The organism is Palleronia pontilimi, from assembly GCF_016412875.1.
GTDB classification, from domain to species: Bacteria; Pseudomonadota; Alphaproteobacteria; order Rhodobacterales; family Rhodobacteraceae; genus Palleronia; species Palleronia pontilimi.
In genome coordinates, this window is record NZ_JAEKPD010000005.1 from 112,840 (window position 1) to 219,524 (window position 106,685).

The 106,685-nt window shown below is 67.6% G+C and carries 99 protein-coding genes, 5 tRNA genes and 1 riboswitch (1 of these 105 running past the window's edge); of the genes, 32 read left to right on the forward strand and 72 right to left on the reverse strand.

The genetic code is table 11. The annotated features are described in order from the left end of the window. The 13 genes from recN to ftsW all read right to left on the reverse strand — a co-directional run. Positions 1–1,620: the 5' portion of a DNA repair protein RecN gene (recN, locus tag ILP92_RS05750; RefSeq protein WP_198915420.1), read on the reverse strand. The gene continues 30 nt to the left of window position 1, outside the view; only the first 1,620 of its 1,650 coding nucleotides appear in the window; it begins with the start codon at positions 1,618–1,620; the stop codon falls past the left edge of the window. A 27-nt stretch (positions 1,621–1,647) separates the two neighbouring features. Beyond that, a complete protein-coding gene (locus ILP92_RS05755; protein WP_198915421.1) occupies positions 1,648–2,502 on the reverse strand; it encodes an outer membrane protein assembly factor BamD in 855 nt (284 codons plus the stop codon). Positions 2,503–2,604: 102 nt separating this feature from the next. Next, positions 2,605–3,528, reverse strand: a complete 924-nt coding sequence (gene lpxC, locus ILP92_RS05760; protein WP_198915422.1) for a UDP-3-O-acyl-N-acetylglucosamine deacetylase — start codon at positions 3,526–3,528, stop codon at positions 2,605–2,607. A gap of 211 nt (positions 3,529–3,739) precedes the next feature. After that, the gene (gene ftsZ / locus ILP92_RS05765) at positions 3,740–5,338 is read right to left on the reverse strand and encodes a cell division protein FtsZ (protein ID WP_198915423.1); all 1,599 of its coding nucleotides are present in this window, start codon (positions 5,336–5,338) and stop codon (positions 3,740–3,742) included. Positions 5,339–5,512: 174 nt separating this feature from the next. Further along, on the reverse strand, positions 5,513–6,850 hold the full coding sequence (gene ftsA / locus ILP92_RS05770; RefSeq protein WP_198915424.1) for a cell division protein FtsA: 1,338 nt from the start codon (positions 6,848–6,850) through the stop codon (positions 5,513–5,515). A gap of 3 nt (positions 6,851–6,853) precedes the next feature. Further along, complete coding sequence (locus ILP92_RS05775; protein ID WP_198915425.1) at positions 6,854–7,726, reverse strand: cell division protein FtsQ/DivIB; 873 nt, start codon at positions 7,724–7,726, stop codon at positions 6,854–6,856. Next, on the reverse strand, positions 7,714–8,646 hold the full coding sequence (locus ILP92_RS05780) for a D-alanine--D-alanine ligase (protein WP_198915426.1): 933 nt from the start codon (positions 8,644–8,646) through the stop codon (positions 7,714–7,716). Before ILP92_RS05780 ends, ILP92_RS05775 begins: the two co-directional genes overlap by 13 nt. Positions 8,647–8,682: 36 nt before the next feature. Next, positions 8,683–9,642, reverse strand: a complete 960-nt coding sequence (gene murB, locus ILP92_RS05785; protein WP_438361547.1) for a UDP-N-acetylmuramate dehydrogenase — start codon at positions 9,640–9,642, stop codon at positions 8,683–8,685. 71 nt (positions 9,643–9,713) lie between these two features. Then, positions 9,714–9,959: a DUF2484 family protein gene (locus tag ILP92_RS05790; RefSeq protein WP_198915428.1), complete on the reverse strand. Its 246-nt coding sequence runs from the start codon at positions 9,957–9,959 to the stop codon at positions 9,714–9,716. Next, positions 9,956–10,228, reverse strand: coding sequence for a DUF2484 family protein (locus ILP92_RS05795; RefSeq protein WP_198915429.1), 273 nt, complete (start codon positions 10,226–10,228; stop codon positions 9,956–9,958). The genes ILP92_RS05790 and ILP92_RS05795 overlap by 4 nt, the downstream gene beginning before the upstream one ends. Position 10,229: 1 nt before the next feature. Beyond that, positions 10,230–11,630 carry a UDP-N-acetylmuramate--L-alanine ligase gene (gene murC, locus ILP92_RS05800; RefSeq protein ID WP_198915513.1) on the reverse strand — a complete coding sequence of 467 codons (1,401 nt, stop codon included), beginning with the start codon at positions 11,628–11,630 and terminating at the stop codon, positions 10,230–10,232. Positions 11,631–11,659: 29 nt separating this feature from the next. Then, positions 11,660–12,781: an undecaprenyldiphospho-muramoylpentapeptide beta-N-acetylglucosaminyltransferase gene (murG, locus tag ILP92_RS05805; protein ID WP_198915430.1), complete on the reverse strand. Its 1,122-nt coding sequence runs from the start codon at positions 12,779–12,781 to the stop codon at positions 11,660–11,662. Next, positions 12,778–13,947 carry a putative lipid II flippase FtsW gene (gene ftsW, locus ILP92_RS05810; RefSeq protein ID WP_198915431.1) on the reverse strand — a complete coding sequence of 390 codons (1,170 nt, stop codon included), beginning with the start codon at positions 13,945–13,947 and terminating at the stop codon, positions 12,778–12,780. Before ftsW ends, murG begins: the two co-directional genes overlap by 4 nt. 129 nt (positions 13,948–14,076) lie before the next feature. On the opposite strand from ftsW, the gene ILP92_RS05815 reads away from it, so the two are divergent. Next, positions 14,077–15,288, forward strand: coding sequence for a BaiN/RdsA family NAD(P)/FAD-dependent oxidoreductase (locus tag ILP92_RS05815; RefSeq protein WP_198915514.1), 1,212 nt, complete (start codon positions 14,077–14,079; stop codon positions 15,286–15,288). 103 nt (positions 15,289–15,391) lie between these two features. On the opposite strand, the gene murD is transcribed toward ILP92_RS05815, so the two are convergent. From murD to ILP92_RS05855, 8 genes are all read right to left on the reverse strand, one after another. After that, a complete protein-coding gene (murD, locus tag ILP92_RS05820; protein WP_198915432.1) occupies positions 15,392–16,789 on the reverse strand; it encodes a UDP-N-acetylmuramoyl-L-alanine--D-glutamate ligase in 1,398 nt (465 codons plus the stop codon). Between the two features lie 61 nt (positions 16,790–16,850). Further along, the gene (gene mraY, locus ILP92_RS05825; protein ID WP_198915433.1) at positions 16,851–17,936 is read right to left on the reverse strand and encodes a phospho-N-acetylmuramoyl-pentapeptide-transferase; all 1,086 of its coding nucleotides are present in this window, start codon (positions 17,934–17,936) and stop codon (positions 16,851–16,853) included. Positions 17,937–17,950: 14 nt separating this feature from the next. Continuing rightward, a complete protein-coding gene (locus ILP92_RS05830; RefSeq protein WP_198915434.1) occupies positions 17,951–19,363 on the reverse strand; it encodes a UDP-N-acetylmuramoyl-tripeptide--D-alanyl-D-alanine ligase in 1,413 nt (470 codons plus the stop codon). Beyond that, positions 19,360–20,838, reverse strand: coding sequence for a UDP-N-acetylmuramoyl-L-alanyl-D-glutamate--2,6-diaminopimelate ligase (locus tag ILP92_RS05835; protein WP_198915435.1), 1,479 nt, complete (start codon positions 20,836–20,838; stop codon positions 19,360–19,362). The genes ILP92_RS05830 and ILP92_RS05835 overlap by 4 nt, the downstream gene beginning before the upstream one ends. Positions 20,839–20,847: 9 nt before the next feature. Continuing rightward, positions 20,848–22,641: a peptidoglycan D,D-transpeptidase FtsI family protein gene (locus tag ILP92_RS05840; RefSeq protein WP_198915436.1), complete on the reverse strand. Its 1,794-nt coding sequence runs from the start codon at positions 22,639–22,641 to the stop codon at positions 20,848–20,850. Beyond that, complete coding sequence (gene ftsL, locus ILP92_RS05845) at positions 22,638–22,985, reverse strand: cell division protein FtsL (protein WP_198915437.1); 348 nt, start codon at positions 22,983–22,985, stop codon at positions 22,638–22,640. The genes ILP92_RS05840 and ftsL overlap by 4 nt, the downstream gene beginning before the upstream one ends. A 3-nt stretch (positions 22,986–22,988) precedes the next feature. After that, entirely contained in the window at positions 22,989–23,984 is a 996-nt protein-coding gene (gene rsmH, locus ILP92_RS05850) for a 16S rRNA (cytosine(1402)-N(4))-methyltransferase RsmH (protein ID WP_235971147.1), read from the reverse strand. After that, positions 23,981–24,490, reverse strand: a complete 510-nt coding sequence (locus tag ILP92_RS05855) for a division/cell wall cluster transcriptional repressor MraZ (protein WP_235971151.1) — start codon at positions 24,488–24,490, stop codon at positions 23,981–23,983. The genes rsmH and ILP92_RS05855 overlap by 4 nt, the downstream gene beginning before the upstream one ends. A gap of 843 nt (positions 24,491–25,333) precedes the next feature. Here ILP92_RS05855 and ILP92_RS05860 point away from each other — a divergent pair. Next, positions 25,334–25,552, forward strand: coding sequence for a DUF1127 domain-containing protein (locus tag ILP92_RS05860; protein WP_198915438.1), 219 nt, complete (start codon positions 25,334–25,336; stop codon positions 25,550–25,552). Between the two features lie 178 nt (positions 25,553–25,730). On the opposite strand, the gene ILP92_RS05865 is transcribed toward ILP92_RS05860, so the two are convergent. Both ILP92_RS05865 and ILP92_RS05870 read right to left on the reverse strand, forming a co-directional pair. Beyond that, the gene (locus ILP92_RS05865) at positions 25,731–26,108 is read right to left on the reverse strand and encodes a response regulator (RefSeq protein WP_198915439.1); all 378 of its coding nucleotides are present in this window, start codon (positions 26,106–26,108) and stop codon (positions 25,731–25,733) included. A 71-nt stretch (positions 26,109–26,179) separates the two neighbouring features. Beyond that, positions 26,180–28,573 carry an ATP-dependent helicase gene (locus ILP92_RS05870; RefSeq protein ID WP_198915440.1) on the reverse strand — a complete coding sequence of 798 codons (2,394 nt, stop codon included), beginning with the start codon at positions 28,571–28,573 and terminating at the stop codon, positions 26,180–26,182. A gap of 97 nt (positions 28,574–28,670) precedes the next feature. Here ILP92_RS05870 and ILP92_RS05875 point away from each other — a divergent pair, with 97 nt between their 5' ends. From ILP92_RS05875 to ILP92_RS05890, 4 genes are all read left to right on the forward strand, one after another. Next, positions 28,671–29,060, forward strand: a complete 390-nt coding sequence (locus tag ILP92_RS05875) for a hypothetical protein (RefSeq protein WP_198915441.1) — start codon at positions 28,671–28,673, stop codon at positions 29,058–29,060. Then, a complete protein-coding gene (locus ILP92_RS05880) occupies positions 29,057–30,193 on the forward strand; it encodes an alpha-hydroxy acid oxidase (protein WP_198915442.1) in 1,137 nt (378 codons plus the stop codon). Before ILP92_RS05875 ends, ILP92_RS05880 begins: the two co-directional genes overlap by 4 nt. Positions 30,194–30,345: 152 nt before the next feature. Next, positions 30,346–31,005, forward strand: a complete 660-nt coding sequence (locus tag ILP92_RS05885; RefSeq protein ID WP_235971182.1) for a PAS domain-containing protein — start codon at positions 30,346–30,348, stop codon at positions 31,003–31,005. Between the two features lie 75 nt (positions 31,006–31,080). Then, positions 31,081–34,524 carry a pyruvate carboxylase gene (locus ILP92_RS05890; RefSeq protein ID WP_198915444.1) on the forward strand — a complete coding sequence of 1,148 codons (3,444 nt, stop codon included), beginning with the start codon at positions 31,081–31,083 and terminating at the stop codon, positions 34,522–34,524. 6 nt (positions 34,525–34,530) lie between these two features. On the opposite strand, the gene ILP92_RS05895 is transcribed toward ILP92_RS05890, so the two are convergent. Beyond that, a complete protein-coding gene (locus ILP92_RS05895) occupies positions 34,531–35,367 on the reverse strand; it encodes a LysR family transcriptional regulator (protein WP_198915445.1) in 837 nt (278 codons plus the stop codon). 90 nt (positions 35,368–35,457) lie between these two features. Between ILP92_RS05895 and ILP92_RS05900 the strand changes: the two genes are divergently transcribed. The 5 genes from ILP92_RS05900 (at position 35,458) to ILP92_RS05920 (ending at position 36,083) form a co-directional block, all read left to right on the forward strand. Then, positions 35,458–35,688 (forward strand): hypothetical protein, encoded by a 231-nt coding sequence (locus ILP92_RS05900; protein ID WP_198915446.1) that lies wholly within the window; start codon positions 35,458–35,460, stop codon positions 35,686–35,688. A gap of 20 nt (positions 35,689–35,708) precedes the next feature. Next, positions 35,709–35,783, forward strand: a tRNA-Gly gene (locus ILP92_RS05905). Between the two features lie 25 nt (positions 35,784–35,808). Further along, a tRNA-Gly gene (locus tag ILP92_RS05910) sits at positions 35,809–35,883 on the forward strand. A 25-nt stretch (positions 35,884–35,908) separates the two neighbouring features. After that, positions 35,909–35,983: transfer RNA gene (locus ILP92_RS05915), tRNA-Gly, on the forward strand. A 25-nt stretch (positions 35,984–36,008) separates the two neighbouring features. Beyond that, positions 36,009–36,083 (forward strand) — tRNA-Gly (locus ILP92_RS05920). 280 nt (positions 36,084–36,363) lie between these two features. Here ILP92_RS05920 and ILP92_RS05925 read toward each other — a convergent pair. Beyond that, positions 36,364–37,044: an ABC transporter ATP-binding protein gene (locus tag ILP92_RS05925; protein ID WP_198915447.1), complete on the reverse strand. Its 681-nt coding sequence runs from the start codon at positions 37,042–37,044 to the stop codon at positions 36,364–36,366. Beyond that, positions 37,037–38,329 (reverse strand): lipoprotein-releasing ABC transporter permease subunit, encoded by a 1,293-nt coding sequence (locus ILP92_RS05930; RefSeq protein WP_198915448.1) that lies wholly within the window; start codon positions 38,327–38,329, stop codon positions 37,037–37,039. The genes ILP92_RS05925 and ILP92_RS05930 overlap by 8 nt, the downstream gene beginning before the upstream one ends. A 182-nt stretch (positions 38,330–38,511) precedes the next feature. On the opposite strand from ILP92_RS05930, the gene ILP92_RS05935 reads away from it, so the two are divergent. Beyond that, the gene (locus tag ILP92_RS05935; protein WP_198915449.1) at positions 38,512–40,173 is read left to right on the forward strand and encodes an ABC transporter substrate-binding protein; all 1,662 of its coding nucleotides are present in this window, start codon (positions 38,512–38,514) and stop codon (positions 40,171–40,173) included. Positions 40,174–40,251: 78 nt separating this feature from the next. Here the strand turns inward: ILP92_RS05935 and ILP92_RS05940 are convergent, their stop codons facing one another. Continuing rightward, positions 40,252–41,466, reverse strand: a complete 1,215-nt coding sequence (locus tag ILP92_RS05940) for a PQQ-dependent sugar dehydrogenase (protein ID WP_198915450.1) — start codon at positions 41,464–41,466, stop codon at positions 40,252–40,254. Between the two features lie 130 nt (positions 41,467–41,596). Between ILP92_RS05940 and ILP92_RS05945 the strand changes: the two genes are divergently transcribed. Further along, entirely contained in the window at positions 41,597–42,241 is a 645-nt protein-coding gene (locus ILP92_RS05945; protein WP_198915451.1) for a Rho termination factor N-terminal domain-containing protein, read from the forward strand. Then, on the forward strand, positions 42,231–42,491 hold the full coding sequence (locus ILP92_RS05950) for a hypothetical protein (protein WP_198915452.1): 261 nt from the start codon (positions 42,231–42,233) through the stop codon (positions 42,489–42,491). The genes ILP92_RS05945 and ILP92_RS05950 overlap by 11 nt, the downstream gene beginning before the upstream one ends. Here the strand turns inward: ILP92_RS05950 and dld are convergent. From dld to ILP92_RS05965, 3 genes are all read right to left on the reverse strand, one after another. Then, complete coding sequence (dld, locus tag ILP92_RS05955) at positions 42,488–44,170, reverse strand: D-lactate dehydrogenase (protein ID WP_198915453.1); 1,683 nt, start codon at positions 44,168–44,170, stop codon at positions 42,488–42,490. The two genes, ILP92_RS05950 and dld, sit on opposite strands and share 4 nt — an antisense overlap. Before the next feature lie 59 nt (positions 44,171–44,229). Beyond that, on the reverse strand, positions 44,230–45,567 hold the full coding sequence (proS, locus tag ILP92_RS05960) for a proline--tRNA ligase (RefSeq protein ID WP_198915454.1): 1,338 nt from the start codon (positions 45,565–45,567) through the stop codon (positions 44,230–44,232). A 63-nt stretch (positions 45,568–45,630) separates the two neighbouring features. Continuing rightward, entirely contained in the window at positions 45,631–46,437 is an 807-nt protein-coding gene (locus ILP92_RS05965; RefSeq protein WP_198915455.1) for a glycosyl transferase, read from the reverse strand. A gap of 180 nt (positions 46,438–46,617) precedes the next feature. Between ILP92_RS05965 and ILP92_RS05970 the strand changes: the two genes are divergently transcribed. From ILP92_RS05970 to ILP92_RS05985, 4 genes are read left to right on the forward strand one after another with little or no spacing between them, the layout of a single operon-like run. Further along, on the forward strand, positions 46,618–47,730 hold the full coding sequence (locus tag ILP92_RS05970; RefSeq protein ID WP_198915517.1) for an AI-2E family transporter: 1,113 nt from the start codon (positions 46,618–46,620) through the stop codon (positions 47,728–47,730). Further along, positions 47,730–48,440 carry a P-loop NTPase family protein gene (locus tag ILP92_RS05975; RefSeq protein WP_198915456.1) on the forward strand — a complete coding sequence of 237 codons (711 nt, stop codon included), beginning with the start codon at positions 47,730–47,732 and terminating at the stop codon, positions 48,438–48,440. Before ILP92_RS05970 ends, ILP92_RS05975 begins: the two co-directional genes overlap by 1 nt. A gap of 3 nt (positions 48,441–48,443) precedes the next feature. Further along, the gene (locus ILP92_RS05980) at positions 48,444–50,621 is read left to right on the forward strand and encodes an RNA degradosome polyphosphate kinase (RefSeq protein ID WP_198915457.1); all 2,178 of its coding nucleotides are present in this window, start codon (positions 48,444–48,446) and stop codon (positions 50,619–50,621) included. 49 nt (positions 50,622–50,670) lie between these two features. Further along, positions 50,671–52,245, forward strand: coding sequence for a Ppx/GppA family phosphatase (locus ILP92_RS05985; RefSeq protein ID WP_198915458.1), 1,575 nt, complete (start codon positions 50,671–50,673; stop codon positions 52,243–52,245). 253 nt (positions 52,246–52,498) lie between these two features. Here the strand turns inward: ILP92_RS05985 and ILP92_RS05990 are convergent, their stop codons facing one another. The 5 genes from ILP92_RS05990 to scpA all read right to left on the reverse strand — a co-directional run bounded on the left by ILP92_RS05990 (position 52,499) and on the right by scpA (position 57,350). Beyond that, positions 52,499–52,816, reverse strand: coding sequence for an AAA+ family ATPase (locus tag ILP92_RS05990; RefSeq protein ID WP_198915459.1), 318 nt, complete (start codon positions 52,814–52,816; stop codon positions 52,499–52,501). 31 nt (positions 52,817–52,847) lie between these two features. Continuing rightward, positions 52,848–53,837, reverse strand: coding sequence for an endonuclease/exonuclease/phosphatase family protein (locus ILP92_RS05995; RefSeq protein WP_198915460.1), 990 nt, complete (start codon positions 53,835–53,837; stop codon positions 52,848–52,850). Continuing rightward, positions 53,837–54,517, reverse strand: coding sequence for a molecular chaperone DjiA (locus ILP92_RS06000; protein ID WP_198915461.1), 681 nt, complete (start codon positions 54,515–54,517; stop codon positions 53,837–53,839). The genes ILP92_RS05995 and ILP92_RS06000 overlap by 1 nt, the downstream gene beginning before the upstream one ends. A 9-nt stretch (positions 54,518–54,526) precedes the next feature. Continuing rightward, positions 54,527–55,156: a VOC family protein gene (locus ILP92_RS06005; RefSeq protein WP_198915462.1), complete on the reverse strand. Its 630-nt coding sequence runs from the start codon at positions 55,154–55,156 to the stop codon at positions 54,527–54,529. 76 nt (positions 55,157–55,232) lie between these two features. Then, positions 55,233–57,350 (reverse strand): methylmalonyl-CoA mutase, encoded by a 2,118-nt coding sequence (gene scpA / locus ILP92_RS06010; protein WP_198915463.1) that lies wholly within the window; start codon positions 57,348–57,350, stop codon positions 55,233–55,235. A gap of 209 nt (positions 57,351–57,559) precedes the next feature. Between scpA and ILP92_RS06015 the strand changes: the two genes are divergently transcribed. Further along, entirely contained in the window at positions 57,560–57,964 is a 405-nt protein-coding gene (locus tag ILP92_RS06015; protein ID WP_368667847.1) for a DUF4174 domain-containing protein, read from the forward strand. 3 nt (positions 57,965–57,967) lie between these two features. Here ILP92_RS06015 and ILP92_RS06020 read toward each other — a convergent pair whose 3' ends face one another. From ILP92_RS06020 to ILP92_RS06035, 5 genes are all read right to left on the reverse strand, one after another. Further along, on the reverse strand, positions 57,968–59,968 hold the full coding sequence (locus ILP92_RS06020) for an acetyl-CoA carboxylase biotin carboxylase subunit (protein WP_198915465.1): 2,001 nt from the start codon (positions 59,966–59,968) through the stop codon (positions 57,968–57,970). Positions 59,969–60,480: 512 nt separating this feature from the next. After that, positions 60,481–60,825 carry a hypothetical protein gene (locus ILP92_RS06025; protein WP_198915518.1) on the reverse strand — a complete coding sequence of 115 codons (345 nt, stop codon included), beginning with the start codon at positions 60,823–60,825 and terminating at the stop codon, positions 60,481–60,483. Between the two features lie 83 nt (positions 60,826–60,908). Next, complete coding sequence (locus tag ILP92_RS18690) at positions 60,909–61,043, reverse strand: hypothetical protein (RefSeq protein ID WP_268968492.1); 135 nt, start codon at positions 61,041–61,043, stop codon at positions 60,909–60,911. Between the two features lie 132 nt (positions 61,044–61,175). Continuing rightward, positions 61,176–61,559 (reverse strand): DUF6497 family protein, encoded by a 384-nt coding sequence (locus ILP92_RS06030; RefSeq protein WP_235971153.1) that lies wholly within the window; start codon positions 61,557–61,559, stop codon positions 61,176–61,178. A gap of 83 nt (positions 61,560–61,642) precedes the next feature. Then, a complete protein-coding gene (locus ILP92_RS06035) occupies positions 61,643–63,175 on the reverse strand; it encodes an acyl-CoA carboxylase subunit beta (RefSeq protein WP_198915466.1) in 1,533 nt (510 codons plus the stop codon). Positions 63,176–63,320: 145 nt separating this feature from the next. Here ILP92_RS06035 and ILP92_RS06040 point away from each other — a divergent pair, with 145 nt between their 5' ends. Continuing rightward, positions 63,321–64,571, forward strand: coding sequence for a multidrug effflux MFS transporter (locus tag ILP92_RS06040; protein ID WP_198915467.1), 1,251 nt, complete (start codon positions 63,321–63,323; stop codon positions 64,569–64,571). A 3-nt stretch (positions 64,572–64,574) separates the two neighbouring features. Here ILP92_RS06040 and ILP92_RS06045 read toward each other — a convergent pair whose 3' ends face one another. Further along, positions 64,575–65,135, reverse strand: coding sequence for a hemerythrin domain-containing protein (locus ILP92_RS06045; RefSeq protein WP_198915468.1), 561 nt, complete (start codon positions 65,133–65,135; stop codon positions 64,575–64,577). Beyond that, positions 65,132–65,677 carry a transcriptional regulator BetI gene (gene betI / locus ILP92_RS06050; RefSeq protein WP_198915469.1) on the reverse strand — a complete coding sequence of 182 codons (546 nt, stop codon included), beginning with the start codon at positions 65,675–65,677 and terminating at the stop codon, positions 65,132–65,134. The genes ILP92_RS06045 and betI overlap by 4 nt, the downstream gene beginning before the upstream one ends. A gap of 89 nt (positions 65,678–65,766) precedes the next feature. On the opposite strand from betI, the gene ILP92_RS06055 reads away from it, so the two are divergent. Further along, a complete protein-coding gene (locus ILP92_RS06055; protein ID WP_198915470.1) occupies positions 65,767–66,687 on the forward strand; it encodes a choline ABC transporter substrate-binding protein in 921 nt (306 codons plus the stop codon). 23 nt (positions 66,688–66,710) lie between these two features. After that, positions 66,711–67,253 carry an RNA 2',3'-cyclic phosphodiesterase gene (gene thpR, locus ILP92_RS06060; RefSeq protein WP_198915471.1) on the forward strand — a complete coding sequence of 181 codons (543 nt, stop codon included), beginning with the start codon at positions 66,711–66,713 and terminating at the stop codon, positions 67,251–67,253. Between the two features lie 105 nt (positions 67,254–67,358). Here the strand turns inward: thpR and ILP92_RS06065 are convergent, their stop codons facing one another. Together ILP92_RS06065 and ILP92_RS06070 are read right to left on the reverse strand one after the other, a co-directional pair. After that, on the reverse strand, positions 67,359–68,063 hold the full coding sequence (locus ILP92_RS06065; RefSeq protein ID WP_198915472.1) for a GntR family transcriptional regulator: 705 nt from the start codon (positions 68,061–68,063) through the stop codon (positions 67,359–67,361). Then, on the reverse strand, positions 68,029–68,721 hold the full coding sequence (locus ILP92_RS06070; RefSeq protein WP_198915473.1) for a M48 family metallopeptidase: 693 nt from the start codon (positions 68,719–68,721) through the stop codon (positions 68,029–68,031). Before ILP92_RS06070 ends, ILP92_RS06065 begins: the two co-directional genes overlap by 35 nt. Positions 68,722–68,842: 121 nt before the next feature. On the opposite strand from ILP92_RS06070, the gene ILP92_RS06075 reads away from it, so the two are divergent. The 4 genes from ILP92_RS06075 (at position 68,843) to ILP92_RS06090 (ending at position 70,792) form a co-directional block, all read left to right on the forward strand. Then, complete coding sequence (locus tag ILP92_RS06075; protein WP_198915474.1) at positions 68,843–69,175, forward strand: TIGR02300 family protein; 333 nt, start codon at positions 68,843–68,845, stop codon at positions 69,173–69,175. Between the two features lie 97 nt (positions 69,176–69,272). Continuing rightward, positions 69,273–69,348 (forward strand) — tRNA-Ala (locus tag ILP92_RS06080). A gap of 181 nt (positions 69,349–69,529) precedes the next feature. Then, entirely contained in the window at positions 69,530–70,072 is a 543-nt protein-coding gene (locus tag ILP92_RS06085; RefSeq protein WP_235971159.1) for a polyamine aminopropyltransferase, read from the forward strand. A 204-nt stretch (positions 70,073–70,276) separates the two neighbouring features. Continuing rightward, entirely contained in the window at positions 70,277–70,792 is a 516-nt protein-coding gene (locus ILP92_RS06090) for a winged helix DNA-binding protein (RefSeq protein WP_198915475.1), read from the forward strand. Positions 70,793–70,846: 54 nt separating this feature from the next. On the opposite strand, the gene ILP92_RS06095 is transcribed toward ILP92_RS06090, so the two are convergent. The 3 genes from ILP92_RS06095 to ILP92_RS06105 form a co-directional block, all read right to left on the reverse strand. Beyond that, positions 70,847–72,148 carry a TRAP transporter large permease gene (locus tag ILP92_RS06095; RefSeq protein WP_198915476.1) on the reverse strand — a complete coding sequence of 434 codons (1,302 nt, stop codon included), beginning with the start codon at positions 72,146–72,148 and terminating at the stop codon, positions 70,847–70,849. Beyond that, positions 72,148–72,672: a TRAP transporter small permease gene (locus ILP92_RS06100; protein WP_198915477.1), complete on the reverse strand. Its 525-nt coding sequence runs from the start codon at positions 72,670–72,672 to the stop codon at positions 72,148–72,150. Before ILP92_RS06100 ends, ILP92_RS06095 begins: the two co-directional genes overlap by 1 nt. Before the next feature lie 67 nt (positions 72,673–72,739). Next, entirely contained in the window at positions 72,740–73,708 is a 969-nt protein-coding gene (locus tag ILP92_RS06105; RefSeq protein WP_198915478.1) for a TRAP transporter substrate-binding protein, read from the reverse strand. A gap of 108 nt (positions 73,709–73,816) precedes the next feature. On the opposite strand from ILP92_RS06105, the gene ILP92_RS06110 reads away from it, so the two are divergent. From ILP92_RS06110 to ILP92_RS06120, 3 genes are read left to right on the forward strand one after another with little or no spacing between them, the layout of a single operon-like run. Next, the gene (locus ILP92_RS06110) at positions 73,817–74,575 is read left to right on the forward strand and encodes a 5-oxoprolinase subunit B family protein (RefSeq protein ID WP_198915479.1); all 759 of its coding nucleotides are present in this window, start codon (positions 73,817–73,819) and stop codon (positions 74,573–74,575) included. Then, entirely contained in the window at positions 74,572–75,594 is a 1,023-nt protein-coding gene (locus ILP92_RS06115) for a 5-oxoprolinase subunit C family protein (protein ID WP_198915480.1), read from the forward strand. Before ILP92_RS06110 ends, ILP92_RS06115 begins: the two co-directional genes overlap by 4 nt. After that, the gene (locus ILP92_RS06120; RefSeq protein ID WP_198915481.1) at positions 75,591–76,346 is read left to right on the forward strand and encodes a LamB/YcsF family protein; all 756 of its coding nucleotides are present in this window, start codon (positions 75,591–75,593) and stop codon (positions 76,344–76,346) included. The genes ILP92_RS06115 and ILP92_RS06120 overlap by 4 nt, the downstream gene beginning before the upstream one ends. Positions 76,347–76,386: 40 nt before the next feature. On the opposite strand, the gene ILP92_RS06125 is transcribed toward ILP92_RS06120, so the two are convergent. Together ILP92_RS06125 and deoC are read right to left on the reverse strand one after the other, a co-directional pair. After that, the gene (locus ILP92_RS06125; RefSeq protein ID WP_198915482.1) at positions 76,387–78,717 is read right to left on the reverse strand and encodes an aldehyde dehydrogenase family protein; all 2,331 of its coding nucleotides are present in this window, start codon (positions 78,715–78,717) and stop codon (positions 76,387–76,389) included. Positions 78,718–78,762: 45 nt separating this feature from the next. After that, entirely contained in the window at positions 78,763–79,737 is a 975-nt protein-coding gene (gene deoC, locus ILP92_RS06130) for a deoxyribose-phosphate aldolase (RefSeq protein ID WP_198915483.1), read from the reverse strand. 130 nt (positions 79,738–79,867) lie between these two features. Between deoC and rpe the strand changes: the two genes are divergently transcribed. Next, the gene (gene rpe / locus ILP92_RS06135) at positions 79,868–80,548 is read left to right on the forward strand and encodes a ribulose-phosphate 3-epimerase (RefSeq protein WP_198915484.1); all 681 of its coding nucleotides are present in this window, start codon (positions 79,868–79,870) and stop codon (positions 80,546–80,548) included. Between the two features lie 70 nt (positions 80,549–80,618). On the opposite strand, the gene ILP92_RS06140 is transcribed toward rpe, so the two are convergent. The 10 genes from ILP92_RS06140 to ILP92_RS06185 form a co-directional block, all read right to left on the reverse strand. Further along, positions 80,619–81,272 carry a DUF1523 family protein gene (locus ILP92_RS06140; protein WP_198915485.1) on the reverse strand — a complete coding sequence of 218 codons (654 nt, stop codon included), beginning with the start codon at positions 81,270–81,272 and terminating at the stop codon, positions 80,619–80,621. A gap of 13 nt (positions 81,273–81,285) precedes the next feature. Next, a complete protein-coding gene (locus ILP92_RS06145) occupies positions 81,286–81,552 on the reverse strand; it encodes a hypothetical protein (RefSeq protein ID WP_198915486.1) in 267 nt (88 codons plus the stop codon). 12 nt (positions 81,553–81,564) lie between these two features. After that, on the reverse strand, positions 81,565–82,875 hold the full coding sequence (locus tag ILP92_RS06150; protein ID WP_198915487.1) for a DUF6638 family protein: 1,311 nt from the start codon (positions 82,873–82,875) through the stop codon (positions 81,565–81,567). Continuing rightward, complete coding sequence (locus ILP92_RS06155; protein WP_198915488.1) at positions 82,872–83,165, reverse strand: hypothetical protein; 294 nt, start codon at positions 83,163–83,165, stop codon at positions 82,872–82,874. Before ILP92_RS06155 ends, ILP92_RS06150 begins: the two co-directional genes overlap by 4 nt. Then, the gene (locus ILP92_RS06160) at positions 83,162–83,473 is read right to left on the reverse strand and encodes a hypothetical protein (RefSeq protein WP_198915489.1); all 312 of its coding nucleotides are present in this window, start codon (positions 83,471–83,473) and stop codon (positions 83,162–83,164) included. The genes ILP92_RS06155 and ILP92_RS06160 overlap by 4 nt, the downstream gene beginning before the upstream one ends. Continuing rightward, positions 83,470–85,392: an AAA family ATPase gene (locus tag ILP92_RS06165; protein WP_198915490.1), complete on the reverse strand. Its 1,923-nt coding sequence runs from the start codon at positions 85,390–85,392 to the stop codon at positions 83,470–83,472. Before ILP92_RS06165 ends, ILP92_RS06160 begins: the two co-directional genes overlap by 4 nt. A 10-nt stretch (positions 85,393–85,402) precedes the next feature. After that, a complete protein-coding gene (locus tag ILP92_RS06170; protein ID WP_198915491.1) occupies positions 85,403–86,539 on the reverse strand; it encodes a hypothetical protein in 1,137 nt (378 codons plus the stop codon). 21 nt (positions 86,540–86,560) lie between these two features. Further along, positions 86,561–86,701, reverse strand: coding sequence for a hypothetical protein (locus ILP92_RS06175; RefSeq protein ID WP_198915492.1), 141 nt, complete (start codon positions 86,699–86,701; stop codon positions 86,561–86,563). Between the two features lie 79 nt (positions 86,702–86,780). Beyond that, positions 86,781–87,857, reverse strand: a complete 1,077-nt coding sequence (locus tag ILP92_RS06180; RefSeq protein ID WP_198915493.1) for a coiled-coil domain-containing protein — start codon at positions 87,855–87,857, stop codon at positions 86,781–86,783. 125 nt (positions 87,858–87,982) lie between these two features. Further along, positions 87,983–89,194 (reverse strand): aminopeptidase P family protein, encoded by a 1,212-nt coding sequence (locus ILP92_RS06185; RefSeq protein WP_438361546.1) that lies wholly within the window; start codon positions 89,192–89,194, stop codon positions 87,983–87,985. A 149-nt stretch (positions 89,195–89,343) separates the two neighbouring features. On the opposite strand from ILP92_RS06185, the gene ILP92_RS06190 reads away from it, so the two are divergent. Next, a complete protein-coding gene (locus ILP92_RS06190; protein ID WP_198915520.1) occupies positions 89,344–90,336 on the forward strand; it encodes a P1 family peptidase in 993 nt (330 codons plus the stop codon). Positions 90,337–90,410: 74 nt separating this feature from the next. On the opposite strand, the gene ILP92_RS06195 is transcribed toward ILP92_RS06190, so the two are convergent. From ILP92_RS06195 to metZ, 4 genes are all read right to left on the reverse strand, one after another. Then, positions 90,411–91,859 carry a TrkH family potassium uptake protein gene (locus ILP92_RS06195; protein ID WP_198915521.1) on the reverse strand — a complete coding sequence of 483 codons (1,449 nt, stop codon included), beginning with the start codon at positions 91,857–91,859 and terminating at the stop codon, positions 90,411–90,413. Between the two features lie 29 nt (positions 91,860–91,888). Further along, entirely contained in the window at positions 91,889–92,467 is a 579-nt protein-coding gene (locus tag ILP92_RS06200) for a DUF6151 family protein (protein WP_198915495.1), read from the reverse strand. A 63-nt stretch (positions 92,468–92,530) separates the two neighbouring features. Next, positions 92,531–93,634, reverse strand: a complete 1,104-nt coding sequence (gene folE2, locus ILP92_RS06205; RefSeq protein WP_198915496.1) for a GTP cyclohydrolase FolE2 — start codon at positions 93,632–93,634, stop codon at positions 92,531–92,533. A gap of 93 nt (positions 93,635–93,727) precedes the next feature. Beyond that, positions 93,728–94,924 carry an O-succinylhomoserine sulfhydrylase gene (gene metZ / locus ILP92_RS06210; protein WP_198915497.1) on the reverse strand — a complete coding sequence of 399 codons (1,197 nt, stop codon included), beginning with the start codon at positions 94,922–94,924 and terminating at the stop codon, positions 93,728–93,730. Between the two features lie 40 nt (positions 94,925–94,964). Next, positions 94,965–95,043, reverse strand: a riboswitch (SAM riboswitch). Positions 95,044–95,101: 58 nt separating this feature from the next. Here metZ and ILP92_RS06215 point away from each other — a divergent pair. Then, the gene (locus tag ILP92_RS06215) at positions 95,102–95,785 is read left to right on the forward strand and encodes a glutathione S-transferase family protein (protein ID WP_198915498.1); all 684 of its coding nucleotides are present in this window, start codon (positions 95,102–95,104) and stop codon (positions 95,783–95,785) included. Here the strand turns inward: ILP92_RS06215 and ILP92_RS06220 are convergent. The 9 genes from ILP92_RS06220 to ILP92_RS06260 all read right to left on the reverse strand — a co-directional run. Further along, positions 95,775–96,389: a (d)CMP kinase gene (locus ILP92_RS06220; protein ID WP_198915499.1), complete on the reverse strand. Its 615-nt coding sequence runs from the start codon at positions 96,387–96,389 to the stop codon at positions 95,775–95,777. The genes ILP92_RS06215 and ILP92_RS06220 overlap by 11 nt on opposite strands. 58 nt (positions 96,390–96,447) lie before the next feature. Further along, positions 96,448–96,870: a GFA family protein gene (locus ILP92_RS06225; RefSeq protein ID WP_235971162.1), complete on the reverse strand. Its 423-nt coding sequence runs from the start codon at positions 96,868–96,870 to the stop codon at positions 96,448–96,450. After that, the gene (gene aroA, locus ILP92_RS06230; protein WP_198915500.1) at positions 96,870–98,222 is read right to left on the reverse strand and encodes a 3-phosphoshikimate 1-carboxyvinyltransferase; all 1,353 of its coding nucleotides are present in this window, start codon (positions 98,220–98,222) and stop codon (positions 96,870–96,872) included. Before aroA ends, ILP92_RS06225 begins: the two co-directional genes overlap by 1 nt. A 251-nt stretch (positions 98,223–98,473) precedes the next feature. Next, on the reverse strand, positions 98,474–99,172 hold the full coding sequence (trmB, locus tag ILP92_RS06235) for a tRNA (guanine(46)-N(7))-methyltransferase TrmB (RefSeq protein WP_198915501.1): 699 nt from the start codon (positions 99,170–99,172) through the stop codon (positions 98,474–98,476). Positions 99,173–99,214: 42 nt separating this feature from the next. Further along, positions 99,215–99,790 carry a DUF998 domain-containing protein gene (locus tag ILP92_RS06240; RefSeq protein ID WP_198915502.1) on the reverse strand — a complete coding sequence of 192 codons (576 nt, stop codon included), beginning with the start codon at positions 99,788–99,790 and terminating at the stop codon, positions 99,215–99,217. A gap of 187 nt (positions 99,791–99,977) precedes the next feature. Next, complete coding sequence (locus ILP92_RS06245; RefSeq protein WP_198915503.1) at positions 99,978–101,315, reverse strand: HlyD family type I secretion periplasmic adaptor subunit; 1,338 nt, start codon at positions 101,313–101,315, stop codon at positions 99,978–99,980. Beyond that, on the reverse strand, positions 101,312–103,432 hold the full coding sequence (locus ILP92_RS06250) for a type I secretion system permease/ATPase (RefSeq protein WP_235971166.1): 2,121 nt from the start codon (positions 103,430–103,432) through the stop codon (positions 101,312–101,314). Before ILP92_RS06250 ends, ILP92_RS06245 begins: the two co-directional genes overlap by 4 nt. Positions 103,433–103,470: 38 nt before the next feature. Beyond that, the gene (locus tag ILP92_RS06255; protein ID WP_198915504.1) at positions 103,471–105,309 is read right to left on the reverse strand and encodes a hypothetical protein; all 1,839 of its coding nucleotides are present in this window, start codon (positions 105,307–105,309) and stop codon (positions 103,471–103,473) included. Positions 105,310–105,407: 98 nt separating this feature from the next. Continuing rightward, positions 105,408–106,685: hypothetical protein (locus ILP92_RS06260; protein ID WP_198915505.1), on the reverse strand; the 1,278-nt coding region annotated here is incomplete at its 5' end.

Below are 106,685 nucleotides of genomic sequence, written 5' to 3' on the forward strand. Positions count from 1 at the left end.
GCGGGCCTCGTCGGTGATCTTGTCCCCCGACAACATGCGCGCCACCTCGTCCACGCGGGCGGTGGTGTCCAGCGGGACCACGTTCGACGTGGTCATCTCGCCGATCACGCGCTTCTCCACCCGCCAGTGATGCTGCCCCAACGCGGCCACCTGCGGCGAATGGGTCACGACCAGCACCTGCGCGCCGGCCGCAAGGGATGCCAGCCGTCGGCCCACGGCATCGGCCGTCGCGCCACCCACGCCGCGGTCGATCTCGTCGAAGATCAGCGTCAGCCCGGTCTCGGCGTCGGTCAGGCAGACCTTCAGCGCCAGCAGGAACCGCGACAGCTCGCCGCCCGACGCGATCTTGCCCAAGGGGCCCGACGGCGCACCGGGATTGGTGGCGACCGTGAACTCGACACTGTCGGCACCGGTCGGACCGCCCTCTTGCGGCGTAATCTTCGTCTCGAAGATCGCCCGCTCCATCTTCAGGGGCGCAAGCTCGGCCCGCATGGCGGCGTCGAGCTTCCCGGCCGCATCCCGTCGCGCGACACCCAGGGCATCGGCGGCGCGCGCGTAGGCCGCGTCTGCCTGAGCCAATGCGGCCCTGAGACCCGCGATATCCTCGGCGCCGCCCTCCAGCGCCTGAAGCCGGGTGCGCAACGTATCGGCCAGATCGGCCAACTCATCGGGCCGCACCTCGTGCTTGCGCGCAAGGCCACGCAGCGCGAACAGCCGCTCTTCCACGCGCTCCAGCTCGTTCGGGTCGAACTCCAGCGCGTCCAGCGCCCGCGCCGTGCCCTGCTCGGCCTCGGCCAGGGCGTGCAGGGCGCGCGCCAGCGCCTCGATCGGCGCGTCGAGGCGCCCCTCGGCGTGAGGCGCCGCCACATCCAGCCATCGCGACGCGTCCAGCATCGGGCCTTCGGCGCCCGAGCTGCCCAGCGCATCCAGCGCGCGCGAGATATCCTCGCGGATGCGCGCACCGGCCTGCATCTGGCGGCGACGGGCGTCCAGCACCGCATCCTCGCCCGGCTCGGGCTCGAGCGCGTCGAGCTCGCCGACCGCGTGGCGCAGGAAGTCCTCTTCCGCGCGCAGCTCGTCCAGCGCCTTTTCGGCCCGTGCCAGGGTCCGCGCGGCCTCGGCCCGCGCGCGCCACGCCTGCCCCACCTCCGCCAGCAGATCCGCGTTGCCCGCGAACGCGTCCAGCAGCATCCGGTGCCCCTTCGGGTCCAGCAGGCCCCGGTCGTCGTGCTGGCCGTGCAATTCGACCAGCGTTCCCGACAGCCGCCGCAGCACGTCGCCCGAGGCGCGGCGATCGTTGATCCACGCAGTCTTGCGTCCGTCGGCTGTGTTCACGCGGCGCAGGACCAGCTCGTCCTCGACCTCGAACCCGGCCTCTTCCAGCACGGCGCGGCCCGGATGATCCGCGGCCAGGTCGAACCACGCCGTGACCTCGCCCCGCTCGGCGCCGCTGCGCACCAGCTCCGCCCGGCCCCGCCAGCCCAGCACGAAGCCAAGCGAATCCAGCAGGATCGACTTGCCCGCCCCCGTCTCGCCGGTCAGCACGTTCAGACCCGGCTGGAACTCGAGCTCCAGCCGGTCGATGAGAAGCATGTCCCGGATATCAAGACCGCGCAGCATGTCAGGGCTTTCGAAACAGGTCGGGTCTTACAGCCACTCGCCGCGCAGAACCTGACGGTACACCGTGCTCAACCAGTTGTCGCCACGCGGCTCCATCGACAGGCCGCGGCCCGTCAGCAGGGCATATGCGTCCTCGTACCAGGGCGTCGACTGGTAATTGTAGCCCAGGATCGCGCCCGCGGTCTGGGCCTCGTCCGTCAGGCCCAGCGACAGGTAGGCTTCGACCAGGCGCAGTAGCGCCTCGGGCGTGTGGGTGGTCGTCTGGAACTGCTCGACCACGACGCGGAAGCGGTTGATGGCGGCGGGGAAATGCTGGCGCTTCAGATAGTAGCGCCCGATTTCCATTTCCTTGCCGGCCAGGTGGTCGAAGGCCAGGTCGAATTTCAGGATCGACGCCCGGGCGTATTCGCTGTCGGGATAGGTCTCGATCACCGCGCGCAAGGCTTGCAACGCCTGGAAGGTCAGGCCCTGGTCGCGGCCGACGTCGTCGATCTGGTCGTAGTAGCTGAGCGCCAACAGATACTGCGCATAGGCCGCGTCCTCGCCGCCCGGGAAGAAATCCAGGTAGCGTTGGGCGGACGTGCGCGCCGCCTCGTAATCGCGGTCGCGGTGATAGGCGAAGGCCTGCATCACGAGGGCGCGCTTGGCCCATTCGGAATAGGGATACAGGCGCTCGACCTCGCCGAAGAAGCGCGCGGCCTCGTCGGGATTGCTGTCTTCCAGCTCGAATTCGGCACGCTTGTAGATCTCTTCGGCGGAATAGCCCTCGAGCGGCTTGTCGCGACTGGCCAGGCCACTCAGGCCAAGCCGACTGCACCCGCCAAGGCTCAGGCCCAGCGCCGCGATACAGATGATGCGCGTGATCCCCGTCAAAGCCGACATGTCCTGCGTGGCCCCTACTGTCCGTGGCGCGACCGATGTCGCGGCTGTGGACAACGGTCTAGCATAGAAAAATCGCGGGCAAAACGCCTAAGGACGATCCGCTCAGGCCGCGAGACGCTGTGCGTCGCTTCGGCGCAACCCTGCGCCGGGCAGACGCGCTTCGGTGGGGGCGTCGACCTCGACCATCCGGCACGCGCCGGGATCCGAAAACAACGCGCGCAACAGGGTGTTGGTCATGGCGTGGCCCGAGCGCACGCCGGTGTAGCGACCCAGGATCGGCGCGCCCGCCAGGGCCAGATCGCCCAGCGCATCCAGCATCTTGTGACGCACCGCTTCATCCTTGTGGCGCAGGCCGCCCGGCGACAGGACATCGGCGCCATCGACCACCACCGCATTCTCGAGCGTGCCGCCCAGCGCCAGACCGCGGGCGCGCATGGCGTCGACGTCGGACTGTCGGCAGAAGGTGCGGCTGTCGGCAAGTTCCCGCACGAAGGCCCCGTTGGCGACCGTCAGGCACTTGTCCTGGCGCCCAATCGCGGCATCGGTGAAGTCGATATGAAAGTCGATCTCGAGCGCGTCGGCGGGCTCGAGCCGGGCCCAGGCCGCGCCGTTACGGACTTCGACCGTGTGAAGGATCTTCAACGCCCGGACTGGGGCGTCGAGCGACTGAAGCCCGGTCCGCAGGATGGCCTGCACGAAGCCCGCGCTCGAGCCGTCGAGGATCGGGACCTCGGGACCATCCACATCGATGACCAGGTTGTGGATGCCGCATCCGGCGACGGCGGCCATGACATGCTCGACGGTCGAGACATCGACGCGGTCGGCATTGACGATGCGGGTGCACAGCTCACCCTGCTCGACCAGGCTCCAATGGGCGGGGATCAGGGCGTTGCGATGTGTGATATCGGTGCGGCGAAACCAGATCCCGAACTCGGCGGCGGCGGGGCGCAGCGTCATCGTGACGGGACGGCCCGAGTGCAGACCGACCCCGGAAAACGTGATCGCTTTTCTTAAAGTTTTCTGCATTGCGCCTCACTCCTGCCTCGTCGGGCTTGGTTGAAAGTGATGTAGGCGCGGGGGGATTGCTTCTCAAATCAACCATTGCAACGCGCTGTAACAGGGCCGGATCGCATTTGGCGATTTTTTGCCGATCAGTGATTAATTATCCCCAAGCAACTGAAAGACATAGAAAAAGGGCCGGTCGAAACCGGCCCCCTGCTCACGATAAATCGGTGTTTCAGTTCGCTTGGCGACGCAGGAACGCGGGAATTTCGATGCGATCCTGGTCGCCCTGGGCCTCGTCGCTCAGTTCCGCGCGCTGGGGTTGCGGCTGGGGGCGACGCGCGGTCTGGGGCGCGCTGGCCTGTTGCCGGTCGGCGTCGGGCTGGCCCGTCATCCGTCCGATCAGCGAGTTGATCCCGAAGCGCGGGCGCTCGGCCGCGGCACCGGACATGGAGGGCTGGGGGGCGCCAAGACGCGGCGCGGTGGACGGGCCGGGCTGCGGCGCACCGGGAGCCCTGCGCACGGCCTTCTCCAGGCGCGCAAGGGCTTCGGGCGACGGCTCGCCCGGCTTTGCGGTACGGCGAACCGGCTCGCCGGAATAGGCCGGGGGCGGCACGTCGGCGTCGTCTTCGGGCGCACCGAACAGCGCATCCCCGTCGGGGGCGTCGCGGTTCGTGGTCTTGAAGCTCGCGAAGAAGTCCGGCTCGTCGTCGGCAGCGGCCATCTCGGGCTCGTCCATCTCGGGCTCGGCGGCCGCGACGACCGCGGGGCGCGGGGCGGGGGTTTCGGCGGGCGCGCTGTCGGTCCGGCCCGCGTGCAGCGGCTCGGCCAGGCGGCGACGCGGCACCGGCGTCTCGGCGGGCTTTTCGATCACGTCGATGCCGGTCGCCACGACGCTGACGCGCATCCGGCCTTCCATGCTGTCGTCAAGGGTCGAGCCGACGATGATGTTGGCGTCCGGGTCCACCTTGTCGCGGATCACGTTCGCGGCCTCGTCCAGCTCGAACAGGGTCATGTCGTAGCCGCCGATCACGTTGATCAGCACGCCCTTGGCGCCGTTCAGGCTGATTTCGTCCAGCAGCGGGTTGGCGATGGCAAGCTCGGCGGCCTTCAGCGCGCGATCCTCGCCCTCGGCCTCGCCAGTGCCCATCATGGCCTTGCCCATCTCGTCCATCACCGAGCGGACGTCGGCGAAGTCCAGGTTGATCATGCCGGGGCGCACCATCAGGTCGGTGACGCCCTTGACGCCCTGGTAGAGCACGTCGTCGGCCATGCCGAAGGCGTCGGTGCAGGTGGTGTTTTCGTTGGCCAGGCGGAACAGGTTCTGGTTGGGGATGATGATCAGCGTATCGACCATCTTCTGCAGCGCCTCGATGGCCTCTTCGGCCTGGGCCATGCGCTTGTTGCCTTCGAACTGGAAGGGCTTGGTGACGACGCCGACGGTCAGGACGCCAAGCTCGCGCGCGGCCTGCGCGATGATCGGGGTGGCGCCGGACCCGGTGCCGCCGCCCATCCCGGCGGTGATGAAGCACATATGCGCGCCCGCCAGGTGGTCGACGATTTCCTCGATGCTTTCCTCGGCGGCGGCGGCCCCGACGGCGGCCCGCGCGCCTGCGCCCAGACCTTCGGTCACCTTCACACCCATCTGCACCTTGGTCGCGGCCTTGCTCTGGCTCAGCGCCTGGGCGTCGGTGTTGGCAACGACGAACTCGACCCCATCAAGCTGCTTTTCGATCATGTTGTTGACGGCGTTGCCGCCCGCCCCACCGACACCGAACACGGTGATGCGGGGCTTCAGCTCGTCGCGTTGGGGCAAGGAAAGATTCAATGTCATGGGGTGTCCGCCTGTTTTCAATCCCGGTCTTTTGCCCGGGTTTTTCGCCAATTATTGTCGAGTCTACCGAAATCCGCCGTTCCCGTCATCCGAAAAACACGAAAGCGCCACAAAATATGGGGTTTCAGGCGCATCGATTCAGCGGAGTTTAGATAGAACATCAAGATATCGTGTTTACCAATTGTCTTTGAACCATTTTACCGCCCGACGAAGCGAGCGCGCGGGGTATCGGTCGGCGGGAATTTCGAAATCCCACCACTCGTCTTGCGGGTGCGCCGCGAACAGGCACAACCCGACGGCGCTGGCGAAGGCCGCGCCGGTGGCTTTCTCGGGCAGACCCGAAACGCGCAAAGGTCGCCCGATACGCACCTGCTGGCCAAGGATTCGCGGCGCCAGGTGGTCAAGGCCGGGGATCTGGCTCGAACCGCCCGTCAGCACGATCTGCTGGCTGGGAAGATGATCGAACCCGGCGGCGTCCAGCTGCGCGCGGACCTCTTCCAGGATTTCCTCGACACGCGGGCGCATGATGCCGATCAGCTCGGCCCGGCTGACCGTGCGCTGGTCGCGGTCCCAGTCGCCGGTTTCGGCACCGCCCAGCGCGATCCTGTCCCGATCGTCGATCGACGTGGCAACCACACCGCCATGCAACGTCTTCAGCCGCTCGGCCGTGGCCAGAGACACTTGCAGGCCCTTCGCGATGTCCGACGTGATGTTGTCGCCGCCCATCCGAACGCTGTCCGAATAGATCATGTGCTTCTTGATGAAGATCGACAGGCCGGTGGCCCCGCCGCCCAGGTCGACACAGGCGGCACCCAGCTCCTGCTCGTCCTCGACCAGGCTGGAAATGCCGCTGACATAGGACGACGACGCGATGCCCGCGACTTCCAGGTCGCAGCGCTTGAGACAATAGATCACGCTGGCGACCGTGTTGCTGTCCACCGTCAGCAGGTGCATGTCGCAGGCCAGCGTGCTGCCCCGGTGGCCGCGCGGATCGCCCATGCCCGAGCGGTGATCCAGCGCGAAATTCACCGGGTGCGCGTGCAGCACCTCGCGGCCCTCGCCGAAATCGGGCACGTCGCAGGCGGCCATGCAGGACGCCACGTCCTGCTCGCTGACCGGGCCGCCTTCCACGTCCACCTGTCCCGCCAGCCCGTAGCTGCGCGGCGCACCACCCGAGATCGTGACGATCACGTGGTCCACCCGGATCTGCGCCATCTTCTGCGCGCCCTGCACCGCGGTGCGGATGGCGCGTTCGGTTTCGGGCATGGCGTCGATTTCGCCGAAGCGCACCCCGCGCGACCGGGTCGTCGCCGCGCCCACGATGCGAAAGGCGCTTTGGCCCGCCATGGCATTCACGCCGTCGCTGGCCTTGAAATGGTCCGGCCCGTCGAAGCGCAGAACCAGGCACGCCACCTTCGACGTGCCCACGTCGAGCACCGCGATCACGCCGCGCTGCAACGCCGCCTTGCGCATCGACCGCATCGCCCGCTGGGATTCGTAGAAATCGGCCATGTCTCAGTCGTCTCCCAACTCGTCGAGCTTGATCTGTCGCAGGATCTTGGCGCTGTCGGGCACCAGACGCACCGTGGGCCGCGCCGGGCGGCGCATGTCCACGAGCACCACGTCGCGCCCCAGCAATTCCTGCGCCTCGTCCACCGCGATCACCTGTTCCAGCGCGCTCACCGGGTCGACCTCGGGCAGAAGGATCCGCTGGTCGCGGTCCAGCACGAGCGTCCAGCGACGCTCGCCCACCCGCACAAGGCCCCGGATGCGCTTCTGCAGCGGTGCGGCCGCCGCCAGAAGATCCAGCGCCTCGGCGGCCGCGCGGTCGGCGGCCTTGCCGGTGACCAGCGGCAGATCGGCACGCTTGGCCCGATGCTCGAGCGCCGACACCCGTTTGCCGGTCGCGTCGATCAACTCCAGCCCGTCGCTGTTGCGCCAGACCAGGGCGGGCACGCGCTCGGCGATCTGGATATGCAGCACGCCGCCGGGCTTGATGCGGATATCGGCCTTCTTCACCGCGTCGAGCCCGGCGACCTCGGCCTGGATCCCGGCCAGGTCCAGGTCGAACGAGCTCATGGGGAAATCCAGCGGCACGACTTCCCGGATGTCCTGCGCGATGCTGTCCGACGCGCCGTCGATGGCCATCAGCTTGACCATGAACTCCTCGCGCTGCTGGATTTCGGCCTTCACGTCCTGCCACCACAGACCCATGGCATCGCGGCGGCCCTGGTCCGACAGCGCCAGCGCCACGATCAGCGACAGCGATGCCGCGGGCAGACCGAAGACGAAGGCCCGCCGCATGCCCGGCGTCAGCGCCAGCCGTTGCATCCGGTATGCCAGGCGCGAGGGCGCGGGGTCGCGCGGAAGCGGCGTCATCTCAGGCATGAGGCATCCTTCACAATCCAGTCGCACAACGCGCCGAACCCCATGCCCGCATGCTCGGCCTGTTCGGGCACCAGCGATGTGGGCGTCATGCCCGGCTGCGTGTTCGTCTCGAGCAGCACAAGCCCGTCCAGCCCGCGCGCCTCGTCCCAGCGGAAATCGGTGCGCGTCACGCCCCGGCAGCCCAGCACCTCGTGGGCGCGCATGGCGTAGTCCAGGCAGGCGGCGTGGACCTCGGGCGGAACGTCGGCGGGGATCACGTGGCGCGATCCGCCCTCGACGTACTTGGCGTCGTAGTCGTACCAGCCATCGGTCAGGATATCGGTGACGCCCAGCGCCCGCGCCTCGCCCATTGGCCCCGCGCCCAGCACCGTCGTCGTCAGCTCGCGCCCCGGCGCGAACCGTTCGACCATCACCAATTCGGGCATGTCATCGGCCAGTTGCGGCGGCCCGTTTGCATCGGCGTCCACCAGGTAGACCCCGACGCTCGACCCCTCGTTATAGGGCTTCACGACGTAGGGCGGGTCCATGACGTGGCCGCTGCGCACGTGCCGCGACAAGGCCAGCACCGACGGCACCACGGGCAGCCCGACCTTGCGATAGGCATCCTTGGTGCGCTCCTTGTCCATCGCCAAGGCCGAGGCGAGCACGCCCGAATGGGTATAGGGAAGCTGCATCCATTCCAGCAGGCCCTGGACGCAGCCATCCTCGCCCCAGCGGCCATGCAGCGCGTTGAAAACCACGTCCGGCTGGATATCGGAAAGGCGAATGGCAAGGTCGGACGCGGCGTCCACCTCGATCACATCATAATCTTGGCCCCGCAGTGCGGTGGCGCATTCGCGCCCGGTGGACAACGACACCTCGCGCTCTGCCGAGGGTCCGCCCAGAAGTACCGCCACTTTGGGGTGTGCCCTGCTCGACATACCCGCCACTCGTGTGTTTCGCCCGTTTTCAGGCGCTTATTCTTGTTCGGACGCGGATTTCGCACCGCTTTGCCCCGACGGGTCAGGCTCACCCACCCGTCTGATTTCCCACTCTAGACGAATGCCGCTGTTTTGGAAGACCTTTTCGCGGACCTCTTCGCCCAGGCCTTCCAGGTCCGCGGCGCTGGCGCCCCCGGTGTTCACCAGGAAATTCGGATGCTTCGGCGACATCTGCGCGCCGCCCCGCGTGGCCCCCCTGAGCCCGGCATCGTCGATCACCTTCCACGCCTTCAGCTCGTGCGTGTCGCCCGCCCGCCCGGTCGAGCTGTGGCCCGCCGGGTTGCGAAAGGTCGACCCCGCGCTGCGATCCTTCGTGGGCTGCGTCGCGTCGCGTCGGGCCAGCTGGTCGTCCATCCGCGCGGCCAGATCGGCGGGGTCGCCCGCAGCGGCCCGGAAGGTCGCCCGAGTCAGCACCCAGCCCTCGGGCAACTCGCTGGACCGGTAGGCCAGCTTCAGATCCGCCGCGGGGATCGTGACCACGTCGCCGCCCCGCGTCACGGCCTGGACCTCGACCAGGTGATCCGACACGTAGGACCCGTAACAGCCCGCGTTCATCCGCACCGCCCCGCCAATCGCGCCGGGGATGGTGCGCAGGAAGGTCAGGTCGCGCCCCGCTTCCGCCGCCTTGCGCGCCACGTGGGCGTCCAGCGCCGCCGCACCCGCATGGACCAGGTCCCCCGCCACCTCGATCCCGTTGAAGCCGCGGCCCAGCCTGGTCACCACCGCGCGCAGCCCGCCGTCGCGCACGATCAGGTTCGAGCCCACGCCCATGGGAAACACGTCCACGTCGTCCGGAAGATCGCGAAGGAAGTCCTGCAGGTCCTCAAGATCGGCGGGCTGGAACAGGACATCCGCTGGACCGCCCACGCGCAGCCAGGTCAGATCGGCCAACGACCGATCCGGCGTCAGCCGTCCCCGCACGCGCGGCAGATCCATCATGGCGCATTCCCCTGCTTCATCTTTCCCCAAATACCTTAATCCCCGTCGTCAAAACCCGGCGCGCCCGCTCAGCGAAGGCGCGCCCGCACCCAGCGCGCGGCATAGACCACGGGCCAGCGCAGCACCGACGCCGCGGCGAGCATGAACAGTCCCGCGGCCAGTAGGCCCACCGTCAGCCACAGCCACGCGGCCAGCGGCGCGCCCACGGCCATCAGAGCGTAGGCCGAGGGCCAGTGCTGGCGCTTGCTGGGCAGCATCGCGATCACGTTCGCTCCCGCCAGCCAGGCGAAGGCGGCAACCAGCGCGGGGCTCACCTGTCGCGCTCCAGCTCCTCGGGCAAGCTGACGGGCAGGCCCATGGCGCGTCGCGCGAAGTAGATCAGCGGATTGCGGAACATGGACAGCAGCGCCACGACGCAGGCAACCGTCACCCACAGCCCGTGCGCCTTGGCCACGAAGACCAGCAACACAGGTGCCACCACCAGCAAGGCGATGCCGGGCACGTATTGCCGCCGCATGGGCAGCATCGCCGTGGCCGCGGCCGCCAGCACCCATAGGCAGGCCAGTGTCAGCGCCGTCGTCATCTCAGCTTTCCAGCCGCGCGGGCAGGTTGCCCGCCCAGGTGCTGATGGTGCCCGCGCCCAGGCACACGACCATGTCGCCGGGGCGCGCCTGCTCGCGGACCAGCCGCTCCAGGTCGTCTTCGGATTGCAGCGCGCGGGCGTGACGGTGGCCATGCTGGATCAGACCCGCCACCAGGTCGTCGCGCGACGCGCCCTCGATGGGCTCTTCGCCGGCGCCATAGACCTCGGCGATGGCGACCACGTCGGCATCGTTGAAGCACGAGCAGAAATCGTCGAACAGCGAATGCAGCCGCGAATAGCGGTGCGGCTGGTGCACGGCGATGACGCGACCTTCCGTGGCCTGGCGTGCGGCCTTCAGAACGGCGGCGATCTCGACCGGGTGGTGGCCGTAATCGTCGATGATGGTGACGCCGCCGGGCGTGCCCACGCGGGTGAAGCGGCGATTGACGCCGCCGAACTTGGCCAGCGCGCGCCGGATCTCGTCGTGCTCCATCCCGAGGTGGCGGGCGACGGCGACGGCGCTCAGCGCGTTCGACACGTTGTGATCGCCTGGCATGGGAAGCTCGCAGCCTTCGATCACGGCGCCTTCGTCCTGCAGGGCGATGTCGAAATGCGCCACGCCGTTCTTGTAGGTCAGGTTGATCGCCCGAACATCCGCCTGTGCGTTCAGGCCGAACGTCACGACGCGGCGATCCCGGATCCTGCCGACCAGCGCCTGCACGTCGGCGTCGTCGGTGCAGCACACGGCCAGGCCGTAGAAGGGGATGTTCGACACGAAATCCAGGAACCCCTGGTGCAGCGCCTTTTCGGTGCCCCAGTGTTCCATGTGCTCGGGGTCGATATTGGTGACGATGCCGATGGTGGCGGGCAGGCGGTTGAAGGTGCCGTCGGACTCGTCCGCTTCGACCACCATCCACTCGCCCTTGCCCATGCGCGCGTTCGAGCCATAGGCGTGGATGATGCCGCCATTGATGACCGTCGGATCGATGCCCCCCTCGTCCAGCACGGCGGCGACCATCGTGGTCGTCGTGGTCTTGCCGTGGGTGCCCGCCACGGCGATGTTGGATTTCAGCCGCATCAGCTCGGCCAGCATCTCGGCCCGCCGCACCACCGGCAACCCGCGCGCGCGGGCGGCGTCAAGCTCGGGGTTGCCCGGCTTGATCGCGGACGAGATCACGACGACCTCGGCACCGTCCAGGTTCTCGGCGCTCTGGCCCTCGAACACCGTCGCGCCCAGCTTTTCCAGCCGCTGGGTGATCTTGCTGGCCTTCTGGTCCGATCCCTGGATCGTGTAGCCGTGAGACAGCAGCACTTCCGCGATCCCCGACATGCCGATGCCGCCGATGCCGACGAAATGGATCGGGCCCATCTGGGTGGGCAGCTTGGTCGGGCGCGGCGTCATGGCGTATCCGGGTGCGATGGTTTCGTGTTTCATGGCTGCTCTGCCCTTTCATCGGAGTAAATGTCCAGCCCGGCAATCTGTGTCGCCAGATCCGCCAGGTCCTGCGCGGCCTCGGGGCGGCCCACGCCCTGCGCGCTGCGCGCCATGCGCTGGGCGGCGTCGGGCTGGGAAAGAATGGTCTCGATCGCGTCGGCCAGCGTGGCTTCGGTCAGCTTCGATTCCGGGATCACGATGGCCGCGTCCGCACCCGACAGCGCCCGCGCGTTGGCGGTCTGGTGGTCGCCCGCGGCGGCGGCGAAGGGCACCAGGATCGACGGGCGGCCGATGATCGCCAGGTCCGCCACCGACGACGCGCCCGCGCGGCTGATGACCAACTGCGCCTCGCTGATGCGGCGGGCGATGTCCTCGAAGAAGGGCGCGACCTCGGCGCTGATGCCGTGCTGGTCGTAGAAGGCGCGCACACGCTCTTCGTCCTCGCCGCGGGCCTGGTGCTCGACGCGCAGGTTGCGCAGCAGGTCCTCGGGCAGGCTGGCGACCGCGCCGGGCACCACGTCCGACAGGATGCGCGCGCCCTGGCTGCCGCCGATCACCAGCAGCGCCATCGGGTAGTCGCCGGGCGGAATATAGCCCGCGCCAGCCCGCGCCAGCACCGCGCTGCGCACCGGGTTTCCGGTGAAATAGCCCTCGACGCCATCGGGCAGGTCCGTGGGCCAAACCCCGCAAGCAAAGCCGTCGACGCGGCTGGCGAAGAGCCGGTTCACCCGGCCCGGCACGCCGTTCTGCTCGTGGATCAGCGTCGGCAGCTTCAGCCGGGTGGCCGCCAGCAGCGCCGGGATCGACGGATAGCCGCCGAAGCCCACCACGATGGCGGGCCGGTCGCGTTTCATCGACGCGCGCGCGCGCCACGCCCCGGCCAGGATCTTGAAGGGCGCGGCCAGCTTGCCTTTCAGACCGCCCCGCGCCGTGGTGGCGGAGGGCACGACCTCGATCTCGACCGCATCCGGGAAGCCGCCCGCATAGCGCGCACCGCGCGCGTCGGTGCTGAGCTTCACCCGCCAGCCGCGCGCCAGAAGCTCCTCGGCCAGCGCCTGGGCGGGGAACATGTGCCCGCCGGTGCCACCCGCGGCCAGTATGGCCAGTGGCGCGCTCAAGAAGCCCCCCGCGTCAGCAGGATATCGCGGATCTCGCCCTGGGGGCGCGTGCGCGTGAAGGCCAGCAGCATCCCCACCGCGATGCCGCCCGCGATCAGCGACGAGCCGCCGTAGCTGACGAAGGGCAGCGTCATGCCCTTCGCGGGCAGCAGCCGCACCGCGACGCCCATGTTGACCATGGCCTGCACGCCGAAGGTGCAGGCAAGCCCGGTGCCCGCCAGCCGGATGAACGGATCGCGCTCGCGCATCAGCCGGATCAGCGAGCGCACCACGATGGTGCCGTAAAGCGCGATGATGAAGAGCACCAGCAGCAGGCCGTATTCCTCGGCCGCGACGGCGATGATGAAATCGGTATGCGCATCGGGCAGCGATTGCTTCACCTGCCCCTCGCCCACGCCCACGCCGAAAAAGCCGCCCTGCTGGATGGCGTTGGTGGCGTAGCCCAGCTGCGTGGTGGGGTCGAGATCGGGCGACAGGAACCCGTCGATCCGGCGGGCGAAATGCTCGGAATTGGAATAGGCGATGGTCCCCGCAAAGGCGACCGCGCCCGCCAGCCCCAGCAGCAGGACGATGGGGGCGCCCGCCACGAAATACATCACACCCCAGGCGAACAGGATCAGGCAGGCCTGGCCGAAATCGGGCTGCAGCGCCAGCATCAGCACGATGGCAATGGTCAGCGCGAAGCTCAGCGACTTGCCCGGCGGGCCGCCCAGGTGCTGGCTGGCCGAGATCATCCACGCCGCCGCGACCACGAAGCCCGGCTTCAGGAATTCCGACGGCTGCAGCGATGCAAAACCCAGCGAATACCACCGCACGGCGCCCTTGCCGAAATCGGTGCCCGCGAAGGGCAGGCCCATCATCGCCACGAAAGACACCGCGAAGCCCAGCACCGCCAGGCGCCGCACCATGGTGGGCGACATCATCGTGGTGATGATCATGGCCACAAGGGCCACGCCGCCGAAGAACGCCTGCCGCTGGACGTAGTGAAACGGCTCGAACCCGTTGCGCGCGGCCAGCGGCGGGGACGACGCAAGGCCCAGCAGCAGCCCCACGCCGAACAGCATCAGCACGCAGCTGAGCGCCCACTTGTCGATGGTGCGCCACCACCGGGGAAGGATCGGATCACCCGCGCGCGCGGGCATCGTCCCATAGACCATTTCCGTCATGGATGTACCGCCAATTGCCTCAACCGCCCGTTTTCCGGGTCTCGAAGCCGAGTCTAGCGACTGGACGCGCACCGATCCAGCCTCTTTGGCCCCTTGCGCGGGGCATCGCTGCATGGTTTGGCCCCGATGATGGCGAATTCGACACGGTATAAGACGGTGATCCTCGGCGCAGGTGCCGCCGGGATGATGTGCGCGGCCCATGCGGGCCCGGGAACGCTGGTCTTGGACCACGCCAAGGCGCCGGGCGAGAAGATCCGCATATCCGGCGGCGGGCGCTGCAATTTCACCAATACCGGCTGCGATCCCGATGCGTTCCTGTCCGCCAACCCACATTTCGCCAAGTCGGCCCTGTCGCGCTACACGCAATGGGACTTCCTGGACCTGGTGCAGCGCCACGGCATCGCCTGGCACGAAAAGACGCTGGGCCAGCTTTTTTGCGACCGCTCGGCGAAGGACATCATCGCCATGCTGCGCGCCGAGATGGACGCGGCGACGGCCGAGCTCTGGTTGCAGACCCGCATCGACGAGGTCGCGCACGGCCCCGACGGCTTTCTGGTCCGCGTGAGCCGCGAGGGCCGCGAAATCACCCTTGCCTGCGACCACCTGGTGCTGGCCACAGGGGGGCTTTCGATCCCCAAGATGGGCGCCACCGGCCTGGCCTATAAGCTGGCCCGCCAGTTCGGACTGGACGTGCTGGACACGCGCCCCGGGCTCGTGCCCTTCACCTTCTCGGGCACACCGCTCGACGCGCTGAAGGCGCTGGCGGGCGTCGCCACCCCGGCCCGCGTCCAGGCCGACGGCCCGGCCTTCGACGAAGCGCTGCTCTTCACCCATCGCGGCCTGTCGGGCCCGGCGGTCCTGCAAGCCTCGAGCTACTGGCACGAGGGCCAGCCGGTCACGATCGACCTCGATCCCGACGCGCGCACCCTGCCCGCGCTGAAATCCGCGCGCCAGTCCACCGGCCGCAAATCGCCCGCGACGATCCTGGGTCAGCATCTGCCCGCCCGACTGGCAACGGCCCTGGCCGAAGAGATGTCGCTGCCCGCGAATATCGGCGATTGCGGCGACGCCGCGCTGGACCGGCTGATCGAGCGCATCCGCCGCTGGCGCATCACGCCATCGGGCACCGAAGGCTATCGAACCGCGGAAGTCACGCTGGGCGGCATCGACACGTCAGGGCTCAACTCGACCTCCATGGAGGCCAGGTCCTGCCCCGGCCTCTTCGCCATCGGCGAGGCCGTGGACGTCACCGGCTGGCTGGGCGGCTACAACTTCCAGTGGGCCTGGTCTTCGGGCTGGGCGGCGGGCCAGGCGATCGCGGCGCGAAAGGCCCGCGGATGACGCGCGGGGCCGACGTCGCGCCGTGAGTATTTCCGGAACAGCGATGGAACGGCCCTCGTCAATTCATCCCTGTTCTTCATGCACTTATGGCAAACCGCCCGCCTCAGCCGAGCCGCGCGACGCAGGCGACGAAGTCCTCGCCGCGCTTCTCGAAGTTCGGATACTGGTCGAAACTCGCCGCCGCGGGGGCGAGCAGCACCACGTCGCCCGGCTCGGCCTCGGCGGCGGCGCGCGCCACGGCCACGTCCATGGTCTCGCAGATCTCGACCGGGATGCCAGGCATCTGCAACGCGAAATCCCGCGCCGAATGCCCGATCAGATAGGCCTTCGCCACCGATCCCAGCGCGCCCTGAAGCGCCGCGATCCCGCCTTCCTTGCCCAGCCCCCCCGCGATCCAGCGGATCCGGGGGAAGGCCGCCAGCGCCTGCGCCGCGGCATCCACGTTGGTGGCCTTGCTGTCGTTGACGAAGCGCACGCCGCCGATCTCGGCCACCAGCTGGCTGCGATGGGGCAGCCCCGCGAAAGACTGCAATGCCGCCGCGATCGCCTTCGGCGCCAGCCCCATGGCGCGCGCCACGGCATAAGCCGCGCAGGCGTTCTGGTGATTGTGCGCGCCCGGCAGCCCCGGCATGTCGCGCAGATCCACGTCGGCGACCTGCCGCCCCTTGCGCCACTCGGCAAGTAAACCCTTGCGCGCAAAGACCGACCAGCCGGGGCCCTTGATCTTGCGCGTCACCGATACCGAGATCACCCGGTCGTCCGCGCGGCCCTCGGCCATCTGCCCGGCCAGGTACAGCCCTTCGACCTCGTCCACGCCCACCACCGCGCGATCCGGTCCACCCTCGGCGAACAGCCGTCGCTTGGCCGCGAAATACCCGCCCATCCCGCCATGCCGGTCCAAATGGTCCGGCGTCAGGTTGGTGAAGACCGCGATATCCGGGGTCAGCGCGCGCGCCAGGTCTGTCTGGTAGCTCGACAATTCCAGCACCACGACGCCGCCATCGACGGGCGGGTCGATATCCAGCACGCCGCGCCCGATATTGCCGGCCAGCTGGGCGGCCCGCCCGCCCTCGCTCAGGATGTGATGGATCAGCGCCGAAGTGGTGGATTTCCCGTTCGAGCCGGTCACCGCCACCACGCGCGGTGCCACGTCCATCTGCTCCCATTCCTGCGTCGCGACCGAGCGGAAGAACAGCCCGATATCGTTGTCCACAGGCACGCCCGCCCGCAAGGCGCCCAGGATTGCCGGATGCGGTGCGGGATAGAGATGCGGGATCCCGGGCGACGTCACCAGAAGCGCCACGTCGTCCCACGCCCCGTCGCGCGTCAGGTCCCGCACCGCGTAGCCTTCGGTCTCGGCGCGCGCGCGGCCCTCGTCGCTGTCGTCCCAGCAGACCGGCACAGCACCGCCCGCCGCCAGCGCCCGCGCCGTCGACAGGCCCGAGCGTCCCAGCCCGAGCACTCCAACCGTGCGGCCCGCATATCCCACGACCGGGATCACGCGCGCCCTGCCCCATCTTTGTTCTTGCAAATATCCCGGTGCATCGCCCGCCCCGCGCGCATCAGCGCAGCTTCAGCGTGGCCAGCCCGATCAGCGCCAGGATCAGGCTGATGATCCAGAACCGGATGACGATCTGCGGCTCGGCCCAGCCGCGCTTTTCGAAATGATGGTGGATCGGCGCCATCAGGAACACGCGCTTGCCGGTACGCTTGAAATACAGGACCTGGATGATGACGCTCAGCGCCTCCACCACGAACAGCCCGCCCACGATGCCCAGCACGAGCTCGTGCTTGATGGCCACCGCGATGGCGCCCAGCGCGCCACCCAGCGCCAGCGACCCGGTATCGCCCATGAAGACGGCGGCGGGCGGTGCGTTGTACCACAAGAACCCCAGGCCCCCGCCGATCAATCCCGCGCAGAAGATCAAAATCTCGCCCGTGCCCGGCACGTAATGCACGTCCAGGTAGTCGGTGAAGTCCACCCGCCCCACGGTATAGGCTATGATCCCCAGCGTGGCGGCAGCGATCATCACCGGCATCACGGCCAGCCCGTCCAGACCGTCCGTCAGGTTCACCGCGTTGGCGGCCCCCACGATCACGATCATGGCGAAGGGGATGAACAGGAAACCCAGGTTCAACAGGACGTCCTTGAATACCGGGAAGGCCATCCGGTTGGTCAGGGCCTCGGGATGGGCCCAGGACGCGGCGCCCGCGGCAATGGCCGCGATGGCGAAGCCGATCAGCAGGCGCGTCCGGCCCGACAGGCCCGCATGGCTGTTGCTGGTCACCTTCGCGTAGTCGTCGGCAAACCCGATCAGGCCGAAGGACACGGTGACGAACAGCAGGATCCAGACGTATGGGTTGTCCAGCCGCGCCCAGAGCAGCGTCGACACGATCAGCGCACCCAGGATCAGCACTCCGCCCATGGTGGGCGTGCCCGCCTTGGTGACCACGTGGCTTTCGGGGCCATCGGTGCGGATCGGCTGGCCGTATCGCTGGCGGCGGCGCAGCAGGTTGATCAGCGGTTGACCGAAGATGAAGCCGAAGATGAGCGCCGTGAAGAACGCACCGCCCGAGCGGAACGTGATATACTGGAAGAGGTTGAAGATATCCCCTCCGTCCGAAAAATTCGACAACCAGTAGAACATGGGTAGCGGTCCCCCTAGACCTCAGCGCGGGACCGGCGCGCAAGCGCGCGCAGGCCATCGACGATGCGCGCGGTCTTTGCGCCTTTCGAGCCTTTGACAAGCACGATATCGCCCGCGCCCACCAAATCGCCCAATCGGTGTGTCAATTCCTCGGCAGTCTCGGCCCATTCGCCCCGCTGGGCGACGGGCAGCGCGTCATAGGCCGCGCGGATGCGTGGCCCGGCGCAATGGATCACGTCGACCGCGTCAAGGCCCGGATGCCGTGCGATGGCGGCGTGCAGGGCCCGTTCGTCCGGTCCCAGTTCCAGCATGTCGCCCAGGAAGGCCACGCGGCGGCCCGCGCCCTCGGGCGCGGCCGCGATAAGCGTGTCGAGCGCCGCGGCCATGGATGCGGGGTTGGCGTTGAAGGCGTCGTCGATCAGCGTCAGGTGCCGATCTGTCGCGGCATCCAGCGTCAGCGTCTCGCGCAGACCCCGGCCCGCCACTTGCCGCCAGCGGCCCAGACCCTGCGCCGACAGAGCCAGGTCCGCGCCCGCCGCGACACAGGCAGCCAGCGCGCCAAGCGCGTTCATCGCCAGGTGGCGGCCCTGCGCCTGGAGCGCGATCGCCGCCGTGCCGTCCGGCACATCGGCGCTCAAGACCAGCGCGTCCGCCGCCTCATCGATCCGAGCCACCGACCACGCGGCGTCGCGGCTGCCGAAACGCCAGGCGCCCTCGGGGGCCAGTGCGTCGATCACCGCGCCCGCTTCGGGCGCCACGTCCACCGGCAGCACCGCGATGCCGCCGGGCTCCAGCCCGTCGACGATCGCCATCTTTTCGCGCGCGATGCCGTCCAGCCCGGCGAAGGCTTCCAGGTGCGCGGCCGCGACCGTGGTCAGCAGCGCCACGTGGGGCCGGGCCAGCCGCGACAGGGGCGAGATCTCGCCGGGGTGGTTCATGCCGATCTCGATGATCGCGAAATCCGTCCCATGCGGCATCCGCGCCAGCGTCAGCGGGACGCCCCAGTGGTTGTTGTAGCTGGCCTCGGCCGCGTGGACATGGCCCTGCCCTTCGAGCGCCGCGCGCAGCATTTCCTTCGTCGTCGTCTTGCCGACCGAGCCTGTCACCGCGATCACCCGAGCCTGCGTTCGCGCGCGGGCATGGACGCCCAGCCGCTCCAGCCCGCCCAGCACGTCGTCCACGACCAGAAGCGGGGCCGCGTCGTCCAGACCGTCCGGCACGCGCGACACCAAGGCAGCGGCTGCGCCCTTGTCCAGCGCCTGCGCCACGAAATCGTGCCCGTCGCGCTGGTCGGTCAGCGCGACGAACAAATCGCCCGGCCGGATCGTGCGCGTGTCGATGGACACGCCATTCGCCTGCCAGTCCCGCGTCGTCACGCCGCCCGTCGCACGGGCCGCCTCGTCGCTGGTCCAGAGCGTCCCGGTCATGCCACGCGCCCGTCCAGCGCGGCCACCGCGACGCTCGCCTGCTCGGCATCGTCGAAGGGATAGACAGTGTCGCCCACGGTCTGACCGGTCTCGTGCCCCTTGCCCGCGATCAGAAGCGTGTCGCCCGGCTCGAGCGCGTCGACGCCGCGCAGGATCGCTTCGGCGCGGTCGCCCACCTCGATCGCATCCGGGTCGGATTTGAGGATTTGCGATCTTATCGCGCCCGGATCCTCCGATCTGGGGTTATCGTCCGTCACTATTCGAACATCGGCATGGTCGCTCGCGGCGGCGCCCATGAGCGGGCGCTTGCCCTTGTCGCGATCGCCGCCTGCCCCGTAAACGACGATCAGGCGCCCCATCGTGTGCGGGCGCAGGGCCTTCAGGGCCGTCTCGAGCGCGGCGGGCGTATGCGCGTAATCCACGAAGACCGCCGCGCCGTTCTCACGCGTGGCGACCAGCTGCATCCGGCCCCGCACGGTCGTGAGCTTCGGCAAGGTGGCGAAGACGTCGCGCGCCTCGATGCCGCTGGCGATGGCCAATCCCGCCGCCACCAGCACGTTTTCGGCCTGGAACCCGCCGATCAGGCCCAGCCGGACCTGCTGCGCGTCGCCGTTCCATTCGAAGCGCAAATCCTGCCCCGTTGGATCGAACCGCTGCGACACCACCCGCAAGGCCGCGTCGGCGCGGCGCCCGACGGTCAGGATGTCATGCCCGCGGCTTTCGGCGATCTGCAGCATGTCCGGCCCGCGCGCGTCGTCGATATTGATGACCGCCGTGCCGTCTTCGCCCAGAACCCGTCCGAACAGCCCCGCCTTGGCGGCGAAATACTCGTCCAACGAGGCGTGATAATCCAGGTGATCCTGGGTGAAATTGGTGAAGGCCGCCGCCGTCAGCGACACGCCGTCCAGCCGCCGCTGGTCCAGCCCGTGGCTGCTGGCCTCCATCGCGGCATGGGTGATGCCGTTGCGCGCGGCCTCGGCCAGGGTGCGGTGCAGGGTGATCGGCTCGGGGGTCGTGTGGGCCAGCGGCGCTTCCCACGCGCCCTCGACGCCCGTCGTCCCCAGGTTCACCGCCTCGAGACCCAGCGCGCGCCATATCTGGCGCGTGAAGGACGCGACCGAGGTCTTGCCGTTGGTGCCGGTCACCGCGACGCAGATCTGCGGCTGAACCTCGAACCACAAGGCCGCGGCCAGCGCCAGCGTCTGGCGCGGATCCTCGGCCACGATCAGCGCCACGTCGCCCAGCTGGTCGCGGATCATGGCGGCGCCATCGCGGTCGGTCAGCACCGCCGCCGCCCCCATGCGCAGCGCGAAGGGGACGAATTCGGCGCCGTGGACCTTGCTGCCGGGAAGGGCTGCGAACAGGTGCCCGTCCTTCACGTGGCGGCTGTCCACCGACAGGCCGGTGACGCGCACCTCGCGGCCCGATCCGGCCGTCAGGCCCAACTCGGACAGGGATTTCGACTGCTCGCCCATGGCGGATCCTCACTGATTTGCGGTCAGTGTTACCTTGGTTGGGGGGAGGGGTTCAATCTCGGGTCTGAGACCCAGCAGGGGGGCGGTGCGCCGGATCAGCTCGGCGGCGACGGGGACGGCCGTCCAGCCCGCCGTGCGCCGCGGCTCCGAGCCGGAATTGTCCGACGCCTCGTCCAAGGTGACGATCAGCACGTAGGCCGGGTCGCTGGCCGGAAAGACCGTCGCGAAGGTGTTGATATTCTTGTCCTTGTGGTATCCGCGCCCGTCCGATTTGACCTTGTTGGCCGTTCCGGTCTTGCCGCCCACGTCGTAGCCGGGCACCCGCCCGAAGCTGGCCGTGCCGCGCAAGACCACGTCGCGCAGCATCTTCGCGCTGGCGGCCGAAACCTCGGGCGACACGATGCGCGGACCGGGCTCGACCCGGCCGCGCTTCAGCAGCGTGGGCTTCACCAAGGTGCCGCCGTTCAGCAGCGACGCGTAGGCGCTGGCCAAATGCAGCGGCGATGCCGAGAATCCGTGCCCGTAGGACGCGGTGATGGTGACGATGTCCGACCATTGCTTCGGCACCAGCGGTTTGGCGCCGGGCGCCTCGATCAGCTCGATGGGCGTCGGCTCGAACACGCCGAGCCGGGCCAGGAATTCCTTTTGCCGCTGGGCGCCGATCTGCAAGGCCATCTTGGCGGTGCCCACGTTCGACGATTTCACGATCACATCCGTGACCGACAGAAGAGGTCCGTAATTCTTGTTCTGGAATTCCTTGATCTTGAACCGGCCCCACTTCATCGGCGCGTTCGCATCCACCATGGTCTGCGGCCCGACCAGCCCCAGCTCCATCGCCTGCGCGGTGGTGAAGATCTTGAAGGTCGAGCCCAGCTCATAAACCCCCTGCACCGCCCGGTTGAAGAGCGGGCTGTCGGACGCATCACCCTGGATCAACGGGCGCGGACGGTCGTTGGGATCGAAATCGGGCAGGCTGGCCATGGCGATGACTTCGCCGGTATGCACGTCCATCAGGATGCCCGCGGCGCCCTTGGCGTTCATCAGTTTCATGCCGCCATAAAGCACCTCGCGCATGGCGCTCTGCACGGTCAGGTCCAGCGAAAGCTGCAGCGGAGCGCCGCCATTGGCCGGATCCCGCAGATAGTCGTCGAAGGCCTTTTCCACGCCCGCCACGCCGATGACTTCCGCCGAATGGACGCCTTCGCGCCCGAAGCTGGCACCCCCCAGCACATGCGCGGCCAGCTTGCCGTTGGGATAAAGCCGCATCTCGCGTGGGCCGAACAGCAGGCCGGGATCGCCGATATCGTGGACCGCCTGGCGCTGCTCGGGGCTGAGTTTCTTCTTGATCCAGATGAACTTGCGGTCGCCCGTGAAATCCTTCAGCAGCCGCGCCTCGTCCAGATCGGGGAAGATCTCGACCAGCTTGCGCGCGGCCCCCGCCTTGTCGATCATGTGCGGCGGCTGGGCATAAAGCGCATAGGTGCTCAGGTTCGTGGCCAGAAGACGGCCCCTGCGGTCGATGATGTCGGCCCGCTGGGCCACGATGTTCGACGCGGACACGGCGGCGCGCGGCTCCATCGGCTCGGACGCGGCCATCAGGCCCATCCGCGCGCCCACGACCGAAAAGGCGCAAAAGAAGAACAGCGCCAGCACCAGCAGCCGCCCTTCGGCCCTGAGCCGGGCGCGGTCGCGCATTTCCTCGTGGCGCAGGCGCAGGTTCTCGCGCTCGATGGCGTCGGGATTCTCGCCGCGCTCGCGGGCATCCAGGATGCGGGCAAGCGGGCGCAATGGCGTGCGGATCATGGCTGACCCCCTGTGCTGTCGAGCGTGATGGGATTAATGATCGGCCCCAGCGCGCGCTGTCCGGGATAGCCGATCTGCGTCACGCGGGCGAATTGCTCGGGCGTCAGCGGCAGCAGGCCCAGCCGGTCGAAGTTCAGATCGGCAAGGTCACGCAGCCGCTCGGGACGGTTCAGATACGCCCATTCGGCGCGCAGGATGGCCAGCGTCTCGCGCTCGGTGCCGATCTGCGCCTGCAGGCGGTCCACGTCCGTCAGCACCATCTGGGTCTCGAAATTCTCGGAATAGGCCCAAAAGGCCAGCGCCATGACCGCCAGGCCCGGCAGAATGAAAAGAAGTGTGCGCATGGTCTAGTGTCCCCCCTCCAGGTCGATCTTCGGCAGTCCCAGCCGGGTGCGATCCACCGGCCCCGCGGGCGCGTCGGTGCGGCGCGCCATCCGCAGACGCGCCGAGCGGGCCCGCGGATTGGCGCGCAACTCGGCCTCGTCCGCGGCGATTCCCTTGCTCACATCGGTGAATTGCGGTGCGGCGTCTTCGGTCGCGGGCGCGTAGCGGTTGGCATTGCCGCCCCCGCCCGAGCGCGCCTGAAAGAAGCGTTTGACCACACGATCCTCCAGCGAATGGAAGCTGACGACCGCCAGCCAGCCGCCCGGCTCCAGCGCGCGCTCGGCGGCCTCGAGCCCCTGGACGAGCTGCCCGAACTCATCGTTCACGGCGATCCTGAGCGCCTGGAAGGTGCGGGTCGCCGGATGGCTCTGTCCCGGCTTCGGCCGCGGCAGGGCGCGCTCGACAAGGCCCGCCAGCTGCCCGGTCGTGGTGATCGGCGCCTCGGCGCGCGCACGGACAATGGCCCGCGCGATCCGGCGCGAGGCACGGTCTTCGCCGTATTGATAGATGATGTCGGCCAGCCGCGATTCCTCGACCTGCGCCACCAGATCGGCCGCCGTGGGCCCGCTATCGCCCATCCGCATGTCGAGCGGCCCGTCGCGCAGGAACGAAAATCCGCGCTGGGGCTGGTCCAGCTGCATCGACGACACGCCAAGGTCCAGCACCACGCCCTGCACCGGTCCGCCCGCCAGCGTGTCGAGATCCGAAAACGTGCCCTGCACCAGGTGCAGCCTGTCGCCGCATTCGTCGGCCCAGGAGGCCGCCAGGGCGAACACCGACGGGTCGCGATCGATGCCGATCACGCGCGCGGCACCCGCATCCAGCAGACCGCGGGCGTAGCCCCCCGCGCCGAAGGTGCCGTCGACCCAGATGCCCGAGACGGGCGCGCAATGGCTCAGGATCGGACCAAGCAGGACGGGGGTATGCGGCGGGCGGTCGTCCATGGCGCCACCGCTCATTCCGCAAGGTCCAGGTTTCCACCCAGGTAGACCGACGGATCCAGGTTGGGATCCAAGTCGTCCTCGGCCCGCAGATGGTCGAGCGCCGCGTTCTCGTAGGTCTCGGGTTTGTAGATCAGGAATGTATCGCTGTTGCCGACCACGATCGCGGTATCGGTCAGACCGATCTTGTTGCGCAGGGTCGCGTTCAACACGATGCGGCCGGTATCGTCCAGCGTGACGGGCTGGACCTGGTGGGCATAGAGGCGCTGCAACTCGGCGCGCTTGCGCGATCCGCGGTCCATGCGCTGGATTTGGCGGTGGATATCCATCAGGTCCTTGACGGAATGCACTTCAAGATAGTCGCGCCGCTCGTCTCCGTATACGACGACCATGCGGGCCTGCTTGCCCTCCTCCCATTCGGGATCGTTCTTTTCCAGGAGTCGGCGAAAATCAGCGGGAACCGACAGCCGCCCTTTGCTGTCGATCTTGTTCTCGTGCAGGCCGATATACATGCCGCCGAACAAAGTCCCGTCTCCTATACCCTATTCCGATTCAGCCTCGTGTGCTAAAACGGAAAACGGCGACCGGAACTGCTGCCACTGTTCCGATCGCCGCCCTCGTCCCGTTTCCGGGGTGTCCGATCGCGCGCGCCACCTGGGGGGATGTCTGCTCGCCCGCGCGCCGGATCTCGATGTCACGAAGAAGTTTGCCTGTATGAAACCTAAGCCTCTGTTTTCGTTGGACCGTTCAGATCTTTGCGTCTGCCTGTGTCCTGCTCTTCGATGAATTAGGGATCGCATGGGAAACCATGGGAGGCAACAAAAATCTGCAGCGGCAGAGCGGATCCGCGCGCGCCCGGACTGCGCCGATGGCCGCGCAAATGGCGGATTCAGCCCCGAAAGCGCCCGATGGTGAGGTGTGGTCCTGATTTCACCACTACATATGGTGTGAGATATTTTTGCCAAAGCTGGGCAAGTTTTTTGAAATCTTGCAGCCAGGCCCCGCGTCTCGGCTGAAGCGCGCGCCCTGATGCGCCGCTCCATGTGCTCACCGCCGCATCAAAGAGCCGTCTCGAACCCGAATCCCAGACGGCAGCGCGAGTCGGGCGCAGTCTCTGCACCGATTCCCATGCCGGCCCAATCGCGTTCCCATGCCGTCCCAAGTCGCATAGCTCTCCGCCCGGGCCGGGCTCCGCCGCGGCGAGCGAAATGGCGGCCGCACGGATCCAGGCGGGGTTCCATGCAAATGCTGCATAGCGGCATTGCCGAGACGCCCATTGTGCAGGTGCAGCAATTTCTTAGGTTTGGGTCAACGCCAGCCGGATACCGATCCGCTGGTCACCTAGATAGACGAATGAGAGGACCGTAATGGCCACTTTGACCCAGACCTCACCGATCGCCGCCCGCCCCGGCAGGCTGAACCGTATCACGTCCGACATGCGCGCACGTTTCACGCGCTGGCAGACCTACCGCCGCACGTTCAACGAGTTGCAGGCCCTCAGCGGCCGCGAGCTGAACGATCTCGGCCTGTCGCGCTCGGCGATCCGAAGCGTCGCACTGGACGCCGCCTACGGGCATCGCGACTGAACACATGCCTTCGGCGGACGCCTGTCCGCTATGGCTCAAGGCTTCCGGCACATATAGCCGGATCAGAACGCGGCCTTTCCCAGCCTCCCTGGGGTGGTCGCGCTAAGCGACGGGGTCGACCTCCTCCCCGGCCCCGTCGCCGCATAACCTGGGCAACAGATCGTCCGGGTGCCGCCCGTCAGGCGGACATGCGCGTCAGTCCGATCGCGTCGTATTCCAGAACAGCCACCAATTCCGAGATCGAGACAGGCTTGCGCAGCACGGCCGCGATGTTGGGCGCCATGCAGAACAATTCGCCACGCGCGAACAGCGACGTTCCGGTCACGATCACGACCCGACATTCGGGATTGGTATAGGTGGCCAGCGCCGCGACGCTCAGGCCGCTCTCTTCGCCCAGGCAGAGGTCCAGCACCACGGCGTCGTAGGACTTGGTCATCAATTTCTTGCGGGCCGCTTCGGCGTCACGGATCACGTCGACCTCGTGGCCTTCTTCTTCCAGCACGTCGCTCCAGATACAGCAAATGGCCGGATCATCGTCCACAACCAGCATCTTCATTTTCAGGCCCCCACACTCACGTCGCGTGACCAGTATCGCGCAGAGCCGTTAAAGAAAGTTGAAAGCGGGGCCTAGAACGGCACGTCGTCGGCCCGGTCGGCGTCAACCAAGAACTTGCTGACAACCTTCTTCTGGCCCGCCTTGTCAAAGCGGATATCAAGCTTGTCGCCTTCGATGCCCGTGACCGTCCCGTAGCCGAATTTCGTATGGAAAACGCGGTCTTCCACCGTGAAGGACGATATGGCCTGCGCGTCGATCACGATATTCCGGCTCTCGGTCGGCTGGCGCATGGGGCGATTGGCGCTGCGTTCCTGCAGCCGCCGCCAACCGGGCGAATTGTAGACATCGGCGCGGCTGACACGGTCGTGCAAGTCGCTGTTCTGCGCCGCCATGATCGCGGGCGACGCGCTGGCCGCCATGCCCGCCGCACCGTAGCCGCCGCCGTAAAGTCCGGGCGGCGTCAGCACTTCCACGTGCTCGGGAGGCAACTCGTCGATGAACCGCGACGGCAGCGACGATTGCCACTGGCCATAGACCCGGCGGTTGGCGGCGAAGCTGATCGTGCACAGCCGCTCGGCCCGGGTGATGCCCACATAGGCCAGTCGGCGCTCTTCCTCGAGCCCCTTCAGACCCGATTCGTCCATGCTGCGCTGCGACGGGAACAGCCCGTCTTCCCAGCCCGGAAGGAAGACCGCCGGAAATTCCAGGCCCTTGGCGGCGTGCAGCGTCATGACGCTGATCTTCGCGCCGCCCTCTTCCGTCTCGTTGTCCATGATCAGCGCGACGTGTTCCAGGAAGCCCTGCAGGTTCTCGAACTGCTCCAGCGCCTTCACCAGTTCCTTCAGGTTTTCCAGCCGTCCCGGCGCCTCAGGCGTCTTGTCGTTCTGCCAATGCGCGGTGTAGCCAGACTCTTCCAAAATGATCTCGGCCAGCTCGATATGGCTCTGGCCGTCCTTGCGGGTCAGCTCGTGCCAGCGCGCCAGGTTGTCCACCAGCACCCGCAGCTCGGCCGCGCCCTTGCCGCCGATCCCCTTGTCGGCCAGCAGGATTCGCGCCCCGTCGATCAGCGTGGCACCATGGCTGCGCGCGGTGCGCTGGATGTTCTGCTGCGCCTTGTCGCCAAGGCCCCGCTTGGGAGTATTAACGATGCGCTCGAAGGCAAGGTCGTCATCCGGCGACACGGCGCAGCGGAAATAGGCCATGGCATCGCGGATCTCGAGCCGCTCGTAGAAACGCGGGCCCCCGATCACGCGATAGGGCAGTCCGATGGTCAGGAACCGGTCCTCGAAGGCGCGCATCTGGTGGGACGCGCGCACCAGGATCGCCATGTCGTCCAGCGACACCGGGTCAAGCCCGCGGGTGCCGCGTTGCAGCGCCTCGACCTCTTCGCCGATCCAGCGGGCTTCTTCCTCGCCGTCCCAATGGCCGATCAGGCGCACCTTTTCGCCCTTGCTCAGATCCGTGAACAGCGTCTTGCCCAGCCGCCCCTTGTTGGCGTCGATGACACCGGCGGCGGCCGCCAGGATATGGGGGGTCGAGCGATAGTTCTGTTCCAGCCGCACCACCTTGGCGCCGGGAAAGTCCTTTTCGAACCGCAGGATGTTGCCCACCTCGGCGCCGCGCCAGCCATAGATCGACTGGTCGTCGTCGCCCACGCAGCAGATGTTCTTGTGGCCCTGGGCCAGCAACCGCAGCCACAGGTACTGGGCCACGTTCGTGTCCTGGTATTCGTCCACCAGGATATAGCGGAACCAACGCTGGTATTGCGCCAGCACGTCCGGGTGGTCCTGGAAGATCGTCACCATGTGCAGCAGCAGGTCGCCGAAATCCACGGCGTTCAGGGTCTTCAGCCGCTCCTGGTAATAGTCGTAAAGCTCGGTGCCGCGGTGGTTGAACGCGCCCGCCTCGGCTGCGGGTACCTTGTCCGGCGTCCAGGCACGGTTCTTCCACTGGTCGATATGACCGGCCAGTTGCCGCGCGGGCCAGCGTTTTTCGTCGATGTTCTCGGCCACGATCAACTGCTTCAGCAGCCGGATTTGGTCGTCGGTGTCCAGGATGGTGAAGTTCGACTTCAGCCCCACCAGTTCGGCGTGACGGCGCAGCAGCTTCACGCAGATCGCGTGGAAGGTGCCAAGCCACGGCATCCCCTCGACCGTCTGGCCCAACAGGTGCCCGACGCGGTTCTTCATCTCGCGCGCCGCCTTGTTGGTGAAGGTCACTGCCAGGATCTCGTTCGGGCGCGCCTTGCCCTGCGTCATCAGGTGCGCGATCCGCGCGGTCAGCGCGCGGGTCTTGCCGGTGCCCGCCCCCGCCAGCATCAGCACTGGGCCATCCAGCGTCTCGACGGCTTCGCGCTGGGCGGGGTTCAGGCCGTCCAGATAGGGCGCCGGACGCGCCGCCATGGCCTGCTGCGACAGCGGCGTGGCCGCCGCCTCGAAGGCGTCGTGTTCGTCGAAACTGCTCATGGGTCCCTTCTAGCGCGATCCCGGCCCCTTGGGAAGCCGGGTGTTCCACCTTCGTTCCGGTCTGTTCGCGGCGAAATGGTCGCGCTAGGGTCGCGCCATGATCGATGCGCTGATCTTTGCCGCGGTAGGCGGGCTGGCGATCCCCCTGGGCGGGGCGCTGGCGCTGGCGCTCGACCGGACGGCTGACCCAATGGAGCCGTGGGGGTACGGCGCCGTGGCGCTCGGCGGCGTTGCGCTGCTGGCAATCTTCGCGGCCATTGCCCCGCCGGGCCCGTTGGCCGCGGCCATCGGCCACGTGCTGCTGGCCGGGCGCGACGTGATCCTCGGCCTGCTCATGCTCTTCGCCGCGGGCGGGATCCTGTACCTGGTGTTCGAAGACGTGGCACCCGGCGCACCCGCGCGGGGGTCGGTCCTGCCGCCCTTGGGCGCGGTCGCGGGGTTCGGGCTGAGCCTTGCGGGCCACCTGGCACGACGAGGTGCGGGATGAGCGATCTCGACGACCGATTCCCGGCGCTGTCGGATCTTGCCGCGCGCGCGCGCCGCAGGGTGCCGCACTTCATCTGGGAATACCTCGATTCGGCGACCGGCAACGAAGCCGCCGCCCACCGCGCCGAGGCGGCGCTGGACGCCATCGCGCTGACCCCGCGCGCCTTGGTGAAATCGACGCCGGACCTCGCAACCACCCTGGTGGGTCAGCGCTTCGATCTGCCGGTGGGCATCGCGCCCGTGGGCATGTCCGGCTCGGTCTGGCCGGGGGCCGAAGCCGCCATGGCCCGCTCGGCCGCGCGGAACTGCGCGCCCTTCTGCCTGAGCACCGTCGCCGCCGCCACGCCCGAAGAGGTCGGTCCGCATCTGGGCGGCGGCACCGGCTGGTTCCAGCTCTACGCCCCCGCCGATCCCGAGATCCGCCGCGACATGCTGGCCCGCGCCCGCGACGCGGGCTTCACCGGGCTGATCCTGACCGTCGATCTGCAGGCAACGTCGCGGCGCGAACGGCAACGGCGCGCGCGGCTGACCAACCCCATGCGACTGACGCCGCGCATCGCGTGGCAGGCGGCGCTGGCGCCGCTCTGGGCCGCCGGGACGCTGCGCCACGGCACGCCCCGCTTGAAAACGCTCGAGAAATACGCCGATCCCAACTCGGCCACGGGTGCCACCGCGCATATCGGCTACCGGCTGCGCACGGCGCCCGACTGGGACTACCTGCGGGCGCTGCGCGACGAATGGGACGGCGCGCTGATGGTCAAGGGCGTGCTGCACCCCGATGACGCGGCCCGCGCGGCGCGGATCACCGACGCGGTCTGGGTGTCGAACCACGGTGGCCGCCAGTTCGAAGCCGCGCCCGCCCCCGCCGACGCCCTGCCCGCGATCCGCCAGGCCGTGGGACCGGACTATCCGCTGATCGCCGACGGGGCCGTGCGCTCGGGCACCGACGTGCTGCGGCTGCTCGCGCGCGGCGCCGATTTCGTCATGCTGGGCCGCGCGTTCCACCACGGCATGGCGGCGTTGGGCGAGCGTGGGGTGGACCACGTCTTTCACATCCTGCGCGAAGGACTGATCGCGGATTTGGGGCAGCTGGGTCTCGATCGGCCCACCCAGGCCCGCGATCTGGATGCTTAAAGTTTTCAGTGCATTCCCGTTTTTGTGGTAACCGGGCTTTAAGATTGGTTGCCTAAGCTTTGAGAAGTTACTTCGAAAGCTACAGGGACACTATGTTCACATCCGACGATACAGGGACGCTCGAAACACTCATCGATTCCTTCCAAGTGCCGATGTTCATCGCCGACGCCCATTCCGACCGCCACGACCGTTTCACCCTGCGCGCGATCAACGATGCGCACACCCAGGCCAGCAAGATGGAGCGCGCTCAGGTGCGCGACATGGAAATCTTTTCACTCCTGCCCCGCGCCGACGCGGAAGCGATCAACGACAACTACGCCCGCTGTCTTCAACGCGGCCGCCCGATGGAATACAGCGAAGAGCTGACGATCAACGGCGCGATCACCCGTTGGCACACGACCCTGGTGCCCACCCGGTCCGAAACCGGCCGGTCCCGCGTGGTCGGCAACGCCGTGCTGGTCGAACGCCAGCCCGCCCGGAACGGGCACCGCCGCGTGTTCGAAGACATCAATTACTTCTCGGTCCAGTCGCAGTTCCAGCTCAGCCGCGTGTCCGCCTACCTCGATGCGCTGGAACATCGCTGCGCACAGGATGTCAGTTGCACCGACCTGAGCATCCTGTCCGCGCTGTGCCGGACGGTGGACCGGACCCTGCAGGACATCCGCAAATTGGCCGAGCCGCGCGCGGTCGACACCATCGACGCCAAGCCGACCTATCTCATGGATGCCCAAAACCTGAGCAGCCGTCCCAGCGCCGACCCGGTGCGCCGCTCGCTGGAGCGGTTGTCGTCGATCATGTCCCAGGCGCATTAACGAATGCGGCTCTGACCCCTTTCAAGTCGTCCAAGGCACGCTAAGCTGCACCCGCAGCAACAGGAGAGCGTCGCCATGGCCGATTTCAAGAAGATCCTGATCGCCAATCGCGGCGAGATCGCAATCCGCGTGATGCGGGCCGCCAACGAGCTGGGCAAACGCACCGTCGCCGTCTACGCCGACGAGGACAAGCTCAGCCTGCACCGCTTCAAGGCGGACGAAGCCTACCTGATCGGCGAAGGCCTGGGTCCCGTCGCGGCCTATCTCTCGATCGAAGAAATCATCCGCGTGGCCCGGAAATGCGGCGCCGACGCGATCCATCCCGGCTACGGGCTGCTGTCGGAAAACCCCGATTTCGTCGACGCCTGCGCCGCCGCGGGCATCACCTTCATCGGCCCCAAGGCCGAAACCATGCGCCAGCTCGGCGACAAGGCCAGCGCCCGGCGCGTGGCAATCGAGGCCGGCGTGCCGGTGATCCCCGCCACCGAGGTCCTGGGCGACGACATGGACGCGATCCGCGCCGAGGCGGCCGAGATCGGCTATCCGCTGATGCTGAAGGCCAGCTGGGGCGGCGGCGGACGCGGCATGCGCCCCATCGCCAACGAGAAGGAGCTGGAAGAAAAGGTGCGCGAAGGCCGTCGCGAAGCCGAAGCCGCCTTCGGCAACGGCGAAGGCTACCTGGAAAAGATGATCCTGCGCGCCCGCCACGTGGAAGTGCAGATCCTGGGCGACCAGTACGGCGCCATCTACCACCTGTGGGAACGCGACTGCTCGGTCCAGCGCCGCAACCAGAAGGTCGTCGAACGCGCGCCCGCCCCTTACCTGTCGGGCGCCCAGCGCGAAAAGCTCTGCAACCTGGGCAAGAAGATCGCCGAACACGTGGGCTACGAATGCGCGGGCACCATCGAGTTCCTGATGGACATGGAAACCGGTGATTTCTTCTTCATCGAAGTGAACCCGCGCGTGCAGGTCGAACACACCGTGACCGAGGAGGTCACCGGCATCGACATCGTGCGCGCCCAGATCCTGATCGCCGAGGGCAAGTCCCTGGTCGAAGCCACCGGCACCGCGTCGCAATACGACGTGCAGCTCGACGGCCACGCCATCCAGTGCCGCATCACCACCGAGGATCCGACCAACAACTTCATCCCCGATTACGGCCGCATCACCGCCTATCGCGGCGCCACCGGCATGGGCATCCGGCTGGACGGCGGCACCGCCTATTCGGGCGCGGTCATCACGCGCTACTACGACAGCCTGCTGGAAAAGGTCACCGCCTGGGCCCCCACGCCCGAAGCCGCGATCGCCCGCATGGACCGCGCCCTGCGCGAGTTCCGCATCCGCGGCGTCAGCACCAACATCGCCTTCGTCGAGAACCTGCTGAAGCACCCGACCTTCCTGAACTACGAATACCACACCAAGTTCATCGACCAGACGCCCGAGCTCTTCGACTTCGCCCCGCGCCGCGACCGCGCCACGAAGATCCTGCGCTACATCGCCGACATCAGCGTCAACGGCCACCCCGAGACCGAGGGCCGCGCCCTGCCCCGCGCCGATCTGGGCATCCCCAAGCCGCCCGCGCCGCGCACCGACGGCATCCCCCACGGCACGCGCCACATCCTCGACGAATTCGGCCCCCAGGCCGTCGCCGACTGGATGGCCGAACAGCCGCACCTGCTGATCACCGACACCACCATGCGGGACGGCCACCAGTCGCTGCTGGCCACCCGCATGCGCTCGATCGACATGATCCGCGTGGCGCCCGCCTACGCCGCCAACATGAGCGGGCTCTACTCGATGGAATGCTGGGGCGGCGCGACCTTCGACGTGGCCTACCGGTTCCTGCAGGAATGCCCGTGGCAGCGCCTGCGCGACCTGCGTGCGGCCATGCCCAACCTGATGACCCAGATGCTGCTGCGCGCCAGCAACGGCGTGGGCTACACCAACTACCCCGACAACGTGGTGCAGGCCTTCATCAAGCAGGCGGCCACCAGCGGTGTCGACGTGTTCCGGGTGTTCGACAGTCTCAACTGGGTAGAAAACATGCGCGTCGCCATGGACGCCGTGATCGCGCAGAACAAGGTCTGCGAAGGCACGATCTGCTACACCGGCGACATGATGGACCCCGATCAGAACAAGTACGACCGGGCCTATTACGTGCAGATGGGCAAGGACCTGAAGGCCGCGGGCGCGCATATCCTGGGCCTGAAGGACATGGCGGGGCTGCTGAAGCCGGGCGCAGCGCGGGTGCTCATCGAGGCGCTGAAGGAAGAAGTCGGCCTGCCGATCCACTTCCACACCCACGACACGGCCGGCATCGCCAGCGGCACGATCCTGGCGGCTAGCGAGGCGGGCGTGGACGCCGTCGATTGCGCCATGGACGCGCTGTCCGGCAACACCAGCCAGGCCACCATGGGCACCGTGGTCGAGGCGCTGCGCCACACCGAGCGCGACACGGGCCTCGACATTGGCGCCATCCGCGAAATCAGCAATTACTGGGAAGCGGTGCGCGACCACTACGCCGCGTTCGAATCCGGCATGCAGGCCCCCGCCTCTGAAGTTTACCTGCACGAAATGCCCGGCGGCCAGTTCACCAACCTCAAGGCGCAGGCGCGGTCCATGGGGCTCGAGCATCGCTGGCACGAGGTCGCGCAGACCTACGCGGACGTGAACGACATGTTCGGCGATATCGTGAAGGTCACGCCCAGCTCGAAGGTCGTGGGCGACATGGCCCTGATGATGGTGAGCCAAGGTCTGACCCGGGCCGAGGTGGAAAACCCGAAAAAGGACGTGTCCTTCCCGGATTCGGTGGTCGAGATGATGAAGGGCGCGCTCGGCCAGCCCCCCGGCGGCTGGCCCGACGCCATCCAGAAGAAGGTGCTGAAGGGCGAAAAGCCCCTGCAGGACCGCCCCGGCAAGCACCTGAAGCCAGTCGATCTGGAGGCCGCGCGCGCACAGGCGTCGAAAGCCGCGGGCGGTGTCGAAATCGACGACGAGGACCTGATGGGCTACCTGATGTATCCCAAGGTCTTCACCGATTACCGCCTGCGCCACGAGGATTACGGCCCCGTGCGCACCCTGCCCACCCAGACCTTCTTCTACGGGATGGAGCCCGGCGACCAGATCTCGGCCGAGATCGATCCGGGCAAGACGCTGGAAATCCGCCTGCAAGCCATGGGCGAGACCAACGACGCGGGCGAGGTGAAGGTCTTCTTCGAGCTCAACGGCCAGCCCCGCACCGTGCGCATCCCCAACCGCAAGCTCGCGGGCAGCGCCAAGGTCCGGCTCAAGGCCGAACTGGGCAATCCCAAGCATGTGGGCGCGCCCATGCCCGGGGTCGTCGGCTCGATCGCGATCGAGCCCGGCAAGGCCGTGAAGCAGGGCGACATGCTGCTGACCATCGAGGCCATGAAGATGGAGACGGGCCTGCACGCCGAAAACGACGGCATCGTGAAAGCCGTGCACGTCACGGCCGGCGCCCAGATCGACGCCAAGGACCTGTTGGTCGAGTTGGAATGAGGCCGCTCAGCCGGGCCTGAGCGTGCGATCCGACAGCAGCGCGGCCAGCGCGTCCAGCGCGGGCCGGATGCCGGGGTCGTTGCGGGCCGCATGGTGGGCGACCAGCCATTCCTCGTGGGCGAGGTCATCGATCTCGGGGCCGATGCGGGCCATCGGCTCGGCATCGCCCACGAAGGTCGGCAGCACGATCCGCGCCACCCCGGCGCGCGCCAGATCCAGCGCGGCGCGCGGGGTGCTGGCAGTGGTCACGACCCGCGCGCCCGGCTGCGCGTGCACCCATCGCGACGACGGTGGCGCGTCCGGCCCTTCGGGCAGGGTGACGAAGCCCTCGATCGCCTCCGACACCGCGTAGATGCCGTAAGTCACCCGTGCGGTGCGCCGCCCGGCCAGCCAGTCCTGCGTCGGCCTGCGGTTGCGGATCCCGATATCGGCAGCGCGCCGGGCGATATCCAGGTCCGCCGTCGACGGGACGAAGGCGGGCACCCAATCCGCCCCGGGCGACCACCAGCGTGATAGGTGACGGGCCAGATACCGGCAGGTCCAGTCGCCCCCCGTGATCCGCACGCCGAGCGGCCCGTTGCCGTCGGCCAGCGCCGCCGCGCGCTGCGACACGGCGCGCAGATCCGCCATCTCGCGGGCAAGCGCGTGCCCCTCGGCCGTCAGGTCGTATCCCCGCGCGCCCCTGTCGAACAGGCGGCGGCCCAGCTGGGTCTCAAGCGCGCCCATGCGGCGGCTGAGCGTCGGGACGCTCGCACCCGTCTGACGCGCGGCACGGGCCAGTGACCCCGTATCGGCCACCGCAAGGAACAATGCCAGGTCGTCGAGGGAGGGCGTGTCTTTCATTTCTGAAAGGTAACTTGCGAACTGCAGGCCTGCCAAGGCCCGTCTGCGCCGGTTTACCCTGACTTCGTTACTCAACAGAAAGGATATGCCATGTTCGTCCAGCATCGCAGCCACCTGAACCCGGATGCCGACAGCCCGGTGACGGGATACGAGGCGGAACGCCTGATCTGGTCCAAGCGCATCGCCGAAGCCCGCCGCGTCGCGCGCGCCGAACGGCGCGCCCGGCGGCGCGACGCCATCCGGAGGCTGGTCCGCCTGCCCATCCGATCGCGGTGGATCGCGCCGAAATTTCCCCTTGCGACGCGCCCCCGGCGGCGGTAAAGCCTGCCACACTCGATGATGCGGGCGTAGCTCAGGGGTAGAGCATAACCTTGCCAAGGTTAGGGTCGGGCGTTCGAATCGCCTCGCCCGCTCCATCGAGACAACGGACCGGTCTGGCGCGCGGGCGTAGCTCAGGGGTAGAGCATAACCTTGCCAAGGTTAGGGTCGGGCGTTCGAATCGCCTCGCCCGCTCCATCGAGACAACGGACCGGTCTGGCGCGCGGGCGTAGCTCAGGGGTAGAGCATAACCTTGCCAAGGTTAGGGTCGGGCGTTCGAATCGCCTCGCCCGCTCCATCGAGACAACGGACCGGTCTGGCGCGCGGGCGTAGCTCAGGGGTAGAGCATAACCTTGCCAAGGTTAGGGTCGTGAGTTCGAATCTCATCGCCCGCTCCAGACGGTTTCTTCCCCCGACTTATCCACACCCCTCGACACTCGCATAGCCAGCTTTAACTGTGCCTTTCCTTTACGTAGGGTCATCCGACCCCGCGCGATCCGGCAGGCCGCATTCTCGTTATCCACCGAGCGGAGAAGTTGTGACCGGCGGTCGGCACACAACCCCGACAGGCCCGGATCGATCACGGCACCCCGGGAGCGCGGCCCGTGACCCGAAGGTCAAAACCAGATGCCGCCCGCGCCGATCCGAAGCTCGTCCGAAACCGTCAACGCCGCCGCGCTAACCTGCCACCAGGTCACCGTCGCTCAGGCGCACGGAACGGTCCATCCGCGCGGCCAGTTCCAGGTTATGGGTCGCGATCAGCGCAGACAGGCCTGTATCGCGCACCAGCGCCATCAGCGCGGCGAACACCTTTTCGGACGTCTCGGGGTCCAGGTTGCCCGTGGGCTCGTCGGCCAGCAACAGGCGCGGCTGGTTGGCCAGCGCGCGACAGACCGCGACGCGCTGCTGCTCGCCGCCCGACATGGCCGACGGGCGGTGACCCGCGCGATGCTTCACGCCCACGCTGTCGAGCAGCGCCATGGCGCGCTGTTCCGCGTCCGCCTGACCGACCCCATCCGCAAGCTGCGGAAGGACGATGTTCTCGGCGGCGGTGAACTCGGGCAGCAGGTGGTGGAACTGGTAGACGAAGCCCACATCCGCGCGCCGCGCGCGGGTGCGCTTGCGGTCGGAAAGACCTGTCATGTCCTGCCCACCCAAAATCACGCGGCCCGCATCCGCGGTGTCCAGCAGCCCCGCGATATGCAGCAGCGTGGACTTGCCCGCGCCCGAAGGTGCCACCAGCGCCACGACCTCGCCCGCCTGAACCGACAGCGAACAGCCGCGCAGCACCCGCACCTCGCTGGGCAGGCCGCGGTTATAGGTCTTCTCGATGCCGTCCAGGCGCAACGTCTCACTCATAGCGCAATGCCTCGACCGGGCTCATCCGCGCTGCGCGGCGGGCCGGAAAGATCGTCACGATGAACGACAGCCCCAGCGACAAAGCCACCGCCGACAGCACGTCGCCCAGCTGCAGCTTGGCTGGCAGAGCATAGATGCCCCGGATCGACGGATCCCACGCCTGCCCGCCCGAGAAATAGTTGATGGCCGAGAAGATCGGATCGATCCAGATCGCGAAGGCGCAGCCCAGGATCACCCCGAACACCGTTCCCAGGATCCCCGTCATCGCGCCGCAGATGAAAAACACCCGCAGCACCGACCCCTCGGTCAGCCCGATCGTGCGCAGGATGCCGATGTCGCGGCCCTTGTTCTTCACCAGCATGATCAGCCCCGAAATGATGTTCATCGCCGCGATCAGCACCAGCACCGACAGGATCACGAACATCACGTTGTCCTCGATGTCGAGCGCCCGCAGGAACGCCCCCGACGCGTCGCGCCAGGTCCAGGTCAGCATGTTGGCGCCGGCCGCGTCCATCAGCGTGGGCGCCAACGCGTCCACCGCCTCGGGCTCTTCGACCATCACCTCGAGCTCGTCGGCCACGCCTTCGGAGTTGAAATAGATCTGCGCCTCGTCGAAGGGCATGTAGACCCGCGTGCGGTCGATGTCGTAGCGCCCGGCGGTGAAGACATAGACCACTTCGTAGTTCGATACGCGCGGCGACGTGCCGAACGCGGTCTGCACGCCGTTGGGCGAAATCAGCTGGATCGTGTCGCCCAGGCTGACCTGCAATTCGCGGCTGACGCCCGATCCGATGGCGATGCCCGGCACGCCCTCGGCGCCGAAGCGCGACAGATCGCCCCACGATTCCACCGGATCGGCGATCCGCGGGATGGTGTTCAGGTCGTCGGGGCGGATGCCGAACACCTCGACCCCGCTGGTATTGCCCCGCGCGCTGGCCATGACCTGGCCCTTGACCAGTGGCGCCACCCGCGTGACGCCCGGCACCTGCGCCACCCTAGCGGCGACCGCGTCGAAGTCTTCCAAATCGCGGCTCTGGTTGCCGTTCTCGTCCGCATAGACGCCCGAATAGACAGTGATATGCGCGTTCGCCCCCAGGATCGTATCCACGAACTCGTCGCGAAACCCCGAGCGAACGGCCAGCGTGGCGATCAGCGCGAAGACCGCCAGCGTGATGCCGATCAGCGAAATCCAGGTCATCACGCTGACGCCACCTTCGGCCCGCTTGGCCCTGAGATAGCGCCAGGCGATCATCCATTCGAAACGGGAAAACGGCGCGGTCTGCATGGGTCTGCGTCCTTGGATCGGGCTGGGGCGACACTTCGGCCTTCGCGCCTGCGGGGTCAAGCATGTGTGACGGGGAATTGACCCGCACCGATGCACGGCTAGGCTTAGGGGCATCATTCACGGTCGGCAAAGCGGTATCATCCCCCGACCCCGGCTCCCCAAAAGCACGAAGGGCTTTCCCCATGACCACATCCGGTATTCGCTATCCCTCCTTTCACCCCGGCCTCGAGGGCGCCGCGTCCGAAGTGGCCGACGGCACCCTGTCGCGCCGCGAGTTCCTGTCCCGCGCCACCGCGCTCGGCTTGAGCAGCACCGCCGCCTACGGCCTGCTCGGGGCCGCGGCCCCCAAGGCCCACGCGCAGGACCGCGCCGAGGGCGGCACGTTGCGCATCCAGATGGACGTGCGCGCGCTGAAGGACCCGCGAACCTATGACTGGCCGCAAATGGCGAACGTGACGCGCGGCTGGCTGGAATACCTGGCCGAATACCAGCGCGACGGCACGATCACCCCCATGCTGCTCGAGTCGTGGGAGGTCAGCGACGACGCCACCGAATACACGCTGAACGTCCGCCCGGGCATCACCTGGTGGAACGGCGACGCCTTCACTGCCGAACACGTGGCCCACAATATCGAGCGGTGGTGCGAGCGTGACGTGGAAGGCAACGCAATGGCCGCGCGCTTCGGCTCGCTGATCGACGACGACACCGGCAAGATCCGCGACGGCGCGATCGAGATCGTGGACGACACCACGCTGAAACTGACGCTTGGCGATGCCGATATCACCATCATCCCCAGCTTCACCGATTACCCGGCGGCCGTGGTCCACCCCGACTTCGACGGCGATCCGCTGACCGCCATCGGCACCGGCCCCTACATGTCCGACAGCTACGAGGTCGGCGTCGAAGCCGTGCTGGTCCCCAAACCCGACTTCACCTGGTGGGGCGCCGAGGTGTTCGGCCCCGCCCCTCTGGACGAGATCCGCTTCATCGACCTGGGCACAGATGCCTCGGCAGTCTTCGCGGCGGCGGATTCGGGCGAGGTCGACATGGTTTACGAATCGGTGGGCGATTTCGTGGACCTGATGGACACGCTGGGCTGGGTGCAGTCCGAAACCCCCACCAATGGCACGGTCGTCATTCGCCCCAACCAGAAGGCCGAGGTGAACGGTCAGACGCCCTATGCCGACGCGCGCGTGCGCCGCGCGCTGTCGCTGGCCTCCGACAACGCCACGCTGCTGCAGCTGGGCTATGGCGGGCGCGGCACGCTGGCCGCGAACCACCATGTCAGTCCGCTGCACCCCGAGTACGCCGATATCGGCCCGTCCCAATACGACCCCGAGCAGGCCATGGCGCTGATGGAAGAGGCCGGGATGGCCGATTACGAGCACGAGCTGATCTCGATCGACGACGACTGGCGCCGCAACACCTGCGACGCCATGGCCGCGCAACTGCGCGATGCGGGCATCAACGTGAAACGCACGGTGCTGCCGGGGGCGACGTTCTGGAACGACTGGGTGCAATACCCATTCTCGGCCACCGATTGGGGCGGGCGCCCCCTGGGCGTGCAGACGCTGTCATTGGCCTATCGCTCGGGCGTGCCGTGGAACGAAAGCGGGTTCTCGAACGATGAATTCGACGCGCTGCTGGACCGCGCCAAGGGCATCCCCGATCCCGACGAGCGCCGCGTGTTGATGGAGCAGATCGAGACGATCCTGCGCGAAGAAGGCGTGATCACGCAGCCCTACTGGCGGTCGATCTACCGTCACTATCGCGAGGACGTGGTCGGCGCCGAGATGCACCCGGTCTTCGAGATCCATCTCTACAAGCTGGGCCGCGCCGCCTGAAGGAACGGCCCCCGGTGCTCGCCGGGGGCCGTTTTTCTCAAGAAAAACGTGACGGATTTCTCACGAAATCCGCGCCCCTCACGACCCGCTGCCCTCGGGCGTCAGGCGCAGCACCTTGCCGTTATCGGCATCCACCAGCACCAGGATCGCCCCGTCGGCGTCGATCTCGACATCGCGGATGCGGCCCTGGTCGGGGATGAACCGCTCTTCGCCGCTGATCCGGTCCCCGTCCAGCGTCAGCCGCACCAGGCCGCCGGGTGCCAGCGAGCTGGCCAGCACGTTGCCGTTCCACTCGGCGAACATCTCGCCCTCGTAGAACGCGAAGCCGCCGGGCGCGATGACCGGGTCCCAGTAATATTGCGGCTCGGCGAAGCCTTCCCTGCGCGGCTCACCGATGCCGATGGGACCGCCCGAATATTGCTCGCCGTAGCTGACCACCGGCCAGCCGTAATTTTCGCCCTTCAAGATCTTGTTCAGCTCGTCGCCGCCCGCGGGGCCATGCTCCAGCGTCCAGAGCTCGCCCGTGTCGGGCCGGATATCCGCGCCCTGCACGTTGCGGTGTCCCAGCGTCCAGATCAGCGCCGCCGTCTCACCATCCGCGACGTAGGGGTTGTCGTCGGGCACCGTGCCGTCCAGCCCCACGCGGATCACCTTGCCGTAGGTCTTGTCGAAATCCTGGGCGTAGTCGCGCTCCTGCATCGACGAATGTTCGCCCGTGGTGATGTAGGCAAAGTCACCGTCCAGCACCACGCGGCTGCCGTAATGCTTGGCCGTGGGCGACGGCGGCGACTGCACGAAGATGTCGGTCACGTCCGTCAGCTGCGTCATGTCCTCGCTCAGCGTCCCGCGGGCGGCGGCGGTGGCGGACATGCCGTCCTCCATGGGCTTGGAATAGGTCAGGAACACCGTGCGGCTGGTGTCGAAATCCTGCGCCAGCGCCACGTCCAGCAGGCCGCCCTGCCCCTGGGCGAAGACCTCGGGCAATCCGGCGATGGGATCGTGCACCTCGCCCGCGCGGCTCACGTGGCGCAGTCGCCCGGCGCGCTCGGTCACGAGGTAGCTGCCATCGGGCAGCACCTCGATCCCCCAGGGATGCACAAGGCCGGTCGCGACCTCTTGCACCGCCAGGTCGATCCCGCTGTCCAGCGCGGGCGCGCGGGTCTGGTTGGGCCAGGCGGGCTCGAACTCGGGCACGTTCTTGGCGCCCTGCTCGACCGGCTCGGCGTGTTGCTCGGCCATGGCGGGGACCGCCAGGGCGGTTGAAAGAAGCAGCGTCGGAATGATGCGTTTCATGGGAATAACCTCCGTTTGCGGGATCAACGCGACCCCGCGCAGACCCGTTCCGGACGGCACGATTTGCCGCAGCGGGAACCCGCCCGGCAGGGCGCGGCGTTTCCCGGTCGACAGCTGAAGGAGAGCCCCGATGGCCGACGCCAAGAAGACCGACCCCGAATTGTGGGAAACGGTGAAAGACGAGATCATGCAATCCGACAAGGGCGGCGATCCCGGCCAATGGTCGGCGCGCGCGGCCCAGATGGCGGTGCAGGAATACAAGCGACGCGGCGGCGGCTACGCCGATGACGGGCCGGACCAGGAAGACACCGACCTGCACGAGTGGACCGAACAGGATTGGGGCACCAAGTCGGGCGAAGAGGCGCTGGAAACCGGCGAGCGCTACCTGCCCCGCAAGGTCCGGATGCTGCTGACCGAGGATGAATACGCGCGATCGACCCAAGTGAAGAAGGACGGATCGGGGCAATATGTCGACCAGCCCGACGACGTGAAGGACAAGGTGTCGAAGATCAAGGCGGACGGCCCCACCAAGGACATGCTGATGGAGCGGGCGCAGGACCTCGACATCACCGGCCGGTCCGACATGACCAAGGACGAGCTGCTGGACGCCATCGACAAGGCCACCGACGAAAACGGGCGCGGCAAGGGCTCGAAGGCGTCGCTGGAGGCCAAGACCAAGGACGAGCTCTACGACATGGCGCAGGAGCACGAGATCGACGGCCGCTCGGACATGACCAAGGACGAGCTGGTGGAGGCATTGAAGGATGCCGGTTGAGCTGTCGGACCTCACGAAGGACGCGCTGCGCGATCTCGCCTCGGTGCGGCAGGTCGGCGGGCACAACGACATGACCAAGGACGAGCTGATCGCGGCCATGGACGACCCGGCCGAAGACGACATCGCCGAATGGCTGGGGATGACCCGGCAGGAAGTTTACGCCGCCGCCAAGGATGCCGGGATCGACAACCCCATGGACAAGGACAAGCGCACGCTGATCCTTGAGCTGGCGGGCCGCGATCCGGACTAGGCCGCCCAGTTCTTCTTGCGCGAGGTCTTGCCGATGCCGGGGTTGAACGAATTGGTCGGATCGCAGCGCTTGTAATGGTCGCACAGCGCCTCTTTCGCCTCGTAAAGGTGGCCGACATTGTGCTCGGCCGGGTATTCCGCGCCGCGCGCGTCCAGCAGTTCCAGCATCCGCGCCTTCACGGCCTTCGTATCCGTGCCCGCCTTCAGCACGTAATCCTGGTGCAGGACGTGGCACAGGAAATGGCCGTAATAGATCTTCGCCGCGATCTGGTCGTCCAGGTCCTTCGGCAGCACCTCGAACCAGTCCGCGTCGTTGCGCCGTAGCGCGATGTCCAGCGGCAGCAGATCGCCCGCGTCCTTGCCCAGCATCACCTGGTAGCGGGCCGCCGCCCCCGCCGCGGCGAAGCGGTTCAGCGTGGCCTTCGCCGCCTCGTCCTTGTCGCACAGGAACCAGCCATCCGAGCCCACCGTGCGGTTCAGGATCGCCTCGGCCCGATCGGCCGACGTGCCCGCGACCTTCAGGATCAGGTGGTGCTCGAACCGGTCGCGATAGCGCAGCAGCCGCTTCGGCAGCGCCTCGGGAAACAGCCGCGACAGCCCCTGCATCACCCGGTCCAGCAGGTTGCCCGGCAGCAGACCGATCTTGTGCAGCCGCGCGTCCAACGCCTCCTTGATTCCGAACAGCATGGGCATCCGTGACGTGCCCAGCCAGTGGATCATCAGCAGCGTGTCCTTGCCGTATTTGCGCGAGATCTCGAAACACTCGCGATGCACATATTCGCCGCTGATCGGCAGTTCGTCCAGTTCGCTCAGCAGCGCACGGCGCAGCGCGGTCAGCTGCGCCGTGTCGTTGGTGCCCACGTAGTAGGTCTTGGCGCCCTCGACCGTCGGGAAGGTGTCCAGGCGCACCGCGAAGACCGCCAGCTTGCCCGCGGATCCCGACGCCTCGTGCAGCCCGCGCGGATCGGCGTTGAACCGGCCGGGCGTGGCCGCGTCGACCTCGCGTACGCGCGACGCGTAATCGTCGTCCGACGCGCGGCCCGCATCGTCGTGGATATCTTCCGCGCGGAAATCGCCACGCTCCAGCTTGGCCAGCATCTCCTCGGGGTCGTTGCCCAGGTCGATGCCCAGGTTGTTGACCAGCTCCAGCGTGCCGTCGGCGTTCAGCCGCGCGTGCAGCGACAGCTCGGTAAAGGCCGGTCCGCGCCGCACCAGCGCGCCGCCCGAATTGTTGCAGATGCCGCCGACGATCGACGCGCCCACGCAGGACGACCCGATCACGCTGTGCGGCTCGCGGCCCAGCGGGTCCAGCAATTCTTCCAGCTTGTAAAGCGTGCTACCCGGCAGCCCCACGATCTGTCGCCCGTCGCGGATCAGGTGGATGCCGTCCATCCGCAGGGTCGAGATCACCACCACGTCCCGGTCGTAGCTGCCCTTGGGCGTCGACCCCTCGGTCAGCCCGGTATTGGCCGCCTGCATGATGACGATCTTGTCGGCCGCGACGCAGGCCTGCAGGACCTTCCACTGCTCGACCAGCGATCCGGGCCGCACCACCGCGATCGCCTCGCCCTGCCCCGAGCGCCAGCCCTTGCGGAACCGCTCGGTCTGGCTTGGATCGGTCAGGCAATGTTTCGCGCCGACGATCCGGCGCAAACGGTCGATCAGGGCGTCGTTGTCCATGGTGCGGCTCCCGGCGTGGCTGATGCGTCACCGAAAACCTAGCACAATCGCGGCCCGGGTCAGCCCCGCGGGTAAATCTGCCCCACCCGGTCGATGGCGGCCTCGACCGTCATCTCCTCGCTTTCGCCGGTGCGGCGGCTGGTCAGCTCGACCAGGCCGTTCTTCAGACCGCGCGGCCCCACGGTGATGCGCCACGGCAGGCCGATCAGGTCCATGGTGGCGAATTTCGCGCCCGCGCGCTCGTCGCGGTCGTCGTAAAGCGGGTCCAGCCCCTTGGCGATCAGCGAGCCCTCGATCAGCGCGCAGGCCGCGTCGCAATCGGTATCGCCCTGGCGCAGATTGACGATGCCGCAATGGAACGGAGTGACCCCTTCGGGCCAGATGATGCCGTTGTCGTCGTGGCTGGCCTCGATGATGGCGCCCACCAGCCGCGACACGCCGATGCCGTGCGATCCCATGTGGACCGGCACGACCTCGCCGTCCTTGTTGGTGACGGTCGCGCCCATGGCGTCGGAATACTTGGTCCCGAAATAGAAGATCTGCCCGACCTCGATCCCGCGTGACGTGCGGCGGCGGTCCTCGGGCACCGCGTCGAACTTGGCCGCGTCGTGGGTCTCGTCGGTGCGCGCATAGGGCGCGGTCCACTCGTCCACGATGGCCCGGCAGGCGTCGACATCGTCGTAATCCACCACCCTGTCGCCGAATTTCAGCTCGGTAATGGCGGCGTCATAGAACACTTCGGACTCGCCCGTATCGGCCAGCACCAGGAATTCATGCGTGTCGTCGCCGCCGATGGGCCCCGAATCCGCGCGCATGGGGATCGCCTGAAGCCCCATCCGCTCGTAGGTCTTCAGGTAGCTGACCATGTGGCGGTTATAGGCATGCAGCGCCGCGTCGCGGTCCACGTCGAAATTGTAGCCGTCCTTCATGTAGAATTCGCGCCCGCGCATGACGCCAAAGCGGGGCCGCATCTCGTCGCGGAACTTCCACTGGACATGATACAGCGTCAGCGGCAGGTCGCGGTAGCTGCTGACATGGCTGCGGAAGATGTCGGTAATCATCTCTTCGTTGGTGGGACCATAGAGCATATCCCGGTCCTGCCGGTCGCGGATGCGCAGCATCTCGGGGCCGTAAGCATCATAGCGGCCAGATTCCTTCCACAGGTCGGCCGGCTGCAGCGTCGGCATCAGCATCGGGATATGGCCCGCCGCCTGCTGTTCCTCGTGGACGATCCGCTCGATGTTCTTCAGCACGCGAAAGCCCAGGGGCAGCCACGAATAGATGCCCGCACTGGCCTGCTTGATCATGCCCGCGCGCAGCATCAGGCGGTGCGACGCGATCTGCGCCTCGGCGGGCGTTTCCTTGAGCACCGGCAGGAAATAGCGGCTGAGACGCATGGGATCGGACCTTTCGTTGACTGTCGCGCCAATCGCTAGGGCAAACGCCGCGCGGCGACAAGTTCACTCGCGCCAGTGGTCGGCCACCCAGGGCGCCGGCAACAGGAAATGGCGCAGGTACTTGTCGATCCGCTCGGGGCGGTCGTCGTCGAACGCGCCCTTCAGGTAGTCCAGCGGCGGGACGTGCTGCGCGTAGCGGTCGCCGTAGCGCCCTTCGATCGCGTGGGGCGGGTGCACGCCGCCGGGAAAGATCACGATCTTGGCGCTGTCGGGCAGCTTGGGCGGCAGCACGAAGTTCAGCGGAAAGGGCCGCGTGCAGTCCTGCCGGTAATGCAGCACCCAGCTGCGCGGAAACAGCTTGATCCCGCCCGGCGCGTTGCGGGTGACGAATCTTTGCTCGAATTTGTGTTCTGTAGCAAGGCGTTGCGGGTCGGACTTCAGGTAATCCTGCATCGGCTTCAGCGCGCCCACCGGAAAGCGAAAGCAGGACGTCTGGCCCAGACGCTCGAATGGCGTGGACTGGTTGCGCGACAGGATCACGTCGCCCGGATCGCCATACTCGAAAAACGGATCGAGCGAGCCCGTGATCACCAGGTCGAGGTCCAGGAACAGCACCGGCCCCTCCAGGTCGCCCAGCCGCTCGCCCCAAAGTCGCGACTTCGGCCAGATGCCGTATTGCGTCTTGGGGATCTCGAAGTCGATTTCGGGCAGCGGAAAGGTCCGCACCTCGTCGCGGATGCCGGTGGGATCGTCGCAGAAACAGGTGAAGCTGAACGGCGGCGTGATGTTGCGGGCCACCATCGCGTAGAGGCGGTTGATGAAGGGGGGTCCGTATTTCGTGCCCCAGTTGATGCAGATGACCTGTTTCATGCTATTCCCGGCGATCGCTTCCGCTTCCTAACCCGCCCGCTCCCCGAGCGACACCCCCGCGCTGGGTCGAAGATCGTCCCGGACGCGCGTACGACGCGCCGACACCCCCGGCCCGACCACTTGCGCTGCGGGCGGGATCGGTGGACAAGGATGGGACTTCAATGAATGTCCGGGACCCCAATGGCCCTCACGGTGCGCGATCAGCTGAAATATTGGGGCATCGCCCTGATCGTCTTCCTGTTCCTGCTGTGGTGGCTGGGCGACGTGATCCTGCCCTTCGTGCTGGGCGCTGCGGTCTCGTACCTGCTGGACCCGATCGCGGACTGGTTCGAACGGCTGGGCCTGTCGCGCGTGGCCTCGGTCGCGATCATGACCGTGATCGGCCTGATCCTCTTCGTCGCCCTCATCCTGCTGGTCATCCCCACGCTGGTCACGCAGGCGGCCAGCCTGAGCGACCGCATCGCCGCCATCTTCGAGGCGGCGCCCATGAACATCGCCCGCTTCCAGGAATGGCTGGCCACCAACTACCCGGCCTTGACCGATCGCCTGCCCAATGCGGGCGATCTGGAAAAGACCCTGAACGACGTCATCACCAGCCTGTCGGGCGCGATCCGCGAGCGTTCGGGCACCCTGCTCGAAGGGCTGCTGGCCAGCTTCTCGGGCGTGGTGAACGCGCTGATCCTGTTCGTGATCGTTCCGGTGGTGGCGTTCTACCTGCTGCTGGACTGGGACAACATGGTCGCCCGCATCGACCAGCTGCTGCCGCGCGAGCACCAGCCGACGATCCGCCGCCTCGCCCGCGACATGGACAACACGCTGGCGTCCTTCATCCGCGGGCAAGGGACGGTCTGCCTGATCCTGGGCATCTACTACGCGCTGGCGCTGGCGCTGGTGGGGCTGCAATTCGGCTTCGTCGTGGGGGCCATCGCGGGCTTCCTGACCTTCATTCCCTACGTGGGCGCGCTGGTGGGCGGGCTTCTGGCCATCGGCCTTGCGCTCTTCCAGTTCTGGGGCGACTGGATCTGGATCATCGCGGTCTGGGCGATCTTTCAGTCCGGTCAGTTCATCGAAGGCAACATCCTGACGCCGAAGCTGGTGGGCGACAGCGTGGGGCTGCATCCCGTGTGGCTGCTCTTCGCGCTGTCGGCCTTCGGCGCGATCTTCGGCTTCGTCGGCCTTCTCGTCGCCGTGCCGGTGGCCGCGATCCTGGGCGTGCTGGCCCGTTTCGGCGTCGAGCAATACACCCAGTCGGCCCTTTACCGAGGTGCCGAACCCGACAACGACCCCGAGTGATGGCCGAGCAACTGCCCTTCGAGCTGCCCGTGCGCCCCGCGCTGGGGCGCGAGGATTTCTTCGTGTCCTCGGCCAACGCCGCCGCGGTCGGACTGATCGACGGCGACGCGCGCTGGCCCGGGGGCAAGCTGGCGCTCGCGGGTCCCGAGGCGTCCGGCAAGACCCACCTCGCCCATGTCTGGGCCGACCGCGTGGACGGGGTGGTCGTGGCAGCCGATCACCTGGCCCGGCTCAACATTCCCACGCTGGCGGGCGCGCGCCACGTCGCGGTCGAGGACGTGCCACGCATCGCCGGTCAGCGCAAAGAGGAAGCCGCGCTTTTCCACCTGCACAACCTGCTGCTGGGCGACGGCGGGCGGCTTCTGTTCACCGGCCGCGACGCCCCAACGCGCTGGAGCATCCGCTTGCCCGACCTGCGCTCGCGCCTGGTCGGCACCACGCTCGTCACGCTCGAATTGCCCGACGACGCCCTGCTCGCCGCGCTGTTGCGCAAGCAGTTCCACGACCGCCAGCTCGACCCGTCCCAGAAGCTGATCGACTACATCGTGCCGCGCATGACCCGCTCGGGCGCCGAGGCGCGGCGCCTGGTGCATCTCATGGACCGCCTGTCGCTGAACGAACGGCGGCCCCTGTCGACCGGCCTCGCCCGCCGCGCCCTCCAGATGGCCGATCCGTCGCGGCAGGGCTACACTGAGGACCCGGAAGGATAGCCCATGACCATCGCCGATTTCCTGACCGAACCGCTTCCCAAACCCATGGACCCGCCCGAGGGCATGGATTTCCACGGCCCCGACCGGTTCTTCAACCGCGAATTGTCCTGGCTCGCCTTCAACTGGCGCGTGGTCGAGGAAGCCGAGAACCCGCGCGTCCCGCTGCTGGAACGGCTGCGCTTCCTGTCGATCAGCGCCACCAACCTGGACGAATTCTACACGGTGCGGGTCGCGGGCCTGCGCGAGCTGGCCCATGCGGGCAACACCACGCCCGCCGCCGATGGCCGCACGCCCGCCGAGCAGTTGCGCCTGATCAACCGCGACGCCCGCGCGCTTCTGGCCCATCAGCAGGTCGTCTATCGCCAGCTCTGCCGCGAAATGGCTGCCTCCGGCATCCATATCCTGGCCAATGACGACCTGTCCCAGGCGGACACGAAATTCCTGAAGGATGTCTTCCTCAGCAAGGTGTTCCCGGTCCTGTCGCCCCTGGCCATCGACCCCGCGCATCCGTTCCCGTTCATCCCCAACACCGGCTACTCGCTGGCGCTGCAGCTCGAACGCACGTCCGACAAGCGCACCCTGCGCGCGCTGCTGCCGATCCCGCACCAGATCGACCGCTTCATCGCCCTGCCCGCCGACGAGGGCCAGAGCCGCTTCCTGCCCCTCGAAGAGATGCTGCTGCTGCACCTGGGCACGCTCTACCCGGGCTACACCGTGAAAGGGCACTGCAATTTCCGCGTCCTGCGCGACAGCGACCTGGAAGTCGAGGACGAGGCCGAAGACCTGGTGCGCGAATTCGAAGTGGCGCTGAAACGTCGCCGCCGCGGCGAGGTCGTGCGCCTGACCATCAGCACCGGCGCGCCCGCGGGGCTGAAGAAGATCATCATGTCCGAACTGCCCGTGACCGAGGAAGAAGTGGTCGAGATGGAAGGCATCATCGGCCTTGCGGACCTGTCCGAACTGGTCCTGCCCGAGCGGCCCGACCTGCTCTGGCCCGCCTTCACCCCCCGCGTCCCCGAGCGCGTGCAGGACCACGAAGGCGATATGTTCGCGGCCATCCGCCAGAAGGACATGCTGCTGCACCACCCCTATGAAACCTTCGACATGGTCGTGCGCTTCCTGGCGCAGGCGGCCAACGACCGCGACGTGGTGGCGATCAAGCAGACGCTCTACCGCACGTCCTACGACAGCCCCATCGTCGACGCGCTCTGCGAGGCCGCCGAACAGGGCAAGTCCGTCACCGCGCTGGTCGAGCTGAAGGCCCGCTTCGACGAGGCCGCCAATATCCGCCAGTCGCGCAAGCTGGAACGCGCGGGCGTCCACGTGGTCTACGGGTTCCTGAACCTCAAGACCCACGCGAAGATCAGCACCGTGGTGCGCCGCGAAGGCGACAAGATGGTGACCTACTCGCATTTCGGCACCGGCAATTACCACCACATCACCGCGCGCATCTATACCGATCTGTCGCTCTTCACCTGCGACCCGGCGCTGGGGCGCGACGGCACGCGACTGTTCAACTACCTGTCGGGCTATGCCCAGCCGGGATCCCTGGAAAACCTGTCGATCTCGCCGCTGGACCTGAAATCCACCCTGCTGAAGCGCATCGCGGAGGAAGCCGCGCACGCGGCGGACGGCAAGCCCGCCGTCATCTGGGCCAAGATGAACGCGCTGGTGGAAATCGACGTGATCGACGCGCTCTACGCCGCCAGCCAGGCCGGGGTCGAGATCAGCCTGGTGATCCGCGGCATCTGCGGCCTGCGCCCCGGCATCAAGGGGCTTAGCGACAATATCCGCGTGAAATCCATCGTCGGCCGCTTCCTCGAGCATTCCCGCATCGTCTGCTTCGGCAACGGCCACGACCTGCCGTCGAAAAAGGCGCGCGTCTATATCTCGAGCGCCGACTGGATGGGCCGGAACCTGAACCGCCGGGTGGAAACGCTGGTGGAATGCACCAACAACACCGTGAAGGCCCAGATCGTCAGCCAGATCATGGCCGCCAACATGGCCGACGAGGCGCAGTCCTGGGTGCTCTACGGCGACGGCACCTTCACCCGCCCGGAAGGCGACGAGGGCGCGCGGCTTTTCAACTGCCACCGCTTCTTCATGGAAAACCCGTCCCTGTCCGGGCGCGGCACGGCAGGCGCCAGCGACGTGCCGGAACTGACCCATTCAGACGATTGACGCGTGATTGCAGGGCGTTAAACCTGACATCCAAGTCCAGGGGGAACCGATGACCGACGCGACCGGGGAAACCCACGACGATTACAGCCCCTTCGGCAAGCCGCTGTTCGACGATCCACTGGCCCGCGCGCTGTCACGCGTGGGCGTGATCGACGTCGGCTCGAACTCGGTCCGTCTGGTGGTCTTCGACGGGGCCGCGCGCTCGCCCGCGTATTTCTTCAACGAAAAGGTCATGTGCGGATTGGGGCGCGATTTTTCCCAGACCGGGCGCCTGCACCCCGAAGGCCGCGTCCGCGCGCTGTCGGCCATGAAGCGCTTCGCGGCACTGGCCCGCGGCATGGGCGCGTCGCCCGTCGTGACCGTCGCCACGGCCGCCATGCGCGAGGCCGAGGACGGCCCGGACTTCCGCGCCGAGGTCGAGGCCGCGACCGGCCTGCGCATGTGGGTCGTCGACGGGCGCGAGGAAGCCCGCCTTTCGGCCCAGGGCGTGCTCTTGGGCTGGCCCGGAGCCGAAGGCCTGGTCTGCGATATCGGCGGCTCGTCCATGGAACTCGCCCGCATCGCCGATGGCCGCGTCGGCAAGCGGGTCACATCCGCCCTGGGGCCGCTGCGTCTGCAAGGCGTGAAGGGCGGCCGCAAGGGCATGAAGGCCGAGATAAAGCGCGTCCTGGCGGAACTGGTCGACACGGTCGGCACCGACCACAAGCGCCTGTTCCTGGTGGGCGGGTCGTGGCGCGCCATCGCCCGGATCGACATGGAGCGGCGGGGCTACCCGCTGCACGTGCTGCACGAATACCGCATGACCACGAAGGCGGTGCAGGAAACCCTGAAATACATCGAATCCCACGACGTCGCGGACCTTCGCGCGCAGACCGGCATCGGCGAATCGCGCATGTCGCTGGTGCCCCTGGCGGCGCTGGTGCTGCGCCAGCTGGTCCGCGCCGTGCAACCGCGCGAGATCGCGATCTCGAGCTACGGCATCCGCGAGGGCATGCTCTACGAGCAGATGCCGGGCCGCCTGCGCGACCGCGACCCGCTGATCGAATCCTGCCGTTTCGTCGAACAGAAGGACGCGCGGCTGCCGGGCTTCGGGCGGGCGCTCTACCATTTCATCCTGCCGATCTTCAAAGGCGAGCGCGAGTCGCGCCGCCGGATCATCCGCGCCGCCTGCCTGCTGCACGACGTGAGCTGGCGCGCCCATCCCGACTACCGCCACGAGGCCTGCTTCGACAACGCGACCCGCGCCAACCTGGGCGGCCTCACCCATCCCGAACGCGTCTTTTTGGGGCTGTCGCTCATGCACCGCTACAAGAATTCGCGCACCGGCACGCGCTTCGAAGAGCTGATCGGCATCCTCGATGCGGGCCAGATCGCGCAGGCCGAGGTGCTGGGCCGGGCCATGCGCTTCGGCGCGATGTTCTCCGCCGAAACGCCCAACGACCTGGGCAAGCTCGACTGGTTTCCGAAGAAGAAACACCTCGAGCTGCGCCTGACCGACACGGCGCAGGACCTCTTCGGCGAAGTGGCGCAGGCCCGCTTCGACTCGCTCGTCTCCGCTCTTGGTGCCACGTCCGAGATCAAGCGCCTGCGCCCCAAAGCCCGGGACGACGCCCCCCAGGTCTGACGCCGCGCCGCGGATATTTGGAAAAAGGTGAAGATGACGGATGGGGTGCCAGGCGGTCACCCCCGGCGCTATGGACCGCCGGGGGCTTCACCTTTTGCGGTCATCGGCGTCCCCGCCTGTACCGCGTCTCCAGTGTCGCCAAACAGGGTTAACAGGGCGTTACCCTGTCTTCATCTTCTCGAAAATATCCTGCGGGGGGCGCGCGCCTGCGCGCGCGGGGGTGCAAAACCCCCTCGGCGTCGGCCGGACGCGGCTAGATCTCGATCTCGTCGTCCATGGGGACATCCAGCGGCGTCTTGCGGCGGATGATGATATCGCCGTTGGGCAGCTTTTCGGGCGGGTGATACTGGCCCAGATCGTCGATGCCGATGCCGTTGAAGTTCCATTCCTTCAGCGCCTCGGCCATCTCCTGCATTTGCGGCTCGACCTCGCCCATCAGCCCGCGCAGCAAGCGCCGCGCGCCTTCCGACAGCAGATCGACGCCCTCTTCGATATCTTCCGGCGTGCCGGTCTGCTGCGCGGCCAGCGGCGTCATGGCGAGGCAAAGAACCAGGATCAGCGCGTGTCTCATGGCAATACCCTAGCGGCAACGGCTGCTTCGATCAAAGCGCGACGTCCAATGTGACCGGAAAGTGATCCGACGCCGTCAGCAGCGCATCGGCCAGCACGGCATCGGCCCGGATCGTCCGATCGCGCAACGGATGCCACACCCGCCAGTCCGGATGCCGCGCGGCCAGGTCGGGCGAGACCATGATGAAATCCAGCATCTCTTCCAGCCACTGCCGCTGCACCGTCAGCCAGAAGCGCGCGCTGGTCGCATCCCCGTCCGCATCGGCATGCGGGTCGTAAAGCTGCACCTCGTCCGCCGCGCCGCGCACGATCTCGACGCCCGAGCGGCCGAACAGTTCCTCGAACCGGTCCAGCCCCGGCCCGTCGTTGAAATCGCCCGCCACGATCAGCGAAACGCCTTCTTCCAGATGCGCCTCGACCCGGCGGCGCAGCCAGATGCATTGGGCCAGCTGCTTGCGGCGATTGGCGATGGACAGCCGCAGAATCTCGTCGGGATCGGTCGCCCCCCGGGGCGATTTCGACTTCGCGTGCACGCCGATCAGGCGCAGGTCGGTCCCGCTGGGCCGGTGATGCAGCGCCGCTTCCAGCGGTGGTTTCGACCACTCCACCCGATCGGTGCGCGCGTCGATATCCAGATCGATGCGGAACGTGCCGTCGAAGCGCGGCGCGCCACCGTGGGTTTGCGGGTCATGGCGCGCCTCGAAGATATCCGGATCGTAGAGCAGCGTGATTTCCTGCTGCGTGTGGTTCGCGAACCCCTGCAGGGCGGCGCGCGCCCGGATACCCGCATATGCCGCGAAGCTTTCCAGCGCCAGCAGCCCGTCGCGGCGACGGGACGTGTCCGGCGCTTCGATCACCAGCACCGCGTCGGCATCGAGCGCGGCGAACACCCGCACCAGCGCGTCCGTTTGCATCGCGCGGGTCACGTCCCAGCGCGCCGACCAGCCGCTGTCATTGCGCAGACGCCCCTCGTCGTCGAACAGACGATCGAACCATTCGACATTGTAGGTGGCGATCCGCATCAGGCGGCCTGATCCGTGATCTCCTCGTAGGCGCGGTTGATCGCGATCATGCGCCGCTCGGCCATGCGCACCGCTTCCTCGGGCACGCCGCGGGCGATCACGCGGTCGGGATGCGTCTCGCGCACCAGCTTGCGCCACTGCGCCTTGACCTCGCGCAGATCGGCGCCCGGCTCCAGCCCCAGCACGTCCCACGGATCGGGGTCCGCGTCGGGCACGAAGCGGGTGCGCAGCGCGCGATATTGCCGCTCGTCCAGCTCGAAGATCGCGTGCACCCGGCGCAGGAACGCTTCCTCGTCGGGATGAAGCTCGCCGTCGGCCACGGCGATGTGGAACAGCCCCTCCATCAGGTCGCACAGCGCCCTGTCGCCCGCCGAGAACATGGCGCGGATGCGGGTGGCGTATTCCTCGAACCCCGCTACGTCGGTGCGCGCCAGGTTGAAGACGCGCGCGGCGGCGGCCTCGTCCTTCTTCGGGATGTGAAACACCTCGCGGAAGGCCGCCACCTCGTCGCGCGTCACCTGACCGTCGGCCTTGGCCATCTTCGCGCCCAGACCGATCACCGCGATGGTGAAGGCGACCGAGCGTTCGGGCGGCGCATTCAGCCGCTCGAACACCGCCGCCAACCCCTGCCCCGAGGTAAGCGCCGAGATCGCGTCCGAGATGCGCTGCCAGATCGACATAGCGCCAGCCTACGCGGTTTCCGTCAGGCTGGACAGCGCGACCAGACCGCGCGGCGTGATGATCTCGGCCTCGAGCGCGGGCAACGGGCCCACTTCCAGCGCCACCTTGTCCATCTGCGCCAGAGCCGGCCATTCCGCCGACAGCCGGTCCATTTCGGGATGGCGCAGCACGATCCGCTTCATCTTGCAGCTGCTTTCGGGCAGCTTGGCATGGGCGCGGGGCCCTTTCCACTGCATCAGCGCGGGCAACACGTTGTCACCGGGCAGCGCGCCCGAGCGCGGCACCGCCATGGACCACGCCAAGTCGCCGCGCTGGAAATTCAGGATCTCGCCCATCCCCATGGGCGCCTGGCCCAGGGCGCCGGCCAGGTCGGCGGTGCTGGCGATCCAGTTGCCCAGGCGCGGCGGGCCGCTGAACGTGTCCAGCCCGAACCACCGCTTGCGGTCGGGCTTCGGCGCCTTCGGGTCAACCGCGATCACTTCCAGGTAGCAATCGGGCCCCAGCGACAGCAGCCGGTTGTGGGTGCCCATCAGCGTGTGCTGGCCGCCGGGCACCAGCTTTTCGCCCAGCATCTCGGACACGATCCGGGCGCCCTCATCCAGGTTTTCGGCCAGAATGGCCAAGTGATCCAGTTGCATGTCGCATTTCCCCTTGGCGCGCCCGGCATGCCGGACGGTGTCCCGCGCCTCTAAGGGTTTGCTGTCACAGGGTCAATCAGGCGGCCTGCCGCGCCCTGCGGATCAGGCCAAGGATATCCTGCGCGGCCTTGGGGATATTGGTGCCCGGACCGAAGATGGCGGCCACGCCCGCATCCTGCAGCGCCTGGTAATCCTGCGCCGGGATCACGCCGCCGCAGATCACCAGGATATCGCCGGCACCCTGCGCCTTCAGCGCCGCGATCAGCTTCGGGGCCAGCGTCATGTGCCCCGCCGCCTGGGACGAGATGCCGATCACGTGCACGTCGTTGTCCACCGCATCCTGCGCGGCCTCCTCGGGGGTCTGGAACAGGGGGCCCACATCCACGTCGAAGCCGATATCGGCGAAGGCGGTGGCGATCACCTTGGCGCCCCGGTCGTGGCCGTCCTGGCCCATCTTGACGACCAACATGCGCGGGCGGCGGCCTTCTTCCTCGGCGAAGGCTTCCACGTCGCGCTGGATCTGCGCGAAACCTGCGTCGCCCTCGTAGGCGGCGCCATAGACACCCGCCAGCGTCTTCACCTCGGCCCGGTGGCGGCCGAAGGCGCGCTCCATGGCGTCCGAGATCTCGCCCACCGTGGCGCGGGCGCGGGCGGCGGTCACGGCCAGCTCCAGCAGGTTGCCGTCGCCCCGCGCGCCCTCTTCCAGCGCGGCCAGCGCCGCGTCGCAGGCGGCCTGGTCGCGGCTGGCGCGCACCTGCTCGAGCCGTTTCATCTGGCTCGTCCGCACGCCCGCATTGTCGATGGTGCGGATGTCCAGGTCGTCTTCCTTTTCCAGCCGGAACTTGTTGACGCCGACGATCACCTCCTCGCCCCGGTCGATCCGCGCCTGCTTGCGCGCTGCCGCTTCCTCGATCCGAAGCTTCGGCATGCCCGATTCCACCGCCTTGGTCATGCCGCCCAGCTCGTCCACTTCGGCGATCAGGGTGCGCGCGGCATCGATCAGGTCGGCGGTCAGCTTTTCGACGTAGTAAGACCCCGCGAGCGGGTCGACCACGTTGGTGATGCCGGTCTCGTTCTGCAGGATCAGCTGCGTGTTGCGCGCGATGCGGGACGAGAAATCCGTAGGCAGGGCAATGGCCTCGTCGAAAGAGTTCGTGTGAAGCGACTGGGTGCCGCCCAGCACCGCGCTCATCGCTTCATAGGCGGTGCGCACGATGTTGTTGTAAGGGTCCTGCTCGGCCAGGCTGACACCGGAGGTCTGGCAATGGGTCCGCAGCATCTTCGAGCGGTCGTCCTCGGCCCCCATCTCGGTCATGATCTCGTGCCACAGGAACCGCGCGGCGCGCAGCTTGGCGGCCTCCATGAAGAAATTCATGCCGATGGCGAAGAAGAAACTCAGACGCCCGGCGAACTTGTCCACGTCCATGCCGCGGTCCTTGGCGACGCGGACATATTCCTTCCCGTCGGCAAGCGTGAAGGCCAGCTCCTGCACCAGGTTCGCGCCCGCTTCCTGCATGTGGTAGCCCGAGATGCTGATCGAATTGAACTTCGGCATCTCTTTGCTTGTATAATCAATGATATCCGCCACGATCCTCATGCTGGGCGCGGGCGGATAGATATAGGTGTTGCGGACCATGAACTCCTTCAGGATGTCGTTCTGGATGGTGCCTGACAGCTTGGCGCGGTCCACGCCCTGCTCTTCGCCCGCGACGATGAAGCTGGCCAGCACCGGGATCACCGCGCCGTTCATGGTCATGCTCACCGACACGTCGCCCAGGGGGATGCCGTCGAACAGCACCTTCATGTCCTCGACGGTGTCGATGGCGACGCCCGCCTTGCCCACGTCGCCCTCGACCCGGGGGTGATCGCTGTCATAGCCGCGGTGGGTGGCCAGGTCGAAGGCGACCGACACGCCCTGTTGGCCCGCATCCAGCGCGCGCCGGTAGAAGGCGTTGCTTTCCTCGGCGGTGGAAAAGCCCGCATATTGCCGGATCGTCCAGGGACGGCCCGCATACATCGTGGCCTTGGGCCCGCGCGTGAACGGCGGCTCGCCCGGCATCGAGCCCATATGCTCGAAACTTTCGCCCGGGCCATGGACCGGCGCGATGTCGATCCCTTCGGCGGTCGCCCATGTCAGATCGTCGACGCTGCGGCCCCGAAGCTCCTTTTCGGCGCGCTTCTTCCAATCGTCCATGGCGGATCTCCCTTCACGTCTGCTGCGGCATCACGGCAGCGTGCATCGTCGCCGCAGGTCTTCGTTTTCGCGTCGGCCCATCCTATATCCAAGCCATGGAAAAGAACACGCGCCGAACATTTCTCGTTTCCTTATCCGGCCTTGTGGCCGCTGTCCCGCTGTTAGCGCAAGAATCCGCGCAACCGGCGGCCCAGAACGTCGAGGTGCCCGTGCTGACCAGTCCGGTGGACCGCTGGCGCGAGGATCCGAAGGTGCAATTCAGGTCCGCCGACGTGTCGCTCGAGGACTTCAAGTGGATCGCCCGGCCCGTCGTCGTCTTCGCGGACAGCGAATTCGACCCGGCCTTCCAGGAACAGATCGACCTGCTCGCGGGCCGCGCCGACGACCTGGCCCGGCGCGACGTGGTCGTCATCACCGATACCGATCCGTCCACGCTGTCGGACCTGCGGCGCAAGCTGCGCCCGCGCGGCTTCATGCTGGTGCTGATCGGCAAAGACGGCGACGTGAAGCTGCGCAAGCCCTTCCCGTGGGACGTGCGCGAGCTCACCCGCTCGATCGACAAGATGCCCATGCGCCGCCAGGAAATCCGCGAACGGCAGAACGCGAACCAGTAGCCCCTATTCGAACTCAAGGATCACTTCGTCCACCGCCAGGCTGTCCCCGGCGGCAGCGTTGATCTTGCTGACCACGCCCTTCCTCTCGGCGCGCAGGATGTTTTCCATCTTCATCGCCTCGATGGTGCACAGCGCCTGCCCCGCCTCGACGGCTTCGCCTTCTTCCACGTCCATCTTCACCATCAGGCCGGGCATGGGGCAGAGCAGCAGCTTCGAGGTGTCAGCCTCTGCCTTTTCGGGGATGTGGTGCGCCATTTCGGCCTGGCGCGGGGTATAGACCATCACCTTCAGATCCGCGCCGCGCGTCCGGATGCGGTAGCCGCCCGTGGCGCGCCCGATCTTCAGGATCAACGGCGATCCGTCCACGTCCAGCTTCGCCAGCGCCTGTCCCGGCAGCCAGTCCGAGCTCACGCGCATCTCGGTCCCGTCCGCGTGGCGCACGGTCGCTCCCTCGCGGTCGGCCTGGATCGTGACGGGCATCTCGACGCCCTGCGCCACCACCACCCAGTCGGTGCCGACCTTGCGCTCGTGGTTGTCCATGCGGCCCGACACGCGGGTGCGCCGGATCTCGGCCACCCGGTTCATGGCCGCGGCGGCCGACGCCACCCGGCGCAACGCCGTCTCGTCCAGCTCGACCCCGGCGAAGCCGCCGGGATATTCTTCCTCGATAAAGGCCGTGGTCATGTCGCCGCTGACGAATTTCGGATGATCCATCACCGCCGACAGGAACGGCAGGTTGTGGCCGATGCCCTCGATCTCGAAGCTGTCCAGCGCCACGCGCATCGCCTCGATCGCCTGCGCGCGGTCGGGCGCCCAGGTGCAGAGCTTGGCGATCATCGGGTCGTAATACATGCTGATCTCGCCGCCCTCGTAGACGCCGGTATCGTTGCGCACGATATGCTTGTCGGACAAAAGCTCGGCGGGCGGGCGATAGCGGGTCAGCCGCCCGATGGACGGCAAAAACCCGCGATACGGGTCTTCGGCGTAAAGCCGCGATTCGATGGACCAGCCGTTGATCCCGATATCGTCCTGGGTCATCGACAGCTTTTCGCCCGCCGCCACGCGGATCATCTGCTCGACGATGTCGATCCCGGTAATCAGCTCGGTCACGGGGTGTTCCACCTGCAGGCGGGTGTTCATTTCCAGGAAATAGAAGTTCTTGTCGCCGTCGACGATGAACTCCACCGTTCCCGCGCTGGAATAGTCCACCGCGGCGGCCAGGGCGCAGGCCTGCTCGCCCATGGCCTTGCGGGTGGCCTCGTCCAGGAAGGGCGACGGCGCTTCCTCGATGACCTTCTGGTTGCGGCGCTGGATCGAGCATTCGCGCTCGTTCAGATACAGCGTGTTGCCGTGCTTGTCGGCCAGCACCTGGATCTCGATATGGCGCGGCTGGGTGACGAATTTCTCGATGAAGATGCGGTCGTCGCCGAAGCTGCTGGCCGCCTCGTTCTTCGAGGACTGGAAGCCCTCGCGCGCCTCGGCGTCGTTCCAGGCGATGCGCATCCCCTTTCCGCCGCCACCGGCGCTGGCCTTGATCATCACCGGATAGCCGATCTCGGTGCTGATCTTCACCGCCTCGTCCGCGTCCTCGATCAGGCCCATATGGCCGGGCACGGTGCTGACGCCCGCCTCGTCGGCCAGTTTCTTGGACGTGATCTTGTCGCCCATCGCCTCGATCGCGCCCACGGGCGGGCCGATGAAGACGATGCCTTCCTTGCGCAGGGCTTCGGCGAATCTGGGGTTTTCCGACAGGAAGCCGTAGCCGGGATGCACCGCTTCCGCGCCGGTCTTGCGGATCGCCTCCATCACCTTGTCGATCACGATATAGGACTGGTTTGCCTGCGGCGGGCCGATCCGGACGGCTTCGTCGGCCATGCGCACGTGCAGCGCGTTGCGGTCGGCGTCGGAATAGATGGCGACCGTCTTGATCCCCATTTTCTGGGCCGACTTGATGACGCGGCAGGCGATTTCGCCGCGATTGGCGATCAGGATCTTCTTGAACATGGGGCCGCTCCCGCTCAGTACGCGCAAAGTTCGGGCACGACGCCCTGGCAGGGATCACCGGGCTCGTATTGCGGGCCTGTGGCACCCGGTATGATCATGTCCGTTGTTTGCGGCGCGCACGCTGCCAGCCCCAAAACCAAAAGACCCAGTCCGATGAAGTGCCGCATCCCATGCGCCCCTGAATTTTTTTCGTTGCAAATCAGATGCCATGCGAGGCGGCGAAAGGACAACTGCCTATCGCAGGGAATCGACCGAATGCCCGCGGATAGCGACGAAATTGCGCCGCCGCCGGTGGGTCCACGCAGAAAAGCGGCCCGACCGTGAAAGGTCGGGCCGTAGGGGAAGGGTAACGGTATTGACAACTCGACCCGTTGCCGTGCTGAAGCTCGGGGTCAAAGGGACCCTGCACCGCGAATCCCCGCCCGCAAAGCCCCCTATCCAAATGGATGGGTTTTTGCGCTTAATCCCGCCGATCGCCGCGAAATCCCGGCGGAAAACCGCTTAACGTAACGTCAATCGAGCAATCCCGGGAAGCTCGCCTGCGCCCGGGCCAGGTCCACGCGCAAAAGCGCCTCGTAGCTTTCGGGGTCGAACGGGTCTTCCGCGGGCACCACTTCGCGCCCGAACAGCCAACTCAGCCGTCCCGCGTCCAGGTTGCCGCGCTCGAACGGCTGATCGCCGAAATGCTGCCACAACGCCCACAGGAACCCTTCGTCCGCGGCCCGGTCGGCGGGACGGCGATCGCCGTAGCGCGCGCGGGCGACCAGCTTGGTGGCCCCCTTGGGACTGGCGCGGCGCAGGGTGAACTGGAAATCGGTGCCCGGCAGGCGGCCCGGAAAGCCGCGATGCTTGGTCATGGGGGGCAATGCCATTGCGGTTCGGTCCTTCAAACGCAAACGGGCGGGCCTGATGCCCGCCCGTTCGAACGATCCCGGCGGGATCAGTACTTGGTGTAGCTCGGCTCAGCCACGATGGGCGCGGGCTCGATGAAGACGGGCTCGGGCTCGGGCTGGCTGCAGGCGCCGACAAAGGCGGCCAGGCACAGGCCGAGGGTAATCTTGATGGTTTGCGACATCACTGTCTCCTGTTGATCTTGCTTCTAGGCCGCGGACGGCTTCTTGCCGCACGGCCCTTCGCTATATATCACGACTTGCCCGGTCGGCGAGGTCTGGGGCGCAACGCGATCAAAAACAAGCAAAACCGTGCCTTAATAGTCGTCCCAGACGCAGGTCTCGCCCTCGGGGCGGTAGATCTCGAAATACTGGATGGCATCGGGCACCACTTCGCCGAACGTGATGACGCGGTCCGACAGGCTGATGACCACGCGGCCGGGCGCCGGGCCCAGGTTCGGGAGCTTCGGCAGGGCGTAGGACTGGCACAGATGCAGCATGTCGCCCTCAGCGGTGGCGAAATCCAATCCCTCGGCAAGCTGCGGCGCGATGAAGCGGAAGCGGTACGCCAGGCCCAGGCCCGGTGCATCGCGGATGACCTCGTGGAACTCGACGGTCTGGCCCGACGGAACGGCCACCGGCTCGCCCGCCCGGGCGGGCAGTGCGGCCATCACGAACAGGAAGCAACCAACAAAACGCATCGCGAAACCGGAGAGAAACAGCAATTCCCGAAGCCTAAGCCGCACGCCCCGTCCCGATCAAGAGGCGCGTTCTGACACTTGCGTCAGAGCGGGATATTGTCGTGCTTTTTCCACGGATTGGTCAGCCGTTTTCCGCGCAGGCTGGCGAAGGCGCGGCAGATGCGGCGCCGGGTCGAATGGGGCTGGATCACCTCGTCGATGAAACCCCGCTCGGCCGCCTTGAAGGGGTTGGCGAAGTTCTTTTCGTAATCGGCCACCCGGTCCGCGATCTTGTCCTTGTCGCCCAATTCGCTGCGATAGAGGATCTCGACCGCGCCCTTGGCCCCCATCACCGCGATTTCCGCCGTGGGCCAAGCATAGTTCAAATCGCCCCGCAGGTGCTTGGACGACATCACGTCATAGGCCCCTCCATAGGCCTTGCGGGTGATGACCGTGACCTTGGGCACCGTCGCCTCGCCATAGGCAAACAGCAGCTTGGCGCCGTGCTTGATGACGCCGCCGAATTCCTGGGATGTGCCCGGCAGGAAGCCCGGCACGTCGACCAGCGTCAGGATCGGGATCTCGAACGCGTCGCAGAACCGCACGAAACGCGCGGCCTTGCGCGAGCTGTCGATATCCAGGCAGCCCGCCAGCACCATCGGCTGGTTGGCCACCACGCCCACGGTCGAGCCTTCCAGCCGGATGAAGCCGGTCAGGATGTTCTTGGCGAAGTCTTCCTGGATCTCGTAGAAATCGCCCTCGTCCGCGATCTTGTGGATCAGCTCCTTCATGTCGTAGGGCGTGTTGGCGTTGTCGGGCACCAGCGTGTCCAGGCTGTCGTCCAGCCGCGCGGGATCGTCGAAGAACGGGCGCCGCGGCGGCATCGCGCGGTTGTTGAGCGGCAGGAAATCCACCAGCCGCCGCACTTCGATCAGCGCGTCGATATCGGTCTCGAACGCACCATCGGCCACCGAGGATTTGCGGGTATGGGTCGACGCCCCGCCCAGCTCCTCGGCGGTGACGACCTCGTTGGTGACGGTCTTCACCACGTCTGGGCCGGTCACGAACATGTAGCTGCTGTCCTTCACCATGAAGATGAAGTCGGTCATCGCGGGGCTATAGACGGCGCCGCCCGCGCAGGGACCCATGATGACGCTGATCTGCGGGATCACGCCCGATGCCAGCACGTTGCGCTGGAACACCTCGGCATAGCCCGCCAGCGACGCCACACCTTCCTGGATGCGCGCACCGCCCGAATCGTTCAGCCCGATGATCGGCGCGCCGTTCTGCATCGCCATGTCCATGACCTTGCAGATCTTCTGCGCGTGGGTTTCCGAAAGCGACCCGCCCAGCACGGTGAAATCCTGGCTATAGACATAGACCTGCCGCCCGTTGATCGTGCCCCAGCCGGTCACCACGCCGTCGCCCGCCACCTTGTTGTCGGCCATGCCGAAATCGGTGCAGCGATGGGTGACGAACATGTCGAATTCCTCGAAACTGTCGTCGTCCAGCAGCAGGTCGATCCGCTCGCGCGCGGTCAGCTTGCCCTTCTGGTGCTGCGCCTCGACACGCTTCTCGCCACCGCCCGCGCGGGCCTGGGCGCGGCGCGCCGTGAGCTGGTCAAGAATATCGGTCATCTGGGGCCCTCGCTGCGCGATTATTGTCTTGTTTCGCGCACATTAGGTGTGCGCTGCCCGGTTTGGAAGGCAAATTCAGGGCCTTGGCGCGAAAGTGGGCTCGGCACCGATGGACGAAGGCCCAGGCGCGGACTAGATCAGCCCGATGAGCGCCACCGTCAAAGCCCGTTTCCTCGACCCCAGCACGCCGCCCCACGTGGCGACGATGATCGCGCTCACCTCGCTGGGCGCGCTGGCGATGAACCTGTTCCTGCCGTCGCTGCCCAACATGACCGCGTATTTCGACACCGAATACCGCATCATGCAGATCGCGGTGGCGGGCTACCTGGGCGTAACCGGCGTGATGCAGCTTATCATCGGCCCCATCTCGGACCGCTACGGGCGGCGCAACACGCTGATGGGTGCCACGGTGGTGTTCATCCTGGCGTCCATCGGCTGCATCCTGGCCACCACGATCGAGGTCTTCCTGGCCTTCCGGCTGATGCAGGGCGCGATCGTGGCGGGCATGATCCTGCCCCGCGCCGCCCTGCGCGACATGTACGACACCGACAAGGCCGCGTCGATGATGGGCTGGGTCACCATGGGCATGGCCGTGGCCCCCATGGTCGCCCCCGCGCTCGGCGGCGTGCTGGACGGGCTGTTCGGCTGGCAGGCCAATTTCGTCGCCCTGCTGCTCATGGGCATCGCGGGCCTCGCGCTGACCTGGGCCGACATGGGCGAGACCGCGGCGCCCAGCACCGAATCCATGTTCCAGCAGATCGCCCACTACCCCGAGCTTCTGACCGCGCCCCGCTTCTGGGGCTACGCGCTGACCGCCGCCTTCGCGTCCGGCGCGTTCTTCGCCTATCTCGGCGGCGCGCCTTACGTCGGCTCCGAAGTTTACGGCATGACGCCAGAACGCCTGGGCATCTATTTCGGCGCGCCCGCCATCGGCTACATGGTCGGCAACGGCATCTCGGGGCGCTATTCCAACCGCTTCGGCATCCAGCGCATGATCGCCACGGGCACCGGGGTCACCGTCATCGGCCTGCTGGCGGGTCTGCTGGTCGACATGGGCGGCATCCGCACCCCCGAGACCTTCTTCGCCTTCATGGTCTTCGTGGGCCTGGGCAACGGGCTGGTGATCCCGAACTCCATGGCCGGGATGCTGTCGGTCCGACCGCGCCTGGCCGGCACCGCGTCGGGCCTGGGCGGCGCGCTCATGGTCGGCGGCGGCGCGGGCCTGTCTGCGCTGGCGGGCATCCTGCTCGAACGCGGCACGGGCGCGGCGCCGCTGCTGTGGCTGATGACGCTGACCTCGGTCGCCTCCGTGGCCGCGATCTGGTTCACCATCTGGCGCGAGCACCGCGTCGCCGGTCGCCCCCTGCCCAAGGCCGACTACGAGCCGGCCGAGTAGAGCTCAGCCGATCTCGGGCGCGTAGGTCAGGATGACCGGCACGACCAGATCCTCCTCGTCGACCAGGTGACGGTCCAGGAACTGCTGGAACCCGTCCAGCCGCGCCTCCAACGCGCCCGCCCCGGCGCGCGGGTCGTCGCCCGCAAGCCCCGTCAGCATGGCGTTGGTGCCTTCGGCCAGGCCGTTCAGGTGCCCGTCCAGCGCGTGGTGATCGGCATCGAGCAACGCGAAGCCCCGCTCCAGCCGCCCGTCCAACCCCTGCAGCACCGGGAAGTAATGGTGATCCTCGATCCCGTGATGGGCGTGCAGCTCCTGCAGGAAGAACTGCGCCATCCGCGCCGTCTCGCGGCCGTAGCGCTGCGCGTCCGCGTCGCCGTCCAGGAACTGCCGCGTGCCGTCCTGCAAGCGGCCCAGCACGTCGCGGAACATCAGGTGCCGGTCCAGCCAGAACCGCGTCAGCGGCGAGAAGTTGGGATGCGCCTCCCACGTGCCGCGCGGCAGCTGTTCCACCAGCACCCGCAGCGCGTCGGGCAAGCCCTCGCGGTCTTCCAGCGCGACGCTCACTCGAGCACCCGCAGCACTTGCGCACAGGCCGCCGCGGGCCCGATCCGGCCGCCCAGCGCCACCCGCAGGTACACCCCGTCGATCAGCGCGGCCAGCGTCTCGGCCATGCCCTCAGGGTCGGCATGTCCGCGCGTCCGCAGCCCCGCCCGCAGGTTCGACCGCACCCGCTGCTGATAGACCCGCAAAAGCCGCGCGGCGGTGTCGGATTTCTGCGCCCGGGTATAGAAGGTCAGCCAGGCCGCCACCACGTCGCGCCGGAAGTTGCCGGGCGCGAAACTGGCGCGCACCACCGCCTCGACCCGGTCGCCGCCTTTCGCAAGCTCGGCGCGCACCGCCGCGCCGTAATCGCGCAGGATCGCCCGCATGGCGTGGTCCATCAGGTCGGCCTTGCCGTCGAAATAATGATGCGCCAGCGCCGGGCTGATCCCCGCCTGCCGGGCGATCTGCGCGACGGTCACATCGGGGCCATGCGCGCCCACCTGTGCGATGGCCGCGTTGACCAGAGCGTCCCGCCTGATAGGTTGCATCCCGAGCTTTGGCATCTATACCCCGCCATACGCGACTGAAATCGCTTAGCTTTTCTTGACCGGCCGATCAATGACCCGCGCCGGTCCACCAAGGGAGATATACAATGAAAACCGGACTTTCCATCCTTGCCCTGACCGCCAGCGCCGGCATGGCGCTTGCCGATTGCGAAACCATCACCTTCTCGGATGTCGGCTGGACCGACATCACCGCCACCACCGCCGCCACGACCGTGGTGCTGGACGCGCTGGGATATGACACCGAAATCAAGGTGTTGTCGGTGCCCGTCACCTATACCTCCATGGCCGAAGGCGACATCGACGTGTTCCTGGGCAACTGGATGCCCACCATGGAAAACGACATCGCCCCCTACCGCGAAGCGGGCACCGTCGACACCGTGCGCGCCAACCTCGAAGGCGCCAAGTACACGCTGGCCGTGAACAAGGCCGCCGCCGACATGGGCATCGCCAGCTTCGAAGATATCGCCCCCAACCGCGACGCGCTGGACGGCGAGATCTACGGCATCGAGCCCGGCAATGACGGCAACCGCCTGATCCAGTCGATGATCGACGAAGGCGCCTTCGGGCTGGACGGCTTCGAAGTGGTCGAATCGTCCGAGCAGGGGATGCTCGCGCAGGTCGAACGCTCGAACCGCCGCGACCAGCCCATCGTCTTCCTGGGATGGGAGCCGCATCCCATGAACGCCCAGTTCGAGATGTCGTACCTGACCGGCGGCGACGACTATTTCGGCCCCAACCTGGGCGGCGCCACGGTCTATACCAACACCGCCGCGGGCTTCGCGGAATCCTGCCCGAACATCGGCACGCTCCTGAACAACCTCGAGTTCACGCTCGAGATGGAAAACCAGATCATGGGCGCGATCCTGAACGACGGCACCGAAGCCTCCGAGGCCGCAACCGCCTGGCTGAAGGAAAACCCGGGCGCCCTCGACGGCTGGCTCGACGGGGTCGAGACCGCGTCGGGCGAGCCCGGCCTTCCGGCCGTCAAATCCGCGCTCGGCCTCTAAGACGATCCGGTCGGGGGCCACGCATGCGCATCTTCGTGGCCCTCGACCTGTCGGACGACCTGATCGACGCCCTGTCGCGGCTGCAGGACCACCTGAAGACCGGCCGCCTCGTCCCCGAAGACGACCTGCACCTGACGCTCGCCTTCGTGCCGGACATCAAGCCGCAGCCGCTCGACGACCTGGCGCTCGACCTGGAAATGCTGCGCACAGCACCCCTCGCGCTGGACGCGCGGGGCGTGGCCACCTTCGGCAGCGCAAGGCCCCGCAGCCTGCGTGCGGCGATCATGCCCAACCCGGCCCTCAACTACCTGCAGTCGAAGGTCACGACGCTGATCCGGCGCGCGGGCGTCATCCTGCCCCATCGCCGTTTCGTCCCCCACATCACGCTGGCGCGATTCCCCAACACCATGGCCCCCGACGAGCACGCCCGGCTCGGGCGCTTCCTGCAGGCCCATGGCGACTGGTCCCACCCGCCGACGCCCGCCACCAAGCTGACGCTCTACCAGTCCACGCTCACGCCGGACGGACCGCGATACGACGCGCTGCAAAGCCACGACCTGATCTGACCCGCCCGCGGCACCTCCGGCCCGCACCCGCGTTCCCCATCTTTGTTCTTCCAAATATCCCGGCACGCCGCCTGCCCCGGGCGCGACGATACCTGCCAAAGCGGCTCAGTCGCCTGCCAGGATCATCCGCAGCCCGTGGGTCACGTCGCTGCGCACCGCTAGGCGCAGACCCGGCTCGTCGCCGGCCTCGAGCGCCGCGATGATCCCCACATGGCCCCGCGGCGGCGCGGTGCGGTTCATCCGCCCATAAAGCGCCCGCATGGTGGGTCCCAGCTGCAGCCAGACCGTCTCGGCCATGGCCAGCATCGCCGGGGCCTGCGCGCGCAGGTACAGCATCCGGTGGAATTCCAGGTTGCGGCGCAGGTATTCCACCGCGTCACCCTTCGCCACCGCTTCCGCGATCAGCGTGTTCACGGCGCGCATCCGCTCGATCATCGCCCCGTGGGCGCGCGGCAGGGCGCGGCTGGCCAGCTCGACCTCGATCAGCGCGCGCAAGGCCGCCAGCTCCTCGATCCGGTCGGGCGACAGGTCCGGCGTCGTCACCCGGCCCGACGGCGACAGGGTCAGCGCCCCTTCGGCCACCAGCCGCCGCGCCGCCTCGCGCGCGGGGGTCATCGACACGCCGAACTGCCGCCCGATGCCGCGCAGCGTCAGCGCCGCACCCGGCGCCAGCTCGCCATGCATGATCTGGGTCCGCAGCACGCGGTAGACCCGGTCATGGGCCGCCTGGCCCTGGCCCGCCTCGGGGCGGCTCTGGATCAGCACCGCGCCACTTTCAGCCGAACTGCCAGGCGTGCAGATCACCGCCATGGGTGCGCAGCCAGGCCCGGTGGGCCTTCCAGTCGGGACAAAGCCGCGTCACCACCGACCAGAAGGCGGGCGAATGGTCCATATGCGCCAGGTGCGCGACCTCGTGCGCCGCCACGTAATCCAGCACGTCGAACGGGGCCAGCGCCAGGCGCCACGAATAGTTGAGGTTGCCCTGCCACGAACACGAGCCCCAGCGCGAACGCGTGTCGCGCAGGGTGATCCGCCCCGGCACCCGCCCGATCGCGGCGGCATACCGACCCGAGGCGGCGACCAGCGCCCCGCGCGCCGCCTCTTTCACCACGGCCTGGACCTGGGGGCCGACGGGGCGGGCGGCCCGCACCCGCAGGACATCCGGCCCCAGTCCGGGCGCGCCCTCGACGACCTCGCGCGGCGCCCCCAGGACCGGTACCACGCCGCCCAGCGCGACGCCCCGCCCGGGCGCCCGTTTCGACAGATGTGACCGGATCCAGTCCGAGCGTTCTTCGGCGAAGGCCAGCCCCGCCCGCTCGGACACGCCGCGCGGCAAGGACAGCGTCACCCGGCCGTCCAGCGACGACACCCGCAGCGTGATCCGCCGCGCCCGCGCCGACCGGCGCAACACCAGCTCCACCGGCGGATCGCCGGGCAAGGTCTTGCAGCTTTCGCGCGCCTGTCCCATATGCCATCCCTAGCCAATCGCACCCGCCCGCACCAGTCCGCGAAAGCCTTTGACACCCATCGCGGCCTGTGGCAGGTGGCAGCCTGTTTTCACGATACCAGACCAGACGAAAGGGTCATCCATGCCCAAGGAAGAATGGGGAACCAAGCGCGTCTGCCCGACCACCGGCAAGCGCTTCTACGACCTCAACGCCGATCCGGTCGTCAGCCCCTATACCGGCGAGGTCGTGCAACTCGACACCGGCAAAGGCAGCCGCACCATGGTGGCCGACAAGGCCGACAAGGAATCCGCCAAGAAGGATCAGACCGACGAAGAGGAAGACGTCATCCTGGACGATGACGACGACTCGACCGACGTGGATCTGGGCGACGACGTGCTGGAAGACGATGACGACGACGACAACGTGTCGCTCGACGATATCGCCGACGTGCCGTCCGAAGACGACGACAGCTGACGGATCGCGGCGGCGCGCGGGGCGGGCGTTTTTCCGCTTGAACCCCGCGCAGACGCCGATTAGAGACGCGGCACATCGCGCGGGCCTCCCGCGCCACGGGCCCTTAGCTCAGATGGTAGAGCGCCTGCATGGCATGCAGGAGGTCAGCGGTTCGATCCCGCTAGGGTCCACCAATCTCCCCGTTTGATGATCTGCACCGCCGACGCGGCCCTTCCGCGCCATGGCGAAGATCCGCGCGGATGGCGCCGATATCTCCACACCCGACACCGTTCCATCCCCCCGGCCACACGCGGGCGCGTTCGCAGAGGCGCGCCCCGCTTGCACTTTCCGCGCCCGCCGCGATAGGCAGACGAGATGCTTCCCTGGATCCCCCTCGCCGATGGGCGAACGCCCGATGGCGACACGCTGCGCCTGTTGCGCCGCGGCGACGAGTTCTCGATCCGCCTGACCGGCGGGAACGAGCTGATGAACTCCCGCCTCGGCGGCTCGGAAGAAGCGCTGGCCACCCGCAGCATCGCCACGCTGGACGGACGGGCCGCGCCCCACCTGCTGATCGGCGGCCTCGGGATGGGCTTCACCCTGCGCGCCGCGCAGGATGCTCTGGGCCCCGACGCCACGCTGACCGTCGCCGAGATCGTGGGCGAGCTTGCCGACTGGGCGCGCGGCCCCCTGGCCCCCGTGTTCGGCGACTGCCTTGACGATCCGCGCGTGGATCTTCGGATCGACGATGTGGCGCGCATCATCCGGGCGGCGGATGCGGCGTTCGACGCCATCCTGCTCGACGTGGACAACGGGCCCGACGGCCTGACGCGGGCGGGCAACGACGCGCTTTATTCCGATGCGGGGCTCGGTGCCGCCCGCCGCGCGCTGCGCCCGGGCGGCGTGCTTGCCATCTGATCGGCCCATCCCGCGCCGTCCTTCACCGCGCGCCTTCGGGCTGCGAAATTCGACGTGCAGGTGGAAACCCACCGCGCGGGGCGCAGCAAGCGCGGGGCGAAACACACGATCTGGCTTGCAAAACGCGCGGCGTAAGGCTCGATTCCGCGCGGATACGTTGATAAGTTATCAGTAATTCGTCAGTCAAAGGTTGTAGAGGTTGTCATGTCCGAACCCGACACGCGCCGCATCGTCTCGTCCCGCCACCTGGCCGAGGGCGAGATGTGGGAGATGTCCGAGCTGGAATACGGGCTGATTGTCGCCCACAACGCCTTTTATCGCTGGATGACGAAATGCATGGCCGCGGCGGGCCAGCCGGACCTGAGCGCGCTGGAAATCCTGGTGCTGCACAACGCCAACCACCGCGACCGGGCCAAGCGCGTGTCCGATATCTGCTTCCTTCTGAATATCGAGGACACCCACACCGTCACCTACGCGCTGCGCAAGCTGGTGAAGCTCGCGCTTCTGACGGCCGAGAAACGCGGCAAGGAAGTCTTCTACACGACCTCGGATACGGGCCGCGATCTGTGCGCCCGCTACCGCACGCTGCGCCAGCAATGCTTGCTGCAGGCCTTGCCCGGCGGCGGGGTGGACGGCGCCGCCCTGCGCGACGCCGCGGCCCTTCTGCGCAGCCTGTCGGGCCAGTTCGACCAGGCCAGCCGCGCGGCCGCGTCCCTCTAGGCACAGAAAATCGGGGATTTTCTGGCAAAGATTATCAGGGATAATCTTGCCCGCTCAATTGCCCATGGCGTTCGGTAACACCGTGACGATGCCCGGGAACACCGTGATCAGGGCAGCCCCCAGCACCAGCAGCGCAAAGAACGGCAGCGCCGCTTTCGCCACCCGCAGGATGTCGATCCCGGTCAGCCCCTGGATGACGAACAGGTTGAAGCCCACCGGCGGCGTGATCTGGCTCATCTCGACCACCAGCACCAGGTAGATGCCGAACCACAGCCGGTCGATCCCCGCCGCCTCGACCATGGGCAGGATGATCGACGTGGTCAGCACCACGATGGAAATCCCGTCCAGAAAACAGCCCAGCACGATGAAGAACACCGTCAGTGCCGCCAGCAGCGCATAGGGCGACAGCTCGAACGCGCCGATCCACGCCGCCAGGTTGCGCGGGATGCCCGTGAACCCCATCGAGATCGACAGGAACGCCGCCCCCAGCAGGATGAAGGCGATCATGCACGACGTGCGCGTGGCCCCCATCAGCGCATCCTTGAACTCGGACCACCCGAAGCTCGACGTCATGGACGCCAGCACCAACGCCAGGAACACGCCCACCGCCGCGGCGTCCGTGGGCGACGCGATGCCGGTATAGATCGACCCGATGACGCCCGCGATCAGCAGCACCACCGGCACCAGCCGCCGCGACGCGCGCAGCTTTTCCATCAGCGAGAAATCCGTCGCCTCGACCGGAATCAGGTCGCGGTCCAGCAGCGCCCGCACCGCGACGTAGCCCGCGAACAAGCCCACCAGCATCAGCCCCGGCAGGATCCCCGCCACGAACAGCCGCGCGATGCTCTGCTCGGTCGCCACGCCATAGACGATCAGGATGATCGACGGCGGGATCAGCAGGCCCAGCGTGGCGCTGCCCGCCAGCGTGCCCAGGATCAGGCTTTCGGGATAACCGCGGCCCTTCAGCTCGGGCACGCTCATCTTGCCGATGGTCGCCGCCGTCGCCGCGGACGAGCCCGACACGGCGGCGAAGATCGCGCAGCCCAGGATGTTGACATGCAGCAGCCGCCCCGGCGCGCGGCCCAGCCACGGGGCCAAGCCGGAAAACATATCCTCGGACAGCCTAGATCGCAGCAGGATCTCGCCCATCAGAATGAACAGCGGCAGGGCCGCCAGCGGCCAACTGTGCGAATGGCCCCACAGCGTCGTGGCCAGCACCAGCCCCTCGGGCGCGTTGGTGAAAAAGGCCATGGCGACGAAGGCCATGACCATCAGCGCCAGCGCGACCCACAGGCCCATGGCCAGCAGACCGATCAACAGGCCGAAGAGCAGCGCGAAGATGGCGGGATCGGACATCAGGCTTCTCCCGCGTCGATCAGGACGGGACGCCGCGTGCGCAGCGCCTCGACCAGGGTGTCGATCAGCGCCACCAGCAGCAGCCCCAGCCCCGCCACCATGGGCACCTGCGGGATCCACAGCGGGATCGCGATGATGCCGGTGGACTGGTCGCCGTAATGCCAGCTTTCGCCCACCAGCATAGCGGTCCAGTAGGTCGCGATCCCGACCATGCCGATGCCCACGACCAGCACCAGGATCTCGCTGACCCACATCATGGCCCGGGGGAACCGCTGCACCAGCAGGTTCACGCGGATATGCACCCCGTGGCGCAGGGTCGACGCGGCCGCCAGGAAGGTGGCGGCCGCCAGCGCGAAGCCCGCGAAATCGGCGTAGGACGGGATCGTCAGGTTCGCCTGCGGCCCGCCCAGGCGCGACGCGATGTTCAGGCCCACCTGCGCCGTGACCACCGCGCAAATGCTCAGGATCGACAGCGCCGCCAGCCATCCGGCGCCGCTGTAAAGACTATCCAGAAACCGCCGCATCGCCCTGCCCCTTCATAGTAAAAAGCCCCGCGCAAGACCTGCACGGGGCGGTGTTTGATGGAAAGCCTCAGCCCCGGAAATCGCTCAGGATCTGCTTGGCCTCGTCGCTGGCGCTGGCATTCCAGCTTTCCAGCATGTCGTCACCGATCGCCTGCAGGCCGCTGATCAGCTCGTCGCTGGGCTCGTAGACGATGATGCCGTTATCGGCCATCTCCTTAGTCTTCGCCTCCGCCTCGGCCATGGACATTTCCCAGCCGCGCGTCTCAGCGGCGGCAGCGGCGTCCAGGACGGCCTGCTGCTGATCCTCGGGCAGCCGGTCGAAGGCGCGCTGGTTCACCACGACGATGTTCTTCGGGATCCAGGCGTTGATCGGCGAATAATGGGTCAGGAAATCCCATGCCTTCGAATCCGCCCCGGTGGACGGCGACGTGATCATCGCTTCGACCTGGCCCGTGCTGAAGGCCTGCGGAATGTCGGGCGCCTCGACCTGCACGGGGGCGGCACCGGCCAGCTGCGCGAACTCTTCCAGCTGCGCGTTGTAGGCGCGGAAACGCAGGCCGTTCAGGTCGTCCACGGTCGCGATCTCGCCGTTGGTGTAAAGCCCCTGCGCGGGCCACGGCACGGAAAAGAGCGGCATCAGGTTCTCGGCGGCCAGAAGCTCGGTGATGACGGGCTCTTGCGCTTCCCACAGCGCCTGCGCCTGCTCGTAGGACGTGGCGACGAAGGGCTGCGAATCAAGGCCATAGGCCGCGTCTTCGTTCGACAGGCGCGACAGGAAGAACTCGCCGATGGGCACCTGCATCGAGCGCACGGCGCCCTTGATCTCGGCATGGGGGAACAGCGAGCCGGCCGAATGGATGGTGAACTCCAGCCCGCCATCGGTGGCCGCCGTGACCTCTTCGGTGAACTGGCGGATGTTGTCGGTGTGGAAGATGCCGTCGCCGTAGGGCGTGGCGAAATCCCAGGTCTCGGCCAGTGCGGGCGTGGCGGCGACGGCCAGCCCGGTGGCGAAAACGACGTTGCGGATATGGGTCATTTGGTCTCTCCTGATGGTGTCATCGATTTTCATGATCGTTATTTCAGACACGTTGACAATTTATCGGTGTTTTGTCAACGTAACTCATCGCATCCGAAAGGCACTGCCATGCCCCTTGCCGCCTCCAGCTTCGAGCGTCCCGATCCGCCCCGCCTGACACCCCTTGGCCTCGACGGCATGCTCGTCACCTTCGGCGACGCCATGGACGACGCCGCCAACCGCGCCGCGCTGGCCTTCCGCGCCGCCATCGACGCGGAAAACTGGCAAGGCGTGACCGAAACGGCAAGCTCGCTCTGCTCGGCCTTCGTGTCCTTCGAGCCCGGCCAGCTGTCGCCGTCCGATTTGCAGGCACGCCTGCGCGAAATTCTGGCGGATCGCGACTGGCTGGCCGAAGACCTGCCCGCGAACCGCACGCTCTGGACCATTCCGGCGTCCTTCGAAGGCGACCATGCCCCGCAACTGGCCGACGCGGCCGAGCTTGCGGGCGTCAGCGTCGAGCAGGCCGTGAAGCAGATCTGCGCCGAACCGCTGCGCGCCTACGCGCTGGGCTACGCGCCCGGGCAGGCCTATCTGGGCGCCCTGCCCGAGCACTGGGACCTGGCGCGCCAGAAGGACCTGACCCCGACCGTGAAGGAAGGCGCGGTCGTCACCGCCGTGCGCCAAGTCATCGTCTTCGCCACCTCCGGGCCCACGGGCTGGCGGCAGATCGGCATGTCGCGCTTCAAGGCCTTCCGCCCCGACGACCCCGACCGCCCCATAGCCCTCGCCCCCGGCGACGAGGTGCAGCTGCGCCCCGTCTCGCGCGACGAGCTCGACCGGCTGGCCGCCGAGCCCCTGGCGGGCGCCACCGCGGAGGACATCCGATGACCACGCTCACCATCAAGAAGATCGGCCCCGGCGCGTCCATTCAGGACTTGGGCCGCCGCGGGCTCCTGGCCCAGGGCCTGTCGCGCGGCGGCGCCGCGGACCGGCTGGCGCTGCTGGAAGGGGCCGCCCTGCTGGACCAGTCGCCCGATTGCGCCGCGCTCGAGATGACCGCCATGGGCGGCACCTTCAACGTCGACGCGCCCAGCCGCATCGCGCTGACCGGCGCGCCCCTGCGCGCCCAGATCGACGGCGAAAGCGTCACCTGGCACGCCTCGCACCGCCTGAAGCCGGGCCAGACCCTGACCCTTGGTCCCGGCAAGGGCGGCGTCTGGTCCTACCTGCACCTGGGCGGCGGTATCCAGACCGATCCGATCATGGGCAGCCGCGCCACCCACCTGTCGCTGAAGCTCGGCCTGATCCCCGAAACGGGCACCGAGCTGCCGCTGAAAGACGACCAGTCCGGCCCGGTCGAACGGGTCGTCGACGTGGCGGACCGGTTCAAGGGCGGCCAGGTCCGCGTCTTGGCCTCGACCCATACCGCGCTGTTCTCGCAGGACGATATCGACCGGTTCGAGACGACGACCTTCACCCGCGACCAGCGCGGCAACCGCCAGGGCGTGCGCCTGAACCACGACGGCGCGCCCTTCGCCATCGCCGACCAGCTGGGCATCGTGTCGGAAGTCATCGTGCCCGGCGACATCCAGATGACCGGCGAAGGCACGCCCTATATCCTGCTGCCCGAATGCCAGACCACTGGCGGCTATCCCCGCATCGGCAGCGTGCTGCCCGATGACCTGCCCAAAGCCGCGCAGGCCGCGGCGGGCGCCGAGCTGACCTTCCGCTTCATCGACCGCGACCAGGCGACCGATCTGCACAAAAGCGAAGACGACCTGCTGAAGGCGCTGAAGAAATCCGTGCGCCCGCTGGTCCGCGACCCGCGCGAGATGCGCGACCTGGGCAGCTACCAGCTGATCTCGGGCGTGACCGCAGGCACCAACGAGAAGGGAGAGCTCGCATGACCTCGGTCGATCTGAACGCGGATATGGGCGAAGGCTTCGGCCCGTGGAAGATGGGCGACGACGACGCGCTGCTGGACGTGATCACCTCGGCCAACATCGCCTGCGGCTTCCACGCGGGCGACCCGGACGTGATGGCCGCGACGATGGCGCGCGCGGTGCGCAACGACGTGGGCATCGGCGCGCATCCGGGCTTTCCCGACCTGCAGGGCTTCGGGCGGCGCAAGATGACCCTTGGCCACGACGAGGTGGCGCACCTGGTCCAGTACCAGCTGGGTGCCGCGCAGGCCATGGCGCGGGCCGCGGGCGGGCATGTCCGGCACCTGAAGCTGCACGGCGCGCTGTCGAACATGGCGATGGTCGATGGCGAAATGGCCCGCCGCGCCTATGACGCCGCGTTGCAGGTCGACCCCGACATCATCCTCATGGTGCTCGCCGCGACCCCGATGCAGGACGCGGCCGAAGCGCTTGGCGCCAACATGGCCTGCGAGATCTTCGCCGATCGCGGCTACAACGACGACGGAACGCTGATCGCGCGCGGCCAGCCCGGCGCGATGGTCACCGATGCCGACGAGGCGGCCGAGCGGATCAGCCAGATGGTGCGCCAAGGCGCGATCATCGCCGCCTCGGGCAAGGAGCTTCCCGCCCGCATCGACACGATCTGCCTGCACGGCGACGAGCCCTCGGCGGTGGCCGCCGCCAAGACGCTGCGCGCCCGTCTGGAAAGCGACGGCATCACCATCGCGAAGTTCTGAGCCAAGGACCCGAATTTTCGCCGAAAATTCGCGCCACGCGTCACTCGCCGTAAGGGATCCAGACCGTTTTCACCTCGGTCGACTGCGCCAGGAAATCCTGCGCCGCCGCATCGCCCCAGTCCCGCGCCCGGCCCTGGTTCACCCAGGTCCGCTTCAGGTTATGGGCCGATTCGCGCTCTATATCCGCGGAGATATCGGCGGATGAGAACGACCACACCGCGTCCACGTCCATATGTCCGCCCATCTGCGCCGCCAGCCCCACCGCGTCGCCCGTCAGGATGTTCACCACCCCGCCCGGCACGTCCGACGTGTCGAGCACCTGGTAGAAATCCGTCGCCGCCAGCGGATAGGCGCCCGAGGCCACGGTCACCACCCGGTTGCCCATGGCCAGGGCGGGCGCCACCACCGACACCAGCCCCAGCAGCGGCGCCTCGTCCGGCGCGAATTGCCCGATCACGCCCACCGGCTCGTTCATCGCCAGCGCCACGCCCCGGATCGGCACGCCCTTCGCACGGCCGTCGTACTTGTCGGCCCAGGCCGCCCAGGTGAACAGCCGCTCGACCGACGCACTCACCTCGGCCTCCGCGTCCTTCGCCTTCGCCCCCGTCATGTCGCCGATGCGGCGCGCGAACTCGTCCGCCCGCGCCGACAGGTTCTCGGCCACGTAATAAAGGATCTGCGCCCGCAAATGCCTGCTGGTCCGCGACCATGCCGCCGCGCCCCGCGCCGCCTCGACCGCGTTGCGCAGGTCCTTGCGGTTGGCCAGTCCCACATGGCCCAGCAGCGCCCCCTTGGGCGACCAGACCGGGCGCGAATAGCCGCCGTCGGGCCGCGCCTGCTTGCCGCCGATATACAACTTCGCCGTCCGGTCGATGGCTTCGACCACGGCCTTGTCCGGCGCCGCCACCGCCGCGACCGGCTTCAGAGTCTTCGCGTCCGGCCCCTTCACATAGGCCCGCAAACCTTCCCAGCCGCCTTCGCGCCCGAACCCGCTTTCACGCACCCCGCCGAAACCCGCCGCCGCGTCCATCATGTTGGTGCCGTTCACCCAGACGATCCCGGCGGCCAGCTTCGGCGCGATGTCCAGCGCCAGGTTCACGTTCTCGGTCCAGACCGTCGCCGCCAGCCCGTAGCGCGAGTTGTTGGCCAGGCTCACGGCCTCGGATGGAGTGCGGAAGGTCGTGCCCACCAGCACCGGGCCAAAGATCTCGTCCTGCATCAGCGGATCGGCGGGCTCGAGCCCCGTGATCAGCGTCGGCGGATAGAAGCACCCCTGGGGCGCGTCGCCCTGCGTCACCTCGCCGCCGCAACCCGCGACCATCGCCTCAATGCGGCCCTTCTGCAGCGGGTCCACGATCGCGCCCATGTCGATGCACTTGTCCAGCGGGTCGCCCACCCGCAGCTTCGCCATGCGGGCGCGCAGCCGGTCGTGGAAATCGTCGGCGATCCCTTCCTGGATCAACAGCCGCGAGCCCGCGCAGCAGACCTGCCCGCCGTTGAACCAGATCGCGTCCACGATCCCCTCGACCGCCGAATCGAGATCGGCATCGTCGAACACGATGAAGGGCGACTTGCCCCCCAGCTCCAGCGTCAGCGCCTTGCCGCTTCCGGCTATCGCGCGCCGGATCGCCTTGCCCACCTCGGTCGAGCCGGTGAAGGCCACCTTGTCCACGTCCGCGGCCACAACCGCCTCGCCCACGGCCCCGTCGCCGGTGACGATGTTCAGCACGCCCTTGGGCAGCCCCGCCTGACGCGACAGGTCCGCGAAGGCCAGCGCCGTCAGCGGCGTCCACTCGGCGGGCTTCAGAACGACCGTGTTGCCCATGGCCAAAGCGGGCGCGACCTTCCAGGCCAGCATCAGCAGCGGGAAGTTCCACGGGATCACCTGGCCGCAGACGCCAAGCGCCCGCGCGCCCGGCAACTCGTCCTCCATCAGCTGCGCCAGGCCTGCGTGAAAATAGAAATGCCGCGCCACCAGGCCCACGTCGATATCGCGCGCCTCGCGGATCGGCTTGCCGCTGTCCAGGCTCTCCAGCACCGCAAACAGCCGCGCCTGCTTCTGCACCAGCCGCGCCAGCGCATAGAGCACCTTGGCCCGCCCCGGCCCGCCCAGCTTCTCCCAGCCCGGCTGCGCCCTGCGCGCCGCCGCCACTGCCGCCGCCACGTCCGCGCCGCTGGCCTGCGTCACCTGCGCCAGCACCGCGCCCGTGGCGGGATTGCGGGTGTCGAACATCGCGCCCGGATCCCCGAATGCGCCGTCGATGAAAAGCCCGAACCGCCCGCCATGCCCGGCGATCCAGTCCAGCGCCTCGGCGTCGCTTTCCGGCGCGGGTCCATAGGCCATGGTCTCGTATATCTCGGCCACGCTCATCTCTTCACCTTTTTCCAAATATCCACGGCGGACCGCTCGCCACGCTCACGACGCCGGATGCCGGTGCGCCGCCGAGTAACGACCCGCGACGTGATGCTCCAACTGCCGCTCGATATCGCCCAGCAGCGACGACGCGCCGAAACGAAACAAGTCGTTTCGCAGCCAGTCGTCGCCCAGCTCTTCCTTCATGAGCGCCAGGTAGACCAGCGCGTCCTTCGCCTTCGAGATCCCGCCCGCGGGCTTGTAGCCGATCTTGACGCCCGTCTGGCGCTGGTAGTCGCGGATCGCGCGCACCATGACCAGGCTCACCGGCAGCGTGGCGTTCACGCTCTCCTTGCCGGTCGAGGTCTTGATGAAATCGGCGCCGCCCATCATGCAGACATGGGACGCGCGGGCCACGTTGCGCAGGCTGCCCAGCTCGCCCGTGGCCAGGATCGCCTTCACGTGCGCCGCGCCGCAGGCCTCGCGGAAGGCGCGCATCTCGTCGTAGAGCGCCTGCCAGTTGCCGGTCAGCACGTGGCGGCGCGAGATCACGATGTCGATCTCGGACGCACCCGCCTTCACGCTCTCCTCGATCTCGCGCACCCGCAGGGGGAACGGCGACAGGCCCGCGGGAAAGCCGGTGGAAACGGCGGCCACCGGGATGCCCGAGCCCTCCAGCGCGCGCAGCGCCGTGTCGATCATGTCGTGATAGACGCAGACCGCCCCCACCGTGATCGGCCCCATCCCCATCGCGTCCAGCAGGTCGGGCCGCACCGGCTGGCGGGCCTTGGCGCAAAGGCGGCGCACGCGGCCGGGCGTGTCGTCGCCCGCCAGCGTCGTCAGGTCGATGCAGGTGATCGCGCGCAGCAACCACGCCGCCTGCCAGTCCTTCTTGACCGTGCGCCGCCCCGGCAGCGTGGCCGCGCGGCGTTCGATGGCCGAGGTGTTGGCCTGCACCGCATGCACCCGGTCCAGATCGAACGGCAGGCCGGGATTGCGCGCGGGGGCGTCGTGCAGGCGGATGGCGGGGTCGGGCATTGCGGGCTCTCCTTGAGGGCGGGATGGTCGCACCTTGGGCAGCCGCTCGCAAGCATTCCGCGACGGCCCTTTCGACCCGTGTGGATCCGGCCTATATCCCCCCCGAACCGCTGACCACGAGGTGCCCGCCATGCCCGATATCCTGATCGCCCCGTCGATCCTTGCCGCCGATTTCGCCAATTTCGGCGCCGAGTGCCGCGCGGTGCAGAATGCGGGCGCGGACTGGATCCACGTCGATGTCATGGACGGGCATTTCGTGCCCAACCTGAGCTTCGGACCGGCGACGGCGAAGGCCATCCGCCCGCACGTCACCGGCACCATGGACGTGCACCTGATGATCGCGCCCGTGGATCCCTATATCGACGCCTTCGCCGATGCGGGCGCCGACATTTTGACCGCCCACGTGGAGGCCGGGCCCCATATCCACCGCACGCTGCAGGCGATCCGCGCGGCGGGGATGCGGCCGGGCGTGGCGCTGAACCCCGGCACGCCCGCAAGCGCGGTGGCGCATGTGCTCGACCTCGTGGACCTGGTCTGCGTGATGACGGTGAACCCGGGCTTCGGGGGGCAGAGCTTTCTCGACATGACCCCGAAGATCGCCGAGCTCAAACGGATGATCGGCGACCGTCCGGTGCATATCGAGATCGACGGCGGCGTCGATCCCACCACGGCGCCCAAGGTGGTGCAGGCGGGGGCGGACGTGCTGGTCGCGGGCTCGGCGGTGTTCCGCGGCGGATCGGTCGACGACCCCGCACCCTACGCCGCCAATATCAAGGCCATCCGCGACGCGGCACAGGGCGTCTGGGCGTAGCGGAATTCTCAAGAATTCCGTCACGCATTTCTCGAGAAATGCGGCGCCCTTTCCGCCGGGCAAACCGCCCCTAGCGGCGGTCCTTGCGCTTCCAGGTGTCGAGCCAGCGCCGCCAGATCCGCCGCTTTTCCTGCGCGCGCAGCTCGACCCCGTCCCAGGTCTCGGACGCTTGTCCCACCAGCGGGTCGATGGTGCGTTCGCGGAACTGCACCCACATGCGCCAGAAGAGCAGGCAGAGCAGCGCCAGCGTCGTCAGGATCACGATGTTGAGCCAGGGGATGAACTTCACGTCGGGGCCGTCGACACGCTCGACCCCCACCGCGTTCGGGAAGATCGTCAGCAGTTGCGACCGCCAGCCGTAATGGGTGATCGCCACCCAGATCGGCGCGTCGCGGGTCGAGATCAGGTCCGCCGCCTCGGCCTGCAGGTTCGACGAATCGAGCTTGAGGTAAGGCGGCCAGCCCCAGCCGGTATCCTCGTTGCGATAGACCGAGGGCCGCCCGTCGGGGCGCACCGCCTCGATAAAGCGGATGTCGCGGTTCACGGTGGTGCCGTCGGTGCCCACGTCCTCGGACGCCCAGAAGATCGAGTTCTCGCCGAAATCCATGCGCCGGATCTCGGTGTTGACGATCCGCACCACGTCGTGCTGGGGCAGCGTGTAGTGCAGCACCGCGAAGACGACCAGCAGCCAGCCGACGATCAGGGTCCACTTCACGTATCGCATGGGGGCCGTCCTTTCAGGTGTTGATCATGTAGGCCATGACGCCGACCACGACGGGCGGCACGATGAAGATCAGCAAAAGCGCGCGCCGCTTCAGCGACTTGTCGTATTCGACCATGCCGCGCTTCACGTAGGCATCGCGGGCGATGGCGCGCTCTTCCCGGGCCCATTCCTTTTCCAGCGCCTCGCGCCTGAGCGAGCGGGCATAGATCGACACCAGCAGGTACAGAACGCCCAGGATGACGGCGGCCCCCAGGATCAGACGGGCGATGGCGAACAGCATGGACCGACCTCCTTATCCCCAAGGGCCCGGGCGGCGTGGCGCGGGCGCTGCCTCTTCGGCGTCCCCGAACAAGGTTTCCCGCATGGCTGGCTTGTCGGACATGTAAGCACGCTGCAGATAATCGGCAATCAGCGCCTGGCGCGGGGCCGACCAGCCGCGATAGGTCGCGTAGAACAGTTCCTTGTGGCAGATGAAGAGCTGAAGCGGGTCCAGCGGCGTCAGTTCGGCCAGCAGCATGTTCACCACGTCCCGGTCGGGTCCCGGCTGGCCGCGCAGCGCGTAAAAATAGGCCGGGTGCACGGGCGAGATCTGCGGCCAGGTGCCCCCCGTTTCCACGTAGCGCACCAGTTCGGCCAGACCGGCGAAGGCCTCGGGCAAGCCGCTACCCATCTTGCGCGCAAGCCCGCGCAGATCGGCAAGGTCCGTGCCGTGCAGGTCCATCTCGCGCGTGGCGGCCGCATCCACGAGGATGAACGCCATCTTCTGGCGCAGGATGGCGGCCGCATCGACGCCGGGCGCGCCGACGATCGCCTGGCTCAGCCCGTTTTCGCGCAGCGCCCGCGCGATCTCCACCGCATCGTCCAGCCCAAGCACGTCGCAGCCCAGCGCCGGGTCGGCCCGGAAGCCGTCCGGTGCGCGCGCCACGATGAAGGGCTTCGGCACGGTGGCGAACACGTAGGCGCCGCCGAAGAGACGGGTCCAGAAATTGCCGTGGGCCACGCGCCCCTGCTGCAGCTCGATCGGCGTGCGCGTCACATCGCCGGTCCGCTTCGCCAGCCCGATCATCTCGGCGATCAGAACGTCGTCGAGCCAGGCGTCCGGCTCGGTCCGGAACCGCTCGATCCGATCCGCCAGCGCCGCGGCGTCGGCCACGTGGGCATCGGTGGTGTCGGCCTCGACCGTGATCTGGCGGATATCGAGCAGGTCCGACGGCGTCGAGACGTCGAAGACGGAATTGACCAGCTCGCCCACCACCGCGTCGCGCGCGGTCAGCGCGAACAGCGCCGCCTCGTTCGCCTCGATCCAGTCCCGCAGGATCGGCCGCGCACTGGAAAAGGTCATGTTCAGAAGCGGTGCGCGCTTCTGCTCGACGCCGAGCAAGATGAACTGGCGGTTGCACCCGTTGGCATTCAGATAGTTCGGATTCTGCAACTCGTCGCCAATCTCCGGCGCGAATCCGGACAGGTCGATGTGGAAATCGTCCAACTTCGTGCGCTTGCCGATCAGCCGCTCGAGCGCCCGGTTGTAGCGCTCGACCAGCACCGGGCTGTCCACGTGGACCATGCCGCCGAACATCAGCCCGCTTTCAATCAGGCGCCTCACCACGTCACGTCCTTCCAGCGCCCGGGCTGCTGCGCCACCGCCAGCAGGACGCAAGGGCCCCAGATGATCGCCGTCATGGCTTCCCACCGCAGCATCGCGCCCCAGCCCGGCGCGCTCAGCCCGAAGCGCCACAGCCCGGCCGCGGCCGCGCAGGTGACCACCGACAGGGCGAAATTGGCCACCAGCCCGCCCACGCCCTCGGGCAAGAGACGCGCCCAAAGGTATGGCGCGGCGACGCCCAGCGCCGCCATCCCCGCCACCGGCAGCGCGATATCCCAAAGGACGTTCACCGCCGCCCCTTGCGCAGGGACAGCGACAGGACGACGGCCAGGCCCAGGTGCAGCGCGAAAATCGCCCAGTCCAGCGCTTGGGCGCTTTGGATCCAGGTGGCGAACGTGGCCGTCGCGTCCTCCTCGCCCACCAGTCCGACGAGCAGCCAGAGCGACAGGGACGCGATGAACCCGGCGATCACCACGACACCGAAACCGCTGAGCAGCGCGACGCCGAAGCCACCCCGCATGGTCGCGCGCGGCATCAGAACGACGCTCGCCAAGCCGCCCATGACGGCGCAGATCGTGACAAGGGCCATAAGGCTCATCGGTTCCGTTCCATATAGCGCCGCTTGGCTTCTTCCATGCGTTCCATGTCGCGCACGGCACCTTCGATCGCGACCTCGTCGGACTTGTCGGCATAGCGGAATTCGCTGTCGGCGTAACGGTTTATCTCTTGCAGCACCATGTCGACGGTAATGGGCTGCGTCATCTCGCGCAGCATCGCCATCTTGGCGTCGTAGGGCTTCCACAAGAACAGGTCGGGGTCCTCCATCCAGGCGTCCGGCAGCTCCACATCCAGGGCGCGCACCTTCACCGCGTCGGTGATGTTCTTGATCGCGCGGCCCGTGAAGCGCGGATCCGCCTCCTGGATCGCCTTGAGGTAGCTGCCCAGCTTGGCGATGGTGTCGAGCGATCCCACTCGCGCCTCCATCCGCTCCCACACGGCGACCAGCCCATCCTCGCTGGGCCGACCATGCGACGCGAAGCTGGCCGCGACGGCGGTCTTGATCTCTTGCGCGGCCATGTAGTCGTGATCGCCCAGCGGAATGTCGTGGCCGCGGCCCAGCAACAGGCCCAGGATGTCGATGTAATCCGCGCGCGTCTGCGGCCCGTCCACCAGGAACCGCGCGCCCGCCCGCTGGCGCAGCGCGTCGTCGACGTTTTCGGGGAAGTTGGAAAACATCCCGAAGGTGCAATTGCCGCGCACGACCGTGTTGGCGCCCGCGAAGGCCTCCATGAAGACGGCCGTGACCTCCTGCTGGCCCGCGCTGGACTGCCGGTCGCCGCGCTTTCCCGCGATCTGGTCGATATCGTCGATGGTGCCGAAGCCGATCACCGACGGGTCCAGCACGTTGTCCACGAAGGCCCGCGCGTTCTGGCCCGACTTGCCCTGGTAGCTGTCGATCTGGTCGATGCTGAAATTCTGGTATCGGAACGGGTAGCCCGCCACCTGGGCGTAATCGTGGATCAGCCCGGCCATCATCTGGATTAGCGTGGTCTTGCCGGTGCCCGGCGCACCGTCGCCCATGAAGGTGAAGATGAAGCCGCCGAGTTCGGCGAAGGGGTTCAGCTTTCGGTCGAAATCGTAGGCCATGATCATCTTGGCCAGCTTCATCGCCTGGTACTTGGCGATGTGGTTGCCCACCACTTCGTTGGGCTTCTTGAACGCCATGGACAGCGTGCCGCCATGGCCCTTGCGCGACGGCTCGAAGCCGCGGATCGACAGGTCGTCGGCCTCCACCCGCCAATGCGCGTCGGTGAACGCCCCCAGCCGCGGCGCGTTCTGCGCCCGCAGGGCGACCTTCGCCATCAGCTGCTCGGCGAAGGCCAGCACGGTCGGCACAAGCTGCCCGTGCAGCGCCAAGTCCTGGTCCAGCTCCCAGATCGCGCCGTGCAGCGCCAGTGGCGCGTTCTCGGTCAGGATTTCCTGCACTTCCCCCAGCTCGACAGTCGCCTCGCCCGCCAAATCGCCCAGAAGGAACGCGGTCGCGTTGGCGAAGACCCCGAGCACCGCCAGCGCCTCGGCCGCCAGAAGCTCGGTGAACTCGGTCCGGGACGCCGCCGCCAGCGTGCCCGCCAGGTTGTCGCGCTTCAGCGCATCGAGGCCAGTCACTTCCGAGAACTGCGCGCCCACGGCCAGCGCGATCGCCAGCGCCCGGCGCAAGCCCTGCAGCACGCGGGCCTCTTCGGCCGTGGGCAGCGCGTCGTCGTCCAGACCCTCGATCCGATCGATCAGCCGCACGCCCTCGGCCCGCGCCACGGTCCGCGTCACCAGCCCCGGCGTGGTCGAACGAAACCGCCGCCCCCGCGCGATCCCGGGCGAACGCTCGGGCGCCGCCGCCAGCTCACGCGGCTTGGCAATGCGCGGCACGTGATCAACGCCCTCCAGCATCGACAGCGCGGCGGCGTAATAAGCCACGATGTCCTGTTCGCGCAGCTCCATCTGGTCGCTCGTCTGGCTCATCGCCGTCCCCCTACTGCGCCTTCATCACCGACCCGGCGGCCGAGACCACGTATTTCGTCACGTCGCGAAAGCCCGCGGGCTGCAATTCCGCCAGCGCCTGATAGGGGCGCTGCGGCAGGATCACGGCGCGGCGCGTGGCGGTGGCCCCGGTCTCGGCGCCCCGCCCTTCGAACGGATCCAGCGCGAAGATCTGCCGCTCGACCGTGCCGAACCAACCCTTGCGCTCTTCGCGCACCCGGTCGGCCTGCAGGTCCTCGACGGTCCAGGCCAGCGCCCAATCGTCGCCCGCGGGCGCCCGCGCGGCTTCCAGAACGTCGCGGATGGGCCCGTGTTGGCGGGTGAAGGCCGAGGAATACATCGGCCCCAAATGCAGCCGCCTGAGCCGCTTGGGGTGCAGGTCGTCGAAATCGGTGTCGAAGCCGCTGGCGATGGTCACCAGCTTCAGCCCGCCCAGCGATTGCGCCGCCAGGTGCGCCTGCACGCTGGCCCAGCGCGCGGCGTCCTTGGGCAGCGCCACCCGTCCGCTGTCTTCCAACTCGAGCAGGTACACGGTCGGCAGGTTCACCTGGCTGTCGTAGATCGCCCAGTGCAGCAGGTAGCGCCGCCGCCCGTCGCCCTCGCCCTGCCACAGCGCCACCGGGTCGTTCTGCGGCCAGAACAGGTTCCCCTTGGCAAGGGCTTCGTAATACAGCCGCTGGGACATGGTGAATTGCAGCCGCGTGGGGATTTCCAGGTCGCCCACGATGCGCGCGATCATCTCCTCGATCAGCCGCGCGCGCCCGGGCGTGCCCGACAGGTGACGGTCCAGCTGGCTGGCATCGGCCGCCATCTGCAACAGCTCGCGGTGAATGGGAAAGCCGCTCTCGACCCGGTCGATGGCCAGCGATCCCAGATACGTCCCCCCATCGCGTCCGGTCATCAGGTACTTGGTGCCCAGCGCCTCGAACGTGTTGGCCAGCCGCGCGACATATCCCGTCAGGATCGCCACCTCGTCGCGGCGCAGCAGCCGGTCCCGCTCCATCTCGGCCGCCACGCGGACCAGGTGCCCCGTGATCCGGCGGAATTTGGCGAAGTAACGCCGCGCGGCGAAGGTGTCGGTGATGCCGACATGCTCGCGGGTCGGATCGGCGTCTTGCGTCACGGTCATCTGGGTCCTGTCATGTCTGGCTCAAGGAAGTGTCCGGCAGCCGCTATTCGCCACTTCCCCACACGGCTCGCCGGTCACCAGAATGACAAGAGCCGAGGCCGCAAACAGAAGGAAGGTTCCGAAGAAGAAGATCAGTGCCAAGTCAGGCAACAGGTCGAACATTTCCCTTCCTTCATCTTTTCACAAATATCCCGGGGGGTCCGGGGGGCTGGCCCCCCGGCGGCCTGCACCCGGACCGACCTCAGCCCCCGTAAAGATTGCTGTCGTGCTTCTCGACGATCTTGGCGAAGCGCCGCGCGAAGCGCTCGTCGGCCTTCGCCTTCTGCTCGAGCACCTTGCGCGCGAAGACCATGTGATCCTCGTGCGCCTCGAGCATCTCGGCCATCCGCGCGTTGGTTGCCGACCCGATCGCGGCCATGGCGGTCTGAGCTTGCTTGTCGGTCTCGACGCCGATCTCGTTGATGCGGTGGGCGGTGTCCTGCTGCTGCGCGGTCTTCAGCGACTTCGTCAGCGCGTCGTAGAGCACCACGCGCTGCTTCGTGTCGGTCTGCAGCTTGTTGATCAGCACCATCTGCGTGGCCGCCTGGTTCTGCAAGCTGTCCACCCAGGTCTTGCCCTTCTCGATATAGCGCTCCAGCGTCTGCGACTTCGCCAGCTTCACCTGCTCGTCCTGAACGAGCGCGTTGTAGCGGCTGTTCATCTCGGCCAGTTGCGATTCAAGCTTGGTGCGCGCACTGGCGTCCTGTTCGACGCTAATCTTGTTCTCCAGCTCGATGATCGCCGGATCCATGGTCACGATCTCGGCCCGCACGGCTTCCAGCGCCTCCACGGTCGCCTCGCGCTCGTCCAGCGTGCCGGTCAGGTTGCCCTCGACCTTGGCCTTCTGGTCGTTCAGGACCTGAAGCTGGCCTTCCAGCAGGCGCACGATGGTGTCGGACTTGGCGATCAGGTCCTGCAGCTTGTCGTCGACGCTGGCCTGGCGCATCCGCTCTTCGCGCATGGAATCGCTTTTCCCGGCGCTGAAAATGCCCACGAAGCTTTCCCAGCCGGTCTTCTGGCGCAGCGCCTCGAAATCCTGGCTGAAGCCCGCGGTCACGTCGTCGAGCCCCATGATCAGCTCGGCGATATTGGCGTTCATCGCCTCGGTATGGGCGTGGACGTCTTCCAGCGTGGCGTTTTCGATATCCACGCTCACATCGGTGCCCGCCGCCATCTTCTGGCGCGCGGTCTCGATCCGGCTGGTGATCTCGGCGATCTTGTCCTGCGCCTCGCTGACCTCGGCCTTGCTGCGTTCGATCTGGGTGTTGAAATCCGCCATGGCGTCGGGGTCCCCGCTGGAATGTTTATGCCTTTTACATAGGCGTTTGAGATCAGGTTATAAGGGGACCTTGGCAATTCCAAGACGCGACGGCTTCGGCCCCGACGCCGCGGGCGCGTGGGCCCTCAGCCCACCACGTTGAAGCCCGGCCCGTAGGGATAGGCGGTGATGTTCTCGGCCCCGTCCGCGCCCACCACCAGGATGTCGTGTTCGCGGTAGCCGCCCGCGCCGGGCGCGCCTTCGGGCAGGGTCAGCATCGGCTCCATGCTGACGACCATGCCCGGCGCCAGCACCGTGTCGATATCCTCGCGCAGCTCCAGACCCGCCTCGCGGCCGTAGTATTGGGACAGCACGCCGAAGGAATGGCCGTAGCCGAAGGTGCGGTATTGCAGCAGGTCGCGCGCGGCCAGGAAATCGTTCAGCTTCAGGGCGATCTCGGCGCAGGAGATCCCCGGCCGGATCAGCGAGAGGCCGTATTCGTGGGTGGCGACGTTGGCCTCCCAGACCGCGCGCGACGCGTCGTCGACCTCGCCCACGAAGAGCGTGCGCTCGAGCGCGGTGTAATAGCCCGAGATCATCGGAAAGCAGTTCAGCGACAGGATATCGCCGTGCCGCAGGACCCGGCCCGTCACGGGATTATGGGCGCCGTCGGTGTTCGGGCCGGACTGGAACCAGACCCAGGTGTCGCGATACTCGGCGTAGGGAAAGCGGGTGGCGATCTCGAGCTCCATGGCGTCGCGTCCCGCCATGGCGACGTCGATCTCGCGCAGGCCCGCGCGGATCGTGTCGCGGATCGCGTAGCCGCCCGCATCGGCCACGGCGGCGCCCGCGCGGATCAGGTCGATCTCGGCGAGCGACTTGACCATGCGCTGCGCCATAGTGGCGGGGGCGATGTCGGTCACGCCGGACGGCTTCAGGAAATCGTCGAGCAGCGCCCGCTGCGCCAGCGTCAGGTGATCGGCCTCGATCCCCACGCGGCCGCCGGTCCCGGCCACGTGGGCGACCGCGCGCCAGTAATTGTTGCGCTGCCAGTCGCTATAGGTGATCGCGTCGCCGTGGCAGCGCCGCCAGGGCTGGCCCGCGTCGATGCCCGCGCCGATGACCACGCTGTCGGTCGCCGTGACCACCAGCCCGTAGGGCCGCCCGAAGGCGCAATAGAGAAACCCCGAGTAATAGGCGATGTTGTGCATCGAGGTCAGGACGCAGGCCGTGACACCGGCCGCCTGCATCGACGCGCGCAGCCCCGCCAGCCGCGCGTCGTATTCGTCGGACGCGAAGGGCAGCACCGCCTTCTCGCCGTTGTGGAACCGGTAGAAATCCTGTCGGGTATCGGTCATGTCCATGCCTCCTGACCAAAGGGTCCCGGCGTTCAGGACCGATCGGAGCCACCAGGGACGACGCCATCGTCCCGCTCGTCCCGCCTGTCTAGGGTGCCGGCCAAGCCCCTTGCAAGGGGCTTCTCACCGCGCCACCATCGGCGCCCATGATGACCGTTTCCCCGCAGCCGGGCCCCCTGAACCTGATCACCGACGTGCCCGGTCTTGTCGTCGGTCATGCCCAGAACGGCATCCTGAAATCGGGCGTCACCGTGCTGCTGGCCGACGCGCCGATGAGTGCGGGCGTGCACATCATGGGCGGCGCGCCGGGCAGCCGCGACACCGCCCTTCTGGCGCCCGAGAACCTGGTCGAGCGCGTGGACGCGCTGGTCCTGTCAGGCGGATCGGCCTTCGGGCTGTCGGCGGCCGACGGCGTGATGGCGGGTCTCAGGAAGATGGGACGCGGCTTTCCGGTGGGCGGGCATCGCGTGCCCATCGTGCCCACGGCGATCCTCTACGATTTGTCGGCGGGCGGCGATCACGGATGGCTCGACACTCCGTATCCCACCCTTGGCGGCAAGGCGCTGGACGCGGCGGACACACGGTTCGAGCTTGGCAGTGTCGGCGCGGGCACGGGCGCCGTCGCGGGGCCGCTGAAGGGCGGGATCGGAAGTGCCTCGGCCCGGCTGGCGGATGGCACCATCGTGGGCGCGCTGGTCGCGGCGAACCCCGTGGGCAGCGTCGCCCACCCCGATACCGGCCAGTTCTGGGCCGCCCCGTTCGAGCGCGGGGACGAGTTCGGCGGCAAGGGCCTGCCCCCCGCCCCCGGCGAGTTGCCCCTGCCCGACCTGCTGAAATCCGCCCATACGACCATCGCCATCGTTGCCACCGACGCCACGCTGAGCAAGGCCCAGGCGACGCGCATGGCCATGGCCGCCCATGACGGCATGGCCCGCGCGATCCTGCCGAGCCACACGCCCTTCGATGGCGACCTGGTCTTCGCGGCGTCCACCCGCGCCCGGCCCGCCCCGGACGACGCGGGCCAGCTTCTACTGGGCCACGCGGCGGCGGCGTGCCTCGCGCGCGCCATCGCCCGCGCGGTGTTCCACGCGACCCCGGCCCATGGCGACGCCGCGCCCTGCTGGTCGGATCGCCACGCCTGACGCGACGGCGCCGGATTTCTCGAGAAATCCGTCACGGAAATCTCGAGATTTCCGTCGCCCCCCCCCCCCTTCGGTCAGACTTTCCAGAAAGCGACGGTGAAGAGCACGTAGACGGCCATCAATTCAAGCCGACCCGCCAGCATCCCCGCGATCAAAAGCCACTTCGCGGTGTCGTTCAGCGGCCCGAAGAAGCCCGACGGGCCGATGATCGGCCCCAGCCCCGGCCCCACATTGCCCAGCGCCGTCGCGGCCCCCGACAGCGCGGTCACGCTGTCCAGGCCCGTCAACCCCAGCGCCACGGACAGGATGCCCAGCGACACGACGAACAGGCCGAAGAACGCCATGACCGAGCTCAGCACGTCGTCGCTGACCCGCCGTCCCTGGAAGCGCGGCGCGAAGATGCCATGGGGCGAGCGCAGGCGCAGGATCTGCACCCGGATCGCGCTCAGCAGGATCTGGTAGCGGAACACCTTGACCGAGCAGCTGGTCGATCCCGCGCATCCCCCGATCAGGCCCAGCACGAAGAACACGACCATCGCGAACGGCCCCCAGAGCTGGTAGTTCACGCTGGCATAGCCCGTGCCCGATATGATCGAGGCGACGTTGAAGATCGCCTCACGGAAGGATTCCTCGAGCCCGCGCTCGTCGACGATGACCTGGAACACCGCCAGCACCGCGGTCGAGACCCCGACGATCAGAAAGTAGGCATGGATCTGGCTGTCCGACAGGATCGGCCGCGCCGTCCCGGCGATCAGCTGGATGTAGCGCACGAAGGGCAATGACGCGAGCAGGATGAACAGCGCCGCCGCATATTCCGGCGCCCCCTGGAACGCGCCGAACGACGAATCCGTCGTCGAAAAGCCGCCCGTGGACACGGTCGTCAGCGCGTGGTTGATCGCGTCGAAGCCGCTCATCCCCAGCGCCCGGTAGGTCAGGAAGCAGGCGAAGGTGATGACCACGTAGATCCAGCTGATCTGGCTGGCGATCTCGGCGGCGCGGGGCAGGATCTTGCCCATCGTGTCGAACGCTTCGGTGCGGAAGATCTGCATGCCCCCGATGCGCAGTTCGGGCAGGAACACCATAGCCACGACGATGATGCCGATGCCGCCGAACCACTGCATCATCGAGCGCCACAGCAAGATGCCCTCGGGCAGGTCCTGCAGCCCCGAAAACACCGTCGAGCCGGTCGTGGTCAGCCCCGACGTGGCCTCGAACACCGCATCGACCAGCGACGCTTCCAGCGGTCCGATCAGGAAGGGGATCGCGCCGAAGATGGGCAAGGCGACCCAGACGCTGGTCGTCAGCAGGAAGGTCTGCTGCAACCCCAACCGCCCGGTATCGCCGCTGGCGCAGGCCATCGAGACGAGCCCGCCCACCAGCACCGTCAGGACCGACGATTGCAAGAAGACCTCCCACTCGCCGTTGCCCACCAGCAGGTCCACCGCGAAGGGCACCAGCATCGTGCCGCCGAGGCACATGACCAGCAGCCCGATCACGTAGGCGACCGGCCGGATATCCAGCAGGTTGGTCCTGCGGCGACGCGCTTCGAGCTTCACGGCGCGGTCCCGTAGGCCTTGCGCATGGCCTCGGCGTCCGGGCGGCCGGGGTCGGCCACGGGCGATCCGTCGTCGTCGAAGAACGGCGTGTCCTTCCAGCGGCCGCCCAGGCGGGCCGCGATCACCCGACGCGCCACCCCGACCAGCAGCGCGTAGGTGCTGCCGTGGGGCTTCGGAACCTTGCCCAAGGCCGAGCCGCGATGCAGCCGCGCCACGGGCCGCGCGTCGTAATCCGCCAGCCCAGCCGTCATCACGGAAAAGAACGGCACGCCGCGCAGGGGCGCCCCATTGCCCAAAGGCGTGTCGCAACAGGTGGTGAACCAGCGCAGCGGGCCGCGGGCGGTCAGCCGCTGGCAGGCCAGCTTGTCGGCCCCGTCGACGATCTTCAGCCGGTCCGGAGTCGTCGAATAGAGCGACACGCCGCCCGCCGGGTCGATGTCGTCGGTTGCGTCGTGCAGGCGCGCGAACGCCCGGCAATCGGTGCAATAGCAGATGGCGGGCACACCGCCCGAGGGCACATCGGCCACGTCGATCTGAACCGCGTCGCAGCGGCAGGACCAGCGAGTGTCAGGCATTGTCGCGCACCTCCGGTCCCGCTGCTAGCACGGGTCATGGCCCCTGTCAGCCGCGCTTGTCGCTCAGCCGACGTGGAACAAGGACGCGAAGGCGCGCGGGTCGATGCTGTCCTGGCGGAAGGTTTCGCCGTCGACCAGGATGCTGACCGCGTCGTGGCTGTGCAGGCTTTCCTGGTGCGATGCCGCCACCCGGAAATCGCCGATCCGCGGATCGGCCTGCAACTGCTCGGCGAAGAGCCGCGCGGCATCTTCCACGAAGATCGGGTTGGCGGCGTTGAGCTCGGCGAAGGCCTGCTCGTCCTCGCGCTTGACCATGACCTGCGTCTCGGTCGGCACGGCGCGTCGGCAGAGCGCGATCAGGTCCTCGAACCACAGGGTATCGCCATCCTCGCTCAGCTCGACCGAGATGCGCGCAACCGAGCGCTGCGAATGCGGCGTGGCCAATTGCCCGCGGGTGCGGCGCGCGTGTTCGCTGAGCTCCAGCGAGCACGGGCAGGTCGACGAATAGACGTAATCCATATGGATGATCTTGCGGCGCGTGCCTTCGGCTTCCACCAGTTCCAGGGCGAAGTCGTAATACTGGTAGCCCGACAGCCCCGAGCGCAGGCTTTCCACCTTCACCGGGAAGGAGAACCGCATCTGGATGCGCGCGTCGAACGAGTCCAGGTCCGACTTGTAGTCGTCCAGCGCCGCTTCGATCACCGCGAAGCTGAAAGTTTCTTCGGCCCGGCGATAGAAGGTGCGCATGATGCGCGACATGTTGATGCCCTTCTTCTCGGCCTCGAGGCTGACGGTGCCGGTCACGCTGGTCTCGAGCGTCAGCACGTCGCCATCGCGGGTCTTCACCCGCAGCGGCAGGCGGAAATTGCTGATGCCCACGTGCTGGATCAGGCGGCGCGCGCCCGAAATCAGCGACGTCGGCCCGTTTTGCAAGTCCGGCAGGGTCGCGCGATATTCGGGATCGGCCACGAAATCGTCGCGATACTCATTGGCCAGCTTCGGGTAGGGCTTCGCGCCGTCGTCCAGCAGGACCGAGTGCAGGGCCGGGTCCAGCGCCTCGACATCCGCGGGCGCGGCACTTTCGGCCCAGGCCCGCAGCTGCGCCAGAAGCTCGTAGGCTTCTCGGCGGCTCAGATCTTCGCCGGATTCAACAATTTGACCGTCCATGAAACTCCACCTGTCTCTTACGTTGGCGCAAAAATCGATATAGGGGGCGCAAGGGACTTTACCAATTGGCAGATTGTCTCATGGACGCAGGGCTCAACTCTTGGGCGACCCCGCCGCATCCAGCCCCCGCCGCAGGTCCGCCAGCAGGTCGTCGGCGTCCTCAAGCCCCACCGACAGGCGCAATAGGCCTTCGCCGATGCCTAGATGGGCGCGCTGCGCGTCGCTGAGCCTTTGGTGGGTCGTGGTCGCCGGATGCGTGATGATCGACTTGGCATCCCCCAGGTTGTTCGAGATCGTCACCAGCCGAAGCGCGTTGAGCATCGCGAAGGCCGCCGGTCGGCCGCCCGCCAGGTCCAGCGCGATCACCGTGCCCGGCCCCGTCATCTGCGCGGCGATGATGCCCGACTGGGCGTGGTCCGCGAGCCCCGGGAAGATCACGCGGGCAAGCCGCGCATCGCCCGCCAGCCCTTCGGCCACCGCCTGCGCCGTCGCGGCCTGGGCCCGCACGCGCAGCTCGAGCGTCTCGAGCCCTTTCAGCATGACCCAGGCGGTGAAGGGCGACATGGCGCCGCCGGTATGCTTCAAGTAGGGCTCGACCGTCTTGCGGATGAAATCGCGGGTGCCCAGGATCACGCCGCCCAGCGCCCGGCCCTGCCCGTCGATATGCTTGGTGGCCGAATAGATCACCACGTCGGCGCCCATCTCGAAGGCGCGGCTGAAGACCGGCGTGGCGAAGACGTTGTCCACGATCACCGTCGCACCCACCCCGTGCGCCAGATCGGACACGGCGCTCAGGTCGATGACCTCGAGCGTGGGGTTGGAGATGGTTTCCAGGAAGACCGCGCGCGTGTCCGGCCGGATCGCCGCGCGCCACTGGTCCAGGTCGATGCCGTCCACGAAGCTGACCTCGACGCCGTAGCGGGTCAGGATCTCTTCCAGGATATACAGGCACGATCCGAACAGCGCCCGGCTGGACACCACGTGGTCGCCCGCCTTCAGCATGGAGCTCAGCGCACCGTTGACGGCCGCCATGCCGCTGGCGGTGGCGAACGCGTCCTCGGCCCCTTCCAGCGCCGCGATCCGCTCTTCGAACATGGCCACGGTGGGGTTGCCGTAGCGGGCATAGATGAATTCATCCTGGCCCAGGTTCTCGAACCGCGCCGCGGCGGCCTCGGCGCTGTCATAGACGAAGCCTTGCGTCAGGAAGATCGCCTCGCTCACCTCGCCGTACTGGCTGCGGCGGGTGCCCGCATGGACCGCGCGGGTCCGCTTTTTCCAATCGTCTGTCATCAAAGGGGTCCTTTCGACATCAACCCCACCGATACCAAAGGCGGGGGACGTCCCGACCTCTTTAGCGGCATGTTTTACGTGGCCCGCAATCCGGTGTACAAATCGCCACGATGCTTCTGCTACTGCGCCGCGGCGCGCGGGTCAATATGCGTGAACATCCCGGCAGCAGGAGCGTCCATGCCACCGATCGAGCTTTACTACTGGCCCACGCCTAATGGCTGGAAGGCGTCGATCGTGCTGGAAGAGCTGGGCTTGCCCTACGATCTGCATCTCGTCGATATCGGCGCGGGCGACCATCGCAGCGACGCCTTTCGCGCGATCTCGCCCAATGGACGGATCCCCGCGATCGTCGACCCCGACGGCCCCGACGGCGCGCCCATCGCGATCTTCGAATCCGGCGCGATCCTGCAATATCTGGCGCGCAAGACCGGCCACCTCGGCGGCGCGACCGAGCGGGCCCGCACCGAGGTCGACCAGTGGCTGATGTGGCAGATGGGCGGCGTGGGGCCCATGGCGGGCCAGGCGCATCACTTCCTGAAATACGCGCCCGAGGATATCGCCTACGCCAAGGACCGCTACCGGGATGAAGTGGCGCGGCTTTACGGCGTGCTCGACCGCCAATTGCAGGGCCGCGCCTTCGTCACCGGAGACGACTACACCATCGCCGATATCGCGATCTACCCCTGGGCGTCGCTGTGGGAAGGCCAGCAGCAAACGCTGGACGACAAGCCCGACCTCGCGCGCTGGCTCGACACCGTGGCCGCACGGCCCGCGGTGCAGCGCGGCACCGGGCTGCACCTGGACAAGCGCAAGGCGTTCCAGGACGACGCCGCGGCCAAGGACAACCTGTTCAACCGCTAGCGCGCGCCGCCGCGATCACCGCCACCGCGCGCGCCACGGCCTGGTCGATGCTCAGGTCGCTGGTGTCGATCTCGACCGCGTCGCCGGCGGGGCGCAGCGGCGCGTCGGCGCGGCCCATGTCCCGCGCGTCCCGCGCCCGCACATCCGCCAGCACGTCCTGGAACGAGGTCTCGGCCCCGCTGTCCACAAGCTCGTCGTAACGGCGGCGGGCGCGGATCTCGGGAGCGGCGGTGACGAACAGCTTCACTTCCGCCTCGGGGCAGATCACCGTGCCGATGTCGCGCCCGTCCAGCACCGCCCCGTCGCCCAGCCGCGCGAAGCGGCGCTGGAAGGCCAGCAGCGCGGCGCGCACGTCGGGGTTCGCGGCGACCTGGCTGGCCGCCTCGGCCACGTCGGCGCGGCGCAACCCGTCACGCTGAAGATCCTCGGGCCTGAGCGCGCGCGCCGCGTCCACCGGATCCGATCCCTCCAGCATCCGCGCGCCCGTGGCGCGGTAGAGCAGCCCGGTATCCAGGTGCGCGAAGCCGAAATGCGCCGCCACGGCCTTGGAAATCGTACCCTTGCCCGCTGCCGCGGGACCGTCGATGGCCACCGTGAACGCCATTTTGTCTTCACCTGTCTCTAAATACCTGGAAGCGCGCCCCAGCGGGCCCGCGCGACGCTCATTCGGCGGCGGGCGGCCCGTCATCGGCGTGGTCGAACTGCCGCAAATCGTCCGCGATCTCGTAATAGTCGCCCTTGTCGGCCACGAAGATGTGCCAGGCGGTCTGCAGCCCCGTGGGCTTGTCCAGCGTGCCCGCGAAGATCGACAGGTTGGCCCCGCCGCCGTCCCAGAACAGGTTCGACCCGCAGACCGGGCAGAAGCCCCGACGCGCCGATTCCGAGCTTTTGTACCACCGCACCTCGCCTTCGATGTCGATGCTGTCGCGCGGTGCTGCGGTGGCGGCGCCGTGGTGGCCCGAGGTCCGGCGGCACATCTGGCAGTGGCAGTTCACCACCGGCCGCATGGGCCCGCGGACCCGGAACGACACCTGATTGCACAAGCACCCGCCCATCACCGGCAGATCGGCATCGTCGCTGAACATCACGCGTCCTTCCGTGTCACCTCGGCCCCCAGATCGCCCATGAGCGTCTCGAAGATGGGGAACGATGTAGCGATGGGCTGCCCGTCGTCCACCGTGACCGGCTTTTCGCTGGCCATCCCGAGGATCAGCGCCGACATGGCGATCCGGTGATCCAGCCGGGCCGCGAAGGTCGCACCGCCCGCGACACCGCCGGGCCCGCGTCCCGTCACGCGCCACCAGTCCGGCCCGTCCTCGACCGTCACGCCGCAGGCGCGCAGACCTTCCGCCATGGCGTCGATCCGGTCCGATTCCTTCACGCGCAGCTCGGCCACGCCGGGCATGTCGGTCACGCCTTCGGCGCAGGCCGCGACGACCGACAGGATGGGGTATTCATCGATCATGGACGCCGCGCGCTCGCGCGGTACGCGGATGCCCTTCATGGCGGGCGAGAAGCGCGCCCGCAGGTCGGCCACCGGCTCGCCGCCCTCGTCGCGGCGATTCTCGAAGGTCAAATCGGCGCCCATCTCGACCAGCGTGTCGAACAGGCCCGCGCGCGTGGGGTTCAGCCCGATCCCAGGCACCAGCACGTCCGAGCCTTCGACGATCAGCGCCGCGCAAACCGGGAAGGCCGCGCTGCTGGGATCCTTCGGCACAGCGATCGACTGGGGGCGCAGTTCGGGCTGGCCCGTCAGCGTGATCTCGTGGCCTTCGTCCGTCTCGCGGGTCGCGATCTCGGCCCCGAAGCCCGCCAGCATCCGCTCGGAATGGTCGCGCGTCGCCTCGCGCTCGATCACCACCGTCTGGCCGGGCGCGTTCAGCCCCGCCAGCAGGACCGCCGATTTCACCTGCGCCGACGGCACCGGCGTCGCGTAGCGCACCGGCACCGGATCCTTCGCGCCCACCAGCGTCAGCGGTAGCCGCCCGCCCGCGCGTCCCACCGCGCGCGCGCCGAACAGCGCCAGCGGATCGGTCACGCGCCCCATGGGCCGTCCGTTCAGCGACGCGTCGCCGGTGAAGGTCACGGCCATGTCGTGGGTGGCCACCGCCCCCATGATCAGCCGCACGCCGGTGCCCGAATTGCCGCAATCGATCACCTGGTCCGGCTCGTGGAAGCCGCCGACGCCGACGCCGTGCACCGACCACGCGCCGCCTTCGTGCCGCACCACGTCGGCGCCCAGCGCGGCCATGGCCTTTGCGGTATCCAGCACGTCCTGCCCTTCCAGAAGCCCGGTGATCCGCGTCTCGCCCACCGCCATGGCGCCGAGGATCAGCGACCGGTGCGAGATCGACTTGTCGCCCGGCACCTCGGCCGTGCCCGTCAGGGGACCCGCGCGGCGGGATTGCATCGGAATGGGGTCGCCGTGGGCGGACATGTGGGGCCTCGTTCGCGCGGATTTCGCAACCCGCGCGACAATAGGCATGGGGTCCGGGGCCGCAAGCCCCCCGCGAGCGTCAGATCAGGATGGCCAGCGGGATGATCAGAAAGACGAACAGCGGCAGGGCGAGGTTTTTGCAAATGCGGGACATGGTGACTCACGCCGTGAAAGGGTTGCGTTCAATACCCGCTCATACCCCGGCGAATCGCTTTGGAAACCTCGCAACTGCGTGATGGGCAAGAGGGCGCTCAGTCCCGGCGTCGAAATGTCACATAATGGGGCACGCGCCCCTCGCGCAGTGCCTTCTGCTCGTAGCGGGTGGGGATCCAGTCGTCCCACGCCACGCCGCTTTCGCCCAGCAGATCGAACCCCGCCGGCGGCACCTCTTCCAGCGTTTGACGCACGTAGTCGGGGATGTCCGTCGCCACCCGGAAGATCGCGCCGGGCTGCATGACGCGGGCAAGCGGCTGCAGGTGCTCTGGCGTCACGAAGCGCCGCCGATGGTGGCGCGCCTTCGGCCACGGGTCGGGATAAAGCAGGAACGCCCGCGCCACGCTGGCATCGGGCAGCACGTCGAAGAGGTCGCGCACGTCGCCCGGATGCACCGCCAGGTTGGTCACGCCAGCGGCACGGATCTTGCCCAGCAGCATCGCCACGCCGTTGATGTAAGGCTCTGCCCCGATGATCCCGACGTCCGGGTTCGTGGCGGCCTGGTGCACCAGGTGCTCGCCGCCGCCGAAGCCCACTTCCAGCCAAACCGGCCTGCCCCCGAACAGCGCCTTCAGATCCAGGGCATTGCGCTCGGGGTTCACGTCCCAATCCACCGCGCCGGGGCTCAGGCGCGCCAGATCCTCGGCAAGATACGCTTCCTGGCTGTCGCGCAGGGCGTGGCCCTTGCGGCGACCGTAGAAGTTGCGCCAGGGCGCGTTTGCGGGCTTTTGCGACATGCGCGCCGGACTAGGCCAGCGCCGCCCCCTGCGCAAGGGCGCTCAGGCCTTCAGGCTTTCGCTGAGCGACAGGCGGTGCGTCGTCTCCCAGCCGCGCGCCAGGAACAGCCAGGACAGCGGCACCAGCCACAGCAGCGTGCCCGACACCGCCAGTTTTTCCAGGATACCGTCGATCCCGTTGGGCGCCAACTTGAACGCCGTCGCCAGCACCGCCCAGATCGCGGCCGAGATCCAGAAGAGCCACTTGTAGCGCGTGTTCACGCCCCCCGCGCCACCGGCCATGGCGATGGGGCCGATCAGGTAGAGCGGCCCCAGGAAAAAGGTCAGCCGGGTGTGGACCGACATATCCTGGGTCTGCTGCCCGAACTCGTCCCAGACGCCCAGCAGTACTTCGATCAGCGCCAGGAACGACAGGCAGAACAGACCGACGGTCCAGCCGATCCGGCCCAGATGCGCGTGGGCCGCGGCGATCGCCAGCGCCAGCAATCCGGCGGCGTTGAAGTAGAAGCCCACGTCCATGATCCACTTCTGCTCGCCGCGCGCGAGATCGCTGATCGTGTCGGCGATGAAGTCGTGCTGGGTGACGAGCGTGCCCGCGGTGATCGCCACCAGCGGCATGACGTTGCCGACGATCCCGGCTATGCCGCAGAAGATCAGCAGTTCGGGCCGCTCCTTGGCGACGATGTCGTGATCTTCGTGGCGGTGTTTTGTTCCGGTCGAGATGGCCCGCGCTCCTTCTGCATGCGGGGTCCAAACCGCCGCAGGGCGCGCGGGGTTCCATGGCGGGGGTGGGCCGCGCCCGCGCCTAGTGCTCGCGGAAGGCGCGGGACATGCTGTCGCGGACGGGCTTGGTCAGGTACTCGAAGAAGGTCCGGGTCTCGGTCTGGACCATCACCTCGGCCGGCATCCCCGGCACCACCTGCGCGTCGGTCAGACGCTCGAGCTCGGCGCGCGAGATTTCCACGTTCGCCTTGTAAACCTGGCGTGTCAGCCCGTCGGTGGATTCGCTGAGCGAGTCGGCCGAGACATACGAGACGTGCCCGTTCAGCACCGGCGTGGTGCGCTGGTTCATCGCGCTCAGCCGCACGGTCGCGGACTGGCCGACGCGCACCGTGTCGATATCCGTGCGCAGCACGGTGATCTCGACGATCAGCGGTGCGTCGGCGGGCAGCAGTTCGGCGATGGGCTTGCCGGTCTCGATCACGCCGCCGGGGCTGTGGTAGTGCAGCCGCACCACGGTGCCCGCCACGGGCGCGGTGATCTGCGAGCGCACGAGGACCGCGTCGGCCTTGCGGGTCTGCTCGCGGATCGAATCGAGCTGCGCCTGGATTTCCTGGAGGTCCTCGTAGACGGACTGGCGCCGGTCGCTGAGATATTTCTCGCGTTCGCGCTCGACGCGGCCCATTTCCATATGGGTCTCGCCGATCTGCGCTTCGAGCCGGGCGATCTGGCCCTCGGCGTCCAGGATCGCGCGGCGCATCACGCCCAGTTCGGGTGTCGCCAATAGGCCCTTGTCGGCCAGCGTCTTGCGGTCGGCGAATTCGGCCCGCATGTCGGCCAGCCGCGCCCGGTGGCTGGCCAGCTGCGCCTCGTAGCCCTCGATGCGGATCTCGAGCGAGGTCAGCGCGGTTTCGATCACCGACAGGTTGCTTTCGATCACCGAGCGCGACACGTCGAAGGCCATGCGCTGCTTGGTCACGATATCGGCGATCTCGGGCACAGTCATCTCGGCCACCAGGTGATCGGGCAGGTTCATGGTCCGGGACAGGTTGGCCTCGGACAAAAGCCGCGCCTCGATCGCTTCCAGCCGCAACTGGCGCAGCCAGAGCTCGCGCTGGTCGGCCCGCGCGGCGGTCTGGTCCAGCTCGACCAGCACGTCGCCTTCCTTGACCACGTCGCCTTCGGACACGTCGATGCTGTGGATGATGCCGCCTTCCAGGTGTTGCACGATCTTGTTGCGCCCCGTCGCCACGAACGAGCCCTGGGCGATCACCGCCGCCGCCAGGGGGGCGGTCGTGGCCCAGATCCCGAAGCCGCCCAGCCCGCCGATCATCAGGCCCAGCCCGATCACCGTGAGCTTCGCGATGGACCGGGGCACTTCGGTGAACCAGTCCTGGCTGGGGTTCATGCGCAGGTCGGTCATGGGGTGTCTCCCTTGGCGGGTGGGGTCGGCCCGGACGCGCCGGGCAACCTGTTCTTCAGCTCGCTCAGACGCTGCATCACGTCGTTGCGGTAGCCGAACAGCGCGATATTGCCGTCGGCGAGCATCATGATCTTTTCGACCGCGGGAAGCAGGCTGGTCTTCTGGGTGATGACGACCACCGTGATGCCCTGCTCCTTGGCCTGGCCGATGGCGCGCATCAGCGCCTTGTCACCGGCCGCGTCCAGGTTCGAGTTCGGCTCGTCGAGCACCAGCAGCTTGGGCGATCCGAAGAAGGCGCGCGCCAGGCCCACCCGCTGCTTCTGGCCGCCCGACAGCGGCGAGCCGTCGACGCTGACCACCGTCTCGTAGCCCTGGGGAAGCGACGCGATCATGTCGTGGACATCGGCCAGAACGGCAGCGCGATAGACATCGGCATCGTCGGCGTCGCCCTGCATCCGGGCGATGTTTTCCTTGATGGTGCCCGGGAACAGCTGCACGTCCTGCGGCAGGTAGCCGATGTTCAGGCCCAGCTGGCGCGGCTCCCAGTTGCGCAGGTCCATGAGGTCCAGCCGCACGTTGCCCGAGGTCGGGATGATCGAGCCCACCAGCATCTTGCCCAGCGTGGTCTTGCCCGCGCCCGAATTGCCGATCACAGCCAACGTGTCGCCGGGGTCCAGATGGAAGCTGATCCCGTTCAGGATCACCTGCTTGGTTCCGCCCGGCACGTAGAGCAAACGCTCGACATCCAGCCGTCCGCGGGGATCGGGCAGCAGGAGCTTTTCGTGCCGGGCGGTGGCGCCGCGCAACAGGGCGCTAATCCGCCCGTATGCGTTGCGCGACAACAAGAACCCGTTCCAGCCTTCGATGGCGCCCTCGATGGGCGCAAGCGCGCGGCCCGCGATGATCGACGCGGCGATGACCATGCCGCCGGTGATCTCGCCCAGGATGGCGAGGTAGGCGCCCCAGCCCAGCATGCCCACCTGCGTCAGCAGGCGCACGCCGCGCGACACCGTGGCGCTCATCACGTTGCGGTCCTGCGCGCGGACCTGGGCCTGCAGCGACGCGGCCGTGTCGCGGCCCCAGATCGACACCAGCTCGGGGATCATCGCCAGCGCGTTGATGACCTGGCTGTTGCGCGACATGGAATCCAGGTGAAGATTGGCCAGCGATTGCGACTGGCTTGCCGACGCGAAGGGCTTGGCGGTGATCTTCTGGTTGACCATTGCGATCACGAACAGCACCAGCGCCGTCGCCACCACGATCATGCCCAGGTTCGGATGCACCAGGAAGATCGCCGTGATGAACAGCGGCGCGAAGGGCACGTCGAGAAAGGCCAGCAGCGTGCCGCCGGTCAGGAACGAGCGGATCTGCTGCAGATCGCCCAGCGTCTGGTATTCGCGCCCGTTGGAATTGAGCGATGCGTGCGCCGCGGCCGACAGGATCGGCGCGCCCAGCTTGGCGGCGATCTCGACCGCCGTGCGCATCAGCATCATGCGGCGGATCGCGTCGAGGATGGATTGCAGCACCACCGCGCCCGCGATCACGATCGTCAGCATGATCAGCGTGTCGAGCGAGCGGCTGGTCAGCACCCGGTCGGAAATCTGGAACAGGTAGATCGGGATCGCCAGCACCAGCATGTTCGTGGCCACGGTCAGCACCATGACCAGCGACAGGTTGCGCCGCACGACCCGCTGGCCCGCGGCCAGCTTCTCGGTCGCGTTCTCGGGGCCGAAGCGCTTGTGGAAACTGCCGCTGCCCCCGTTGCCGCCGCCGCCACCGCCGCCGCCATGGGTGCCGTCGATGGGGGGCTGGATCTCGGCCGCGGCCTTCTGGTCGCGCTGGTCGCGGGTCTTGCGCAGGGGCGGGTCGATGAAGGTCTGGTCGGGCGGCGCGACGCGGCGGACTTTCCAGCCCGTGGGCGCCTCGGCCTTCGGGGCCTCGGGCTGGCTTTTCGCCTCGGCACCGGCGGCTTCCGCTTTCGGCGCCTCGTCCGGAGTGATCGGGTTACGCAACACGAGCGTCGGCATGGCTCCCGCGCTTTTCCGTTCGGCGTTGCCCCTGTCCACCGCACGCTCGACAGCGTCCATGAAGGCCTTCGCCTTGTCCTGCTTCACCATGCTCGTCCCCTCATACCGTTTTGGCTACGCCGTGCCCGTCAGGCCAGCGCAAGCTGCATGACGTCCGCGGGTGTTCCCGCGTCGGCCAGTTCATTGGCGGTCGGCACATCGACCTGCGTGACCTGCGCTTCGGCGATCATGTCATCGGCCAGGAAGGCCACCGCCGCGTGGGCAAGACCGGGCTCGGGCCCGTTGCCCGTTTCGATCAGGTTGGCCTGGTAGATCAGCGCGTCGGAATAGACCTCGCCCGCCGCGGCCACGGTCGAGGGCATTCCCCCCACCACCACGTCCGCCACGTTGCCCAGGAAATTGCCCTCGGCATCCACCTGCGACGCGAAGCCTTCGATCAGGTCGCTGTCGAGCACGATGTTCGTCTGCTCGACCGCGTTCGACACGATCAGGTCGCCTGTGATGTGCAGGATGTTGATCGTGCCCGTGGTGCTGCCCACACCCGCATCGGCCAGCGCGTCCATATCCGCCCCGTCCTCGACGCTTGCGATCAGGTCCGCCACGGCCGAGTGGCCGCCGATCATGCTGTCGCCGGTCATCGAGATCGACGCCGAGTTGAGCAGCGCGTTGCCGATGCTGCCGTCCATGTCGCCCGCGCCGAAGAAAACGGCCACGTCGTCGTCGATCAGGACGTTCGTCTGGCTCACCCAGTTGGTCTGGATGAAATCGCCCTCGACGATGATCAGGTCGAACCCGGTGCCCAGCGCCTGCAGGAACTGGGCGTTGAACAGCAGGTTCTCGCCCGTCTCCAGCAGCAGGCCGCCCATGCTGAACGTCAGCGACACCGCGTCCACATCCGACAGCACGTTGATCTGGTGGGTCGCGTTCACGCTGATCAGGTCGCCCTCGATCGTCGCGATGGTGACCCCGCCCAGCACGCCGCTGAACAGCGGGCCTTCGTCCAACACGATCTCGGACTGGCCGTTGATCCCGGCCTGGTTGGCGAACACGTTTTCGCCCGCCCAGCCGATCCCGAAATCCTCGTCGTGGACCGCGTTGCTCTGGACGATCCCGCTCAGCGCGTAGGCATTGCCGCCGACCGCGATCACCGGTGCGTCGATCCAGATATTTGCGACCCCCGCCTGGTTCAGGGCCATGTTCTGCCCGGTCGAGACGCCGAACCGTCCCGCGGCACTGCCATCGTCGGGCTGCGGGCCGTAGGTTTCGCGCAGGGTCTCGAACGAGATCTGCTCGTCGGTCCACTGGCCATCGGACAGCCACTGCCCCTGCTCGATCGCCATGACATCGTCCGGGGTCGGCCCGAGCACGTGCAGCAGCTCCATGTGCTCTGCGACCGCGGTGCCCGTCACCAGGGTGTTCATCCCGTCGTCGGAAATCGCGCTCAGTCCGCCCAGCCCGTAATTGGCCGCCGCCAGCATGGCGTCGAGGCGAAGTTCGGCAAGCGCCAGCCAGGCGGCGGCGATGTCGGGCGCGATATCAAGGATGTCGTTGTCGTTGACGACGTTGATCTGGATCGTGACCGTCGCCAGGGATCCGGGCGGCGGCACCTCGAGCGGGCCCCACGTGATGTCCGGGGTCCCTGCGGGCAGAAGGACCGAAACCGTCGGCAATTCGAAGCCGGGCTCGGCCGCGGCCGCATCGGGCTCGAGCGGCGGCGCGAAATTCGGCAGCGCGTTCAGATCGAATGTGGGAAGCGACAGCCCGGCATCGGTGACCGACGGATCGAAGTCCGGAACGTGAAAGCCGGGCCGACCGGCCCCGACGCTCAGGTCGATTTCCCCGACGTCCTGCGACTGCTGCAACTCGTCGAACCTGTCGTAATCCAGACGCGAACGAGCCCCTTCGGCCTGTATCAGAAATAGGCCTATGAAATGAGCGACCTCTTCGGTGATCCTGTCCAAATACATGTCAGTTCCCCGTGAGAATGAAATAGAACTAATGAAATAAACTTAAGTGGCGTCCCCGCGCGGCGAGCGCCGCGCGGGGACTTGTCATTCCGGCCCGATCAGACCGTGTCGTCCTCGCCGACCAGCGACGAGGTCAGGTTGCCGCCGACCACGGTCATGTCGACCTGGTTGCCAAGAATGTTGGCGCCCATCGAGATCGACTGGTTGAACATGGCCTGGTCCAAGATGCCGTCGGCCGAGGCGGTCGAAGTTCCGGTCACGTAGCCGTCGTCACCGTTGTTCGATCCCCAGACGCCGGCCGAGGCACCGTTGCCGCCGGCACCACCGGTGGCCATGCCACCGACGCCGCCCGTGGCTCCGCCGCCGACACCCGCGCCGCCGATACCCGCGCCGCCGGCACCGCCGAATCCGCCACCACCGGCGCCGCCAGTGGCATCACCGGATGTGGCCGTCGCCGTGCCGCCCGTCGCCATCGAGCCCGACAGCGCACCCGAGGATGCGGCGCCAAGTCCGTAGCCGCCCGCCGCGGCAGCCGCCGCCGCCTGGGCGATGGCGTTACCGCCGTCTTCGTCGACCAGCAGGTCGAATATATCCAGGCTGCTTCCGCCCGTCGCGTCCGCGTCAGCGTTCGCTCCGGCCAGGCCCACGCCGACGCCAAGAGCACCGGCCTGCGATGCGGCCAGCGAGCCCGACAGCGCATCGGCCGATGCGTCCGCCTCACCCGAATCGCCTTCGCCGCCTTCGCCGCCCGTGCCTTCACCGCCTTCGCCACCGACGCCGAAGCCACCGATGCCGAAGCCGCCGATGGCGCCGCCCGCGTTAGCCGATGCAGCGCCGCCCGCGGCACCGTTTCCGCCTTCGGCATCGATGCCATCGTCGGATTTGGCCGAGCCGCCAGCGGCAGTGCCGCTGTTGTTGAAGCTAGCGTCGTTCTTCACCGTCGGGTTCTTCAACGTGTCGGAGTCGTCGAGCTTGTTAGAGAAGATATTGACGGTTCCGACATCATTGCCCGGGCCATTCAGGGCATCGTTCAGGATGTCCTTGATGTCGTTGCCGGGGTCGATGTCGCGACCGGCGTAGTTCAGGCCGTGGATGGTGGAATTGTCGATGTCGATGCCGTCATTGTCCTGATCGTCATCGCTCATCGGCTGCAGGTTCGCCGAGACATCCACCGTGACGCTGGTCATCGAGTCGTTGGTGTTGGAATTGGCGTTGGCGTTGCCGTTGAAGTTGCCGTTGGCATTGCCGTTCCCGTTCAGGTTGCCGTTGCCGTTCCCGTTCAGGTTGCCGTTGCCGTTCCCGTTCAGGTTGCCGTTGAGGTTCTCAGACGATTGCTCGCTGGTCTGGGACTGTTCCTGACCCTGGCCTTGGCCCTG

Excerpts from the sequence above, each read along its gene's own strand:
- ILP92_RS06100 (WP_198915477.1), bottom strand. The coding sequence starts at position 72,672 with ATGCGGCGGTTTCTGGATAGTCTTTACAGCGGCGCCGGATGGCTGGCG.
- ILP92_RS06140 (WP_198915485.1), bottom strand. The coding sequence starts at position 81,272 with ATGCGATACGTGAAGTGGACCCTGATCGTCGGCTGGCTGCTGGTCGTC.
- ILP92_RS05930 (WP_198915448.1), bottom strand. The coding sequence starts at position 38,329 with ATGCAGACCGCGCCGTTTTCCCGTTTCGAATGGATGATCGCCTGGCGC.
- ILP92_RS05990 (WP_198915459.1), bottom strand. The coding sequence starts at position 52,816 with ATGAGACACGCGCTGATCCTGGTTCTTTGCCTCGCCATGACGCCGCTG.
- ILP92_RS06250 (WP_235971166.1), bottom strand. The coding sequence starts at position 103,432 with ATGGTGAAGCAGGACAAGGCGAAGGCCTTCATGGACGCTGTCGAGCGT.
- ILP92_RS05970 (WP_198915517.1), top strand. The coding sequence starts at position 46,618 with ATGGCCCTCACGGTGCGCGATCAGCTGAAATATTGGGGCATCGCCCTG.
- ILP92_RS05860 (WP_198915438.1), top strand. The coding sequence starts at position 25,334 with ATGGCCACTTTGACCCAGACCTCACCGATCGCCGCCCGCCCCGGCAGG.
- ILP92_RS06190 (WP_198915520.1), top strand. The coding sequence starts at position 89,344 with ATGACCGTTTCCCCGCAGCCGGGCCCCCTGAACCTGATCACCGACGTG.
- ILP92_RS05900 (WP_198915446.1), top strand. The coding sequence starts at position 35,458 with ATGTTCGTCCAGCATCGCAGCCACCTGAACCCGGATGCCGACAGCCCG.
- ILP92_RS18690 (WP_268968492.1), bottom strand. The coding sequence starts at position 61,043 with ATGTCGCAAACCATCAAGATTACCCTCGGCCTGTGCCTGGCCGCCTTT.
- ILP92_RS05895 (WP_198915445.1), bottom strand. The coding sequence starts at position 35,367 with ATGAAAGACACGCCCTCCCTCGACGACCTGGCATTGTTCCTTGCGGTG.
- ILP92_RS06095 (WP_198915476.1), bottom strand. The coding sequence starts at position 72,148 with ATGTCCGATCCCGCCATCTTCGCGCTGCTCTTCGGCCTGTTGATCGGT.
- ILP92_RS06055 (WP_198915470.1), top strand. The coding sequence starts at position 65,767 with ATGAAAACCGGACTTTCCATCCTTGCCCTGACCGCCAGCGCCGGCATG.
- ILP92_RS06175 (WP_198915492.1), bottom strand. The coding sequence starts at position 86,701 with ATGTTCGACCTGTTGCCTGACTTGGCACTGATCTTCTTCTTCGGAACC.
- ILP92_RS06065 (WP_198915472.1), bottom strand. The coding sequence starts at position 68,063 with ATGGCGGTGATCTGCACGCCTGGCAGTTCGGCTGAAAGTGGCGCGGTG.
- ILP92_RS06020 (WP_198915465.1), bottom strand. The coding sequence starts at position 59,968 with ATGTTCAAGAAGATCCTGATCGCCAATCGCGGCGAAATCGCCTGCCGC.
- ILP92_RS06005 (WP_198915462.1), bottom strand. The coding sequence starts at position 55,156 with ATGCAACTGGATCACTTGGCCATTCTGGCCGAAAACCTGGATGAGGGC.
- ILP92_RS05875 (WP_198915441.1), top strand. The coding sequence starts at position 28,671 with ATGATCGATGCGCTGATCTTTGCCGCGGTAGGCGGGCTGGCGATCCCC.
- ILP92_RS06000 (WP_198915461.1), bottom strand. The coding sequence starts at position 54,517 with ATGTCGATCTGGCAGCGCATCTCGGACGCGATCTCGGCGCTTACCTCG.
- ILP92_RS06160 (WP_198915489.1), bottom strand. The coding sequence starts at position 83,473 with ATGAGCCTTATGGCCCTTGTCACGATCTGCGCCGTCATGGGCGGCTTG.
- dld (WP_198915453.1), bottom strand. The coding sequence starts at position 44,170 with ATGGACAACGACGCCCTGATCGACCGTTTGCGCCGGATCGTCGGCGCG.
- ILP92_RS06125 (WP_198915482.1), bottom strand. The coding sequence starts at position 78,717 with ATGAGCGTGGCCGAGATATACGAGACCATGGCCTATGGACCCGCGCCG.
- ILP92_RS06185 (WP_438361546.1), bottom strand. The coding sequence starts at position 89,194 with ATGACCGATACCCGACAGGATTTCTACCGGTTCCACAACGGCGAGAAG.
- ILP92_RS06200 (WP_198915495.1), bottom strand. The coding sequence starts at position 92,467 with ATGCCTGACACTCGCTGGTCCTGCCGCTGCGACGCGGTTCAGATCGAC.
- ILP92_RS05775 (WP_198915425.1), bottom strand. The coding sequence starts at position 7,726 with ATGCCTGAGATGACGCCGCTTCCGCGCGACCCCGCGCCCTCGCGCCTG.
- mraY (WP_198915433.1), bottom strand. The coding sequence starts at position 17,936 with ATGTTCTACTGGTTGTCGAATTTTTCGGACGGAGGGGATATCTTCAAC.
- ILP92_RS06145 (WP_198915486.1), bottom strand. The coding sequence starts at position 81,552 with ATGCTGTTCGCCATCGCCCGTCTGATCCTGGGGGCCGCCGTCATCCTG.
- murB (WP_438361547.1), bottom strand. The coding sequence starts at position 9,642 with ATGGATCTGCCGCGCGTGCGGGGACGGCTGACGCCGGATCGGTCGTTG.
- ILP92_RS06025 (WP_198915518.1), bottom strand. The coding sequence starts at position 60,825 with ATGACCAAGCATCGCGGCTTTCCGGGCCGCCTGCCGGGCACCGATTTC.
- ILP92_RS05980 (WP_198915457.1), top strand. The coding sequence starts at position 48,444 with ATGACCATCGCCGATTTCCTGACCGAACCGCTTCCCAAACCCATGGAC.
- ILP92_RS06165 (WP_198915490.1), bottom strand. The coding sequence starts at position 85,392 with ATGAGCCAGACGAGCGACCAGATGGAGCTGCGCGAACAGGACATCGTG.
- murC (WP_198915513.1), bottom strand. The coding sequence starts at position 11,630 with ATGACGCCGCGCCCGACCAAGCTGCCCACCCAGATGGGCCCGATCCAT.
- ILP92_RS06215 (WP_198915498.1), top strand. The coding sequence starts at position 95,102 with ATGCCACCGATCGAGCTTTACTACTGGCCCACGCCTAATGGCTGGAAG.
- ILP92_RS05965 (WP_198915455.1), bottom strand. The coding sequence starts at position 46,437 with ATGAAACAGGTCATCTGCATCAACTGGGGCACGAAATACGGACCCCCC.
- folE2 (WP_198915496.1), bottom strand. The coding sequence starts at position 93,634 with ATGGACGGTCAAATTGTTGAATCCGGCGAAGATCTGAGCCGCCGAGAA.
- rsmH (WP_235971147.1), bottom strand. The coding sequence starts at position 23,984 with ATGAGCGGTGGCGCCATGGACGACCGCCCGCCGCATACCCCCGTCCTG.
- proS (WP_198915454.1), bottom strand. The coding sequence starts at position 45,567 with ATGCGTCTCAGCCGCTATTTCCTGCCGGTGCTCAAGGAAACGCCCGCC.
- ILP92_RS06245 (WP_198915503.1), bottom strand. The coding sequence starts at position 101,315 with ATGACCGACCTGCGCATGAACCCCAGCCAGGACTGGTTCACCGAAGTG.
- scpA (WP_198915463.1), bottom strand. The coding sequence starts at position 57,350 with ATGGACGATTGGAAGAAGCGCGCCGAAAAGGAGCTTCGGGGCCGCAGC.
- ILP92_RS05755 (WP_198915421.1), bottom strand. The coding sequence starts at position 2,502 with ATGTCGGCTTTGACGGGGATCACGCGCATCATCTGTATCGCGGCGCTG.
- trmB (WP_198915501.1), bottom strand. The coding sequence starts at position 99,172 with ATGTCGCAAAAGCCCGCAAACGCGCCCTGGCGCAACTTCTACGGTCGC.
- ILP92_RS06040 (WP_198915467.1), top strand. The coding sequence starts at position 63,321 with ATGAGCGCCACCGTCAAAGCCCGTTTCCTCGACCCCAGCACGCCGCCC.
- ILP92_RS06115 (WP_198915480.1), top strand. The coding sequence starts at position 74,572 with ATGACCACGCTCACCATCAAGAAGATCGGCCCCGGCGCGTCCATTCAG.
- ILP92_RS06240 (WP_198915502.1), bottom strand. The coding sequence starts at position 99,790 with ATGCCGCTGGTGGCGATCACCGCGGGCACGCTCGTCACCCAGCACGAC.
- ILP92_RS05880 (WP_198915442.1), top strand. The coding sequence starts at position 29,057 with ATGAGCGATCTCGACGACCGATTCCCGGCGCTGTCGGATCTTGCCGCG.
- ILP92_RS05830 (WP_198915434.1), bottom strand. The coding sequence starts at position 19,363 with ATGACCGGGACGCTCTGGACCAGCGACGAGGCGGCCCGTGCGACGGGC.
- ILP92_RS06180 (WP_198915493.1), bottom strand. The coding sequence starts at position 87,857 with ATGGCGGATTTCAACACCCAGATCGAACGCAGCAAGGCCGAGGTCAGC.
- ILP92_RS06255 (WP_198915504.1), bottom strand. The coding sequence starts at position 105,309 with ATGTATTTGGACAGGATCACCGAAGAGGTCGCTCATTTCATAGGCCTA.
- ILP92_RS05780 (WP_198915426.1), bottom strand. The coding sequence starts at position 8,646 with ATGTCGAGCAGGGCACACCCCAAAGTGGCGGTACTTCTGGGCGGACCC.
- ftsL (WP_198915437.1), bottom strand. The coding sequence starts at position 22,985 with ATGCGCACACTTCTTTTCATTCTGCCGGGCCTGGCGGTCATGGCGCTG.
- ILP92_RS05975 (WP_198915456.1), top strand. The coding sequence starts at position 47,730 with ATGGCCGAGCAACTGCCCTTCGAGCTGCCCGTGCGCCCCGCGCTGGGG.
- ILP92_RS05940 (WP_198915450.1), bottom strand. The coding sequence starts at position 41,466 with ATGAAACGCATCATTCCGACGCTGCTTCTTTCAACCGCCCTGGCGGTC.
- ILP92_RS05945 (WP_198915451.1), top strand. The coding sequence starts at position 41,597 with ATGGCCGACGCCAAGAAGACCGACCCCGAATTGTGGGAAACGGTGAAA.
- ILP92_RS05950 (WP_198915452.1), top strand. The coding sequence starts at position 42,231 with ATGCCGGTTGAGCTGTCGGACCTCACGAAGGACGCGCTGCGCGATCTC.
- aroA (WP_198915500.1), bottom strand. The coding sequence starts at position 98,222 with ATGTCCGCCCACGGCGACCCCATTCCGATGCAATCCCGCCGCGCGGGT.
- ILP92_RS05865 (WP_198915439.1), bottom strand. The coding sequence starts at position 26,108 with ATGAAGATGCTGGTTGTGGACGATGATCCGGCCATTTGCTGTATCTGG.
- rpe (WP_198915484.1), top strand. The coding sequence starts at position 79,868 with ATGCCCGATATCCTGATCGCCCCGTCGATCCTTGCCGCCGATTTCGCC.
- ILP92_RS06105 (WP_198915478.1), bottom strand. The coding sequence starts at position 73,708 with ATGACCCATATCCGCAACGTCGTTTTCGCCACCGGGCTGGCCGTCGCC.
- ILP92_RS06070 (WP_198915473.1), bottom strand. The coding sequence starts at position 68,721 with ATGGGACAGGCGCGCGAAAGCTGCAAGACCTTGCCCGGCGATCCGCCG.
- ILP92_RS05835 (WP_198915435.1), bottom strand. The coding sequence starts at position 20,838 with ATGGGCGAGCAGTCGAAATCCCTGTCCGAGTTGGGCCTGACGGCCGGA.
- ILP92_RS06225 (WP_235971162.1), bottom strand. The coding sequence starts at position 96,870 with ATGTTCAGCGACGATGCCGATCTGCCGGTGATGGGCGGGTGCTTGTGC.
- betI (WP_198915469.1), bottom strand. The coding sequence starts at position 65,677 with ATGCCAAAGCTCGGGATGCAACCTATCAGGCGGGACGCTCTGGTCAAC.
- ILP92_RS05795 (WP_198915429.1), bottom strand. The coding sequence starts at position 10,228 with ATGACGACGGCGCTGACACTGGCCTGCCTATGGGTGCTGGCGGCCGCG.
- ILP92_RS05890 (WP_198915444.1), top strand. The coding sequence starts at position 31,081 with ATGGCCGATTTCAAGAAGATCCTGATCGCCAATCGCGGCGAGATCGCA.
- ftsZ (WP_198915423.1), bottom strand. The coding sequence starts at position 5,338 with ATGACATTGAATCTTTCCTTGCCCCAACGCGACGAGCTGAAGCCCCGC.
- ILP92_RS05925 (WP_198915447.1), bottom strand. The coding sequence starts at position 37,044 with ATGAGTGAGACGTTGCGCCTGGACGGCATCGAGAAGACCTATAACCGC.
- ftsW (WP_198915431.1), bottom strand. The coding sequence starts at position 13,947 with ATGACGGAAATGGTCTATGGGACGATGCCCGCGCGCGCGGGTGATCCG.
- ILP92_RS05885 (WP_235971182.1), top strand. The coding sequence starts at position 30,346 with ATGTTCATCGCCGACGCCCATTCCGACCGCCACGACCGTTTCACCCTG.
- metZ (WP_198915497.1), bottom strand. The coding sequence starts at position 94,924 with ATGACAGACGATTGGAAAAAGCGGACCCGCGCGGTCCATGCGGGCACC.
- ftsA (WP_198915424.1), bottom strand. The coding sequence starts at position 6,850 with ATGGCCGATTTCTACGAATCCCAGCGGGCGATGCGGTCGATGCGCAAG.
- ILP92_RS06075 (WP_198915474.1), top strand. The coding sequence starts at position 68,843 with ATGCCCAAGGAAGAATGGGGAACCAAGCGCGTCTGCCCGACCACCGGC.
- thpR (WP_198915471.1), top strand. The coding sequence starts at position 66,711 with ATGCGCATCTTCGTGGCCCTCGACCTGTCGGACGACCTGATCGACGCC.
- ILP92_RS05870 (WP_198915440.1), bottom strand. The coding sequence starts at position 28,573 with ATGAGCAGTTTCGACGAACACGACGCCTTCGAGGCGGCGGCCACGCCG.
- ILP92_RS06170 (WP_198915491.1), bottom strand. The coding sequence starts at position 86,539 with ATGACCGTGACGCAAGACGCCGATCCGACCCGCGAGCATGTCGGCATC.
- ILP92_RS06220 (WP_198915499.1), bottom strand. The coding sequence starts at position 96,389 with ATGGCGTTCACGGTGGCCATCGACGGTCCCGCGGCAGCGGGCAAGGGT.
- ILP92_RS05935 (WP_198915449.1), top strand. The coding sequence starts at position 38,512 with ATGACCACATCCGGTATTCGCTATCCCTCCTTTCACCCCGGCCTCGAG.
- ILP92_RS06030 (WP_235971153.1), bottom strand. The coding sequence starts at position 61,559 with ATGCGTTTTGTTGGTTGCTTCCTGTTCGTGATGGCCGCACTGCCCGCC.
- ILP92_RS06035 (WP_198915466.1), bottom strand. The coding sequence starts at position 63,175 with ATGACCGATATTCTTGACCAGCTCACGGCGCGCCGCGCCCAGGCCCGC.
- ILP92_RS06110 (WP_198915479.1), top strand. The coding sequence starts at position 73,817 with ATGCCCCTTGCCGCCTCCAGCTTCGAGCGTCCCGATCCGCCCCGCCTG.
- ILP92_RS06090 (WP_198915475.1), top strand. The coding sequence starts at position 70,277 with ATGTCCGAACCCGACACGCGCCGCATCGTCTCGTCCCGCCACCTGGCC.
- ILP92_RS05815 (WP_198915514.1), top strand. The coding sequence starts at position 14,077 with ATGGCGAATTCGACACGGTATAAGACGGTGATCCTCGGCGCAGGTGCC.
- lpxC (WP_198915422.1), bottom strand. The coding sequence starts at position 3,528 with ATGCAGAAAACTTTAAGAAAAGCGATCACGTTTTCCGGGGTCGGTCTG.
- deoC (WP_198915483.1), bottom strand. The coding sequence starts at position 79,737 with ATGCCCGACCCCGCCATCCGCCTGCACGACGCCCCCGCGCGCAATCCC.
- ILP92_RS05985 (WP_198915458.1), top strand. The coding sequence starts at position 50,671 with ATGACCGACGCGACCGGGGAAACCCACGACGATTACAGCCCCTTCGGC.
- ILP92_RS05995 (WP_198915460.1), bottom strand. The coding sequence starts at position 53,837 with ATGCGGATCGCCACCTACAATGTCGAATGGTTCGATCGTCTGTTCGAC.
- ILP92_RS05840 (WP_198915436.1), bottom strand. The coding sequence starts at position 22,641 with ATGATCCGCACGCCATTGCGCCCGCTTGCCCGCATCCTGGATGCCCGC.
- ILP92_RS06120 (WP_198915481.1), top strand. The coding sequence starts at position 75,591 with ATGACCTCGGTCGATCTGAACGCGGATATGGGCGAAGGCTTCGGCCCG.
- ILP92_RS06085 (WP_235971159.1), top strand. The coding sequence starts at position 69,530 with ATGCTTCCCTGGATCCCCCTCGCCGATGGGCGAACGCCCGATGGCGAC.